Below are 115,343 nucleotides of genomic sequence, written 5' to 3'. Positions count from 1 at the left end.
ACTTTTAGCGGAGAGAGATTTGTGTATGATCCAACTGCCCAGGATGTGCGCTCATCCGTTAACCCGGACATAAGCTTCCTGTCTTCGGACCTGTCCTGTGTGATTTTTACCTCAGGATCAACGGGGCGTCCCAAAGGGGTCATGATTACTCATGAGGCGATGGTCAATTTTGTTGAGGACATCAGGCACCGACATATTTTTGCACATGAGACAGATCGCATCATCAGTGTAACGACCATATCTTTTGATATTTTCGGATTTGAAGTGTGGACACCATTATGCACCGGATATTCGCTGTATCTGGCCGATGAGGAGGAGCAGCTTGACCCGGCTCTTGCTTCACGTCGAATACGTGAACATGGTGTTACACACATTCTTAGCACTGTCTCACGCATTAAGGCATTTGTCGAAAATCCGGAATTTGCTCAGGCGCTGGGCAATCTGCGGTGTGTTCTTACCGGAGGGGAAAATGTCCCTGTGGGACTCCTCACCGATCTGAAGCGGCTTACGCCCGCTCGAGTCTTTAATATGTATGGACCAACGGAAACTACGATCTGGTCAACGACCAAAGAATTGAATGACACAGCCGCGATTACCATTGGCAAGCCCATTACCAATACAGAGATTTATATTCTGAATGATGAAGGTGAAATACTGCCACCTGGCAGCTATGGAGAGCTGTGCATTGCAGGAAAAGGATTATCCCGCGGTTATCTGCACAATGCAGCCGAGACCGATGCCCGATTCATTGCAAACCCCAATGTTTTGGGAGGCCGTTTATACCGAACTGGTGATCTGGCCCGTATACTGCCGGATGGGGATGTTGAGTTAATGGGACGGTTGGATCAGCAGGTGAAGATTCGTGGCTACCGGATTGAACTGAACGAGATTGAGCAGGCAGCGATGAATTATGAACTTGTAAGAGAAGCTGTCGTTAAGGTAGAAGGGGCCGAGCAACATTCATTGCAATTAATCCTTTTCTACAGTCTGAAGCCTGGGATTGAGCCTTCCGTTATGGAAGATGAAGACGTACAGCTTCGGACCTGGTTAAAGCAGCGGCTTCCACAGTACATGATGCCTTCTCGCTTGATTCGTCTGGAAAATCTGCCTGTGCTGCCTAATGGCAAACTGAATCGCAATGCCCTTCGTCTGGCTGATTTTGAAACGGGAGAGAAGGCTAATCCGGCTCTGGTTTATGGCTCATCGATTCAAGGAATGGAGCAGGCAAAAGTTGATCTGGAGCAGATGCTTATTGCAGCGTGGAAGGAAATATTGAATCTGGATACGGTTAATATCCATGACCACTTTTTTGACATCGGAGGCAACTCGCTGGGGCTTATTCTGATTAATAATCGGCTGAATGCCTATCTGGATAAAAGCGTTCCGCTGGTGCAATTGTTTGAGCATTCCTCCATTGCATCACTGGTCAATCATCTGGTGGCGGAGCAGATGCTGCCGACAGTTACACAACAGGTACAAGAGGAGAGCGGGAATATCGCTTCGGTTGGATATCCTGTTACGAACCCGGGCCCGACAGCAGCTCCCAAAGAGTATGTGAGGAGCACAGTTGAAAACAGCAAAGTGGAGCAGAGCAGACCGGAACAGAGTATCCCGTTTGCTTCAGAACACAGTAGCAGAATTTCTTCTTCGACGGATATCGCAGTCATTGGCATGGCAGGGCATTTTCCCGGTTCAAGAAATATTGAGGAGTTCTGGGATAACCTAATGGCAGGTAAGGATGGTATCACCCGTCTGAATGAGGAGGATCTAACCGCTGCGGGTGTACGACCGGAAGACTTCAAACATCCCGATTATGTACGGGCCAAAGGTGTACTGCAAGACACTGAGTATTTTGACTCCGGATTTTTCGAATATCCGCATCAGGAATCCAACATGATGGATCCGCAAATACGGCTGCTGCATCAGTGCTCATGGGAGGCGCTTGAGCATGCCGGGTGTGATCCTTACAGTTATGAGGGAGCTATAGGATTGTTTGCCGGAAGTGGACTGAGCTTGCCATGGATGGTGCAATTTCTAGGTCGTTCCGGTAATTTGCTACAGGCTTTTGAAGCCATGACTTTGAATGAAAAGGACTATATTACAACCCGAGTATCTCACAAATTAAATCTGAGAGGGCCAAGTATGGCCGTACAGACCGCATGTTCGACTTCTTTGGTCGCCATCCACCAAGCTGCTGAATCGCTGATCCGGGGAGAGTGTGATGTGGCACTTGCGGGAGGTGTCTCTATCTCCTATCCGCTCAAAGAAGGTTATCACTGGCATGAAGGCATGATTTATTCAAAAGATGGTCATTGCAGACCGTTTGATGAGCAGGCATCTGGTACTGTGTCTGGTAATGGATGCGGAATGGTTGTGCTCAAGTCACTCCGCGACGCGCAGAGAGATGGAGATCATATCTATGCAGTCATTAAAGGTTCAGCGATTAATAATGATGGCATGGACAAAATTGGATATACGGCACCGAGTGTGGCCGGGCAGGTCAAGGTTATTCAATTAGCCCTGCATCGTTCGGGAGTGTCTCCTAAAGAGATCTCCTATCTGGAGGCGCATGGAACAGGAACCAAACTGGGGGACCCGATTGAAATTGAAGCTCTCAGGCAGTCATGGGGAACAGATCGTAGAAATTATTGTGCTCTAGGTTCTGTGAAAGCCAATATTGGGCATCTTGATGCGGCAGCAGGTGTCGCCGGTTTTATTAAAACCGTACTGACGCTTTATCACCGGGTGGTTCCGCCACAGATTCACATGAATCGGACGAATCCGATGTTGGAGCTGGAGCAAAGTCCCTTCTATATCAACAGGGAGCCACAGCCACTAGAAGACGCGAAGCGTATCCTGCGAGCAGGTGTCAGTTCGTTTGGGATCGGTGGGACCAATGCTCACGTCATTCTGGAGCAGCCGCCCGTCCAAGAGAGCCAAGCCAATTATGAGTCATTGCTTCTGCTGCCCTTCTCGGCCAAAAGTGAATCTGCGCTGGAACGCACGTACGATTCGGTTCTACAGGCGATGCATGCATTGCCGGAGCAGTTGCCCAATGCTGCGTGGACGCTACAGAAGGGAAGAAGCAGATTCATTCATCGTAAAGCGCTAATCGTTGTAGACGGTTATATTCCGCCAAGCGAGCAGTCTGTGGAGTTTGAGACACAGGCAAGTGTGATAAATGGGAAGACTAAGGTCATGTTTTACCTCAGCGGAAATGCAAGTTGGGAAGCGCGCAAGATTCGGGAACTATATGCTTCTGTGTATCGCAGCCAGGTCTCAGAGATATTCAAACAGCACTTTGAAGAGATACTGAACCTCTTTGAGTCCAAGGAACAGTATGCCATTCGCCAAGGCATAGGGCGATCGTTAACCGATTCAAGGCTTGAGCGCATGCAGTGCTTTGTTGTGCAATATGCTCTTTATAAAACCGTGATGCAGCTTGGTGTCAAGCCAGATGCTGTCTGTGGACAAGGCGTTGGCGAACTGGTGGGGTTGGTTATTAGTGATGCACTTGATCCAGTACATGCCGTGGGGCTTCTATACAATCTAGAGGATTGGTCACTAGAAGAAGGAGCATTGTCAGATGCTTTGACAGGAAGGATGACAGATGCAACTGTAACAGACCATGCGTCGAGTATTGCACCACTGTTATCTCCAAATTTCCTGTTTACGCTGCTAAATCGCAAGACGCTTTCTGAATCTGCTGGGCATACGCTGTGGATCGTTTCGAATCAGCAGCAGGATACAGACCAAATAGCCCCGGATTCATCAGAGCCAAACATCATTGCTCTTACTGGAGATCGTCAGAGCTTGCTTGAGGCAGACGTGTATTTAATGAAAGTACTTGCTTTTTGCTGGTGCTCTGGCATGGAGCTTGATTGGGAACAGTTAAACGGAACGGGGCGCAGGCAAAAAATCTCCCTGCCGACGTATTCCTTTGATCCGATTGTTCATCAACATGATGTTGCATTGTATCAGCTTGCAGGTATGTCGCAGGTTGCAGCGGGTTCTATCGCAGCATTAGACCAATCTCCATTTGGGAAAGTCAGGGTTCAACGGACTGATGATGAGATAAGGCATGTATTGTCGCAATTGTGGCAGGAGTTGCTTGGTAATGGAGAAGTCGGCCTTGAAGATGATTTCTTTGAGCTTGGAGGTCATTCTTTAAAAGCGATTTCCTTGGCGTCGAGGATTAAAGAAATGTTTGGATTAAATTTGGGGTTGGAAGAGGTTTTTGATCATTCTGTGTTTGAACACATGGTTCAATGGATTGCTGAACATCAGGCTACAAGTGACTCTGATTCAGTGAACCCAATCTTGCCTGTACCTAAGAAAGAGAAATACAAGACCACTTCTGCACAGCGAAGAATGTATGTGGTGCATGAGTGGATGAAAGGTGAGAGTACGGCGTACAATCTCGCCAGTTCCTATAGGGTAAGAGGAAAACTTGACCCTACCCAATTCACATTAATAATGGATGCACTGGTAGAGAGACATGAAGCATTCCGTACCAGGTTTGAAATGATTGACGGTGAGCTTTTCCAGGTTGTCGAGGATCGGGTTCCAAGCGTTGTGGAGTTGCTGGAATTGGAAACGGCAGGGTTAGAGCAGGTCATGGAATGGATCAAGCCTTTTGATCTGACCAGCGCACCATTGGTTCGTGTTAAGCTGGTTCGCCTTTCTCAAGAGGAACACATCTTATTCATCGACATGCATCATATCATTTCTGATCAGAGTTCCATTGCGATCCTGATGCAGGAGTTTGCTCGCATGTACAGAGGAGAAACATTGCAATCTCTTGACATTCAGTATAAGGATTATGCGGAATGGCGTGATGAAGCTGCGTCACATGGACAATCTGTTGAAGACGCCAAGTTTTGGATACGGGAATTCGAGGACATGCCTGCACCGGTTGAATTGCTTACAGACTTCCCAAGACATGGCGCGTCATCCTACAGCGGAGACAGACGTTCCATTGAACTTGGTGAGTCGTTAAGCACACAGGTCAATGACTTCTGTACGCAACAAGGGCTTACACCCTACATGTTGTTCATGGCAACTTTGAATCTATTAATCTGGAAGTATACGGGTCAGGGAGACTTGGTCGTTGGTACAGCGGTTGCGGGGCGTGAGAAGCCAGAACTTAATAACGTTATGGGTATGTTCGTGAACATGCTCGCCATTCGCACCAGCATGGACAGAGAATGGTCCACAGAGGCGTATTTGAATGAGATGCGTGGCAAGCTGTTATCTTGTTATGAGCATCAGCATTATCCTTATGAAACACTGGTGGAACAACTTGGTCTATTCGGTGATTTAAGCCGCAACCCCCTATTTGATGTGGTGTTAAATTACATTAATATGGGAACCGATGATCCTGAAGCCGGGGAACTGATGCTTGAACCATGGGTCGAAGGTAGGGTGGATGCCAAATTTGATCTGACTTGGACACTGGTCGAGCATAAGCAATGTTACACGGTTGAACTTGACTATCGCTCAGATTTGTTTAAAGCGGAGTCCATGGAACTGATGCTGGATAAATTCCGGTATATCCTGTCTCAGATCACAACAGGGCATAATGAACGAATTGGTCAGATTAAGCTCACTACACCGGAGGAAGAGGAATGGCTGCTGTACGGAGTCAACGATAATGCCGCCCAGTATCCGCGAGATGCGACCATTTCCCAATTATTCGAGGAACAAGTACATGTGCATGCACAGAAGACAGCATTGGTCTGGGAAGACGGTGAATGGAGCTATGCGGATCTGTATGAACGTGTTCAGTGGCTGGCGTGCAGGTTGCTTGGACAAGGGATAAAATCAGGCTCCAGTATTGCTCTCATTCTGGACCGTGGACCGATCCAGATGATCAGTATTCTTGCTACACTCCAAGTGGGTTGCAGTTATGTTCCGATCGACCCGGCTTCGCCGCCATCGAGAATTGAATTTGTTTTGCAAGATTGCGATGCGGCTGTGTTATTGACTGAAACGGCGTATGTCTCCACATGGCAATCTGTAGTACCTTGTATCGTGCCGGCAGATGAACTGGCAGCATTTGATTCAGGAGACATGCAGGAGCCTGTTGAAGATATGAACATGACCGCTCTTGACCCTGCTTATATCATTTATACATCGGGGTCAACAGGAACCCCAAAAGGGACTGTGATGAGTCATCGCAATGTGACAAAAGTCATGAAAAATAGCAATTTTGTCACCGTTGTGCCAGAGGATCGTATCCTGCAAATTTCTAACTATGCGTTTGACGGTTCCATTTTTGATATTTTTGCTTCATTAATAAATGGCGCTACTCTTGTATTAATCTCAAAAGAGACCATTTTGGATATGGCTCGTTTGGCGGATGTCATCCGACAGCAACGGATTTCAGTATTTTATATTCCGACATCCTTGTTTAATATGCTGGTGGATTGGGATGCTGATTGCTTGAAGAGTGTGCGTAGAGTGATGTTTGGTGGTGAAGCTGCATCGGTGAGTCATGCCAACAAAGCGCTTGCATGTGTAGGGCCGGGCAGGCTGTTAAATGGATATGGGCCAACGGAAGCAACCTTTTTTGCCTCCTACCACTTATTAATGCAAACAGAGCCTTATACTGGCTCACTGCCCATAGGTTACCCCCTGTCTAACACAGCCTTGTATGTTCTGGATGATGAGCTGAAGCCTGTACCACCCAACGTTCCAGGTGAACTGTATATTAGTGGGGATGCGGTAGGTATTGGATATCTTAACCGTGAGGATCTTACCCGAAAACACTTTCTTGATGATCCCTTCCGCACGGGAGAACGAATGTATCGGACAGGTGACATCGTCAAACGTCTGATTGACGGCAGTCTGATTTTTATTGAACGTTCGGATTTCCAGGTCAAAATTAGAGGTTTTCGCATTGAGTTATCAGAGATAGGCAATTGCATGGAGCGTCTTTCGGGAGTTCGTGATGCCTTTGTCATGACAGCTACAGAATCATCAGGAAGCCTATACATTGCCGCTTTTTATACAACCGATACTGGAGCAGATGCTGAGTATATTCGAAGAGAACTTCACCAGCAACTGCCAGAGTACATGGTGCCTGCACGAATTATTCGACTGGATCATCTTCCGATTAATGCCAATGGCAAAGTGGACCGAAGAGCATTGTTCGAGAATTTGGTTGAAGAGCAGCAGAGGTCTCTGGAAGTGAATTCACCTCGGACAAAAACGGAGCATGTCATTCTTGCCGCCATGCGACAGATTCTGGGTAATCCGGGCATTGGTGTGGAAGATCACTTCTTTCAAAATGGGGGGCATTCGCTCAAAGCAATTGCATTCACTCAAATTTTGTCAAAAGAAGGAATTGCCATCAATGTGAACGAATTATTCCAATATCCGACAGTTAGAGGACTTGCCAAATTGGTAGACATTAATCCTCCGGCGTCAGTTTGGTCCGAAGATAGCCTGCATATTCAGTCCCCGATAGTCATACCACAGGACATAACACTTCATGAGAAACAACTGGACAGCCTGGTCCTGCACGTTTTAAACAGCTGCAATCAGGTTTCATCTTTTATGGCGGGCATGACCCCTATGGGTCGATTCCAACTATCTCCAATTCAACAAGCACATGCTTCTACGACTTCACGAGCAAGCGGATTTACAACAACGCTGGAAGGCGAATTGAATGAACAAGCTGTAAAACACCTGATTCTTGGGGTTATATCCCGGCATCAGTTGCTGCACAGCATGATATATGAGGAAGAACAATTGTATTGGCATCCATGTGATATGTCATTAGCGGCGGACATGCTGCAACAGCTAATCCCCTATCTTGATATTCGTCATTATGCTTCGGATACGATTGAGCAGTTGGAGTACAAACTGGTTCAGTCTCTGTTACACAAAACGTATACGTTGAAGGAACTACCATGGCGTCTGTGTATTTTGCGTACAGGAGCCACAGAGCATAAGCTGATTTGGAGTTTTGATCACCTTGCGTTTGATGGTATGAGTGCCCAGATCATCAAGCAGCAACTTGAGTCGAAGGCATTATATAGACCGCAAGGTGTAGGGACAGAGAGTGATCTTCTGTACCAAGTACGAAATTATGAGGATTATGTAAGTTTTCTGTCACAAGGCCCCATAGGGGTATCTGAAGATGAAATGAAGAAACAATTTTCACTTCAGGCATGGAATAGATGTAACACCATCGTCATGAACAAGTTGAAGGAAACAGAAACATTGTCGCCTTCAGCGATGACTGTCGAGTTGTCCCTTGCAGGGAAGGAGCCTGCAGATGTTTGGTGGACATGCTTTGAAACTTTTGCCAACATCATTGCGGCTTATCTGAACATAAGCCAATTGCCAATAGCCCTGGTGCATTACGGAAGGGAGTATGGCGAAAAATCCTACTATGATTATGTGGGAGAATTCCTAGATCTCATTCCAGTGCTGGTAGACAGTGAATTCACACAGGAAGATCTGTTGAAACGTCTGGAATTTACGAAGCAACACAGCATTAACTTTATGGCACTTACACATGATTCTTCCCTCTCGGCACAATATGATGGCATACAGGAACAATTGGGAACTGCCTACAGGCAAGCAGAACAGGAGACGCGTCAGATGATTCTGTTTAATTATCAAGGCTTCATCTCCAGCAGCGAAGCGATCCCAATGTCGTCTCACTCGTCGGATGACCAAGATTCGAATTCGGGACTCGCCCAATTCGAATGGATTATTCGATACGACGAAGAGTGTCTGTACGTACATCTGGCCTGTCAGGCTGGTCTGGACATCGAACGTATGAAACAGCTGATTGATGACAAGCTTGGTAGCGATGTGAAAGTGGTAGTTCACAATGAGGCAATGGAGGTGCAACATGTCCAGTAAATCCATACAGCGAGGACCCGAGCTGATTGTGCCAGAACATTATTCAACAGTGGCTGAGATGCTACTCTACATTGCAGATACTCATCCAGAAAAGGGAATGACCTATATCAGCTCTTCAGGTGACGAACAGTTTGAATCCTATCCTGAATTACTGATGCAGGCGCGCAAGTACCTGCAGTCTCTTCAGGAGCAAGGCATTCAACAAGGACAGGTCGTTATTTTGGAAATTGACCAGTCACAGGAATTTTACCGTACCTTTTGGGCTTGCATGCTGGGGGGCATTATTGTCGCCCCGGTTAGTCCTCCGGCTGCCTGGGAACCAGGCTCAGCCGGTCTGGAGAAATTCACGAAAGTGTGGGAGGTACTCGGGCGTCCGGTAGTGATCGTCGAGGAAGCCTACATGCCCAAGTATAAGCAGCTTGCGGAAAGTCCGGTATTCAAAGGTCTTATGTTGATTAGCGTGAACCAGCTTCAGGCAGGCCAGCAGATGGCTGATCTATGCCCAACCTCTCCTGACGACATTGTGTTCCTGCAATTCTCATCAGGAAGCACGGGAATTCCCAAAGGCGTGCAGTTAACAAATCACAATATTATCGCCAACAGTATTGCATGCAAGACTTTTCTTGGAGCTGAAGAAGGAGATAATGTGTTTACCTGGTTGCCGCATACGCATGATATGGGGATATTTGGACAGCATCTGACACCTGTCCTGAGTGGAGCCAACATCATGGTGATGTCACCTTATACCTTCGTACGGTCCCCTTATCTGTTCTTGCGCAAGATTACGGAGTATCAGGGAAAATGGTTTTGCTGTACCAATTTCGGTTTCGAATGGATGGTGCAGAAGATCCCGGATTCCAAGCTCTCAACGCTGGATCTGTCTTCACTGCGTATGACCTTGAATGGTGCAGAGCCTATATCAACGTCTGTTATTGAGCGATTTGTCAAAAAATTCAGCTCTTGTGGCTATCGTCCCAATATGATGTTTCCTGCGTATGGCATGGCTGAAGCGACAGTAGGTGTATGTACCTCCAGACTGGGGGAAGAGCCACGAATTGAACGTATTTCGCGTTCGCGGCTGGTGCAGGAAGGACTGGCTGTGCCAGTCCAGCTGCCTAGCAGTGATAGCCATACTTCGGATGTGATTGAATTTGTCCATGAAGGATATCCCATGACAGGGATTCAGATCCGGATTGCGGATGAACAGGGTGAAGTGCTGGATGAGCGGGTTGTTGGCGAAATCCAGATCCGTGGGGAATCGGTAACCTCCGGATATTACAGTCTTCCGGAGATCAATCGTGAAATGTATGTGGATGGGTGGCTTCGCACTGGAGACTTGGGTTATATGGCTGACGGCTCCCTGGTTGTAAGCGGACGAATCAAGGACATTGTGTTTATTCGGGGACAGAACCATTATGCGCATGATCTTGAAGAAATTTTGTACCAGAATAGCAGCATTCCGAGAGGGAATCTGACGGTAGTCGGGCACTTTAACAGCCTCAAACAAGTAGAGGAGCTGCTTGTATTTGTTAAATACAAATCGGGCACTCCACAGTTTCTGGATGTACGACAGGATCTGATCCAACGTATGAGGGCTGGATTGGGTATTGAGATTACCCATGTTCTCCCAATCAAGGTTATTCCAAAAACGACGAGTGGCAAGGTTCAGCGGTTCATGCTGAGAAACGAATATGAGCGTGGAGCATTTACCAAGGACATCGAGGCCATTGAAGAACTGATTCGCGAAAACACACAACAGCAAGGACACGAGACGGTTTCCGCATCGTCTTTGGAGTATACCGTACGTAAAGCCTGGGCCGAAATTCTTCAATTGCCCGCAGGAAAGATTGAGATGGATACTTCTTTTCTCGCACTTGGAGGCAATTCCATTCTCTCCTATCAATTACTTGACAAGCTGTCTGCACATATGGGACGTGAATTAGGACAAGAACTACTTGTTTTTTGCAGTACAGTACGTGAGATGGTGGAATATCTGCAGGAACTTCCAGCAGAAACGAAGGACTTTGAACAAGCTGAAACCACAGATAATCACCTGAATGTACATCGTGCTATTGCTATTACCGGACTGTCTCTGCGTCTGCCTGATGCCGACACCCAAGAGCAGTTCTGGAGCAATCTGGTTAACGGGTTAGATAGTGTTGACCGGGTTAGCCTAGAGCGTGCAACACGTTCCAAGCAACCCGATTGGGATGACTGGATTGGGGAACTGAAGCAACCGGATACGTTCGATCATGAGTTCTTTGAAATCCCGTCTGAACAAGCTGCATTTATGGATCCGCAGCATCGCAAGCTGCTGGAAGTTGCTCATGAGGCGCTGGAGGATGCGGGTATGCTCGTGGACCATGAGGATAAGCGTGATGTGGGTGTGTATGTAGGGATTAACCCTAGCACATACTTCGATCTGGTTGTTGATTATATGAACCGGAGTTTTGGAAAGGCTGTTCATTCTCACGCTATGGTAGGCAATATGTCCAATATTGCAGCAGCCTCCATTTCACACATGTACAATTTCACAGGACCGGCACTGTCCATAGATACGGCATGTTCTTCCTTTCTGGTAGCACTGACACAAGCTGTGGCGGCCATTCAGGACAAGCGTATCTCTGGGGCAGTTGTAGGTGGAGCGAACATTTTGGCTACACCGCATGTTCATCAACTATCACGCAATGCTGGAATCTGTTCTTCCACTCAACATACGAAGGTATTTGACCGGGAAGCAGATGGTTCAGTCCTGGGGGAAGGTGCTGTTGTTGTATATCTGGAGCCGCTAACAGAGGCAGTTCGCAACAATAAGCATATTTATGGTGTGATTCGCGGGACAGCGGTGAATAACGACGGATATTCCCTGGGCATTATGGCACCCAACCCTCAGGGGCAATATGAGGTACTCCGTGCCGCTTATCGCGATGCCAACCTAAACCCGAGCGAGATTTCTTATATTGAAGCACATGGATCGGGGACAAGGATTGGAGATCCAATTGAGGTGAATGCCTTGCTCCGACTGTTCCGGGAAAAGGGATATACAAGCGACAATTCAATTGGATTAGGTTCAGTCAAAACCAATATTGGTCATTTATTTGCAGCCTCCAGTGGAGCCAGTCTTGCCAAGGTTCTGCTCAGTATGCAGCATGGGGAACTGGCACCAAGTCTGCATATGGATAATCCGAATCCGGCCCTCCGACTGGACCAATCGCCGTTCCATATCGTTAGCGAGCGTAGATCATGGGATGTACCTGAAGGAAAAACACGGAAGGCAGGCATCAGTTCGTTTGGCCTGGGAGGTACGAATGCCCACATTGTGCTGGAAGAATGGAAAGCCCCTGTCCGTGCAGATGCCCCGGCACGAGGCCAATTGTTAACGTTCTCTGCGAAATCAGAGCAGGCTTTAAAAAAGCTGATTGATAACACGGAGCAATATGTGAAGAAACATGCGGACCTGGCACTAGAGGATCTTTGTTTTACCCGGAACAGATATAGAAAACATTATCGGTATCGTGCAGCAGTAGCTGTCAGCTCAACCGGAGAGTGGAACATCGAAGAGATGGAATTTGGCTTCAAGCCTAGAAACCGAGCTGCTCGTGTCAATATTGTGGTTGGGGGGCATGAAATTCGCGGAGAAGATGAAGCGGAAGCACGCCAAGTAATCAGGCCAGACGTTTCTAATGAAGATACGGTATCTACCTTGAACTACTGGGTGACCTTGCTTGAGACACTTGTACGTCTAGTCCCTTCCATTCAAGAGATTCGAGGAATAGCTTCAGGAGAGGAGCTTGTATCCAGTTTACATCTGGATGGCGAGGAACATCACAACGCTCATGCAAGCCAATCCATTCCAGTGAACAACAGAGTGACGTTAGAGAGTCTGCAAGACACACCTGGCAAGATGGCAAACGCCGACATTGTAATTATGATTGCTGCAGATCAGACAGTGCAGCAGCTTGAATACAGTGGCAAGGAGAGCTTCATCCGCCTGTCTGCCGAGCCGACACTTACCATGGAGGATCAGCTTGCTTTATTGCTGGGACAGCTTTATGTACGTGGTGCTGCGCTGGATTGGGAACAGTTACATCCGAATGGCTCTGGCCAGATTGTACATCTGCCAGCACACCCATTCGAGCCGTATGTACATTGGATAGATGTGAATCAGTGAACGGAGGTCATGATATGACAAAAGAAGAAATTGAGCTTTTTCTAAAAAGCGAGATTGCTGCAGCGTTGAATCAGGAGCCAGAGGACATCGATGAAGAGATGAATTTTCTGAAAATTGGTGTCTCATCTGTGCAGGCGCTCAAGATCATTAATCGTGCGCGTAAGCATCTTCAAGTTGACATCAGTCCGGTTGCGTTGTTTGAATACAAAACAATTGCCGAGTTCGCCGCCTATCTCAATGAATCTCTTCTTCAAGAGGGGGTTGCCGAATGATTGAAGTGGATGTAGAGCAAGAGATCATTCATGAAGCTGAATTGTTTGCTGCCCGTGAAATTCGTCCTTATGCTCAACAGATTCAAGAGCAGCAAGCCATTCCCAGAACATTGATCCGTGCCATGGCTGAAAAAGGTTACTTGGCTGCCTCGATCCCGGCTGAATATGGCGGAATGGGTCTCGGTCCCAAGGCGTACGGGCTGTTGACTGAAGTATTTGGCAAGGCTCTTCCAGCCGTTCGCAGCTTGTTAACGGTACATACTTCACTTGTAAGTGAAACTTTGGTACGTTTCGGAACGCCTGAGCAAAAATCGTCCTGGCTGCCCAAGTTGGTGAAGGGAGAATGGATTGCTGCCTTTGGCCTGACTGAACCGGAAGTTGGTTCGGATGCCAAAAGTGTAAAGACCGAGTGGAGAGAAGAATCGGACTGTTATGTTTTGAATGGAAAAAAGAAGTGGATCACGTTTGGACATTTGGCAGATGTATTTATCATTATTGCCTCGAATCAGGGACGAAGCACTGCTTTTTGGGTCGAACGCCAGTTTGAGGGGGTACAGACCAAACCTATTGAAGGTGTCATGGTTGCGGGAGAGACAGGTATAGCTGAGATTGATCTCCATGAGGTGCGTGTACCAAAGAATCACATTATTGGACGTCTGAATGAAGGTTTTGAGTACATCGTAACCGGGGCGCTGGACCAGGGCAGATATAGCATAGCCTGGGCAGGGCTGGCGATCGCGCAGGAAGCGCTGGATGCCATGGTGACTTACTCAAGGAAGCGGAAGCAATTTGACCAGAAGCTGAGTCATTTTCAGCTGATTCGCGGCATGATTGGAGATGCGGTGACAAAAGTCCATGCAGCACGAGCATTATGTTTACGGGCAGCCGAGCTGAGAGAAGCCAAGGACCCGCAGGCCGCCATGGAGACAACGATCGCCAAATATTTTACGTCCAAAGTTGCTGTTGAAGTTGCAAGCGATGCGCTACAGGTTCATGGTGCGAACGGAATTAGTAACCAATATCCTGTTGCCAGGTTGTATAAGGAAGCCAAAATTCTGGAGATTATTGAAGGTTCTTCTCAGATGCAGCAGGAGATGATCTCGCATTACGGATTAAAAGCCTATTACAAGCGTGGCGGTAGCGTATGACGTTCTGTGCGCTATTTCCCGGCCAGGGAAGCCAGTATATCGGAATGTGCAGCGAGTTGTTGGACAGTGAGCCGGAGGCGAATCAGATCTTTGCGGAAGCGAGCGAGGTGATCGGATTTGATTTGAAAGCACTGGTTATGGAAGGGACCCTGGATCAATTGACGGTCTCTGAATATGCTCAGCCTGCTGTACTGACGGCAAGCTACGTTCTATTTGACTCATTTGTTCGGCGGACTGGAATGACTCCAGATTATGCAGTAGGTCACAGTTTGGGGGAAATTTCGGCTTTAGTAGCGGCGGGAGCATTGCGATTTGCTGATGGAATCCGTTTTACAGCTCAGCGTGGTGCGTTGATGCATCGCTCCATTCAGGAGCAAAAAGGAAGAGCGGGTATTGTTGTTGATGTAACCCAAGAAGCGCTTGAAGAATTAGTCGAGAAAATTCGTCAGAACGAGTATGTGACGATCTCCGGTTATAATTCACCGGGACAGTTTGTCGTCGCAGGTACTGCGAAGGGGCTTCAATTGCTGGATGATCAGGTGGATGGCTACGGTGGGGAATTCATTCCTTTTCGCATGATGCCAATGAAGGCAGATGCACCTTATCATAGCGAGTTGATGCAGTTCATTCAGCCTGAGCTTGAAGAGATGCTTGCAGGGATTTCCTTCTCTGCACCGGTGTTTCCCATCTGCTCTACAGTACATGGGGAGTTCATTCGTGGAGCCGAGGACATTCCTAAGCTGCTGAGCAGCCAGCTTTTGCAACCCATTCGCTGGAATCAGGCATTGGCACGTGTTCAAAATCTGGGAGCAACGGTATGGATCGATATCGGTCCAGGCCAGAGCGTAAGAAATATGCTGGCTGAGAATAAGACCTTGCCTGCAGCCTATTCGCTGGATGGTCCGCAAGATCGGTCCAGGTTACTGGAGCGATATGAAGCAGTAAACCAGACAAGTGGGGGAGGCGATAAGGGATGATCACGGAGATGATGCAGTACAATCAGCGGGTGAAACAATGGCTGCCTGGAGGTGTGCACTATAATTTTCACCTTCCTTGGGAAGAGACGCCGCTCCATTTCAAGCATGCTTCCCGAAGCAGAGTGACGGATATGAACGGCAACGAGTATTTGGATCTATATGCCCGCTTTGGTGCCCTCATTGTTGGCCACGGCAACGAGGAGTATAACGAGTGTCTGAAGGATACCATTGACCGTGTTCTTTCCGTAAGTCATTGCGATCTGGATGCAGAGGCTCTGGAACTGATCCATCAATATGTACCTTCAGCAGAGATGATTCGTTTTGGGTTATCAGGAACGGAGATTGTCCAGAATGCACTTCGTCTTGCCCGGGCGTGGACAGGTAAAAATCGCTTTGTACGTTTTGAAGGCCATTATCATGGCAATGCGGACAATATTATGGGTGGCAAGACTGCACGTACAGGTTTGCCTGTACCCTCAGACTATCCTGGTGACATGAAAGGAACAAAGGGGAGGGCAAGGGATGCCATGGAATCTCAATCCTACCTCCTGCCATGGAATGACGCAGCCCGTCTGGAGGAACTATTTCGCCAGCATGGAGACGACATTGCAGCAGTAATCATGGAGCCGGTTTGTGTAAATGGAGGCGGAGTCATGCCTGCTCCGGGTTATCTGCCAAAAGTCAGACAGTTATGTGACCAGTACCAGGTCGTGCTCATTTTTGATGAGATTATAACAGGATTCCGTATGGGACTCGGTGGTGCCCAACAGTTATTCGGTGTAACACCCGATCTGACTACACTTGGGAAGGCAATCGCCGGTGGCGGAGTTCCGGTGTCAGCCCTGGTTGGCCGAGCGGATATCATGAAGTTGCTTGTAGACAAAAAAGTAATTCATGCGGGTACGTTTAATGGCTATCCATTAGGTACAGCTGCTGTAAAAGCTACGCTGGAAATGTTGGGACGCAATGGAGGACAGGCGATGCACAGCATGAATCGCCACGCTGAGATGATGCATGACATACTCTGCCAGGAAGCAGTGAAGGTGGGTCTGCCTTTAATTGTTCAGGGGCCGTCCGGCTGTGCTTCTTATCACTGCTGCACGGAGCCGCTTACGGATACGGCTGATTATACGTTTGAATTGATGTCTTTTGATATTTTGCTAAATAGCAAGCTTGCTGAGCACGGTATTCTGGTATCTACGCTCTCGCGGATGTATCCGAATATCCTGCTTGATATGCAAGATGTTGCCTGGTTCAGTGAGCGTGTCCCTGCAGCACTTGCAGAAATGAAAGAGCTCTACGACGAGCTGGTCTGATGGTAGCTCAATACGGAGGTGATTAGGTATGCATAATCGACTCATTGCAATCATTGGCGCAGGGGTGATGGGATGCGCCACGGCACTGGATGTCGCGAGGGCTGGTTATCGTGTAATTTTGCAGGATATTTCGGCGTCGGTCATCGAACACGCCCCTGATGTTATACGTCGTGAATATCGTTCAGCTTGTTTCCTGAAGCAAGGGTACGGTCAGGTGCCCTTGGATCAGATCATGGAACGAATCTCGTTCCAGACACAAGATGAAGGTGTGGAAGAGGCAAGTATCATTATTGAAAATGTAACCGAGAACCTGGAGTTGAAAAAGGAAGTTTACGCACGACTATACCACACGGCTCGTCCGGATGCTTTATTTGCGCTAAATACAAGCTGTATATCCGTGACAAAGCTCGCTTCATTTTTGCCTGACCCAGGTCGAGTCATTGGGGTGCATCTGATGAATCCGGTTCCCGTTAAATCCATGGTGGAGGTGATCAAAGGACATCATACAACGCAGGGTACGGAACATGAGATGGTAGCGTTTTTGGAAACTCTTGATAAAAGTCCAGTTGTCATAGAGGATCTGCCTGGGTTTGTCTCTAATCGCCTCTCGCACTTGTTAATGAATGAAGCGGCGTACATTGTACAGGATGGAATCGCTACACCCGAGCAGGTGGACGCCATTATGAAGAAAGGCTTCAATTATCAGATGGGGCCGCTGGAGACGGCGGATCTGATTGGTCTGGATACGGTCGTGCATTCATTGAAAGTATTGTACGACAGCTATCAGGACCCCAAATTCAGATGCTGTCCGATGTTGCAGAAAATGGTTGATGCAGGACAGTGGGGGCGGAAGACGGGTCAAGGATTCTATGCCTACTAAGATGAAGGGTGGCATGACCATGGAAAAGCTCAAGGATATCAAATGCATCGTTTGGGATCTGGACCACACCATATGGGATGGAGTTTTGCTTGAATCTGCAGATGTGCAACTGAAGCCGGGCTTAAAGGAGGTGATTGAAAAACTGGACCAGCGAGGTATTTTGCATTCTGTTGCCAGTAAAAATGATGCAGAGCTGGCTTGGACGAAACTAAACGAACTGGGCATCGCCGAATATTTTCTATATCCCGAAATCCATTGGGATGCGAAGTCTGTCTCTGTTCAGCGGATTCAGCAGAACATTAATATCGGTATGGATGCCATTCTGTTTGTGGATGATCAACCTTTTGAACTGGAAGAAGTGCAAAGTGTACATGCTGACATTCAGGTACTTCATGCGGATCAATATGAAACCATGCTTGATGACCCAAGGCTGATGCCCCGATTCATTACAGCCGACTCTGCGTGCAGAAGGCAGATGTATCAGGCGGATACGCTCCGTAAACAGGCTGAGGAACAGTATGAAGGACCTTCAGAACAATTTCTGGCTACGCTGGGCATGAAATTTTCCATCTACGAGGCTACTGAGGATGATCTTCAACGTGCAGAGGAACTTACCGTTCGCACCAATCAGCTAAATGCAACCGGAATTACCTACAGTTACGAGGAGCTGCATCAACTGATGACCTCGCAGGACCATATGTTATTGGTGTGTGAACTCGAAGACAAATACGGGACGTATGGCAAAATTGGGCTTGCACTTATTCACATGCAGCAGAAAGTATGGCGGCTAAACATGCTTCTGATGTCTTGCAGAGTGATGTCCAGGGGAGCAGGGAGTGTACTGCTAACGTATATCATGCGTGAAGCTCAGAAGCAGGGCAAACAGATGCTTGCGGACTTCAGGGATACCGGAAGGAACCGGATGATGAATATCAGCTATCGCTTTGCCGGTTTCAAGCAGCAATCTGCAGATCAGGAAGGAAGAGTACTGTTTCATCATGATTTGCAGCAGGCTGTAGAGTTTCCAGACTACATTGAGGTTTTAGTGCCCGAGGGGCAACATCAATAACAAGGGGGAAGGGCAGTGGATTATCGTCAGGAAATTCGGGAGTTTATCGGGAACAACCTCACCATGGATCATGAGGACGCTCAGATTAATGATAATGACAATTATTTTGAGCAGCGGTTCGTCAATTCGCTCTTTGCGATGCGTTTGGTGGACTTTGTAGAGCGTAGATTCCAGATTGAGATAGCAAATGAAGATCTGGATTTGGCGAATTTCTGCACAATTAACCGTTTGCATGATCTTATTGAGAGAAAGTTGACTGAGAAGGAGGCGGCACTATGATTACAGCTAATCAGGCATCCATTCGTCCAGTCACAAGTCCGGCAACCAGCCCGTCCAACAAATATATGTATTTGTTTTTGGGAATTTCCTTTGGCACATGTTATGGAATCGCAAGTTTGTTCATGTTCTTTGCGGATTTTATTGTACCCATAACAGGTGAGTTAACCCTGATGCATCCACTTGCGATCGTTGCTCTGTATTCACCTTCCATTGCCGGATTAATTACATGTTATGTGATGGGCGGAACGGAAGCATTAAAAGGAATGTTTATGAAGCTGGTTCCGCGCAGACAGGACCTGTTCTGGATACCGCTCATTATTGGAATTTCCATCATCTTTGCATCAACAATGCACTTTGGTTCCTTGTTATTCGGCATACCGGTCCCTGAGTTGACATATAGTGTACCTGAAATGATCTGGTTGGGGATTGTGAATCTGATCAAGGAGACGGGGCTGATTGGTGGGCTGTTTGGCTGGATCGGATTTTTGCTTCCATTCTTGCAAGGGAAGTTAAAAAATAATATAACAAGTGGTCTGATTACCGGCCTGTTGTTCGGATTATGGGTGCTTCCGGGATACTTGATTTCCTCTTTTGGCACCTCAACCACTTACATATACTACGTTGTTCAGCTTATGGCATTTATCGTGTTCCAAAGTTATATCTTCAATGCAACCAAAGGTACACTTCTGTTTTATCTGCTTGCATTCTGGCTTGTAGCCACAGGAAGTCAAATTGATTTGTACTACTTTAATCCGCAAGTTCAAATTATGCAATTCTTCTTTTTTGTAATATCGGCTATTGTCATACATGTCATCTTCAAGCGTAAAAATGTGGATACTTCACTTCAGACATTCCCTGCATATGTTCTGGAAAGAAAGTAAGCCTGGTTATGGTGGTGAATAAGTGATGGAACCGATCTACTTGGAGCAGCTACAAAAGGGGGAGGGAAACAGACAAATAGTCTGTTTTCCTTATCTCGGTGGGAACTCCAACAGTTTTCAGCCCCTAGTGCCTTACCTTCCTGACACGGAAATTTGGGCGTTTACGCCCCCGGGTCATGGTCTGAACACCGAAAGACCCCTGGAGCATATGCAGCAACTCGTAGAACTGTATACCAGCAAGCTGCTGGATGTTATACAGCCCGGCAGTCTGTTATTTGGACATAGTCTGGGAGGAATTACAGCCTACTTCGTTGCGCAGCGCTTATGTCAGGAACGTCCAGATGTAGCTAAAACGCTACGGCTTGTGTTATCTGCCTGCAACACGCCTGACGAATGCGGGATGCAGAATTATGATCGGATGTCAGACGGAAATCTGATTGATCATCTGTTTTCCTATGAAGCTCTTCCGCAAGAACTGATACACGAAAAAGAATTATTGAATTATTTTCTGCCCGTCATCCGGGCGGATTTCAGGATGCTGGAATCTGCAGCAACGCTTGAGTATGAGCCGCTCTCATTGCCGGTGTTGTATCTGTGGGGAGAACGAGATCGTACCGTTACCCTTCAATCAGCGTTGAGATGGGGCCGATATTTTAACACACCCATGAAGCTTCAAACCATCAAAGAGGGTGCTCACATGTTCATGATGCATCAACCTTCAACGGTGGCGCATTGTCTGACAAGCTTTATGACTCCAGATAAATAGGAACAACTTGTAGATGAGAGGAGCCATGTTCGTTTATGCTGCTACGAATGCTGAGAAACGATATAACGAGAAAAAAAGGGATTACGGCTGCGTTATTTATTTTTGTGCTGCTGGCCGCCTTGCTGGTATCTTCGGGGTCACGAATGATTATGGAACTGACGAGTTCCATCCAATATCTATTTTCTGAATCCAAAACACCACACTTTGTGCAAATGCATGCCGGAGAACTCGATCAGGCCAAAGTGAACACATGGGCTGAAGAAAATGCCATGGTCCAGCAGCATCAGATTGTGGAAATGGTCAACATTGACGGCTCTAATCTGTTTCTCGGAGCAGAGTCCGAAAAGAACAGTGTTATGGACATTGACTTTGTTACACAGAATCAGGGTTTCGACTATTTGTTGAATCTGGACAGTGAGATTATTCAGGTTAACGATGGCGAGATCGCGATTCCGGTATATTACATGCAGCAAAATAAATTGAGCGTGGGCGACCAGGTTCGGATCGATAATGGTCAATTTGAGCGTTCTTACACCATCGTTGATTTTGTCCGTGATGCTCAGATGAATCCATCGGTTGTGCACTCCAAACGTTTTATTGTGAGTGATGGGAATTTGCAGGAATTGAAGCAGGGCATCGGAGAGATGGAGTATCTCATTGAATTCCGGTTGACCGATCCCGGACTGACGAGTGAATTTACCCAGGCTTACCAAAATGCCGGACTTCCCAATGCGGGTCCAGTCGTAACCTATGGGCTGTTCCAGGTACTGAATGCGATGACCGACGGAGTTATTGCAGCCGTTATTATTTTGGTCAGTCTTGTACTGATTCTGATCGCGATGCTTTGCATCCGATTCACAATGCTTGCGACCATCGAAGAGGATTATCGTGAGATTAGTGTCATGAAAGCGATAGGGATCGCAGAGAAGGATATTAAGAGACTATATCTGATGAAGTATGTATTTATGGCGGGATTTGCATCCGTGCTTGGTTACATTGCATCACTTGGCGTTAACAGACTATTTGTTTCCAACATCATGTTGTATATGGGAAAAGCACCTGCAACCCTGTTGCATTTCGCGATTCCGTTATTAGCTGCTGGAATAATATTTGCCATGGTTGTTCTGTTCTGTCGAACGGTACTGCGGCGTTTTCGTTCCATCTCCGCGGTGGATGCTCTCCGTACCGGGAGCCTTGGAGATACACAGATCATTCGAAACCGGCTCAGTTTGTCCCGCAATCGCTGGTCTTCCGTACCTGTCTTTCTTGGTCTGAAGGAAGTCATACAGCGAATCAAGATGTTCCGATTATTGTTGTTCGTCTTTGTAGTCAGTTCATTTATCATGATTGTGCCGGTCAATTTCCTGAACACTTTGCAGGCGCCAAGTTTTATCTCTTATATGGGTGTTGGACAAAGTGATATTCGCATTGACTTGAGGCACACAGATGATGTGGAGCAGCGTTATGACAATCTGGTTGCCCAGATCCAAAATGATAAAGACATCAAAACGTATTCCCCATTGGTGACAAGCCAGTTCAAGATTAAAAATGCGGAAGGAAGTTACGATAATCTGAGTGTAGAAACTGGGGATTTCAGTATTTTCCCATTGTCTTATGTTAGCGGTAATGCGCCAACAACCGAGAATGAAATTGCGTTATCTGATGCAAACAGTAGCGAGCTGCACCTGAAGACTGGTGAGCAACTTACCTTGCTGGTTAATGGCAAGGACCAGATGATGACGGTCAGCGGAATATACCAGGACGTTACAAATGGTGGCAAAACGGCGAAGGCCTTATTACCTTACAACAAGGATAGTGTGTTGTGGTACGTGGTCAGTTTGGATCTGAATAATCGCGGGGACATGGCTACCAAAATTGCTGAATATGAGGCGGCTTTCTCGCCAGCCAAAGTAACCGATCTTCAAGGTTATCTGGATCAGACGTTAGGCGGAACCATCCAACAATTGAAATTGGTGACGATGCTGGCCTTGGTCATCGGTGTTTTCATATCTATTTTAATTACAGCACTGTTCCTTCAGATGTTAGTAGCCAAGGACAACAACGACATTGCTGTACTAAGAAGCCTTGGGTTTGCCTTGTCTAAAATCAAGTTCAAGTATGTCGTGATGTCACTTGTCATATTAATCTTAGGGGTTGTTACTGGAACGATATTGTCGAATACGTTGGGTCCGTTGCTGGTTAGTGCCATTATGTCGACGTTCGGTGCTTCCAATATTGTTTTTGTTGTTAACCCGTTACAGGCATATATCTTATGTCCATTGTTACTTGCAGGCACGATTGTACTAACAGCATGGATTAGCATCCAATCGATCAAGGAAACGAGCATATCCAAAATGATTGTCGAATAGGGAGGATCAACGATGACAACTATACTTGAGGCTAAAGACGTGAATAAATCGGTAGCGATCGGCGAGAATGAAGAACATAACATCTTAAAAGATATCAACCTTCAATTAAAAAAGGGAGAATTTGTTTCCATCATGGGGCCATCTGGCTCAGGTAAGTCTACCTTACTGTACAACATAAGTGGTATGGATCAGATTAGCGCTGGAAGTGTCTATTTTAATGGCAAAAAAATATCGGCATTTCAGGAGAGGGATCTGGCAAGTCTACGTTTGACCAAGATGGGGTTCATCTTTCAAAATATTCATCTGCTCAAAAATCTGAATCTATTAGACAATATCGTACTTTCCGCGTATCTGGCCAAGAATAGCAGCAGAGAAACGATTAATACACGGGCGATGTCATTAATGAAAAAAATGGGGATTGATGAGCTGGCCGGGCATAACATCACCCAAGCCTCAGGCGGACAGCTTCAACGGATTGCCATCTGCCGTGCGCTGATTAATAATCCAGATATTTTATTCGGCGATGAACCAACGGGGGCGCTGAATTCCAAATCAACGTATGAGATCATGGATATTCTGGGCGATATTAATGCAACGGGTACAACCATTCTGCTGGTGACCCATGATGTGAAAGTCGCTGCCAGATCTGAACGTGTGCTGTTTATGATGGACGGTAAGCTGGTTGCAGACAAAAATATTGGAAAATATGCAAGAGAGCGTCAGGATCTGAAAACAAGGGAAAGCCATTTGGCGCAATGGTTGACTGAAATGGGGTTCTAAAAAAAGAACTCCATGACTACAATAGACCGACAGTCGGTCGAACGTATCGGAGGCCAGGATATGAGACTGATAAAAAACCCGGAAGAACGCAGGAATGAAATTTTGGATGCCGCCGAGATTCTGTTTGTAACAAAGGGATATACCAAAGCTACGGTCATGGATATCCTTCAGGCGTGCAACATTGCCAAGGGTACATTTTATTATTATTTTCAGTCCAAGGAAGAGGTTATGAACGCCATCGTTATGCGTTTTATTCTGAGCGGAGAGGCATCGGCCAGACACGTGGTGTCTGACCCCAAACTGAACGCCCATGATAAAATTTTTCGCATCATGATGGCGCAGAATCAGCCAGACGGCAGAAAACATGATCTCATCGAGCAATTGCACAGTGTTCATAATGTGGAGATGCACCAAAAGAGTCTTGTAGAGACGGTAATTCGATTAAGTCCCATCTTGGCCGAGGTGGTAGAGCAGGGCATTCAGGAGGGGGTATTTCATACACCTAACCCAAAGGAATCCATCGAATTCCTGCTTGTATCGTCACAATTTTTGCTGGATCGAGGCATCTTTCAATGGGAGGAGGAAGAACTCCAAAAAAAGGTTGAAGCATTCACACATATTATGGAACGTGTGCTGGGAGCAGAAAAAGGAAGCTTCGCCTACGTCACTCGTCTTTATTTTCCGAATCAAGGTTAGCCGAGAAAGGAGTATCATCCATGGAACATACCGTTCAAAAATCATTTAAAAAGTTTCTGGTAGTATGGTTCGGTCAGCTCATCTCCATGATTGGGATTGGACTGACAGCCTTCTCCCTGGGGGTGTATGCCTTCGAAAAAACGAATACGGCAACAAGTGTTGCATTGATTACCTTATTCACGTTTCTGCCGAATATCCTGCTTCGACCTATTGGAGGGGTACTGGCCGACCGATTCGACCGTCGAACGATGATGATTATCGGCGACCTGGGGTCGGCAGCCGGTTTGATTTTCATTCTGTCGATTATGCTCACAGGTGATATCCAATTATGGCATATCTACGTGGGAGTGGCCTTTAGTTCGGTGTTTTCCGCGCTGCAGAGCCCGGCATATAAGGCCTCTGCTACGGACCTGCTGGATAAGGATCAGTTCTCGAAAGGAAGCGGTCTTGTACAACTGGCTGAATCCTCGAAGTTTCTGTTTTCACCCATCATTGCGGGCATTCTGCTTAGTATAACAACCATTGAAGTCATTCTGGTCATTAATATTCTGACATTCCTGGTTGCCATTCTGGCTGTGCTGGTTATTCGGAAGAGCATGAAGGTGGAGCGAGAGGATCAAGAAGACAAAAACTGGATCACCGATATGCAAGAGGGCTGGAGGGAAGTTGTAACCAACAAGGGAGTACTGTTGCTGGTGGTGATTATTTCACTTGTCACCTTTTATCTGGGATTCCTGGAGACACTCATTGGTCCGATGCTTCTGTCATTCACGGATGCAAAGACACTTGGAACGTTTCAGTCTGTTAGCGCCATCGGCATGCTGATTAGCAGCTTGTGCATCGGCATATTTACAATAACAAAGAGATACGCAAGTGTGCTTGTGATGGGTCTGATTTTGTGCGGTTTGTCCTTCTCGCTTCTGGGGATATCCACCAACATTTATTTTATTATCTTCGCAGGTTTTCTGTTCCTGTCATCGCTGCCGTTTGTCAATATGAGCGCAGATGTGCTGGTGCGAAACAATATCGCCAACGAAAAGCAGGGCAGGGTATGGGGAATCATTGGTATTCTGTCACAACTCGGGTTTATTATCGCGTACAGTTTGGCTGGATTTCTGGCCGACCATGTGTTTAATCCGTTGCTGATGGAGGGGGGAGCACTGGCTTCGTCTGTTGGTCAAATTATTGGAACTGGGCCAGGCAGAGGTATTGCCTTTCTGTTTATCATCGCGGGTCTGTTTGTTATTCTGATCGCAATAATCACATCCCGTTTGAAAATGATCAAATCTCTGGAGCAGAGCCCAGATATAGCGGCTCCATCCGATGTTGGCGGATTGGCGCACGATTAATTCGAATCCAACAGCGTAAGCCCTTGTCCGCAGCAGCGTGTGATGCTTCTTCTGTACGAAGAAGTTATTCACACGATGAGCAGACAAGGGCTTTTTTGTGCTGAGGAGTCAGCAGATGTAATTAGACAAGATGCGTTTGTGTATTGGATTGTCGGTGGAGCTTACCCTTTAACAGCCCCAGAAGTTAGTCCTCCTACAATATACTTTTGCCCAATGAGGAACACAATCAACACAGGCAATGAGGTGAGCACAATATCGGCACTGACCAGATTCCACTGGGCACTGAATTGCCCGAAGAAGTTATATACAGCCAGTGTCATCGGCCACATCTCCACTGTATTCAGCATATAGAGTGGGGCAGTAAACTCATTCCAGACACTCAGGAAATTAAGAACAAATACCGTTACCAGCACCGAGGTTAACAAAGGTACAATGATTCTCAGGAACAGCTTGATCCCATTACATCCGTCCATGATCGCGGCTTCATCCAGCTCCTTCGGGATGTTAGACACAAACGCATACGTAATGAACAGCGAGATTGGAATACCCATAGCCGTGTAGAGCAGAATCATGCCGACATGTGAATTGATCATACCCATGGACTTCATGACTTCCATCAGCGGAATGTAGTTTAGCGGCAGTGTGATACCGAGAATCAGGAAGAAGTACAGAAACTTGCTGAGCTTCGAATGGTTGCGTGATAACGTGAAGGCTGAGAAGGCCACAACAAACACCAGTAGCAGAGAAGAAGCCCCGGAATGCAGCAGACTGTTGAAAAAAGAACCGCCCAAGTGTCCCTGTTCATAGACGATTTTGTAATTTTCGAAGATAAACTTCTCGGGCAGCGTCAGCTTCAGCACTTTGGCCTCGGCGTCCGACTTGAATGAATTCAGTACAATGACCACAAAAGGAATCAAGACCATCAGGCTAAGCAGCCAGGCGAGTGCATTTAACCCGATCGAAGCCAATCTTTTTCTCAATCGCATGTCAGTATTCCACCTTTCGGTTCATCAAACGAATGATGAAAAAGGAGATGATCGCCATGATGACAAACAGAATGGTAGATAGCGCACTCCCCAGTCCCCAATACCCTTTGGCAAAAGAGGAATAGACAGCCGTGTTAATGACATCTGTTGCGTTACCGGGGCCACCGTTGGTTAGCACGTATACGGCATCGAATACTCTCAGCCCATACGTAATATTGAGTACCGTGGCGATGGTAATGGTAGGCATCAGCATCGGAATGGTGATCCGGAACAGCTTTTGCCCAAATCCGGCGCCGTCAATGGACGCTGCCTCGTAATAATCCCGGGGGATGGCGAGCAGTCCGGCGATGAACAGCACCATGATGTACCCCATGCCTTTCCACGTGTCCACTGCCATGATGGATGGCATGGCCCAGGTTAGGGAGCCCAGCCAGTTCTGGGCGAGAACATCCAGCCCTAATGAACGCAGGGTTACGTTAACGAACCCGTTGTTTGGGTCGAGCAGACTTTTGAACACAAGCCCAACAATCAGGAACGACAGCACCTGTGGGGAGAAGATGATCATCCGGTGCAGATTCGCGGCCTTTACACCGCTGACCAGCAGCAGGGCCAGAAACAAGCCGAGAACCGTCTTGGCGATGGATGTAACCAGGGTGAAGAGGACTGTGTTTTTGATAAAAAGCAGATAGGTCGGATCACCCGCCAGAATAGTGCGGAAATGCTCCAGACCGATAAAGTTCTTCTCCGAACTATAACTATTCCAGTCAGTGAAGGAATAATAGATGCCCAGCAGGGCGGGAGCAACGATGAACAGCAGATATAATACAATCGCTCCAGATGAGAAATACCAGGGATAGATTTTGTTTGCATTCATAACCGGTAACACCTTTCCTTCCTGCCAAAATACATGAGCGGGCAAACGCCCGCTGCATGTAACACTGTTCAGCGTTTATATTTATCTGAAATATGCGCTGTTACTGCCACTTCTCATCTTTCAGCACTTTGGCTTGTTCAGCACGACGTTTATCAATATTTTGCAAAATCTGATCCGGTGTCATTGCGCCAGCGAACATGCCTGACAAGTCCTTGCCAATATCCATCCATTGTGGATCAATATATTTCACAGCGGCCTGCATGACCGTACCTTTTTCATGATTTTTCTCATAATCAATATAGTCCTGTGTCAGCTTAGGTTCGATTTCCGGCCAGCAGATCGTCAGATTGCCTTCACCTTCATCGAACACACGTTGCAGATGATCATGCTCTGTAATCCAGCGGAAGAATTTCAGCACTTCTTCAGGATGTTTACTGTTTTTGTTACCAAACATGGCAGCTGAACCGCCGGGATTCACACCAATCGTCTGATTATCTCCCCACGGCATGACAAAGAACCCCATATTGTCTTTCATTGCCGGATACGCTTCGGAAACTTCCTTTTCCGTCCCTGGAACCCGAAGCAACATAGCAGCTTTTTCCTGACCAAACGCTTCAATTCCCGCTTCTACCGTATTGGACAAGAAGTCTTTGCCGAAATAACCGAGATCCGCAAATTCTTTTAACTGTTCAATGACCGTCTTGAGTTGCGTCATATCTGCGACTTTCATCTCATTGTTATTTAATTTCTCGTAGGTTCCCGCTGTTGTTTGCTCATAGTTAGGTCCCGTTTCGAACAAAGGCAGAACCTGATACCACCCGCTGGCAGGTGCCTGATAGAACGGAATAATGTCTTTATCCTTAATTTTCTGGCTGATCGCCTTGAATTCGGCATAGGATGTAGGAGGCTCTATGCCGAGCTCTTGGAAGATACGTTTGTTATAGTACACATACCAGATTTTCGTTGGCGCAAAAGAAACCCCATACACCTTTTCATTGTGACTGACGGTTGGCAAAATCTCTTCAGACATCCGACCTGTGAATTCCTCATTGGTTAGGTCAATGGCATTTTCCTCTGGTCTTACGTTAGCCGGCATGCTCAGTGGGTCCACATCAACATTGAAAATGTCAGGTGCTTCGCCAGAGGCCAGCTTTACCTTGATCAGGTCACGCCACTGTGCGTCAGGTACGACCTGAAAATCAATTTTGACACCGGTCTCCTGCTTATATTCCTTGGCCATCGTCTGCATGATGCCTGTACGCGGTATACCGGATTGGCTTGTTCCAAACGTGAGAGTCACCTTACCCGAACCTTCCGTACTTTTACCTGAGTTGCACCCGGCAAGCAGCAGAGTGGAGAGCAGGAGCACACTTGCAAGCGAAAATAGAAATCGTTTTCTCATCATTAAACCTCCCGGAATATAAAGAAAATTGTCACTTGCCGAAACGCTTAATGTAAGCGTATTCTTATGTGGATAACTTTACTGTGAACAGCGGATGTGCTCAATAGACAAAAGCGTTCAGTTGGGTGGACATTTTCGAATGGTGTGACAGATATCATCATAGAACGAGGTGTGTGGGAATTGCGATATCGATTTGGAACGCTTCAGCAAAGTCTGTTTGCCTATTACTCTGCGGTATTTATTATCTTTTCGCTGATTGTGGCGGGGCTTCTGTATGTTTTTCTCGCAAGTGACATTCGTCATCGAAGTGAAGAACAACAGAGACAACTGGGGGTGTCAATCGTCAGTAACCTGGATCAGGAAGTGGTGAAAATGAACAACTTCTCCATGAATATCGTGTACTCCAATCTGGTCAAAGAACACTTCAGTCACTACTTGGCACCAGCGGAGGATAGCGAGCAGACAATGACGAGTGATCCGGCATTGTATAAGGATACAACCACACTAATTGATGTCATTCTCGCGATCATTAGCAGCTCCAATACAGCCAAACAGGCCAATATCTATGATGTAAATGGCAAGATGCTGGGAGCGGGTGCATTCAACGGTCAACTGTCTGTGGATCTGACTAAGCGACCGTGGTACAAGGAAACCTGGGAGCGGAGCGGCTGGCGGGTGATTCAACTGTTAGAGGGGGGAGCTTTGCCCATGCCAACAGGTGAGGGGAAATCAGATCAATCCTACATTTCCCTTACTCGGGTGTACAAAGATGGCAACTATGTCAGCCAGGGTGTTGTTGAGATTTTGCAGGATGCCGGAACCCTGTTCCAGCATTTGAATGATTTGCAGGCGAGTAACGATGATCTTCGGATCTATGTAGTGGATGAACAAAATACACGGTTGTATCCACTTTCTTCGGTTGATGATGCTTCTCAAGCTAGCCACTTCGATGATGTGGACTTGATTCAGAATCTTTCATTTCCACCGGATACGATGCAGGAGATCACCGATCCGTTGAATCATTCCAAACAGATGATGACGTACATGACGTCACAGGAGACAGGATGGACCGTTGTTGTCATGCAGTCCAAACAGTCCCTTTTCGCGAGTCTCAACCGGATGGCTGTGATGTTTATCGGTGCGACGTTAGCTACTCTCATGCTGATTCTGGTTCTCTCGTATCTAATCTCCAAACGGGTTACATTGCCGCTACATCGCTTGCAGCGCATTATTCAGAAAACGGGTGAGAATGATCTGGTATCGGGTCAGGATTCCGGTCAGTTGTTCAAGCTGGAGCATCCCGGTTCTATCCGGGAGATGGATGAGCTAAATGATACGTTTATCCGGCTGAATCAACAGCTTGTGCAATCGTTTCAGGACAGGCTGGCGATGAAATCTCAGGAGACAGAAGCGAGATTACTGGCGCTGCAATCCCAGATGAACCCGCATTTTCTCTATAACAACATCACAAATATTAGCATCATGGCGGAAGAAAGCATGAATGAGCAGATTGTCGCGTTCTGCGCCAATATTGCGTCTATGCTGCGTTATATTTCTACTCCGGGAAAGAGTGGGGTTCCACTGTCTCAAGAATTGGATTATTGTGAGCGATATCTGGAGTGTATGAAGATTAGGTTTGAGGATGATCTACACTACGAGTTTCATATTCCGGAAGAGATGCAGCTTATCCAGGTTCCGATGCTGATGGTACAACCACTACTCGAAAATGCCATGAAATATGGACTGGGTGATACCCCGCCATGGAAACTGAATATTACTGGAGATATGGATGCGGAACAGCAGACCTGGCAGATCCACGTGGAAGACAACGGGCCTGGCATGGAACCCGAAGCACTTGCCAAGATCATGCATTACATCGAACAATCACAGGAGTGGGAGCGTATGCCTGACCTTAAAATTAACGGAATGGGACTCAAGAATATATGGGTCCGATTGAAATTATGGTATGGCACGGCAGCCCGCATGCAGATTAGGAACAAGCCTTCCGGCGGTGTCCAGATTACCATAGGTGGTTCCATTGGAAAGGAGCATGACTGAACCCATGACAATCAAATACAGAACGATTATTGTGGAAGATGAAGCCCTGATTCGCCGGAATGTCTCACGCAAATTCAGAGAGTTGGACACCCGGTTTGAGGTGATTGGTGAAGCGCGGAACGGTCAGGAAGCGTTACAGCTCATTGAACATTCCGTACCTGATCTGGTTGTAACGGATATACAGATGCCGGTAATGAATGGATTGGAACTCGCCAAACATCTGTATTTTGCCTATCCGCATGTGAAAATTGTCATTCTGAGTGGTTATCATGAATTCGAATATGCGCGGCAGGCGATCAGTTACAAGGTGGAGGATTATCTGCTCAAACCATTATCGGAAGAACAGCTTCGGACACTGCTGGATGCGATGGAATTGAAGCTTGGGAGCGCTGTGGATTCGCTTGCCCATGTCAGTGCCGTGCTGGATGAACAGGTGAAGCCGGAGGATATCGCAGAGGCCGTTAAGTTGTATTTGAAGCAGAATTACATGCATGAGTTTACACTCCAGGACATGGCAGGACAGATGCATTTTAGTGTGGACTATCTGGGAAAGTGTTTTAAGAAAGTAACGGGCGAGACTCCGCTGAAATATATGACAGGTCTGCGGATTAATGAAGCGAAGCGTATGCTCGTCACGCACGAGAATATGGATATCAAGACCATTGGTGGAGCGGTAGGGTATAGTGATTCCCACTATTTCAGCCGGATTTTCAAAAACAAAACGGGCATGTACCCTAGCGAGTACCGACTGCAATTGCAGGAACGAAAAAAAGCCCTGTCCATGGATGATGAGAACCATGTTGACTTGAGCTGATTACTGGGCCAGAGCTTCTTCGGTTATTTTGCGAATATCAAACGGGGAGCGGATACCTTCATCGATCATGTCGGGGAGAATCTGTTCCAGGAAATACTGCACACAGTGGAGGTCGATATTTTTGATTTTGACCAACGCATAACGGTACATAACGATAAATTCTTTCTCCGTATTGCCACGTTGGAGCTCAGCAAAGGCTTCATATACTTGATCCATCTTGTCTGCGACTTCGAGAATCAGTCCTTCGACCGATTGGTCTTTGCCTTCACGCAGCTGTCTGCGGAAAATAGGCTGGAACTCTTCAGGAATATTTTCATTAATAAAATGTTCAACCATACCTTCTTCCACCTTCTGCAGCATCGAACGCAGCTCCAGTGAATAATGTTTGACTGGTGTTTTGATATCACCGATGAAGATTTCGCCATAATCATGACTGCTGGTAATTTCGTATAACTTCTTCCAATCGATTGTGGTTCCATGTTGCTCCTCAATATCTGCGAGCGTTTTGGCGTACTGTACGACTTTCCAGGAATGGGCGGATACGCTGTGTTCTTCGAATTTGAATTTGCCAGGTGTGCGAATAATACGTTCAAGATCATTCAGTGACCTGAAGTACGTGTGAATTCCCATATAAGCGTTCATCCTTTGCTGGTTGAATATAAGTGTGAGTATCCATCGACTATACGCCAGTTATGTCAACTGTGGATTAACGCGTATAGCGACAAAAGTAAAATGAAGTTTTAATTCTCTATAGAAGGACGAGAGGGTGAAAGGGAAACGTACGAGAGGGTAGTAGCTTAACGACAAACAATAAAAAGCCACGATGTGTGATTGAACGTGAGTTCGGCATCCATCGTGGCTTCAGTGTGGAGATGTTGTGCTCTAGCGCTACATAAGTGCAGTTAAATCAAAAATTATGATTTTTTACGTACCGGAGAAGTATACCAGTACGCCATTCCAACAAAGAGGGCACCGCCGATGATATTACCAAGCGTTACCGGAATCATGTTATGGAACCAACCTGCCATCGTGATTGTATCCGGGTGGTTTGGCAGCAACCAGGATAAAGAGAGCAAAGTCATATTGGCAACACTGTGCTCATAACCACTTGCGATAAATGCGTACAGACACCACCAGATAAGAACAAGTTTGGCGATATCTTCTTTGGAGCGAGCTGCCATCCAGATCGCCAGACAGACGAGCCAGTTACACAGAATGCCTCGGAAGAACAACTCAGACACGGGCGCCGCCATCTTTTTGGCAGAGACGACAAACAGCAGATGTTCCGGTGTGGCCGTTTTGAACAGACCGCTACCGACAATGAGTAGACTTAATAGAATTGCGCCGAGCAGGTTACCAACAAAGACGAGCCCCCAGTTCTTCAGCGTTTCGTTCACTGTGGTTCGGCCAGCCAGCGTACTCATGGTGAAGAACATATTGTTACCTGTAAACAATTCCGATCCGGCAAAGATGACCAGCGTGAGGGCAAGTCCGAAGGACATGCCCATCAACATGGTTTGCAGTGGTGACTGTGCCGCAAGGAGCGGAGCACCAATACTGAAGATCAGAACGATGCCAAGCCCTACATAGGCACCAGCCATTAAGGCAGCAACCATATAACGTGGCAGGCTTGCGTTCATTTGATCCCGTTTTTTAACCGCAGCTTCAATAATTCCCTCAACACTTGGTGTATACATCACGGTTTCCCCCATTATTTTGCATCAATCTTTGAACGTTTCAATGGAGCTATATTTCAATCCAGACCTGGCCGTTCTCTACCTTCACCGGATACATCTGTACTTGACCGTTGTCCGGTGCTTGCACAAGACCGGTAGTCAGGTCGATTTTCCAATCATACAGCGGATCGTACAGATAATGCCCGGACACGATGCCTTCAGCCAGCGGTCCACCTTTAGGGTGGGGGTTGTGATTATCTGCAGCGAAGATGGTACCATCCGATGCACGAAAGACAGCAAGCTGATGATCCTTAATTTCAACTACTCTTCCGATTCGTGGCAGGAATTCTTCAACTACTCCGGCAGGGAAGTAGGTGCCTGATTGTTTTGTCGTCATCTTAAACCACTCCTTATCTATATTTAACATTCCGGCAGCATTAATCTTGCGAGCTTACTTATGGACGAGCCGATACTTCGATACCATGGAACATTTTGCTTTGGCCTTCTTCATTGCGAATCGCTTTTTGCCAAGGTTCTTCAACATGCTCAAGTGCAAATTCAATTCGTTGCATCAACGCTTTACGTTCCTCAAGGTTATCCACGACAACCGAACGAATATGCTCCAGACCCAAGCGTTCCACCCACTCGGACGTCCGTTCCAGATAGTTACCTGTCTCGCGATAATATTGCATGATGGCTCCGCACAGTTCAATCAACTCGTCATCTGTTTTCACTTTGCATAAGGAATCAGCCAGTCTAGCTTTAATACCGCCGTTACCACCGATGAAGATTTCCCAGCCTCCGTCGTTACCAACGATACCGATATCTTTTGTACATGCCTCTGCACAGTTTCGCGGACAACCATTGACAGCATATTTAAACTTGGCTGGCAGATCCAGACGTTCGAATTTTCGTTCAATGCGAGCGCCCATGGCCATGGAATCCTGTGTACCGAATCGGCAGAATTGGGAGCCGACACATGTTTTGACCGTACGCAGCGATTTGGCGTATGCATAACCTGAAGGCATATCCAGTTCAGCCCAGACTTTGGTCAGATCTTCTTTTTTGACACCAATCAAGTCGAGACGCTGACCGCCAGTCACTTTGACTGCTTTCACATCATATTTGACTGAAACGTCAGCGATACGTTTGAGGTCCGCTGGTGTAGTCACCCCGCCGTACATCCGAGGTACAACCGTATACGTTCCATCCTTTTGAATATTTGCATTCATCCGTTCGTTAACAAAACGGGATTCTTTCTCATCTTCGTGTGTGTCTGGTGCAATCATGCCAAGGTAGTAGTTGATCGCCGGACGACATTTGGAACAACCTTCAGGTTGACTCCAACCCAGTACATTCATGACCTCTTTGGTCGTTTGTAATCCTTTTGCACGAATCTCGGCTACAATCTCATCCCGTCCCATGGAAGTACATCCGCAGATGCCCTGTTTGGCTCCAGTACTGAAGCTGTCTCCAAGTACATATTGCAGAATCTGTTCCACAACTGGTTTACATCCACCACAAGAGCGGGTTGCACCGGTACAGGCTTTGATTTCATCTACAGTGGTAAGGCCCTGGTTTGTAATGACATCAACAATGGTTCCTTTGGTTACCCCGTTACATCCACAGACGATCTCGTCCTCGGGCATCGTTTCAACAGAGGTTGCTTTCTTATGACCGCCGCAGCCTGTACCCATGAGTGAAGCATACAATTCTTCGGTCATTTCGGTTTGATTTTTAATCAGTTTCTGCAATTCGGCAGAATCCGTAATGTCACCGAAGAGAACAGCGCCGACCATTTTTTTATCACGAAGCAGAATTTTTTTGTAAGTCCGTTTCCAGTCATCTTTGTGCGAAATGACGGTGTGCTCTGGGCTGTCGATGAATTCACCGGTTGAAAACACGTCCACACCCGAAATTTTCAATTTCGTGGATACTACGGAACCTTCATACGGAGCCGTTTCGACCCCGCAGATATGTTTCGCCAGAATCATACCTTGCTCGAACAATGGGGCAACGAGGCCGTAACATACCCCGCGGTGCTCTGTACATTCCCCTACCGAGTACACATTCTCAAGTGAAGTCTGCATATAGTCATTCACGACAATACCCCGGTTCACTTCCATACCGCTTTCGCGGGCTACAGTCGTATTGGGTTTAATGCCTACAGCCATGACCACAAAATCAACATTCAGAACCGTATCATCTACAAAACGTATCCCTTCAACGCGTTCGCCGCCCAGCAGTTCGGAAGTCTGCGCACCCATCTTGAACCGGATACCCTGACGTTCGAGTTCTGCCTTCAACATGGCTGAAGCTTGCGGATCAAGCTGACGCTCCATCAGATCTTCCATCAGATGCACTACGGTAACTTCCATGCCAAGTTGTACCAAACCTTTGGCAGCTTCAAGACCCAGCAATCCACCTCCGATAACGGCCGCTCGTTTATACTGCTTAGCAGCTTCCAGCATGACATTGCAATCGGCGATATCACGGAAACCGACAACACCTTCTTTGTCATGTCCAGGTACTGGGAGAATAAAGGAATTGGAGCCAGTAGCAATGATGATTTTGTCATAAGGAACGCGAGTTCCATCTTCAGTCACAACTTCATGGGTATCCGAATCAATTCGGGTTACGGTTGTTCCTGTATGGAGGGTAATACCATAATCCTGATACCAGTGGAGATCATTCAGTACGATGTCATCCAGTGTTTTGCTTCCTTCCAATACATAGGACAACATAATGCGGTTGTAGTTAGGGTAGGGCTCTGTGCCAAAAACAGTAATATCAAATCGCGTAGTTAATTTTAAAATTTGCTCAACGGTACTGATTCCTGCCATTCCGTTACCTATGATAACGATTTTCTCTTTTTTTCCGTTCATGTGTGTATGCCTCCTTGGATAGACGCTGTACATTACCAACAATTTTAGTGGTTTATATTTGAAATTATACAAGTAGTTGACGACAGTTTATGTGATTTAATTCACTAATAAAGATAGAAGAGTCATAAATATAATATTGTGAGCCCCATCACAGAAATTTATATTTATTTTCATACAAATAAGAAATGCGAACTATTGTTCTTATTTTGTTTTCGTTGTAAAATCGGAACTGGGCCGTATTGTTCCCGATTTCTTCGAAAGGACGTTTTTGCATCATGATGGGAAGATCCCACCTTATTATCGGGACAGGCGTGTCACTTTCTGTTCTGCAGTTGGCCGGTATGCCAGTGACAGCGCCGGCAGTTACGGTTGCACTGATTGGTTCGTTATTGCCTGACATTGATGAGCCGAATTCGCTGCTGGTATCCAGAGCCTTGCCTAACAGTCTGATCAGGTTGTTACAGACGATTCTGTTGCCCACAGCTGTATTTGTGTACTTCTATGTTCATGCCAAACCATGGAACCTGTTGCTTGCGATCCTCGTTGCGCTCGTGTCATTCCTGCCTTCACGTTCGCTTCGCAAAGTGTTGATGTTTGCGATTGGACTCGGACTGGTCTTCTATGGTCACGCGTTCGCACCGTGGAACTTGATTGCAGGCAGTTTGTTAATGCTCTGCACCACACTGACTCATAGGGGACTGACACATACCCTGTACGGAACCGCAATATGGGCGGGCTTGTTGTACAGCACGACCCAGCAGCAGGGACCGGAGATCTGGGTAGCGGGAGGCTCGGCATATGCGATGCATTTGTTGGCCGATTCACTAACCAATCGGGGTATTCGTCCGTTACCACCGCTCAAGTGGCGCATACGGGTGAATCTGATGAGTACAGGGACCAAGCGTGGGGCCGTTGTAGAGAATGTCTGCATTGTGCTTACTCTTATTTTGGCCTGGATTGCATTCTCACCGCTATTTCTATAGCCATCCAAAAAAACGCCAGCCCGCATATTGTGGGCTGGCGTTTACAGGTATGGATTTCATAATGAATGGATCGTAATAACCTAGCCAATTCAGGATTGAGAAGGAGAATCAGTCAGGTCGTCAATATCGGAAGAACCAAATACAAATAAAACAACAAGAATGACAATGATCAGTAGCTCAGCGAACCCATTTCCGTCAAAGTCAGACATCACTTCAACCTCATTTCTTGGCGTTTAGGAATTGATTCTCTGTTGGAAAGCCCGTATAACGTCATTCAACGTCATATCGCCACCGATCTCATCGAGGAATTGCACCAGTTTGTCTTGATTCGATGGTGTAATATTTTGTAACGTTTTATACTGCCCAACCAGTTCAACGACCAGAGTAGCTTCTCGAAACAACGTGACCGCATCCACTCTTAACTTCCCACTTACCAGTAATGCTGCAACGATAAGTTCCAGATTTCTTCCTTTAAGGTTGCCATTGAGAAGGGTGTTTGCGGCATTTGTTTTTTTGGAACCTTTATTCGATTTTCCATTCCTTCTCACTGCCATAACAGGTCCCCCGCTGCTTGGTGTTTAATTCATCTTCCGTTATTGTATCTTATGTGTAATCCCCTATAATGTTCGGCCTATTAATCTATGTGTCCAATTCTATAGTTGTGGATATAAAAAAAGAGACCTCCCAATATAGTTAGGAGATCTCTTGTCAACTGTTACGCGTTATTAATAATGGTATTCATCGTTGTCCGATCCAGACCTTTGACCAGCTTCACGATCAGTTCTTTGGCTGCATCGTAATCGTCTGTATGAATGATGGAAGATGAGGTATGGATATAACGTGCGCAGATACCAATAACTGTTGATGGTACACCAATTCCACTCAGGTGCACTTGACCTGCGTCGGTACCACCTGGTGAGATGAAATACTGCATTTTGATCTGATTGGATGAAGCCGTATCTTGAACATATTCGACCATGCCGCGATGGGTGAACATACCCGGGTCAAAAATACGAAGCAATGCGCCTTCTCCGATATGTCCAAATGACTGTTTGTCACCTGTCATATCATTCGCCGCGCTACAGTCAAGTGCAAAGAAAATATCAGGCTGAATCAGATTGGCCGCCGTACGTGCACCGCGAAGCCCCAGTTCTTCCTGAACCGTTGCACCAGCATAAAGCGTGTTAGGCAGTTTTTCTTTGTGCAGCGCTTCAACCAGTTCAAGTGCAAGTCCAACGCCGTAACGATTATCCCACGCTTTGGCCATAATTTTTTTCGGGTTCGCCATCGGCGTGAATTCACAGATTGGTACGATCTGCATCCCTGGGTGGATGCCCCAAGATTCTGCTTCCGCACGGTTGTCTGCTCCAATATCGAGATACATGGAATTCAGATCCACAGGTTTATTCCGCTGGGATTCGTCCAGCAAGTGTGTAGGTGTAGAACCTACAACTCCGGTAATGCGACGATCAGGTGTGATGATTTCCAATCGCTGAGACAGTACAGCCTGACTCCACCATCCACCCAGTGGACGGAATTTGACCATACCCGTTTCCGTAATGCCAGTAGTCATGAAACCGACTTCGTCAAAGTGTCCGGCTACCATAACTTTGGGACCGGATTCCTCCCCGCGTAATACACCAAATAGACTCCCCAGGCGATCCTGGACGAACTCATCGGTATAAGCGGAAAGCTTATCTTTCATCCAGCCGCGAAGCTCACGTTCAAAACCGGATGCGGAAGGAAATTCCGTCAACGTACGAAACATATCCATCGTTTTTTCATTCATGTGTATCAACAACTCCTCTGTTGGTATGTATTTCAGGTCACAGTAGAACGGCTACCCGCCTGTTGTCCTTTAAGATGTAGTTCAAAAAGTCTTTTATCTTTTTGAACATGCACTTTAATATGCTGAGGACTTGTTATTTAACCACTGGTCACATTACAGTATGAACCTTGCGCAAGTGATTGTCCATGTTTATGTCACGTATTTAAGGCATGTTTTGGGCGCTTACCGTGTCCAAGTTTCATGACTCTATCCGCTGTAGTCGCAGTCCTGATGCCACTTCAATGAATATGAATATATGGAGGAGATGTCATCATTTTGTGATGTTCTTTTTGTTCAATATTTGTTGGTCTGTTTATAGGAAGGAGCTATATATCCAATGAAGCCTCCAGAAGAGGGCACGGAAAAAGTACTGTTTATCGTTCTTTTTATCTTGCTCGTGATTGTTCTTCTTTATTTATAGAATGTATCTAAAAGTCCTCAGAACCGGCGTATTCCCATCTTGCTATTCCCATCTTGCTTCCACAACATGATCTTGTTGGAAACATATACTGTCTGTCGCCGGATACATAACCTTCCGATTATTAACAAACAATGAATATAGAATTACACACATTGGCATTCAGCCGTAGCTTTGAACCATTTTCACATAGAGGAGGTCTTGTATCTTGCCAGCTCAATCTGCATCCGGAAGCGAAAAAAAATCATCGTCCCTGTCCATGGATGAAAAGGAGTACAAAAAAGTCGCAAAAAAACATGAGCCGCCTCGTCCAATCCTGAAAAATTGCCTCAAAGCATTTCTGGTTGGGGGTACCGTCTGTTTGATTGGACAGGCCATTCAAGAGGCTTTTATGGCCGGTTTCGACATGACATCGAAGGAAGCTTCCAGTCCTACGGTGGCGGTCATGATTCTCATATCGGTTATTCTAACGTGTCTCGGCGTTTACGATAAAATGGCTCAATGGGCAGGAGCAGGAACTGCTGTGCCGGTTACCGGCTTTGCCAATTCCATGTGTTCTGCTGCACTGGAACATCGTGCTGAAGGACTGGTGCTCGGTGTAGGGGCCAACATGTTTAAACTTGCTGGTTCCGTTATCGTGTTTGGTGTCGTGGCAGCATTTGTCGTAGGGATTGTTTACGCCTTTTTGGGATTTGGAGGTGGGCACCTGTGAAACGATTGGGTCGCCAGACATGGCAGTTTGAGAATCGTCCGCGGATCATCGGTAAAGCCGCAGTTGTAGGACCAGAAGAAGGCGAGGGTCCACTGTCATCTGATTTCGATTATGTCTACGACAACCTCGAGATCGGCGAGAAAACGTGGGAAAAGGGAGAACGCAAACTGCTCGAACAGGCCTCTCAGCTGGCTTTGGTAAATGCAAATATCACCAAGGAAGAGCTTCAATTTTTTGTTGGTGGAGATCTGATGAACCAGATTATCAGCAGTTCCTTTTCAGCGCGAAAACTGGGTGTGCCTTACCTGGGTGTCTTTGGAGCCTGTTCTACTTCCATGGAAACGTTAGCGTTAGCGTCCATGATTGTTGACTCTGGAGCTGGAGATTATGTCCTTGCAGGAACGGTGAGCCACAACTGTACGGTGGAGAAACAATTTCGGTATCCGACGGAGTATGGCTCCCAGAAGCCGCCTTATGCGCAATATACCGTCACAGGATCAGGGTGTGGTGTGGTCTCCCGTACTGGTGATGGTCCCGTTGTTACCAAAGCCACTATTGGACGCATTATGGATTTGGGCATCAAAGATCCCTTTAATATGGGTTCAGCCATGGCGCCAGCAGCAGCCGACACTATAATTTCTCATTTCAGGGATACGGGATTGGAACCCGGCTATTATGATCTCATTGTGACCGGGGATCTGGCTTCCGTCGGTCTGCCAATTACGAAAGAGCTTTTGCAAAAAGAAGGCATTCCCATGGAACAGACGGTTTTTAATGACTGCGGCCTGATGATCTATGATCGGGAGAAACAGCCTTATGTTGTTGCCGGGGGAAGTGGCTGCGGATGTTCTGCCACCGTCACCTATGGTCACATTTTGAACCGGATGCAGAAGGGTGATCTTAAACGGGTGCTCGTCGTTGCTACGGGGGCGCTGTTATCTCCGATTTCGTACCAGCAGGGTGAAAGTATTCCTTGTATTGCACATGCCGTAGCTATTGAAAAGGAGGGATAAAGGTAATGCAGTTCTTGTGGGCATTTATTGTTGGCGGTTTGATCTGTGTTGTCGGACAGCTTCTAATGGATGGGGTTAAACTGACGCCAGCTCATACCATGAGTACACTAGTTGTGGCAGGGGCAGTTGCTGATGCACTCGGTCTCTATGATCCGTTGGTCAAGTTTGCAGGAGCAGGTGCTTCTGTACCCATCACAAGTTTTGGCAACTCCTTGGTACATGGGGCATTGACTGAACTTGAGAAAGAGGGATGGATTGGAGTTATTACCGGGATCTTTGATCTGACAGCAGCGGGAATATCGTCAGCGATCATCTTTTCTTTTCTCGCGGCATTGGTGGTTAGACCAAAAGGTTAACATAGAATGAGAAATCTCCTTGAACATATTGCGATTCAGCAGAGGCTCCGGATAACTTTTATCCGGGGCTTTTTTGTCGTATTCATGCGTGAACTGCGGTGAATCTGACGGGCTGGAAACAAATTGTGAGTTCCTTCGAGTGTACTCGTGACTCTGGATCATGTACAATAAAAGGAAATCTGTATGCTTTTTTAGGAGGTTAGACCACATGCCTGTGCGCAAAGAGTCGATCCAAATCATATCCGCAGTTCGTTCAAATCTGGAATCCTGTATTATGGGGAAATCCTTTGAAATTCAACTTTTACTTACAGCTTTGCTTGCAGGCGGGCACGTTCTGATTGAAGACGTACCGGGAACTGGCAAAACGCAATTAATCAAGGCATTATCGAAATCCATGCGTGGTGAGTACCGGCGTATTCAATGTAATCCTGATATTTTACCTAGTGATATTACGGGCGTATCTGTGTTCCATCCGAAGGATGAGCGTTTTTATTTCCGGCCAGGTCCTGTGATGACCAACATTTTGCTGGCTGATGAGATTAACCGGGCCACAACAAAAACCCAATCGGCTCTGCTCGAAGTGATGGAGGAGCGCAGCGTAACCGTTGATGGCGATACGTATGATCTGCCACATCCATTCATGCTCTGTGCAACTCAGAATCCGATTGATTTTGAAGGTACGTATACGTTGCCGGAAGCACAACTCGACCGGTTTATGTTGAAAATAAGTCTAGGTTATCCTGATAAGGAAATTGAGAAAATTCTATTGAAACAGCATCAGCTCGGTCAGCCTGTAGATCGCCTTGAATCCGTGACTCATATGGACCAGATCTCGGCAATCCAGCAGGAGATTAAAGAGGTCTTTATCGGTGATCCGGTTATGGACTATCTGCTTGATGTTGTTCGCCAAACCCGCTCCCACCCATCTGTATTGCTGGGTGCCAGCCCACGGGCAGCCATATCGTTCATGATGGCCGTAAAAGCCTTTGCTTTCTTACAGGAACGTGATTATGTGCTTCCGGATGATGTGAAAACGATGGCCCCTTATGTGATCTCTCATCGTATTGTGCTTCGTCCCGAATCGAGACTGGACAGTATGAGTTCCGAGGCCGTTTTGAATGCCGTACTCCAGCAAGTACGCGTGCCCGTCTCCATGGGGCAATAGTTCATGAAGCCGCTTTTGAGAACAGTCAATAGAGGGTTACGCCACCCACGCGTATGGAGCATCGCAATGGTGTGGATGTGTTGTCTGGCTTATGTTTTGTTTCAGGGCGGGAAGACATCCCTTATGCTGCTGTCGATGGTGACCCTGCTCTGTGTGTACCTTGCCATTGCTGGATTTAGCGGGGTAAGACGTGCTCAAGGAGTTCGTAGGTTATCTTCTGGTCCAGACCACGAAGAATTGCTGCATGCGGGTGACCAGGTTCAAGTACAGCTGAGTTTGACTATTCCGGGATTCCTCCCGCTTCCCTATGTTGTTGTGCGTGAAATGCTGCATCGGCATAACGGAGAATCGTGGTCGTTCAAGGAAAGTTTGATTCCCAATATGAGAGGTAATGGCGAGTTGTCTTTTCAGACACCGCCACTTGAGCGGGGGAAGTATGTTTTTTCAGAAACGGAATGTGCCAGCGAGGACATATTTGGACTGATTGAACATCGGGGAAAGTTTAAGGCCAAAGGTGAGTTTCGCGTACTGCCAAGAACGGTATTTATTCCATATTGGCAGCTCTACGACCGCAAATCACGGTTATCCGGTCCTCAGACGGCGTTAACCCGCTCACGGAGAGAGACCACTCAGATCAATGGTGTACGTGACTACGTATACGGAGATCGACTTTCCCGCATTCACTGGAATGCAACGGCAAAGACAGGGAACTGGAAGTCCAAGGAGTTTGAACATGAGTCTGTGCCCAAAACCATTCTGGTTCTGGATGCGCTGGCATCAAGTTATGAACATGGGGATGCATTTGAAATTGCCGTTTCCACGGCTGCCTCTCTGCTGGAGTATGGTGTCAGGGAACGAATGGGGATGGGGTTATTGACATTGTCAGACCAGACATCCTTCATGGCCCCCAGTGAAAGTCTGATGGAACGACAGAAGATGATGCATCATCTGGTGGATATTCAATATAACGGTCAGGATACCCATCTGTTGCCCGGCGTGGAAAGAATCGCACGTCAACTGCCTCAGGGAGCTTACTTTGTCGTGATTTCTCCCCAGAAGGATGAAAAAATAATGGAACTGTTGCGCTGGGCCGATACGCGGGGCATGACTCCATGTCATATTCTGATCGATACCAGTGAATCCCGCCGAAGTGCCGAGTGGAATGCCATGTTGCGTGGAAGAGGCACGAGGTCATTCACTGTTTCTCACTTGCAGGAGCTTCCAACGGTGATGGGGGGAGGTTCTGTATGAGTTCAAAAGGAAATGAAAGTATTGCGGGCAAACGATCCTGGTATCATGCAGCGTCATTGCTCTGGATTTTCCTGATTGGAATGCAGTGGATTTCATTTACGCAGGAATCGTGGTACACGGAGACCACTTCTCTGGTGTTATGGACACTTGCAGCAGTCAGTGTGCTGGAGGTCATTCTGCCCTTTAAAACAATGTATCGGGCGATCATCAAGGCGGTCGTTGTTGGTTACATTTTGCATAAAACGCTGATTGATTACACCGTGTACATCCCTTATGGCTCTTTAACGGACCGAGCGGAGCAATTCATATTACACATGACGCCGTACATCTGGTTCTCCCTGTGTGCATGGGTGATGCTTGAAGCTGCGCTTCGACTCGTGACCACAACACGTCGTATTCTTGTTTTTCTGGGTGTTAACATCATTTCGATGGGGATTCTCGATTCTTTCACCCAGATTCCACTCTGGATTGAAATCGCGTGGGTGATGTTTGCGGGAATGGGATGGCTCGTATGTCAGCATTTCCGTAACTATCAGCTACAGTATCCACAAGGTTGGAAACGAATTATCCGGTATCCTTATAAAGTCCTGGCCAATATTGCCATTATCTTTTCTTTGATTATTGTAGCCAGCGTCAATATGCCGGAGATTCCACCCACCTTGACGGACCCCTATACGGCGTGGCGTAACTATACCGGAACTTCCACAAGTCAGGCTGGTAACGGAAACCTTGATATTCCCGCGGCTACCGAATCGGGATACAGCAGGGAAGACAATCAGCTTGGTGGGGGGTTTAACTTCGACTATACCCCTGTCATGTCTGTCACGACCAATGAGCGCAGTTACTGGCGTGGTGAGACACGTGCAGAGTATACAGGCACAGGCTGGGATGACCGTGGACGGGGTGCGACAGAAAATGTTGAAGCCGGACAGCTTCTGGAGAACCAGGAATCCGGAAATGTGAATACCAAACAAGTGACTCAGAACGTAACGATGCTGAATGATAATGTCTATCCGATTCTCTTTGGTGCTTATTCGATCTCGGAAGTTAGCTCGATTAACGGTGAGGACAGAACGGATCGGATGTTGTGGAATGCCGAACAGGCTGAACTGCATGTGGTGACAGACCGTCAGCAACCACAGTATCCCAAGACATATACTATCGTGTCGGAAGCCCCTGTGATTGTGGAAGATGAGCTTCGTACAAAGTCATTTGAAGATCTGTATAACAGTAATCCGGCAGATGATATGTACTTGCAGTTACCATCCCGTTTCCCTGACCGGGTGTCGAATCTGGCAGCCGAGATAACGGCATCTGCGAATACTCCGTATGAAAAAGTGGCATTACTGCAAAACTATTTACAAACTAATTTTGAATACACGAACAATCCGGATTTATCTCGAAAAGTAAGCGGCGACTTTGTGGAAGGTTTCCTGTTCGATATTATGGAAGGCTACTGTGATTACTTCTCGACTGCGCTGGTGATGATGGCGCGCTCGGAGGGCATTCCTGCAAGATGGGTTAAAGGTTATGCGCCTGGACAATTGTCCCTGAATTCGGACATGCAGGCTCCACGTCAACCTGGCGCGGAGATTGAGACGACCTACACCGTTACCAATGCAGATGCACACTCTTGGGCAGAGGTTTACTTTGGTGAGTATGGATGGATTCCTGTTGAAGCAACGCCGGGCTTTGATATGCCGCTGCTGACGGAACAGCCTGATGTACAGCCTGTAGATGAGCCTGAAGAAGAGCCAGAAGAGGAGCCGGTACAAGAGGAAGAGCAGACCCCTGCACCTGAGCAGACATCGTCTGCCATCCCGACTTTTGTTATCTGGGCTGCAGGAGCCATTATTGTATTGTGGGTAGCATATATGTTCTGGCGTAATCGTTTCTCCATGCGATTCTTCCTGCTTCGTCTACGGACAGGTGGACCGCTCACCCCTGAACAGAAGGTAGTGGCAGAGACCGAGCGTTGGATTCAGTATGTGAAACGCAAAGGGTTAACCCGGAGCGGAGACGAGACACTTCGTGAATCGGTAGCCCGCTGGAGCCAGGCAAAACCTGCTGCAGAAGCGACATTGCATAAGCTTCTCACGAAGTTTGAACAGACTCGTTACAGTCCGGCGTCCGTAACTGCCGACGACTGGAAGGGCGTCTATCAGACCGCCTTGAAGCTGCGGAAGGAACTGAAAGCGGAACGGGCATAGTTGTTGCCCGTCCCGTTTTTCCTTTTTTCCTATGCCATCAGGCGCTGTATGCATTTTCAGGAAAGACGGATTTGTGATATAGTGTGTCGTATGAAACTGAGGTGACTTCTTTGTTTAAAATGTTAATGCCCAAGCTGCGTGTAGACACGGTTTTTGACATTAATCTGGAAGAGCTGTACGCTCAAGGCTACCGTGGAATTATAACTGATCTGGATAACACACTCGTTGGAGCCAAAGCCCCTGACGCTACGCCCGAACTGATTGAATGGTTTGCACGTGTGAAAGAGGCAGGTTTCAAGCTGATGATTGTGTCCAATAACAATTTGAATCGTGTATCCCTGTTTGCGACCCCGCTGGATATCCAGTTTGTGCATAGTGCACGCAAACCATCGAATGTACCGTTTCGTAGAGCAATGAAAATGATGGAGTTATCTCCTGAAAACACGATTGTAGTAGGCGATCAGATGCTTACGGACGTTTATGGAGGGAACCGAATGGGGTTATATACCGTTCTGGTACTGCCAATCTCCATTGGGGACGAAGGTTTTATGACCCGCTTCAATCGACGCGTGGAACGGATTGCTCTAACGAGTTTACGCAGGAAAGGCTTATGGCTTGAGGAGGAAAAGAAGAAATGACAGAACCGCATAACGGCAATCTTGCCGTAAGGTGCAGCGGATGCGGCGTGCATCTGCAAACAGAAAATTCGGAATTACCAGGGTTTATCCCTGAGAAGGCACTGGATCGTGAACCGGTTATATGCCAGCGCTGTTTCCGCATCAAAAACTACAATGAGTCATCATCCGTTACGGTGGATCAGGACGAATTCCTGGCGCTGCTTAGCAAAATCGGGGATAAGGATGCACTTGTCATCCATATCGTTGATTTGTTTGACTTTGATGGCAGCATTATCTCCGGTCTGCAACGTTTTGTAGGCAACAATCCGGTATTGCTTGCTGTGAACAAAACGGACTTGCTTCCAAAAGTAACCAACTGGAACAAGGTTCGCAACTGGGTACAGAAGCAAGCCAAAGAACAGGGTTTGCGTACCGTGGATGTCGTCTTGTGCAGTGCAAAGCAAAATCAGGGCTTCGACCGACTGCTTGAGCTTGTAGGAACGTATCGCGAAGATCGTGACGTGTACGTGGTTGGCGGTACCAATGTGGGCAAATCCACACTGATTAACCGTCTGATCCGTGATTACAGCGATCTGGAGCAGGAACTGACCACATCCCGTTATCCGGGAACAACGCTGGATATGGTGAACATTCCGCTGGATGATGGAAAATATATTATTGATACGCCTGGAATCGTATATCCATGGCGTTTCAGCGAGATTGTTTCACGTAAGGATCTCGCTGCCATCATGCCGGAAAAACCGCTTAAACCGGCTGTGTATCAGTTGAATTCCGGTCAGACGCTGTTCTTCGGCGGCATGGCTCGATTTGACTTTGTGGAAGGTGATCGCCAATCGTTCACTTGTTTTATCAGCACTGCGCTTGATATTCACCGGACGAAGCTGGAGCGTGCAGATGATCTGTACCGCGACCACCTGGGAGAATTGTTATCTCCGCCAACCCGTGAGAATGCAGCAGAGATGGCTGAATGGACCAGACATGAATTCCGCATCAAACGCGGCAGTCAATCCGATGTTTTCATCTCTGGCTTGGGCTGGATTAAGGTCAATGGCGATATTGGAGCGCTGGTTGCGGTTCATGCTCCAAAAGGCATTCGTGTACAGATCCGCCCATCCTTGATCTAGTAATCTCAGAAGCTGTACATCAGATGGATCGGAGGCGGACCTATGTCTGAGCAGAACAAATTCAACTCTTCACTTCCCGTGTTGCTTGGTGTTATGGGTGATCCTATTGCTCACTCCAAGTCTCCGGCAATGCACAATGCGGCTCTGCAGGCTGCAGAAGTGAATGGAATGTATATGCCACTGCATGTTCATCCGGATCAACTGGAAGCAGCAGTTCGGGGAATTGTGGCACTTGGCTATCGTGGAGTCAATGTCACCATCCCGCACAAAGAGCAGGTAATGCAGTATCTGGATGTGATCGATGAAAGTGCTCGCCTGATTGGTGCGGTGAATACCATCGTTAATGAAGGTGGAACACTGACAGGGTACAATACCGATGGTATTGGCTATGTCCGATCCCTGAAGGAAGAGGCAGTGCCTGAGCTTGCGGGCAAGCGTATTGCTGTACTGGGAGCAGGTGGAGCAGCGAGAGGTGTCATATACGCACTTGCACTGGAGAAGCCTGAGCGGATTCACATTTTGAACCGTACAGCAGACAGGGCTATTGCACTTGCTTCGGATTTGCGGGGCCATGGCTTGGGAGAAATCTCGGGCAGTGGCATGGAAGACGCTGCGACGGTCTTGGCTACGGCTGATATCGTGATTAACACAACGGCTGCCGGAATGCATCCGCATGTTGATGACGTACCGGTTGATCCTGCAATGATCCGTGAAGGATCAGCGGTGAGTGATCTGATCTACAATCCGCTTGAGACCCGTCTGCTTCGAGAGTCGCGGATGCGCGGATGCACGGTTCACGGTGGTCTGGGGATGTTTGTATACCAGGGCGCAGTGGCCTTTGAACATTGGCTTGGCATTCCGGCTCCTGTGGAGACGATGAGGCGAGCAGTACTAAACAGTTTTGAAGTGTGAAAATAATAATTGAATGGTCAGGTCCGGACAGTTTTTGCGTTGTCGATCAGGGCCTGCTCAACATAAGGAGTATGGAGTATTCATGTTAAACGGTAAACAAAAGCGCTTTTTGCGGTCACAGGCACATCACCTGACCCCTGTATTTCAGATTGGTAAAGGTGGAACCAATGAGCACCTGTTCCGTCACATCGAAGATGCGATTGAGAAGCGTGAATTGATGAAAGTGCAAGTATTGAACAACAATGACGAGGACAGAAAAGAGATGGCAGAAGAAGTTGCCCGTGAAACGGGAAGTGAGCTTGTACAACTCATCGGTAACACAATCATCCTGTACAAAGAATCTCGCGATAACAAACAAATCGAACTACCTAGATAAGGGAGCGTGACGCAGGTGAAGATCGGCATCATGGGTGGTACGTTTGATCCGATCCACATGGGACACCTCCTGGCAGCTGAAGCGGCAAGGGACTCGCATGCACTGGATGAGATCTGGTTCATGCCTTCCCATGTTCCACCTCACAAACGCGGAGCCGGAGCTTCGGGACAACAACGTCTCGATATGACGGAAGCGGCTGTGAAGGGTGTGCAGCAATATGAGGTGCTGGGTATTGAGATGGAATTGGGCGGAGTGTCTTATACAATTGATACGATGAAGGAACTGTGGCGGCGCCATCCTGAACATGAATTTTATTTCATTATCGGGGCGGATATGGTGAACTATCTTCCCAAATGGGAGCAGATTGAAGAACTTGCCGAGCGCCTAACCTTTATCGGGGTTGGTAGGCCGGGTTTCCAGTTACATCTGGATGATCTACCAGACGAGTTACAGGATCGGGTCTTGCTGGCCGAGATGCCCTTGGTGGATATTTCATCAACAGCCGTACGCAGACGTCTTGCCAAAGGTCATTCGGTACGCTTCATGATTCCTGATGAGGTGCACCAATACATTGTAAGGAGCGGTTTATATGGGACTAAGCCGTGAGAAACTAATACAAGCCGTATCCGGGCAAATGCCGGAAAAACGCTGGAAGCATACACTTGGCGTGATGGAGTCGGCAGTGATGTTGGCTGAAAAATACGGTGCTGATCCTGTAAAAGCGGATCTGGCAGCGATATTGCATGATGTGGCGAAGTACTGGCCCGTAGCGGAGATGGAAGCGGTCATCCGCGATAACGGATTAAACCAGGAACTTCTGCAGCATGACAAGCAGCTCTGGCATTCGGAAGTCGGTGCTTTTGTAGCCAAGCGTGATTACGGTGTAGAGGATTCCGAAGTGATTAATGCCATCCGGTGGCATACCTCGGGTCGGGTGGGCATGAGCCTGCTGGACAAGGTGGTATGTCTTGCCGATTATATTGAACCGGGGCGAGATTTCCCGGGAGTGGATCACATTCGCGAACAGGCTGAACATAGTCTGGAGGAAGGATTAATTGCCGGATTCGACTCGACGATCAGCTTGCTGATCTCGCAGCGCCGTGTGATTTATCCTTTAACCGTGTTGTCGCGCAATGACTTGATTGCTCAATTATAGATTATGGAGGTTGGTTCATGACAGTATCATCGAAAGAACTTATGAATATGGCGGTTGCTGCCGCTGACGACAAAAAGGCATCCAATATTGTAGCGTTGGATCTGATTAATGTTTCTCTGGTGGCAGATTATTTTGTTATTTGTCACGGGAATTCCGATACACAGGTACAAGCCATTGCCACTGAGATTCGCAAACAGGCTCATGCAGCCGGAGCGACGATCAAAGGTATCGAAGGTATGGATTCAGCACGTTGGGTATTGATGGACATGGGCGATGTTGTTGTTCATATCTTCCACCGTGACGAGCGTGAATACTACAACATTGAACGACTATGGTCTGATGCCAAAGTGGTGGAAACTGTATGAGTTTGATTGCTGGAACAGTCGTCTCTTTGCCGGTGTCACGTGAAGTGTCTCCGTTTGGCTTCTTTTTGACGACAGGATCGGAAGATGTACTGCTTCACTATACCGAGTTAACGCGTGATATTAAGATTGGTGAGACGCTTGAGGTCTTTGTATTCTTTGATACGGAAGATCGTCTGGCCGTAACGATGAAAAAGCCTTATCTCATGCTTGGCGAAATGGCACGACTGGTTGTGGCTGATGTTCACCCACGACTGGGCTGTTTCCTGGAAATGGGACTTGGACGGCAATTGCTGCTTCCTATTCGTGAATTGCCTGAGCTGGAAGAACTGCGTCCTCAAGTGGGGGATGAAGTCTTTGTAATCATGGAACATGACAAGCAGGGACGTCTGCGTGCCAAATTGGCCGGGGAACGTGAGCTTTCACCATTGTCTTTCCATGCGCCAACTTCATGGTTAAACGAGTGGGTTGAAGCGACGGTATACAAGCCACTGCAGATGGGTACTTTTGTACTTGTAGAAGGCGGTGTACTGGGCTTTGGTGCAATTGGTATGATTCATTCATCTGAACGTAGTCATATGCTACGTCTTGGTGAGAAAGTTAAATGTCGGGTGACACTGGTACGTGAAGACGGACGTGTGAATCTGGCCATGACTCAACTCAAACAAGTTGGACGTAACGAAGATGCAGACAAGCTGCTCGCCTTTATGAAAGAGCGTCCTATGGGCGGCATGCCTTACTCTGATGCAACTCCGCCGGATATCATCAAGCAGCGCTTTGGCATCAGTAAGTCAGCTTTCAAGCGTGCCTTGGGCAAATTGATGAAGGACGGATTGGTGGTCCAAAAGGAAAGCTGGACGTATCTGTCCGAATCTGCTCCTGCGGATCAAAGTGAAAACAAGTAATCTTCCTGATTAAATAGTTGTAATATGGAACTCGGATAAGGCAGGGATAGGCTGGGTAAACACCGGATGCCCCTGCTTTTTCTTTTGTTAGCAGGATTGGAAAATGAAATTGAAAGTGCGGTGCCTGACATGTCTTACCGGAAATTTGCCTATGTGTATGATGAATTAATGGAAGATATGCCTTATCCAGACTGGATAAGGTTTGCAAGAACAGCATGGGAAAAGCATGGGATGCCCAAAAGTGTCGCTGAACTTGGCTGTGGAACGGGCTCCATTACAATCCCGCTCGTGAACTCCGGTTTCGAAGTGACAGGCATTGACCTCTCATCAGATATGCTGTCGGTTGCGCGCAGCAAGATGGAGGCTACGCCTCAGGGTCATCGCTTGTATCGCGAGGGCAGTGTCTGTTGGGTGCAGCAGGATATGCGGGAATGGCGAGTTCCGGAACCTGTGGATTCGGTGATATCTTTCTGTGATTGCGTCAATTATCTGCTTGAACAAGAAGATGTCATTCGAACATTCCAGCGGACATACGAGATGTTGAAGCCTGGTGGAACGTTCCTGTTTGATGTGCATCATCCCAATACCCTTATTCGTTATGATGAGGAGCAGCCTTTTGTATTGGATGAGCGCTCCGTATCTTATATTTGGACTTGTGATCTGGATCAGGATCGCTGTGAGATTGAGCATCATCTCAGTATTTTTTCGCGTGTGGATAATGGTAGCAAGGATATGTACCAGCGCTTTGAAGAAGTTCATGTCCAGCGTGCATATAATCCGGACTGGATGAAGCTGGAGTTGTCCAAGGCAGGCTTTAGAGACGTGAAGGTATATGCGGATTTTGAATGGAAAGAGGCCGGAGACAGCGCACAGCGCTTGTTCTACGTGGCTGTGAAGTAAGAGCGAATAATGAGAACTGTCCTTATGTATGTTGCATAAGGGCAGTTTTTTTGTTTGATTTACCATGGAGAATGAATAGCAATATTCTTAAATAGGGTAAAGGAATGCAAGAAAAGATATATCGACGTGACAAAAAGTATTGCCAGTTAAAGTAAAGGAGGTGATAATAGTCGGATAGAAAGCGTTTTCTGAGGAAATAAATCAAATGTCAATGTGAGGTGTAGAAGTGGAAAGTACATATAAAACAAGACTTTCGTCAGAACAGTTGAATGCCATAATAAAGCAGCATTTCTCTGCAAGTATACAGGACTACAAGGAAATGGTGGATGGCTGGGCCAATCATGCATATCTCATTACCCTAAGTGACGCACAGCGGGTGGTACTCAAAATTGCACCGTCGGCTTCGACAAATCTGATGCGCTGTGAACAGGATCTCATGATTGCCGAAGTTGAGGCACTACGCCTCATCACGGAGCTACAGGATGTTCCCGTACCCCAAGTGCTGGTTTATGATGATTCGTTAACCATTGCTTCAGCGCGTTATTTTATCATGGAGTATATGTCTGGAACACCCTATAATCAGGTTAAGGATCAATATTCTGCGGAAGAGCAGGAAGCCATTGAACACCAGCTGGGCCGGTACAATCGTCGAATTAATGAAATCAAGGGTGAGAAGTTTGGATATTTCTCGGAGCAAAAACAGCGTTATTCCACATGGAAAGAAGCATTTATGAATTTGATGGATGACATTCTTACCGATGGTGAAGAAGCCGGAATTACATTTTCGATCGATTACCCTGAATTGAGACGTTTGATTGAAGAAAAATCCAATGTATTGAACGATGTCAAAGAACCTGTGCTTGTCAGTTGGGATCTGTGGGATGGCAATGTGTTAATAGATAAAGGTCGAATCACAGCGATTATTGATTTTGAACGTTCACTGTGGGCAGATCCTCTGATGGAGCATTATTTCAGTCATTTTAACTATACGCCTGGTTTTGTGAAAGGGTATGGGCTTGCGATTACGACTGAAAGTGAATTGAAAAGAAGAAGTCTCTATGACTTGTACTTTGATCTGGTGCTGCGCATAGAGTGCGCTTATCGCCAATATGATAATCAGGAACATGTGAATTGGACCATTCATAATCTGGAGGAAGGCCTTGAGCGTTTTCGGTTATCCTGAACAGCAACCAGCGTTATGAAGGGTACAAACCGTAGACTTCAAGATGGCGATTATAACGTGTAATATTGACTTTGGGCTTGCTTTTTTATATAATGGTCCCGATATTGTATACATATTTCGATGATAAGGATCAGTAGTAATTCCTGTACATAACAGAGAGCCGGCGGTTGGTGCAAGCCGGTTGACAGTGATTTGCGAACTCGCCTTGGAGAAATGCGGTGATTACACCATTCTGTTTAACCTGCTTGTATAAAGCTTGGGTTTAGGAATGGAAATCCGCATCGGTTAACCGCCGTTACAGGTCCAAAGGGAGTGGATGACGAAGCACGTTCGTCCGCTAACTAGGGTGGTACCACGGGAATTCAACCTCTCGTCCCTAGCGCTGCAAACGCTACGGGATGCTGAGGTTTTTTTGTTGCAATTAAAGCTAAAGCGAATAACCTGAAGGAGGAACAATAGATGAGTGAGAATAACCAGCCGAAACACGGCTATCAGCCACAAGTCATGGAAAAAAGTTGGCAGCAATACTGGGATGCAAATAAAACGTTTAAAACGGGTGAGGACCCTGCTAAACCGAAATTTTATGCACTGGATATGTTCCCTTATCCATCCGGTTCAGGTCTGCACGTAGGTCACCCGGAAGGATATACGGCAACGGATATCGTTTCCCGTTACAAACGTATGCGCGGTTACAACGTATTGCACCCAATGGGTTGGGATGCTTTCGGCCTGCCTGCTGAGCAGCATGCACTGGATACAGGTGAACATCCACGAGATATTACATTCCGTAATATTGACAATTTCCGTCGCCAGATCAAATCGCTTGGTTTTTCCTATGACTGGGATCGTGAGATCAGCACAACGGACCCTGAATATTATAAATGGACGCAATGGATCTTTATCCAGCTGTACAATAAGGGCCTCGCTTATGTGGATGAAGTTGCAGTTAACTGGTGTGAAGCCCTTGGAACGGTACTTGCTAATGAAGAGGTTATTGATGGCAAGAGTGAACGTGGTGGACATCCGGTTGTACGCAAACCGATGCGTCAGTGGGTCCTGAGAATTACCGAGTATGCAGAGCGTCTGTTGGAAGACCTGGAAGAGCTGGATTGGTCTGAAAGCATCAAGGATATGCAACGTAACTGGATTGGTAAATCGACAGGTGCAGAAGTTGTATTTGCCATTGAAGGTCGCGAGGAAGTCATTAAGGTGTTCACTACCCGTGCGGACACATTGTTTGGTGCGAGCTTTGCAGTACTTGCTCCGGAACATGAATTGGTAGAAGCAATTACAACCGATGACCAACGTGAAGCGATTCAGGCTTATCAGGAGCAGGCTTCTCGTAAGAGTGATCTGGAACGTACAGATTTGGCCAAAGACAAAACAGGTGTTTTCACTGGCGCTTATGCAATCAATCCCGTTAATGGTGCAAAACTGCCGATCTGGATTGCTGATTACGTTCTTGCAGGTTACGGTACAGGCGCGGTTATGGCTGTTCCGGGTCATGATGCACGTGACTGGGAATTTGCGAAGCAGTTCGGTCTGGATATCATTGAGGTTATTCAAGGTGGAGACGTTACACAAGAGGCATATTCGGGTGATGGCGCGCATGTAAATTCCGATTTCCTGAACGGACTGAACAATGAAGAAGCGGTTGCCAAGATGATTGCTTGGCTGGAAGAGAACGGTAAAGGACAAGGGAAAGTAACCTATCGTCTGCGTGATTGGCTGTTCAGCCGTCAGCGTTACTGGGGTGAGCCAATCCCGATTCTGCATCTGGAAGACGGAACGATGAAGACCGTACCGGAGGATCAACTTCCACTGCTGCTGCCTGATATCGACCAGATCAAACCTTCGGGTACAGGAGAATCACCACTGGCGAATGTTACGGAGTGGGTGAATACGGTAGATCCGGAAACGGGAATGAAGGCACGTCGTGAGACCAACACCATGCCACAATGGGCGGGTAGCTGCTGGTATTACCTGCGCTTTATCGATCCGCACAATGACAAGGAACTGATCTCCAAGGAGAAACAGCAGCAGTGGCTGCCAGTTGATCTGTACATTGGCGGAGCAGAGCACGCGGTGCTTCACTTGCTGTACGCTCGTTTCTGGCACAAAGTGCTGTATGATCTGGGTGTTGTGGAGACCAAAGAACCTTTCTACAAACTGGTTAACCAAGGTATGATCCTGGGTACCAATAATGAGAAAATGAGTAAATCCCGTGGTAATGTCATTAACCCGGATGAAATCGTGAATGAATTCGGTGCAGATACATTGCGTCTGTACGAGATGTTCATGGGACCATTGGAAGCGACAAAACCGTGGAATGCAAACGGGGTTGAAGGCATGCACCGCTTCCTGTCACGTGTATGGCGTCTTTTCATTAACGAAGACACAGGAGCCATCAATGACAAGATTACGGTGGACGGTGGAACGGATGAGTTCAAGCGGACTGCTCACAAAACGATCAAAAAAGTTACGGAAGATCTGGAACACCTGCGCTTCAATACATCCATCAGCCAGCTGATGATTTTCATCAACGATGCATACAAAGCCGATACACTGCCTCGTGAAGCGATGGAGAACTTTGTGCAACTGTTGTCACCACTGGCACCGCATATGGCAGAGGAACTGTGGAGCCGTTTGGGTCATGAAGGTGGAATCTCTTACGTGGCTTGGCCTGAATATGATGAGTCCATGACAGTGGATGCGGTAGTAGAAATCGTTGTTCAGGTAAACGGTAAAATTGTAACTCGTGCTACGATCGCGAAGGATCTGGATGCACAGGGTATGCAGGACTTTACGATGGAGCTGGTACCTGTTAAGCAGGCGCTGGAAGGCAAGACCATTCGCAAGGTCATTGCCGTTCCAGGCAAACTCGTTAATATTGTTGCCGGTTAATCTCACCGGCTCGGAATAGTTCATCCAGCTTTAACAAATCTTCATCATATTTGTCATGTGTCGTGTGGATCAGGCTGTCGAAAACACCGTCGAGACTTACCTTCAGCAGTGCAAGTGCCTGAGCGGTAATACCGCCAGGTACAGCGACACGAGCCTGAAGCTCTTGCGGAGTGTATCCTCCTTCGGTGAGCAGCTTGCCTGTGCCCAGGAGCATTTCGCCAGCCAGAGCGCAGGCATCTGCCCTTTTGATGCCAGTCAGTTTCACGGCACTTTCGATCCACTGTTCCAAAAAGAACGAAATGAATGCAGGTCCGCAACTGGAGAAGTCGGATGTAATTCGTGTACAGGCTTCATCCACTTGGTACGGCCTGCCTATATGACTGAGCAGACTTTCCAACACAGCGCGGTCTTCACTGGTCATTCGTTCGCCATGTATGCAGAGGGATGCTCCACTGCCGACTTGGTGTGTGACGCTGGGAATTACCTTGGAGACTTTGCAAGGAAGTGAAGACTCCAGATGTCGCAGCTGCACGGGACTGGTGATCGAGACAATTATATGATTGGGATTCACGACAGGCAGGATGTCGTCAATGACATGTTTGAATTCAAGCGGCTTCACGCACAGGAAGATGATATTACTTCGGATCACCGTTTCCCGATTGCTCTGGGATTCATGCAGACCGGGGTAACGGAGGGATAACTGACGTACTTTGGACGGGGTTCGATTGCTGGCGGCGATCTGCCGGGGCTCAAGTGCACCCGATTGGATCAGGGCATAGATTAGTAGGCTGCCCATGCTGCCGGTTCCGATAAATCCAACCTTCATTGTTTCAGGCCTCCTTTCATGCTTTACGGTACTGGCGCAGTTCATTCCCTCTATTCTATGCGTGAGGACCTGTTTCACATGACATGAAAAATGCACAACTTGTTTCATCAGGAAAGTTCAACGGTTCGGAAGCACCGCCCGTGTTCGAAATGAATGATTTTGAATTCAGGGAGAGGTGTGGAAGAATGAGATGGAATAAAGGAATGACCATTGCTGCTGCGGTGGTTGGAAGTATACTCATATTATGGTCGGGCAAAAGTGAACAACCACCTAGTGGCTGGGAACCCTTGCAGCTCGGCACCGAGAAGCCGACGATAGAGCAGGAACTCCCTGCTGTTCAGTCGGCTACTTCGGTTCAGGGCAATACAGGAACATCTTTGGGAACGGATGTAAGTGGGCTGCAGACTGGAAATGAGGCAAAGGCAGGAGAGTCTAAAGAGCTTGCGAGCGTTGCAGTTGAAGGTGATCCAGTAGTTCAAACTACAAGTCAGACGAACGATATTCCATCGGCTACTGCTACTTTGACTGAACCGGTTGTGCAGGGTACGAATTCGAATCCTTCGGTTACCTCCGAGACGGGCTCGAACAGTAATCCACCTGTAGTTCGTGAGGAAGCTGGCGACAATGGCAAGATTGATGTGAATACCGCACCTGTCTCCAAACTTACAGAGCTTCCCGGAATCGGGGAGAAGAAAGCTCAGGCCATTGTGGACTATCGGAATGCACATGGTCCTTTTGCAAAAGTCAGTGATCTGACAAAGGTCAAAGGGATCGGCATGAAGATGCTGGAGAAGATGGCACCGTATGTGCAGATCCGGTAATATTAGAATAAAAAATGTGTTGAGCGGGAGGAAAGCAGCATGAGTACAGTAGAGGTACGCAAGGACTGGGATACGTATTTTATGGACATCGCGTATATGGTTTCCACCCGTTCCCGCTGTTCGCGTCGTCATGTGGGTGCAGTTCTTGTTCAGGGAAAGAAACTGCTGGGAACAGCCTATAATGGTGCACCCACCGGCGTCCCGGATTGTTCTGAAGCAGGTTGTATGATATCGGAAGAGTATGAGTTGGTCGTGACCGATGGGCAAGAAGAAATGGTGAAAAAGCAACGATGCATTCGCACAATCCATGCGGAGCAAAACTTGCTTTTATTCACAGATCGAATCGACCGCGAAGGCTCGTCCGTGTATGTGACCGACGAACCGTGCTGGACATGTGCCAATATGCTGGCGAATAGCGGGATTACAGAAATCGTCTTTCATCGTTCTTATCCTAAAGATACCGGCAAGGTTACAAATATGATGGAACAGAAGGGAATAACGTTCCGCAGGCTGGAGAATTACCAGCCCCCGCGGGAAACGATGATGACCGTGAGCAATTAATGTAAATATGGTCGAATACGCGAGGGAGAACCTCCGGTAAGCCTGAATTGGCTTTCCGGGGGTTTTTCTGCGTTTAACGGGTGAAATGAAGGAGGGGTAGAAATGAAAGGCAGACCATTATTAAGTTTTACGATTTGTTGGTTGTGCGGGAGCGGGATAGCTTGCGCGTTAACAGGCTGGACGTTAATCTGGGGGTTAATTGGAGCTCTGGCATGTTTGCCACTTTTACTTCGTTTTATGGATGTGCGTGGATGGTCTGTTTTATTTTTACTCGCTGCCTTTATTGGAGGCGCTACACATTGGGAGTGGAATGACGCACGCAATCATAGCCGTCTGCCTGAGACTACCCATATCGCTACTAGAGAATTAGATGGTCTGGTAGCCGAAATTCAGGGTGAGCTTGTGTCAGATGTACGTATTGATGGAGATCGGGCTGATTTTAAGATGCAGATGTCTTCAATATTGCCCATATCGGATTCATCAGCAGATACAGATCTGGCAGCATCATCTGCATTCCAAATAGATGAACAATTAATGGTACAAGTCAGACTGTTGGAGGAAGAAGAACAACAGGTAGCAGCGGGTTGGAAGAGGGGAGATGTAATTACGCTTAATGGTTCTTTTGCCCTTCCTGGCGAAGCAAGGAACTTTGGCGGGTTTGATTATCGCAGTTATTTGCGAACCCTGCATATCCACTGGTTGTTCAAAGTGAAGGGAGTCAGTTCCGTCACAGCAGTTGCTCCTGAGGGACTTGGACAATATAACGTACTACGGTGGACGGATTGGACTAGGCATAAGTTGGGCTCGGCGGTTGAGCAGTTATTTCCAGAGCCTCATTCAGGATATATGAAGGGTCTTATTATCGGGATGGCTACTGATATCGATCCAGGCACCTATGGTCAGTTTTCACAACTGGGTCTAACGCATATCCTGGCAATCTCCGGGACCCATGTAGCTGTATATGTAGCTTCTCTTCTCCTTATTCTATCCTGGCTAAGGCTTACCAGAGAGACGGCACTTACGATTGTTCTGATCCTGGTTCCAGCTTATGTACTGTTATCCGGTGGATCACCTTCAGTTATTCGAGCAGGGATTATGTCCATGATTGGGTTGTATATGGCACGTCGCGGTCTCGCCAGAGACGGTCTTCAGATGATCAGTGCAGCAGCATTACTGATGATGTGGTGGGACCCGTACTTTTTGCTAAGTGTGAGCTTCCAGTTATCCTTTCTTGTGACCGCAGGTTTGATGATCTACATGCCATTGATTAACCGACTGTTCAGCAGCTGGCCGAAATCTCTGGCTGCAACAGCATCCGTTACGGTGACCGCTCAGTTGATTTCATTCCCAGTAACCATTCTCTATTTCAATCAGTTCTCATTACTTTCATTTGTGGCCAACTTTCTGCTGGTTTCTTTAATCAGTGCCATTGTATTACCTCTAGGGACGGTTGCCATGCTGTTGTCATTCCTATGGGTTCCCTTGGCGAAACCTCTCGCGTGGGTTGCGATTCAACTGAATCAACTGACATTTGTAAGCGTGGAGTGGATGAACAGCCTGCCAGGTTTTGTATTGATCTGGGCAACACCTTCCCTGTTATGGATTGCTGCATATTATGCTGTGTTGTATGCCTTACTCTACCTGTTGCATCGTGGCAATGGTGAGCAGCAAGAAACAGCGTTTGTTGAGGAAGAGACGGCTCCTCTTGTGAGGGGGCAACCTTCAGTTTCAATGGCGAATATGGGCATTCGTTCTTCGGTGTCTACGGTGGCACAGGATCAAGGTAAGAACCGTGTAGATGGAAAAGAAACTTCATTAACGACATTAGGAGCCAGTATTGCCTGGCCGGAGTATACAAGTGCATTTACTGCACGAGGTGCAGGTTATTATGCGCATCAACGAATGAGTAAAGTTCAGCGTGGGTTGTGCGGCTTGCTCGCAATCAGCTTTGTTGCTGGATTGTGGTTGGCATATCAGACTCCCAAGCCTGCTGGAACCGGCATTGTGCAGTTTTTGGATATTGGTCAGGGAGACAGCACATTGATTACAACCCCGGAAGGCAAACACATTCTGGTGGATGGCGGGGGAACAGTTAGTTTTGGGAACACCGAAAAGACTTGGAAAACAAGACGTGATCCTTATGAGGTAGGTGCCAAGGTGGTTGTTCCTCTGTTGAAAAAAAGAGGCATCCATCAACTGGACGCTGTCATTGTAACGCATGCAGATCAGGATCATGCCGGAGGACTACAGGCTGTGCTGGAACAGATTCCGGTTAAACGTTTCATGTTTAATGGCACAACCAGTGGTAAAGAAAACTTTGATAAATTACTGGACACAGCCATGGAACGTAAAATTCCTCTGTACGCCATTCAGCAAGGCATGTCCTATAAGGTTGATAAAGAGACAAGTTTACATTTTATAGCTCCAGATCTGGCACATATGGATGTAAATGTATCGGGCAGTTTGCCTGTATCTGAACACCAGAATCATGATTCCGTTGTCTTTTTGCTGGACATGGCTGGGACTTCCATGTTGTTCACCGGAGACATGGATGCAGCAGCCGAGCAGGACCTGCTCTATATGATTCAGGATGGCTCGTTGGCTGCTCAGTTTGAACAGAAAGGTGCAGATATTGGAGTTACAGAGGGAGTTGTACAAAGGGTACTTACACGCCAGTTGCAGGACAATTCAAATGATCTTTCAGCATCATCATCTATCTCCATTGACGTATTAAAGGTGGCTCATCATGGTAGTAAAACGTCGTCCACCGAAGCCTGGCTCCAATACTGGAATGCCAAAACCGCTGTGATATCTGCAGGAGTTAACAATACATATGGGCATCCCAATCCGGGAGTGATGGAACGTCTGGAGGCTACCGGGTCAGAGATCTATAGGACGGATCAGATGGGTGAGGTTCAGATGAGAGTGAAAGATGGGAAGATTGATATTCGGTACAAGTTGGTCGGGGTTGAGTGACGGCAGGCAATCTATTTATCGGTGTGAAGATGAGTGAAGAAAACTCCGATTTAATACCAACTGGAAGGTTAAAAAGACAAGAGAACATACAATAATGTGGATAGTCTGAGCGGAGAAAGTAGTGAAGTTAAGTGTAAATATCGAGTAGATGATCCCACCTATGAAGCCTAATAGACCATATGCAACGATTGCAACGAGCAATCTTTTATACGTATTAACTTTTTTACTGTATAAAAGTAATCCATCCACCAATATAGAAAGGGGCGTAAGTAAGAAAAGTAAAATAGCGAGGTTAATCAATAATCCAACCGCAAATTTATACCCGAATGAATAATAGTAAGTATTCTCTAATCTTTCATCTATAGGGACATAGTGATATATCCCCATTGCAAGTGAAATGAGAACTGCAGTTAATACAGCTGCAACTATTTTTCCGCGCGGCCTATTGATTCTATGGGATTTTGTCATTCGAATATTGACCTCCATCTTAAATAACTATATTCAACAAGAGATAAACTAAGGGAGTTACTATATTTTAACATATAGAGGTTGAAGAAACAGTTAAACGATTTTATGCTGATTGAGATGATACCAATTCATCACTTAATCAGTTCATTTGATTGCAGGTTACAGCACAGCACAAAAAAAGCCCGCTTTCCGTTACACTCCACGAGGGAGAATATCGGAAAACGGGCCATTTTTTCAAATGGTAGAAGAAATATAAGAACTACTCCACGCCATCCTTAAAGTGTTTGTTCCAGTGTTTATCGCCTTTGTGCAACAGATCTTCTACCGTTTTCTCAAGAGTCATCAACAGCTGTGCTCTGACATCAAGTACGGTTTCTCTGTACAAGCGTTCTTCCGATCCAACGATTTTATCGCCGTATAATGCCTGTGCAGCTACGTACTTCCGATGTTCCTCGACCAGAGTATCAATGGACTCCAATGCATGTTCCACAAAGTGGGAAATACTTTGGTATTCTTTGGGCATTTGTTCTTTTAAAGCTTGAATTTTCGCAAGAGCTGGCATGCTCATCACCTCGTGTTTATGAATGTAAATTTACAATACACTATTTTCATGAAAATTGCATTAAAATCAGCTTAAATTTGGACAAATTTCGACTTTTTTTATTTTAGGAGCCAAAAAAGTGCTTAGCTATAATGTATGCCATTGCATTTGAATTGAGTCGTGTAAGTAATGGAATCCCTTTTGGATACGTTTGGTGACTCGTTATGCAATTTCTGTTATTCTAAGAGAAGATTTCAGCGGCCCTAATACATACGCCGTTATTTTGTTATGGCAAATTAAAAAAAATACTTAACTTTGCAACAATTTTATTGATGATTACGTCTGTAAGGTTGCAGGGAGAGGGGGATCCTTTGTGGTAGAGCCGGAACTCATCAGAGCCGCTCAATCGGGCGATCGCGACGCTCTAATTACCCTATTGCGGGAGATTGAACAACATGTCTATCGGACCGCATATTACATTCTAAATAATGAACAGGACGCTTTGGATGCTGCGCAGGAAGCGTTGATCCGAATTTACACCAAAATCAACTCATACGAAGAAAAGGCCCAATTCAAAACATGGGTACAACGCATCGTTACGAACATCTGTATTGATAAATTCAGAAGAACCAAGCCGTCTGTCTCCATTGACGAACATGACATGGTTTTTCAGGATAATCAGGATGTGGAATACGAGGTCATGTCTACATATGTGGCCCAAGACATTCAGGATGCGATCAACAAGCTTCCCGAGCATCATCGTACCGTTATTGTTCTAAGATATTTGCAGGACTTATCCTACAATGAAATTGCGGATTGTCTCGATCTTCCGTTGAATACGGTGAAATCTTATTTATTTAGAGCCAGACAGCAATTACAGAATCTACTACAGGAATATCAGAAAGGTGGTGTGACAGGATGAAATGCGAAGAGGTGGTGGAATGGATGCACCGCTATCTGGATCATGATCTGGGCGAGGCGGAAACCGCGCAGATGCTACAGCATGTGGCGAAGTGTCCGGAGTGCGCCGAGAATTTTAGTTTACTCAGAGCTCTTTCCAGAGAACTGGAAGAATTACCGCAAGTAAGCCCGAAATTTAGTCTGGTTGATGCGATTATGCCACAGCTTGATGCCATTGACGAAGCACGGAAGGAACAAAGTAGCACCATACAGGAAATGAATCCTGTCCCCGCTGCATTTGAGAATTTACAACGTTCAAGTGAGCGGAAAACGAAGCAAAAATGGCTTAACTCAATGGCAGGACGTATGTCCATGGGTGCAGCGGCAGCAGCAGTTGTTTTGGGATTTGCCATCTGGGGATACCAGCCTGAACAGATTGAGAATGCCGATTCCATGCTGATGAGCTCCGGGGCTTCTCAAGAGAGTGGCAATGTGGATGAGAATCCATTGAGCAAGAGTATTGAAAATTCTGATCCTGCCACTTCAGCCCAACCAAGCAGCAACGATGTGTTTGTGGATCAATCGAATGTTTCACCGACTGAACCAGACAACCAAGGCGTAGAAACCTTGCCTGAAGAGAATGGTGGAGATAAGGTACAGGAGCCTGAAGTTCAATCAGATCCGGCACCTCAACAACCGGCTACCGAATCAACACCTGCTCCGAATAAAGGAACTCAGGATAATTCGTCTAAAACTCCTCCGACCGATAATCAGAATAATCAGGTTCAGAACCAAGATTCTGAGCAGAGAATTCAGGGATCAGGAGATTCTCCTAAATCTTCTGCAGATGGGGAAGAGAATGGAGTAACAGAAACGGAAAATGGAGATGCGAAATCCTTCACTTCTCAGGATACAACACCTAATATGACTGAAGATGTTCCGGTTGAAGGTAATACTGTACCTGATTCCAGTGCAGGTGCAGACGCTTCTGGAGGAAACAAAGGATTCGCGGCAGGACCGGATCAGGGAATGACTACAACGGCAGCACCAAAAGAATGGAAATCACCTGACGGCTCCTATGTAGTTATGCTTATTGGTGATCAACTCAGCATATACTCCAAACCTGCCAATGAACCGGATGTTCTAAATTTGGTTGAACAACGCAGTATAGAGGGGACACTGAAGTCAGCGAGTTGGTCCAAGGATGGTACTCTATTTAATTACGAAACGGACAAGGACGGAACAACGGCGAAGAACTCGTTTAATGTACCTGCTGTTTCAGGTGGAGCTCCTGCGAAATAATTAAAAATGGGGAGTGCGCTCCTCTAAACGAAAGAACATTTTCAGTATGACAAGCATATAGTGGAAGTAACAAAACGTCCTATCTCAGTTCAAACAACTGACGTCGTATGACCGCGCACCGGCTTTTTCTAGAACTGCTGGTGTCTGCGTTTATATAGATGTAGGACAGGGGACCTTCATCCATAACTGGATGTAAGGTCCCTTTGTTGTCTTGCGTTTTTTCTGGTAGGATAAGAGGGATAAGGAGGCGCCGTGAATGGATGTAAAAAGTGCAACAAAGGCAATACCTAATGGAGAAACGGCACCGATCTATGTGCTGTACGGAACGGAGAAGTACCAGATACAGCAATTTACGGATATGTTAAAAGAACAGGTTATTGAAGAAGAACATCGTGATTTTGCGATTATTCCATATGATTTGTCTGAAACGGCTGTGGAGGTCGTTATTGAAGAAGCAGAGACTGTACCTTTTCTCGTTCCTCGCAAATTAATTATTGTAAGGGACGCGAGCCTGTTCACCGCAGGTAAAGAATCCAAGATTGAACATCAGGTTGATCGTCTGCTTACATATATGGAAAATCCGGCAGATTACAGTACGATTGTTTTCCTGGCCCAAGGGGATAAGCTGGATGAGCGTAAGAAACTGGTGAAGGCTGTCAAGAAACAGGCAGTAGTTCTTGCTTTTGCTCCGCTCAGTGGAGATGAGTTATTGAATTGGATAGTGAAACTGGCGAAGCAGCGGGATGTTTCCTTGGAGACGGGAGCGGCGGAAACGTTGATCAGCTATGCAGGAACAGGTCTTCAGACCCTGTCTGCTGAAGTAGACAAGTTATGTTTGTTTGCGGGTAATGGGGGGACAATCAAGCGTGCTGATATCGAGTCACTGGTTGCCCGTAGTACAGAGCAGAATGTATTCTCGCTGGTCGAAGAACTCGCTAATTTGCGACTGGAGAAAGCGTTGGCTCTTTTCTATGAGTTGCTGAAGCAGCGGGAAGAACCGATTAAAATTGCGGCTTTAATCGCACGTCAGTTTCGGATCATGATCCAGGTGAAAGAGTTGGGCCAACAAAGTTACTCCCAGCAGCAGATTGCCAGTCAGCTTGGTCTGCATCCGTATGCTGTTAAGATTGCGGGTGAACAAGCTCGTAAATTTCAGCCGGAACGTCTGAGAATGATTTTGAGTCACCTCAGCGAACTGGATTACCAGATGAAAACAGGAGCGGTGGATAAAGTGCTTGGTCTGGAGCTGTTCTTATTGAGACTTGGTGCCTGAATGGACACGTAAACGTAATAGATTACTAGTGTGAATAACAAACAAAGCGACCTTTGCTCCATGATCGTTTAATCATCGGAATAAAGGTCGCTTTTGTTTGTGTCTTATACTTATCGAATCAGATACTAAAAAATCCTGAAAGCCTATGCTGTTCAGGATTTTTCCATTGGATCGTATAAGTAACGCTTCTTACGCTTGTGCGGAAAGAGCGTTCAGTTTTTTCGCCAAGCGAGACTTTTTGCGTGCTGCAGCATTTTTATGAACCAGACCTTTAGTTACAGCCTTGTCCAGCTTTTTGGAAGCAGCTTGAATCGCAGCTTTTGCAGTATCAACTTCGTTACTTACCAGAGCAGCATCAGCAGCTTTAACAGCTGTACGGAGTGCAGACTTCTGGGAAGCGTTGAGTGCGCGGCGCTTGTCGCTCGTTTTTACGCGTTTAACAGCGGATTTGATGTTTGGCATTACATTCACCTCCTGTAAGGCATTTGCATGAATACAAACGTTTCACAACTTAAAATATTCTATCACGCTAGCATGTAAAATGCAACAGATATTCCTACGATGTTCGACATGCTGTATAAAGAAACCCTTTTTCCCACACAATATGCTCAAATGCGGTAAGGGAGGCAGGGACAGAATGACACTGGATTTGCAAAACTATACAGTTCGTACCGATTTGGCGATCGACTCCAAGGAAATGGCGCAGGGTGGACAGAAACAGACGATTCCCGGATTAAGGGAAGATGTAGAAAAAAAAGAGGGCATTACGATTACACGTATTGATGTCCTGAATGAAGAAGCAGCCAAGGCCATTGGACGGGTGAAAGGTCACTATGTCACTTTGGAGGTGCCTTCACTACGGAATGGTGATACGGAGTTACAGGAGCGAGTTGCCGCCGAGTTCACACGTGAAATGGAAGAATTTATGATTAAGGCCGGAATCAACAAAACATCCAAGGTCTTGATTGTGGGCCTGGGCAACTTGAATGTCACCCCGGATTCACTCGGTCCACTTGTTGTGGAAAATCTGATGGTGACCCGTCAGTATTTCGAATTGGTGCCAGATCAGGTTGCGCCAGGGTATCGGGAAGTCAGCGCAATTGCTCCTGGCGTGTTAGGAACAACGGGCATTGAATCCAGTGACATTGTACAGGGGATTGTAGACCGGACCAAGCCAGATGCGATTATTGCGATTGATGCGCTGGCCTCCCGTTCCTTGGAGCGTGTAAATACAACGATTCAGGTAGCGGACATTGGTATTCATCCGGGATCCGGTATTGGAAACAAACGGCGTGGCCTGACTCGTGAAATATTAGGTGTGCCTTGCATCGCCATCGGAGTACCAACCGTATGTTATGCGTCCACTATTGTGAACAATGTGATTGAGATGATGCGTTCACACTTTCGCCAGGAAACGGATCAGACCAAACAGATCATGGGTATGCTGGACGACATCGGTGAGCAAGATCGCTTGAGTCTGGTGAAAGAGGTACTTGAGCCACTGGGTCATGACCTCATAGTTACCCCAAAGGAAATCGATGAGTTTATTGAGGGAATTGCCAATGTTATCGCTACAGGACTTAACGCTGCACTCCACGATGCAGTGAATCCGGATAACGTAGCCGCCTATACACATTAAAACTTAAAACTGCTGAGAAGAAGGTCCGAATCTATCGGACTTTCTTTTTTTGTTTCTGGAATCTTTCATTTTCCTGTTCTATCAAATTGGGCCGGCTCATAGAGTTGAAGTATAAGAGTTGTCCAGCAGGGAAGGAGACAGCAGAATGAACAAGATATTGGCCTGGAATATTGGAAAGTGGAAAAAAAGATGTCTGCACGTGCTGGCCATGGGCCGTACGTTGTTGTTGCTTATGATCATATCTGCCTTGTTTTTTGTTGTACTGGGTCTGGGGGGCATGGCAGAGAAACGCTTGAATAATTCACCCGTTTCTTCCATGAAAGGATTTGCGAGTGCCGTATCAAGCCGCTTTTTTGTTGATATGCTCGGTATGGAGATGCCTCATCTCACCCAGAAGGAACAGACCTCTGCCATATCCGGTGAAAATCTCACCTCATTTGTTTTCCAATTACTAACGAATGTAAATCCTCAAGACCCCAAGAGCCTGATTGCGAGAGAAATGCCGGGCATGGGTTCCAACCAACCTGTTCTGCTCCGTCCTGGATCTGGTAACGAAAAAGCCGAGGCTCCTGAAGATTATCAACCCGGTCCCGGTCTTACGGATACGGCTTCCGCAGGTGGAGGGAAACCCGGTAGTGAACTGCATGTTCCACCAGGCCAGGACAATACGGATCCGCCTGAGTCGAGTGAGCCTGGAGATGGAGAAGGTAAGGAAGATCCCCCAGCGAAGAATGGTGAGAAAGACAATTCAGGCTCTCCAACAACAGGCAAAAAGTCAATTCTTATCTATCATTCCCATCCACGTGAAGGCTACAATCCACTATTAGGTACGAAAAGTGATAATCCATCATCAGGCAAATCAACAGGCAATGTATTTCAAGTGGGGACCTACCTCTCAGACAGTCTGGAGAAGCTGGGAATCGGCGTAGAACACGCCAAGGATGATTATCCCACTAAAGTAAAGGATTATAACTGGAACTATTCCTATAAATACTCCCGTCAAACGGTAAAAGCGGCACTCGCTCAAAATGATGATCTGACATATCTCATAGACATTCATCGCGATTCACAGCGTCACGGCAAAACAACAACCACTATTAATGACTTGGGCTACGCCAAAGTGTATTTCATTATTGGACATGAAAATCCAAATTGGCGGCAGAATGAAGCCTTTGCAGCGAAAATTCATAAGAAACTGGAAGCCAAGTATCCTGGGGTATCCCGTGGTGTGTGGGGCAAAGATGGTGGAGGAGCCAACAATGGAGAGTATAACCAAACCCTTTCACCTAACAGCATTTTGATCGAGATTGGTGGCATCGACAACACAGGAGCTGAGCTCCAACGGACATCGAAGATTCTAGCAGACATGATTGCCCAAGTGTATTGGGAAGATCAGAAGGTGGACAAAGCTAGTGCGGAAACCTCGTCGCAGGGTGGATAGGAACCATACATGTAAGAAGGAAAAATAGTAGAGAGTGACAGGAGGCAATGCACATGTCCAGATTCGGTAAAAGACTGTTATCCATCGCTGTATTAATGTTGCTGGGTGTTCTGTTTGGAATGCAGCTGGCTGGCAGCAACTTTCATATGGGCAATCCATCGGGAGGCACGTCAACCGTTGTGACAACAGAGCCAACTTCATCGGTGACCGAATCTGTTCCGACTGCACCTGTCCAAAAGGAAATTAAAGAACCACCATTTGTACCTGTTCAGTCACCAAGCCAAGTGCTTGGGGCAGATCAAAATAAGGCTCCGGTTGATGTGTTGGCAGACAAAACGGCTGGACTATTGCAAAATCTCTCACATAGTGGAATCAAGTGGGTGGTCTCTCTTTTTAGCGGCGTTGCTGAATAAAATACCATAATTTTAAGGTACAATATAACCTCTGGGAGTGCATGATAACACTTTATTATAAAGTTGAGACATCACGGGATTGATGCACTGTGCTTCAACTGTTATAATGAAGTGATTGACACTAGGCTGTTTCTGGGGGTAAGGAATGACTGACATTCGGGCAAGACAACGTAAAATACGTAACTTTTCTATTATTGCACATATAGATCACGGCAAATCAACACTTGCGGACCGGATCTTGGAGCACACAGGTGCGCTCACTTCACGTGAAATGCAGGAACAAGTTCTGGATAAAATGGACCTTGAACGCGAACGTGGAATAACGATCAAGCTACAAGCAGTAGCCTTGACTTACAAAGCGGATGACGGTGAAGAGTATTTATTAAATCTGATTGATACACCGGGACACGTAGACTTCACATATGAAGTATCACGCAGTCTTGCTGCATGTGAAGGTGCTCTGCTGGTTGTGGATGCGGCTCAGGGAATTGAAGCCCAAACACTTGCCAACGTGTATCTGGCATTGGATAACAACCTTGAAATTTTACCGGTTATCAACAAAATTGACCTTCCAAGCGCTGATCCTGAACGGGTGAAGCAGGAAGTGGAAGATGTTATTGGTTTGGACACAAGTAATGCGGTTTTGGCTTCGGCCAAATCAGGAATCGGAATCAAAGAAATTTTGGAGCAAGTGGTGCAAAGTGTTCCGGCACCGACTGGTGATCCTGACCAGCCTTTGAAAGCGCTGATTTTTGACTCGCACTATGACCCGTACAAAGGTGTAATCGTATATGTACGTGTTGTTGATGGCAAAATCAAATCCGGTTCCAAAATCAAAATGATGGCAACAGGTAAATCATTTGAAGTCATTGAAGTTGGAGCGTTCAAACCTCGTATGACCATCGTGGACGAGCTGAACGTGGGGGATGTTGGATTTATCGTTGCAGGTATCCGGCATGTTGGCGATACACAAGTCGGGGATACGGTAACGGATGCCAAAAATCCAACACCGGAACCTTTGCCGGGTTATCGTAAAATTAACCCAATGGTGTATTGTGGTCTCTATCCGATCGAAACATCGGACTATGTTGATCTGCGTGAAGCGTTGGAGAAATTGCAGTTGAACGATGCGTCTCTGAGCTTTGAACCGGAAACATCCAGTGCACTCGGTTTTGGATTCCGTTGCGGATTCCTTGGACTGCTTCACATGGACGTTATCCAGGAGCGGATCGAGCGGGAGTTTAACATTCCGTTGATCACAACGGCACCAAGTGTAATCTATCACGTCACCTTAACCAATGGTGAAGTGATGAAAATCGACAACCCATCCAACTATCCTGAGGTGGGACGGATTGATTACGTCGAGGAACCGTACGTCAAGGCAGATATTATCGTACCAAATGATTATGTAGGTACCATTATGGAGTTGTGTCAGAATAAACGCGGTGAATATGTAAATATGGAATATTTGGACACAACCCGGGTTACCATTACCTATGAGATTCCGTTGTCCGAGATTGTATATGACTTCTTCGACCAGTTGAAATCCGGTACCAAAGGATATGCATCCCTGGATTATGAGTTGTCCGGTTACCGTCAGTCCAATCTGGCAAAAATGGATATTGTACTCAATGGCGAACAGGTGGATGCTCTGTCCTTCATCGTTCACCGTGACCGTGCCTATAACCGCGGACGCATTGTCTGTGAGAAACTGCGCGAGCTGATTCCACGGCAAATGTTCGAGGTGCCAATTCAGGCATCTGTGGGCACCAAGGTCGTTGCTCGTGAAACAGTAAAAGCCATGCGTAAAAACGTACTTGCCAAGTGTTATGGTGGTGACATCTCGCGGAAACGGAAACTGCTTGAGAAGCAGAAGGAAGGTAAGAAGCGGATGAAGCAAGTTGGTAACGTTGAGGTGCCACAAGAGGCATTCATGGCGGTACTGAAAATTGATGACTAGGACGTTTGCTTGCAAACGTCACGTGAATCCTTTTGGTACATCAATAATTTGTGTATGAAAGGATAAACGATATTTTGTTTCGGGTACAACACAGATTGTGTGTATCGAAATTGAATTGTAGGACGTTTGCTTGCAAACATGGTTACAACACAGAATATTAAATAACTAAGCTGAAAGGGAAGCCGGATGGCTTTCCTTTTTTCAAATAGAGGGGGACTTGCCATGACATTGGCAGCACACAGCCGGAAGACAGGTGCGCCCCAAGCGGTGTATCTTCACATTCCCTTTTGCACGAATAAATGTTTTTATTGCGACTTTAACTCCTACGTTCTGAAAGATCAGCCCGTGATGCAATATCTCGAAGCGCTGGAACGGGAGATGGAACATACAGTTAAGGCCAATCCACCGGGTGAGATCAAGACCATATTTGTAGGTGGGGGTACGCCAACAGCTCTGAAACCGGATGAGATGGCAGTATTTCTTCGTTCCGTGAAGACGTATTTCCCAAATTGGGCGGACGATATTGAATTTTCGATGGAAGCCAACCCGGGAACCACGGATGCGGAGAAGCTCGCTGCAATGAAAGAGGGCGGCGTCAACCGTGTCAGCTTTGGCGTACAGGCTTTTCAGAATGATCTGCTGACAGGCATTGGCCGTATTCATAATACGGATGATGTATATCGCAGTTTGGAGAATGCTCGTAAAGCAGGATTGAATAACCTGTCCATTGACCTGATGTTTGGTTTGCCGAACCAGACCGTAGAGATGTTAAATGAGAGTATCGACAAAGCGCTGGAACTGGATCTGCCGCATTACTCCATCTACAGCCTGAAAGTGGAAGAGAATACACTTTTCCATACACTGTATCAGAAGAACCAGTTGCCACTTCCTCATGAAGATGACGAGCTGGAGATGTATCTTCTATTAATGAGACGTATGAAAGAAGCAGGTTATGGACAATACGAGATCAGTAACTTTGCCAAGCCGGGCTTTGAGAGTCGTCACAATATTACCTACTGGCGTAATGAGGACTACTATGGTCTGGGTGCAGGTGCGCATGGATATGTAGGCCGCGAACGGCATATGAATATTAAAGGTATAAATCCTTATGTTGAAGCTTCGCGTGCAGGACTGCCTCGTCTGGATCATTTTGAGATTGCTCGCCCTGAGGCCATGGAAGATTATCTGATGGTTGGACTAAGAATGCTGGAGGGGGCTTCGGCCTCACGTTTTAGCGAACAGTTCGGAGAGTCCATGGAAGAAGTGTTTGCGAAGCCTTTGGGCAAAATGTTGAACGCAGGGCTGCTTGAGCGGACGGCAGACGGCTTCCGACTGAGCGAGCAGGGTATCCTGTTCGGAAATGACGTTTTTGCGGAGTTTATCGGGTCCATATCGCTGAATTCATAGCTTGAAATTCTATACGCTCTGTTGTATATTTATTCATATTGATTTTACAGAGCGTGTTAATTTAACAACTACGAAGTCAGCTTTCCTCTGGAAAGCTTGGTAATAGGAGGAGAGCAGGATGTCGGTAATATGCAGAAAAGCCGTGCCGGAAGATGTTGAACCACTGTATGAAATGATTAAGGGCTATGCAGAGCGTGGGATCATGCTTCCGCGATCACGGGAAATACTGCACCGACAGCTGGAGCACTTTGTTGTAGCCGAAGTTGATGGTGAAGTGGTGGGTTGCGGATCGCTTTGTCGTCTGGGGAATGATTTGGTGGAAGTCAGATCACTCGGTATCTCGGAAGGACACAAAGGGCTCGGAATTGGCTCCCGATTGCTGGACCGACTGGTAGAAGAAGCGGAGAAACAACAGATTCCTAAGATTATGGCGTTGACATATGAAGTATCCTTCTTCCTCAAAAACGGCTTTGCCGTGGTGGAAAAAGAGATTTTCCCCGAGAAAGTATGGACCGACTGTGTTCATTGCAGCAAGCAGGATTGTTGCGATGAGATCGCGGTATTAAAAGAGCTTAACGTTTCAGCCTAACAACTAATGGACTGCATGAATTGAGCCGAGTCAGCCTCTGCCCTACATGCAGTCCTTTTTTACTTCAAAGTATGTTCAATAAAGTTGTTAGGACTCGTCGACATTGGTCTATACTATAAATAGATGAGCCCACTCATCAAACTCACTTGACAATGTTCACGTCAGTTTGGTATTTTTGTATTACCGCTTAGCACTCATCTAACCGGAGTGCTAACGACATGGGACAGTACAGTCAGAAGGAGGGAATACTCACCATGTTAACAGAGCGTCAACGAATGATTCTGAACGCTATAGTGGATGACTATATCCGTTCAGCTGAGCCCGTAGGGTCCCGGAGCATTTCCAAAAGGGGAGATGTTGGATACAGTCCGGCGACGATCCGTAATGAAATGGCGGACCTCGAAGATATGGGCTTTCTGGAACAGCCGCATACATCGGCTGGACGCATTCCATCCCATAAAGGCTATCGATATTATGTCGATCATTTGGTTCCCTGGAATCAGGTGGAGCCTCAGGAGTTGGATGATCTGAAGTCGTTCTTCGCTGAAAAGTTGAACGTCATGGAGCAAGTTATTCAGCATGCATCCAATATTTTGTCACATATGACGAATTATACTTCGATCCTGCTTGGACCGGAAGTATTCCATACGTCCCTACGTCACTTCCAATTGCTTCCGTTGAACGAAAGTGAAGCTGTGGCAATCATTGTGACCAATACCGGTCAGGTGGAGAACAAGACGGTCCAGATTCCTCCAGAAATCTCGGTAGCCGAGATGGAGAAAGTGGTTCGACTGTTGAACACCAAGCTGGTTGGTGTGCCAATTTACAAATTGAAATCCCGTCTCTATACTGAACTCGGGCAAGAGATGGAACGGCATATTACACGTTACGAGGAAGTTATGCAGGTGCTGAACAGTGCCTTTGACAACGAACATGATAATCGTCTGTTCCTCAGTGGTGCCACCAATATGTTGACTCAACCGGAGTTTAAAGATATCGAAAAGGTAAAAGATATTCTTGACCTGCTGGAAGAGACACCAACACTCATGAAATTGATGATGCCCGTGCCGGGTGGATCTGGTATTCAAGTGCGAATCGGCACTGAGAATGATCATGAAGCCTTTGCCAACTGCAGCCTGATTACAGCCTCCTATTCATTGGACGGTGAGGCATTGGGTTCGATCGGTATTCTAGGACCCACGCGGATGGATTATGCACGTGTCATTCATATTCTAAATACACTATCCCGTGACTTGACGGCGATGCTGACACATCGTTTCAAATAAGATTCGGGAATGAACCATTTCATTCGTATAAGGAGGTGAACATCTTGAAAGAGGAGCAATCATTTACAGAAGAACAAGAGGTAACAGCAGCTGAGCAGGAGCCTATTAATGAAGCTGGCGCTGCAGAAGCACAAGCTGAAGAGATGGCTGGTCAGGAGCAGGATGAGCTTGCACGTCTGAAGGCAGAAGCTGAGGAGCAACAGCAACGTTATGTCCGTGCACAGGCTGATTTTGATAACTTCCGTCGTCGTACTCAGAAGGAAAAAGAAGAATTGGCTAAATATGCTTCGATGAAGCTGGTCACCGAACTGGTACCGGTTATTGATAACTTCGAGCGTGCCATGGCTACTGTACCGGAAGGAGCAGAGGTCGAATCTTTCTCCAAGGGCATCCAAATGATTTTCCGTCAATTGGAAACCGTGATGAATAACGAAGGTCTGACGGCAATGGAATCGGTAGGACAACCGTTCAATCCTGAATTCCACCAAGCTATTATGCAAGTGGAGAGCGACGAGTACGAAGAAGGTATCGTTGTTGAGGAAGTCCAAAAAGGCTACATGCTGAAAGATAAAGTGCTTCGTCCAGCTATGGTTAAAGTCAGCTCATAATTTCCTTATAGGAAGGAATGGGTCGGCTCCATAGTTGAACAATGTGGGCGAAGTTTAATATAAAGGTTTGTACACATAGAGCACGATTAGCAACATGAACATCTAAATAAGGGTCAGATCAGACCCATTCATTTTAAATTGTTGAGGGAGGAAATTTTCGGATGAGCAAAGTAATTGGTATTGACTTAGGAACAACAAACTCATGCGTAGCAGTAATGGAAGGCGGCGAGGCTGTCGTAATTCCAAATCCGGAGGGCGCACGTACAACTCCATCCGTAGTTGGTTTCAAAAAAGATGGAGAGCGCGTTGTTGGTGAAACTGCAAAACGTCAAGCGATCACCAATCCGGATCGTACCATCATGTCGATCAAACGTCACATGGGTACTTCCCACAAGGAAACAATTGATGGCAAAGACTACTCTGCACAAGAGATCTCTGCAATCATCCTGCAAAAATTGAAAACTGATGCTGAAGCTTATCTGGGTCAAACGGTAACTCAAGCAGTTATCACTGTACCAGCTTACTTCAATGACAGTCAGCGTCAAGCGACTAAAGATGCGGGTAAAATTGCAGGTTTGGAAGTTCTGCGTATCGTCAACGAGCCTACAGCAGCAGCTTTGGCATACGGTATGGAGAAATCCGAAGACCAAACGATTCTCGTATATGACCTGGGTGGCGGTACGTTCGACGTATCCATTCTTGAACTGGGTGACGGCTTCTTCGAAGTTAAAGCAACGAGCGGGGACAACCAACTGGGCGGGGATGACTTCGACCAAGTAATCATTGATTATCTCGTAAGTGAATTCAAAAAAGATCAAGGCATTGACTTGAGTAAAGATAAAGCAGCGGTTCAACGTTTGAAAGATGCAGCGGAAAAAGCGAAAAAAGAACTTTCCGGCGTATTGACTACAACGATCTCCTTGCCGTTCATCACGGTTGCTGATGGCGTTCCTCAGCATTTGGAGTTGAACCTGAGCCGTGCGAAATTTGAAGAAATCTCTGCAGGTCTGGTTGAGCGTACGCTTGAACCAACTCGTCGTGCATTGAGTGATGCGGGTATGACGGCTAACGATATCGACAAGATCGTATTGGTTGGTGGTTCCACACGTATTCCTGCAGTCCAAGAAGCAATCAAAAAACTGACTGGTAAAGAGCCTCACAAAGGTGTTAACCCGGATGAAGTTGTAGCTTTGGGTGCTGCTGTACAAGCGGGCGTATTGACAGGTGACGTGAAAGACGTTGTATTGCTTGACGTAACTCCACTGTCCCTGGGTATCGAAACAGCAGGTGGCGTATTCACTAAAATGATCGAGCGTAACACAACGATCCCTACAAGCAAATCTCAAGTATTCTCCACTTATGCAGACAATCAACCAAGCGTTGAGATTCATGTTCTGCAAGGTGAGCGTGAGATGGCAGCAGGTAACAAATCGCTTGGACGTTTCATGTTGGGTGATATTCCACCAGCTCCACGTGGCGTTCCACAGATCGAAGTTAGCTTCGATATTGATGCCAACGGTATCGTTAACGTATCTGCAACAGATAAAGGTACTAACAAAACTCAAAAAATCACAATCACTTCTTCCAGCGGTTTGAGCGATGCTGAAGTTGAGCAAATGATGAAAGATGCTGAGTTGCACGCTGAAGAAGATAAAAAGCGCAGAGAACTCGTTGAAGCGAAAAACAGTGCAGATCAATTGATCTACTCTGTTGACAAAACGATCAAAGATCTTGGCGAAAAAGCAGATGCTGGCGAAGTTGAAAAAGCGAATGCTGCCAAAGAAAAACTGCAAGGTGTTCTGGCTTCCGACAACCTGGAAGAGATCAAAGCTGCTACAGAAGAACTGACAGAGATCGTTCAACAACTGTCCGTGAAACTGTATGAGCAAGCTCAGGCGCAAGACCAAGAAGCACAAGGTGCTGAAGAGCAACAAGGTTCCGCTAAACGTGATAACGTCGTAGACGCTGATTACGAAGTTGTGGATGAAGATAAAAAACAAAACTAATTCGTAGTTCTACGCGAATTAAACATCGGTGACGTTCGAATTAGAGGGAAAGTCATAGCCGGGGCTCCCGCGCTTTGGCTTTCCTTTTGTCACGATGTGCGATATGGTGAATGATATGGGGGTGGAAGAGTGGCTGAAAAGCGTGATTATTATGAGGTGCTTGGCGTTAGTAAAACGGCTAACGACGATGAAATTAAAAAGGCTTACCGTAAGCTTGCCCGTCAGTATCACCCTGACGTAAACAAGGCTGCTGATGCGGAAGCTAAATTTAAAGAAGTTAAAGAAGCTTACGACGTAGTGAGTGACGGTCAGAAGCGTGCACAATATGATCAATATGGTCATGTCGATCCGAATCAAGGTGGATTCGGTGGTGGCGGTGATTTTGGCGGCGGCGGATTTGGCGACATCTTCGACATGTTCTTTGGCGGCGGTGGCGGTGGACGACGTGATCCCAATGCTCCGCAACGTGGGAATGACCTGCAGTATACGATGACGATTGAGTTCAAGGAAGCTGTATTTGGTAAAGAAACCGATATTACGATTCCGCGTACCGAAGGCTGTGATACCTGTCATGGCTCAGGTGCCAAACCTGGAACGAAACCGGAAACTTGCTCGGTCTGCCAAGGTAGCGGTCAGCAGGAAGTCGTGCAAAATACACCGTTTGGTCGTATGGTTAATCGTCGTGCATGTTCGAACTGTAGTGGTTCGGGCCAAATTATCAAAGAAAAATGTACAACGTGCAGTGGTAGCGGTAAAGTCCGCAAGCAACGCAAAATCCATGTTCGCATTCCAGCGGGTGTAGATGACGGCGCGCAACTGCGTATGACAGGTGAGGGCGAGGGAGGTCTGCGTGGCGGACCAGCGGGAGATCTGTATATTGTCATTCGTGTGAAATCACATGATTTCTTCGAGCGTGAAGGTGACGATATTTATTGCGAAATCCCACTTACCTTTGCTCAGGCAGCTCTGGGAGATGAAGTTGAAATCCCAACGCTGACCGAGAAAGTGAAGTTGAAAGTACCAGCTGGTACACAAACGGGAACGTATTTCCGACTCAAAGGCAAAGGCGTACCACGCCTGCGCGGTATGGGGCAAGGGGATCAACATGTGAAAGTGGTTGTGGTTACACCTAGTAAGCTGAATGACGAGCAGAAAGATCTGCTTCGCCAAATCGCTGCGCTGGATGGAGAGCAAACACATGAGCATGAACAATCTTTCTTTGATAGAGTGAAACGTGCCTTCCGCGGCGACTGAGAATAATATATAGCAAGTCCAAAAGGACACCACAGCGGTTTTTACCGTAGGGTGTCCTTTTTTGTACGCCTTTTTTTAGTGTTTCAGTGATTTTGGCAAAATCCATGGATTTATTCTATAAAGAACGACAGCAATTTGTGGGAGCATTTCGGTATATTCTGAGCGAACTTGCGGAAAGATAGCATGGCGAGAATGATATGCATAGCTGATATGCGAGAAATTAGGGAAGCAGGTGAAGCGGATGACCGAGAAAAATATTTTGGCGTACTTTCACAGCCCGGAACAGGCTCAAGGGGCAGCCAAAAAACTGGAGGCATTGCGAGTGGAGGACCTGTCAATTAATCGATTCAGCCGATATGCGGGTGTAGGACCAAGCGGGGCTTCCTACAAGCCGGGCGTTTCCGGCAGTTTTTCATCATGGGTGCCCGATTCGATGCAAACAAATGCCAGTGCTGGAATCATGGCTGCGGCGGACCCTTCTGCAAGCGGCATGAGTGATGGTGGACAGGGTGGACCTACGGGAAGGGATGTATTACTAACGGTCATCGTAGATGAATCGGTACATCACCGCGCTATGTCTATAATCGAACAAGCCGGTGGAATGATCTAGTTTCAAGAAATATATATTTAGATCAACAATATAAGATTCAATCTAAACATTTACACAATAACGGAGAGGACAGAAAAAACCTGAAGAAGCGAAGCGTTCGCCTAAAAGCTTTCGCAAGAAAGCTACTTCGGAAGCATACGCTATCCCCGGATTTTCCCTTTGGAAGAAGGGAATTAAAAAAAATCTGGGGATAACAGCGATCGGAAGGTTGTTCTGTCATCGGAGTGTCAGTGTAAATACGATTTAGTTGAACTTATACAATTTGAAGGAGGAGCATTACAATGGCAGAACATGAACGTCCAGGCAAGATTTTAACCAAAACGGAAAAGATGAAACGTATGCAATCCGCGAAAAATGAGGACGTGGAATTCAGCGCTGAAGCTGCGGATCATGAAGATATCGAAGCACTACGCCGCAGTGAAGCGGCTGATCGACGTCAGGGACGGGAGCTTCATGACTGAAGATCGCTCGGCAGTGATACTCGAAGCTGTTTTTACAAGCTGGACTGAGGCCGAGTCTGCACGAAGAGCCCTGGAATTGTTGCACCCAAACCAATTGAGTATCGAGAGCCTTGGCAATGAAGCGTCTGCATTGGATTCAAACGATGTTAAGGGCTTCGATAATTCCCCTACAGCCGTCGTTGGAGGATTTAGTGGAGAACTGAATGTACTTGCCCTGATTAGTGATGAAACGGAAATGCTGTCCAATGGTCAGGTGTATGATACACCCGAAGAGGATTCGGCAAACAGGCTAAAACAAGAAATTTTGCTGACCGTGTCCGTATCCAACGATTCGCTCCCGCAAGCCGCTGAGATGATCACGCAGAATGGTGGGCGTTTTTGCTAAGTGAGATTCGAATTATACAAAATGCTGAAGTAAATGAAACAGATATGTATGAATAGATGACAGGATATTCGAGCAGTCAGGCTGCGGATATCCTGTTTTGTTTTTCTTTTACTGGTGCGGCTTTGTGCTCCGGCTAGCTTGTGTAGTACAATAGTTGGGATGTTTGAAAAATGAGGAGGAAAAACCAAGTATGTTATGGCATGAACTAACAATACATACCACAGAAGAAGCTGTGGAGATGATTTCGAATTTTTTACATGAAGCGGGTGCTGGAGGGGTTTCAATTGAAGAGTCCGGTACTTTAAATAAAAAACGGGACACGACATATGGTGAGTTATACGACGTTCCTTTGAATGATATTCCGGAAGGCTTTGCGGTAATCAAAGGGTACTTCTCCGAAGGTACGGACATGGATGCACTACAGTCAGAAGTTAATCCGAGAATCGAGGAACTCTCTGAATTCGGAATTGATACAGGTGAGGTTCGTTATGAGAAGCGTACAGTGGATGAAAATGACTGGGCAACAGCCTGGAAACAATATTTCAAGCCGGTACGTGTATCGGAACGTCTGACGATCAAGCCAACGTGGGAAGAGTATACGCCAGAAAGTCCGGATGAGAAAATTATTGAGCTTGACCCAGGCATGGCTTTTGGTACAGGAACACATCCAACGACCTCCCTCTGCTTGCGTACACTGGAAACGGTTGTTCAGGGCGGCGAGGAAGTTATTGACGTAGGTACAGGTTCTGGTATTTTGGCTATTGGAGCGATAAAACTTGGCGCAAAACATGTACTGGCGCTTGATCTTGATCCGGTTGCGGTAATCAGTGCTAGGGAGAATGTGGAACTGAATGGGCTGGAGCAACAAATTACAGTTAAAGAGAGTGATCTGTTGTCTGTCCTCGGGAGTCAGGACCCTGCACTTGGTGTACAACTACCGGTTAAGGTTGTCGTGGCGAACATTCTGGCTGAAATCATTTTGTTGTTCGTAGACGATGTCTATAATGCGCTTGAGTCTGGTGGGACCTATATTGTATCCGGAATTTGGAAGAACAAAGAGCAGGTTGTACATGATGCACTGGTAGCCTCCGGGTTTGAAGTGAGTGCGATCCATCGTGATGAGGATTGGCTGGCGTTTGTAGCCAGAAAGGGGTAACGTATGGACTTTTGGAATTCGTTCTTTCGTTATCCGATCGATCAGCTTCCGTTTTTCCTGCTGACCATCCTGATCGCATTTACGGTGCATGAATTCTCGCATGCGTATTTTGCCAACAAATTCGGTGATCCGACAGCCAAGCTGTTGGGTCGGGTCACGCTGAATCCGGTTGTACACTTTGACTTATTTGGTGTGCTGTTGCTCATTATTGCCGGCTTTGGTTGGGCACGTCCAGTTCCGGTTAATCGTGCTAACTTCGACAAGCCTAGATTGATGGGCATCATCGTATCCGCAGCAGGGCCTCTGAGCAATCTGTTGCTCGCGATCATTGGTACAATCATCTATGCTTCACTGGTTGGTTCGGGAGCACTCGGCGGCATTGATAATGAGCGGTTGCTGACAGCAATCACAACGTTTTTCGCTATCTTTAACTTAACCAACTTTTTCCTGTTCCTGTTTAACTTGATTCCGTTGCCCCCACTGGATGGTTATCGGATTCTGGAAGATGTAGTGCCACCTTCAATCAGCCGCAAGCTGCAAGGGGTGGAGCAATGGTCCATTTTTATCTTCTTATTGATTCTTGTTATACCTCCGTTGCAAAATGTGACGATTCAACCTTTGTATGAGTTTGCGCAAACGATGTATGTGGATCTGGCAAAGCTGGTTATTGAATTATATCGCTAAAAGCGTATCGTGTTTTGGGCTGATATACTGGTCAGAAACACGTAAAAGTTGTATGATCATCTGTGGCGATTGGATTCACGCCTGTCATTAGGCGGGGTGAATTTCAGTCATAACAGGACAGAATGGGTGGATTGACTAATGCAGCGATATTTTGTATCTGCAGAACAGTTTAATGAACACGCTGTGATCATCACAGGTGATGATGCACGCCATATCGGCAAGGTCATGCGTGGTAAACCTGGAGATAAACTGATTGTCAGTGACGGAAACTCCAGAGAAGCACTCGTGGAAATTGAGACTATTGAAGTTGGCCAAGTGACAGCCAATATTGTCGAACCTCTCGAGATGGACCATGAAGCACGGATTCGTGTAACCGTGGCACAGAGTTTGCCCAAGGGCGACAAGATGGAAACAGTCATCCAGAGATGTACTGAGATTGGGGCGGTTTCATTTGTACCCTTCCTGTCAGAACGTACGATTGTGCAATATGATGCCAAGAAAGAAGGCAAACGGTTGGAGCGGTGGCGGAAAATTGCCAAGGAAGCTGCCGAACAGAGTCACCGGAATCGTATTCCATCTGTCGAGCAGCCGCTTTCCTGGAAAGGGCTGTTATCTTCTTTTGAGGGCTATAGCCTGGTATGTTATTGTTATGAGAAAGAAAACGGTAAACAGCTGAGAGATGCACTGAAACCGTTTGTAGAGCAGCTTGCACCTGATGCAAGTGCAGAAGTTTTGATCGTGGTTGGACCGGAAGGTGGATTTTCTGAGAAGGAGACGGCAGAGGCTGATCAGGCAGGTGCTGTATCTGTTGGACTGGGCAAACGCATTTTGCGTGCTGAGACAGCTGGAATGGCAGCACTAACTTGCGTGTTATATGAATCCGGAGAAATGGGAGGAATGTAATTATGCCATCCGTGGCGTTTTACACCTTAGGCTGCAAAGTTAATTTCTATGATACAGAGGCGATTTGGCAATTGTTCAAAAACGAAGGTTACGATCAAGTGGACTTTGATGAACAGACAGCGGATGTATACTTGATTAATACTTGTACAGTAACCAATACCGGCGACAAAAAGAGCCGTCAAATTATTCGTCGTGCCATTCGGCGCAACCCGGAGGCGATTGTGGCCGTTACAGGCTGCTACGCGCAGACTTCTCCGGCAGAGATTCTGGACATCCCAGGGGTGGATCTGGTTATCGGTACACAGGACCGTGACAAGATTTTGCCATATGTTAATGAAATTCAGGAGTCCCGTCAACCCGTTAACGCGGTACGTAATATTATGAAAACTCGTGTGTTTGAAGAAATGGATGTACCTGATTTTGCTGATCGTACCCGCGCTTTCCTGAAAATTCAGGATGGATGCAATAACTTTTGCACGTTCTGCATCATTCCGTGGTCTCGTGGTCTCTCACGTAGTCGGGAAGCGAACAGCATTATTCAACAGGCCCATCAACTCGTACACGCCGGATACAAGGAGATTGTTCTGACCGGTATTCATACAGGCGGGTATGGCGATGACATGGAAAACTATGATCTGACCGACCTGCTGTGGGATTTGGATAAGGTAGAAGGTTTGGAGCGTATTCGAATCAGCTCGATTGAAGCCAGTCAGATCGATGACCGCATGCTCGACGTGATCAAACGTTCGGACAAACTTGTTCGTCACTTCCATATTCCGCTGCAAGCGGGTGATGATACGGTGTTGAAACGTATGCGCCGTAAGTATACGACAGAAGAGTTTTACAACAAAATGCTTCGCATTCGGGAAGCAATGCCGGATGTAGCGATTACAACAGACATCATTGTTGGATTTCCAGGTGAGACGGATGAGATGTACCGTAATGGCTATGAGTTGATGCGTAAGATCGGTTTTTCCGAAATGCACGTATTCCCTTATTCCAAGCGTACGGGTACACCAGCAGCACGGATGGAAGATCAGGTGGACGAAGAAGTCAAAAATGCACGTGTGCATGAACTGATTGATTTGTCCGAGCAGATGCAGCTGGAGTACGCTAAGCAGTTTGTTGGACAGGTACTGGATGTTATTCCCGAAGGTGAAGCCAAGGGCCGCGAGGGAAGTGGCAAGCTGCACGGTTATAGCGACAACTACATTCAACTGGTCTTTGACGGAACCATGGATATGGTCGGTAAAGTGTGCCGGGTCAAAGTGGTTGAAGCTGGCGTCAACGAGAGTCAGGCTACGCTGGTACGTGTGTTGGAAGAGAATCTTAAGTCCGCCGCGATGTGATCGAGGCGTCAGAAACAAGGATTTCATTTCCTTGGGGAGCTTACCCGGGGAGATGAGGTCCTTCTTTTGCAAAAAAATAAGATAAAGATATCGAAGTTGATGGGGGAGAGCATGATGAACAAAAAAGAAATTTCAGCAGGCGGAGTTGTTTATAGAACAGGGGAAGACGGACGTCTTCAAATTCAGCTTATCGTAGATCGTTATGGTAAAACAACTCTCGCCAAGGGCAAAATGGAAGAGGGAGAAACAATCGAACAGACGGCACTGCGCGAGATTTTGGAAGAGACAGGTATGGTGGGCCGCATTGTAGAGCCGGTTGATATTATTGCTTACACGTACCAACATGCAGATTTTGGCCCGGTGGACAAGGAAGTTCATTATTATCTCGTTGAAGCCGAGAGTGGAGATCTGCAGCCTCAGATTGAAGAAATCAAGGGTGTGGATTGGTATGCTCCGGAAGAAGCATGGTCCAGACAGCAGCAGAACGGATATGATAATAACGATGATATCTTGCGTGTAGCCCTGAACAAGTTAGGCATTAACGTATAACGCATTATTGTTCTAGATCGAGTCAGTTAGCCGCGCGTTCTGTGGGTCTGGATAGGCAGATCATCAAGCCACGGGTGACTTCGCCGCAGGGGCGTGGACCGGTGGTTTTTTGTGCCAAATCGGCAAGTAACAGAATGGCAAAGCAAGCAGTGAACTGGTGATGTTAAAAAGGGTCTGGGCATGCGCAATTTGTGCCCCGTAGTCCGCTGACAGCCAGGCCGAAGCTGCATGCAGCTGGCCGATCAGCGGCATAAACAGCAGCGCTCCCGCAATGTTTAATACAACATGGGAGGCTGCGACAAATTTGCCTGCGGATGCTCCGCCCGCGGCAGCAATCACAGCGGTGATGCAGGTCCCCACATTGGACCCGATCACAATGGCGATGCCGATCTCCACAGGTAATACCCCTGTGGCTGCGAGCGTAATCGCCATGCTAATGACAGCTGCGCTGCTGTGAATGAGCGCTGTCAGACAGGCACCTGCCAGGAAGCCCCACCACAAGCTGTCGGCCGAGCGGTCGAGAAACCATTGAAATACGCCCATGCTCCGCAAGGGTAAGGCAATGGATTGCATTACCTGAATACCTGTCATAACAAGTGCAAATCCTGCGGCTGCGAGGAAGCTGTACTGGATGTTAAACAGAGTCTGGCGCGTGCGTTCAGGAGCGGCCAGATTGCGTTCACCAAGAACAACAAACATGGCCCAGCCCGTTAGCGACAGGACGAGTAGCGGCAGGGAAGCACGTCCAATCTGCAGCCCCACCAGCTCTGTTGTCAGGCATGTCCCTATGTTGGTGCCGAGGATGATGCCGAGTGTGCGTCCATAGGTAATTAATCTGGCATTAGCCAGTCCAATGGTGAGCACGGTGACCGCAGTACTGCTCTGTAACAAGGCCGTTGCGCCCGCACTGAAGGCCATACCTTTCCATGGAGCAGAGGTAGCGCGATTGAGCCAACCTGCCAACATGGGCCCTGCCATACGTTGCAAGGCGTTCTCCATCAGTTTCATGCCACCAAAAAAGATAATAAGCCCATAGAGTAGGGGCAATATCACATCTCTAAACATAGAAACATCATTCCTTCCGTCCGGGTTCCTTAACTCATCCTATGAGTAAGAAAAGACAACCATGACAAGCCTAAAGGAATTCAGAGGGAAGCGACCTAAATTACCCCACCCTAATTCGAAAGATACAGTGGTTCGTGCAAACGTAGTGGAGGGGACGAAATTGTTACCGAAGAAGCGAAGCGCTCGCCTTTATCCCCGGATTTTCCCTTTGAGAAAAGGGAGTTCAAAAAAATCTGGGGATAACAGCGATCAGAGGAACAATTCGTCGCCGTAGCGCCATCTAATTGTGCCACCCCAATTCGAAAGATACGGTGATTCGTGCAAACGTAGTGGAGGGGACGAAATCGAATCTGAAGAAGCGAAGCGTGCGCCTTTGTCCCCGGATTTTCCCTTTTAAGAAAGGGAATCAAAAAAAATCTGGAGACAACAACGATCGAAAGATCAATTCGAACCCGGAACGCCACCTAGTTGCTGCACCCCAATTCGAAAGATACGGTGATTCGTGCAAGCGTAGTGGAGGGGGCGAAATCGAATCTGAAGAAGCGAAGCGTGCGCCTTTGTCTCCGGATTTTCCCTTTAAAAAAGGGAATCAAAAAAATCTGGAGACAACAGCGATCGGAAGATCGATTCGTAACCGGAACGCCACCTACGCGCCGCACAAAACTTATCTTTTGAACTATTAAATTAAAGGAAGTGGATCTACCTTGCCATCAGTTACACTCGAACGCAGTCGCAAAAAGCGGCTTGAACATGCCCATCCATGGATATTTAACAATGAAATTGCCTCTGTTGACGGAAACCCGGAGCCGGGAGATCTGGTCAATGTATTGAATCATCAAGGTCGCTATCTGGCGACAGGATATTACAATCCTGCATCTCAGATCACTGTAAGAGTTGTAGCTTATCAACCGCTGGAGTCCGAACAGATGGATACGGCGTTCTTTGCAGCGCGTTTTCGCGATTGCTTGCGTCACCGGGAACGTTTTATCCAGGATGGAGAGGCATACCGTCTCGTTTACGGCGAAGCAGATTTTCTACCAGGCTTGATCGTTGACCGGTTCGGCAGCATCCTCGTTGTACAGTTGCTTACACTTGGCATGGATCGTTGCCGTGAAGCCATCGTACAGGCACTCATTGAAGTAATGCAGCCAGAAGGCATATATGAGCGCAGTGATGTCTCGATTCGTGAACTGGAAGGTTTGGAGCAGACCAAAGGTCCGCTGTACGGAGATTGCCCACGACATGTCACCGTTACAGAAAATGGACTACTCATTAAAGTGGACATCGTGGAAGGGCAGAAGACAGGTTACTTCTTCGACCAACGCGAAAATCGTGCAGCGATCGAACCGCTCATGAAGGGGTGGGGCTACAAGAGTGGAATCACACTCCAAACGACCGAGCAGGATGGCACAGAGCAGCTCCTGCCTGTGAATAAAAGCGGTAAGGTAGTTACATTCCCTTATTGGGATGGTGCCACCGTACTGGAGTGTTTCTCACACACAGGCAGCTTCACGTTAAATGCTTGCAAGTATGGAGCCAAAAAAGTGACTTGTCTTGATATTTCGGAGCATGCCATTGAGAGTGCACGAACAAATGTGGAGCTGAACGGTTTCACCGACCGGGTCGAATTCGTCGTTGCTGACGCATTCCAGTACTTGCGTGAACAAGTGAAAGGACTGGATGAACGTACTGCACGTGCGCGTGCTGGCGAACAGAAAGTGGATACATCCAAGGCGCTTACAGCTGGCGGTAAAACATTCGATGTCGTTATCCTCGATCCCCCGGCGTTTGCCAAAACAAAATCAGCAGTCAAAGGTGCATGCCGTGGATATAAGGATATCAACCTGCAAGGAATGAAACTGGTTAATGAGGGCGGATATTTGGTAACAGCAAGCTGTTCGTATCATATGCGTCCAGACCTCTTCCTGGATACGATTGCGGATGCAGCAGAAGATGCAGGCAAAGTGCTTCGTCTGATCGACTGGAAAGCAGCCGGTAAGGATCACCCGCAAATTTTGGGTGTGGATGAAGGACATTACCTGAAATTTGCTATTTTCGAAGTGCGCAGTAAAAAGAATTAATTGTATGATTTCCGTTCCAATCAAGTATAGATCAAGTCAAAAGTCCACAGTGTGATAGCTGCGGGCTTTTTGCTGTTTTACTGTGTTAACGGAGATGATCTCCGGTTTTACCGAATAGTGGCAAACGTATGTTCCGAACCAAGTCAGATATGTTATACTGGGAATTAAAATCTTGTACGTGTGGTTTGGAGGATTAGACATGTCCGTTCGTTTTGTTATTGGCCGGGCAGGCAGCGGCAAAAGCTCGCTGATTACCCGGGAAATTACATCCCTGCTTCAAAAGGAGCCGCAAGGAACACCTTTGATTTTGCTCGTTCCCGAACAGAGTTCTTTTCGAACAGAGCAGGCATTGGTGTCTTCTGGAGCAATTAAAGGTACCATGCGTGCAGAAGTGCTCGGCTTTCGCCGTTTAGCCTATCGTGTAATGCAAGAAGCAGGTGGTTCTGCTCGTATTCCGATCGGAGCCGAAGGCAAAAAGATGCTGCTCTATAAGGTCATCCAGCGCCGTAAGGAAGAATTAAAGCTGTTTGGTGCATCCGGCAGCCAGCTGGGTTTTATAGGCGAATTAAATGACTTATATAGTGAATTTAAACGTTGTGAAGTTGATCCATCATTGCTGGAAGAAGGGATGTTTGGAGGGAATACCTCATTCACTTCGCCAATTCTGGAGGACAAGTTGCATGACTTGAATCTGATATATCGTGACTATGAACAGGAATTGACCAATTTGTATATTGATGATGAAGACACGTTGACCGAGCTGACAGATCGTTTGTCGGAAAGTGCATTGCTGCAGGATGCCCAGATCTGGATTGATGGTTTTCAGGGATTCACACCACAGGAGATGAGTGTGATCGGTCGGCTGATGTTGCAGTCCTCTTCCGTGACCATTGCACTGACATTGGATCGTCCTTATGATCACGGCGCACTGCCTGGAGAACTGGAACTGTTTTATCCTACGGCAAGTGCCTACGCGCGTCTCAAAGGGATGGCTGACGAACTGGGTGTACCGAGCGATATAACCGTGCTAGATTCGGAGATTCCACCGAGATACAAGGATCGTCCGGGACTTGCTCATCTGGAGGCTGGTTTCGACCGCCGAATTCGGTGGAAAAGTGATGGTCTTGATTCCGGAATCCGGCTGGTTGCAGCGGAGAACCGACGAGCTGAGATGGAGGGAGCACTGCGTGAGATGCGGCGTCTGGCGCAAAACGAAGGTGCGCGTTATCGGGATATGGCGGTACTTGTCCGCCAATTGGATACCTACGCGGATATAGCCGAACCGTTATTCAGTGATTATGGCGTGCCTGTCTTTCTGGACCGCAGAAGAAATGAACTTCATCATCCATTATCTGAATTTATCCGTTCCGCACTGGATATTGTTCGGCGCCACTGGCGTTACGAGGATGTATTTCGTTGTGTGAAAACGGATCTGCTGCTTCCGCGTGATGGTTCCATCACCCGTGAAGATATGGACCAGCTTGAGAATTATGTACTGGCCTGTGGTATTCATGGATATCGCTGGACTGACGGCAAACCGTGGAAGTATGTACCAAGCTTATCACTGGAAGATAACGGTCAGGATGGCCGTAGTCGAGGACGGGACCAGATGCTTTCTTTAATGGAGAGCTGCCGAACGGTCATTACAGATTCTTTGGGTGTTTTTGAGAAACGAATGAAAAAGGCAAAGACAGCCAAAGCCCAATGCGAGGCACTATACAGACTGCTGGAAGATGCTGAGATTCCATGGAAGCTGGAGAATATGTCTGCTGAAGCTAAGGCTCAGGGTGACCCCGAACGGTCGAGAGAACATCGGCAGATGTGGGGAGCTGTGCTGGATTTATTGGATCAGATGGTCGATATGATGGGGAATGAACGGCTGGATATCACGCTGTTTGCCGGAATGATCGAGACCGGATTGACGGAACTGAAGCTGGGTCTGGTACCACCAGCACTTGATCAGGTATTGGTGGGTTCCATGGACCGTACACGCCTTCAGGACATCAAATACGTATTTATCCTCGGCGCGGTTGATGGTGAATTACCTGCCGTACCTCAGGATGATGGCGTATTAACGGAACTGGAGAGATCGTTACTGACGGAAAGAGGCGTGGCGCTTGGACCAGGTGCAACAAGGCAAATGTTAGATGAACGTTTTCTGATCTATACGGCACTTACAGCGGCAAGCAGCCAGTTGTGGCTGAGTTACCCGGTTGCTGATGATGAGGGAAAAGCACTGCTTCCTTCCGAGATTGTCCGCCATGTACGGAAAATGTTTGGTCTACAAGAACAGCCATTGCTCGCTCAACCACCGGTTGTGAACTCGGAAGAAGCGCATTGGTCCTATGTCACCCATCCAGGTCAGAGTCTATCTGCGCTTATTGGACAATTGCGCAAATGGCGCCGCGGAGAAGACATCCCTGAAATGTGGTGGGCGGTCTACAATTGGCATGTATCTCGGGAGACAAGCAGACCTCAGTTGGAGCGGTTGATGGGATCGATCTTTTATCGTAATCGGGCATTACCACTACGTACAGCTACCAGTCGCAGATTGTATGGCACAGAGGTGAGGACGAGTGTCTCGCGAATGGAGCGGTTCGTAGCCTGTCCGTTCTCTCATTTTGCTTCGCATGGGCTACGCCTCAAAGAACGGCAATTGTACCGTCTTCAGGCTCCTGATATCGGACAGCTGTTTCATGCTGCACTAAGCCAGCTGGCTATGCGGTTGCGCGAAGAAAATCGTAGTTGGGGCAGTTTGACTCCAGACCAATGCCGTCAGGAAGCCGAGCAAACTGTGGAGCAGATTGCACCACAGCTGCAAGGGGAAATTTTGCTAAGCACCAAGCGATACGGTTATATTTTCCGCAAATTGAAGGACATTGTTAGTCGGGCATCCGTTATTCTCGGTGAACAGTCCAGACGTGGAAGTTTTGAACCGATTGGGCTGGAGCTTGATTTTGGACCGGATAAAACACTGCCGCCACTACGTTTTGAACTGGAGAACGGATGTGTGATGGAGATCGTGGGTCGGATTGACCGTGTGGATGTGGCAGAAGGCGAGAATGGTCTGCTCTTGCGTGTCATTGACTATAAATCAAGCCAGACGGACCTCAAGTTACATGAAGTGTACTATGGTCTGTCATTGCAGATGCTCACCTATCTGGAGGTGCTACTTAGTGCTGCCGAAGAATGGCTTGGGGAAACGGCGATGCCGGGAGGGACGTTGTATTTCCATGTGCATAACCCGCTGTTGCAATCCGCAAACGGCATGACATCGGAGCAGGCAGGACAAGAACTGCTGAAACGGTTCAAAATGAAAGGTTTGCTGCTCGCGGACCGGGATGCAATTGCACAAATGGACAACACCCTGGATAAGGGGTATTCAGCTATTATTCCGGTTGCCCTCAAAGCAGATGGCAGCTTTTATAGCAGTGCCGCTGTAGCTACGCCAGAGCAATGGGATACGCTGCTTGCTTCGGTACGCAGTAATATCCGCGAGATTGGTACCCGAATTACGGATGGAGATGTGGCCATTGAGCCTTATCGTATTCAGCAGGAAGTGGCGTGCACATTCTGTCCGTATAAGCCTGTATGTCAGTTTGATGAGAATATAGAAGGAAATGAATACAACCTGTTGTCCAAACCGGGCAAACAACAAATCTGGGATATGTTATCTCACACCAAGGGAGGGGAAACATCATGACGAATATGCCCAAACCGGAAGGAAGCTTCTGGAGTGATGACCAGTGGAGTGCCATCTCGGAAAGCGGAGAAGACATTCTGGTTGCCGCTGCAGCGGGATCAGGCAAAACAGCTGTATTGGTTGAACGAATTATTCGTAAGATTGCAGATCCCTCCCAAGGATTCAGTGTGGATCGCTTGCTTGTAGCTACATTTACCAAAGCGGCCGCCGCCGAGATGAAACAACGGATTCGGGAAGCGCTGGAACGTGCGCTTGAAGAACAACCTGGAGAAGAGCATCTGCGTAAGCAGCTGTCGCTGCTTGGACGGGCATCGATTACAACGCTGCATTCATTCTGTATGGAAGTCATTCGCCGTTACTATCAGCAAATTCCGTTGAACCCGGCTTTCCGTATCCTAAATGAAAATGAAGCGGAAATCATGCGCCAGGAACTACTCGAAGAACTATTTGAGGAAAAGTATGGCGAAGAAGATGAAGGGAGTACATTCCGCGAATTGGTGGACTGGTTCAGTGGAGAACGAAATGATGATGCGATGCATCGACTGGTGCAACGATTGTATGATTTCTCCCGCAGTCATTCCTGGCCGGATCATTGGCTCTCAGAGATGGCATCTGCTTTTCAGGTGGAAAGTGTGGAGGCACTTGGACATTCAGCATGGGTTCAGAGTATTTTGCGTGATGCGGCTCTTGCTTTGAGTGGTGCGGCAGGACTGCTCCGTCAAGGCATCCATATTTCCATGCAGCCTGAAGGACCGGCACCTTATGCAGATACGTTAAAAGAAGACCTGGTGATGGTAGAAGAGCTGTTGTCTGCGGCCCAGGTTATGCCATGGGAAAGGTTGCCTGAAGTGTTTCAACCCGCTACATTTGGCAAACTGAAACCCTGCAAAAAGGATCAAACGGACCCTGCTTTACAAGATCAGGTGAAGGAACTCCGTGAGGCTGCGAAAAAGGCAGTTACCGACCTGAAAGGTTCATTGTTTGGAAGAAGTGCGTTTTCGTTCTGGCAGGAGCTGGAGCAAGCGGCACCACTCATGCAGGAGTTGTCGAGGTTGGTTAGTACATTTGGAGAACGTTATCGACAGGCCAAACAGGAACGTGGGCAAGTTGACTTCAGTGATCTGGAGCATTACTGCCTTCACATTTTGCGGCATGAGGATTCAACGCCTGAACTGTCGATGCCTTCCGACGCGGCTATGGAGTACCGTTCACGATTCGATGAAGTGTTACTAGATGAATATCAGGACACCAATACAGTTCAGGAAGATATCGTCAAGCTGATCTCCAGAGAAAACCCGGGTAACCGATTCATGGTAGGTGATGTCAAACAGAGTATCTACCGTTTCCGGTTGGCTGAGCCAGGTCTGTTTATGAACAAGTATCGCCAATATGGAGCGAGCACACGTGAGGACGGAATGGTGGAAAATCATCTGAATCGTACAGGTCAACGTATTGATCTTGCGCGGAATTTCCGCAGTCGTGCGGAAGTCGTGCATTCGGTCAATATGATATTTCGGCAACTCATGAACGAAGGTGTGGCAGAGATTGCTTACGATGAACGAGCTCAACTGGCATACGGGGCTACGTTCCCGTCAGAAACGATTGGTGATGAGGCGTATACACCTGAACTCATGCTGATCGATCGTCAGGGCGGTGGTCCTGATCTGACAGAGAGTACGGATGAGAACGGGGATGCATCGGTCTCCGCAGAACTGGAGAGTGCCGAACTTGAGACAGCCCAGTTGGAAGCACGGGCGATTGCAAGGCGTATTCGTGAGATGGTTGGGGATACGGACAAACCTGCCCTCCATGTATATGACAAAGCCCTGCAAACGATGCGCCCGGCACGTTACGGTGACATGGTCATCTTGCTGCGTTCAACCTTAATGTGGGCTCCGCTCATGATTGAAGAATTCAGACAGCAGGGAATTCCTGCTGGAGGAGAACAGAGCAAGGGTTACTTCCAGGCTACGGAAGTGGAAATCATGATGTCTCTGCTTCAGCTTGTTGATAATCCAAGGCAGGATATTCCGCTTGCTTCCGTGCTTCGTTCCCCGATTGTAGGACTGGATGAAGAAGAACTGGCACAGATTCGGCTTGGTGACAAAAGACAGTCATTCTATGATGCGGTTATATCGGCTGCTGGAGAATGGAGCGATTCTTCCACTAATGCCGTACAACAATCCCGGCAGGATAATCATCCTGATACCAATATCGTCCAGTTACAGTGGCCGGAAGCCTGGTCAGAGATGGAACAGGGACAGCGGGAGACAGCAGCTTCAGTCGAGGCAGAGATCCTGGATGATGTCTATGAATTCGATGTGCATACATTGCATACAGATGGAATGCAAGATGCTGGTGTTGCGAGACATGCGAGTGAGGATCTGGGCATAACGGAGATCTCAGGCTCGGAGTTACAGCAAAAGTTAATTCGCTTTATGCGTCAATTGGAGCAGTGGAGACTTGAGGCAAGACAAGGCAGTCTAAGTGAACTGATCTGGCGTATGTATCGGGAAACCGGGTATTTAGACTGGGTTGGTGGTCTTCCCGGAGGACTGCAACGTCAAAGTAATCTTAAGGCATTGTATGATCGCGCACGACAATATGAGGAATCAACTGCAAATCGCGGCTTGTTCCGTTTCCTGACCTATGTCTCAAGATTGCGGGAAAACGGGGGAGACCTCGGGACTGTAGCAGGTAGTTCTGGTGAGCAGGACAACGCCGTACGTATCATGACGATTCACCGGAGTAAGGGTTTGGAGTTTCCGATTGTCTTTGTTGGTGGCATATCCAAGATGTTTAATCAACAGGATCTGAACGCACCGTTTCTAATGCATAAGGAACTGGGATTTGGTCCAAGGTTTGTGGATCGTGAGAACCGGGTTGCCTATCCTACATTAGCCAATCTGGCGATTCGTCGTCGTGCGCAATTTGAACTGCTTGCTGAAGAGATGCGTGTGTTGTACGTTGCATTGACCCGCCCCAAAGAGAAAATGATTCTGCTGGGTACCGTAAAAGATGCCGCGAAAAAAGCGCTGGCGTGGTCTCAGGTCAAGGACAGCCCTGAATTGGCATTGCCAGACTATCTGCTTGCTGCAGGACGGAGCTACCTGGACTGGATTGGACCATCCCTGATGAGACATCCAGATGCGGCTGTGCTGCGTGAACTTGCTGGAAGCAATGATTCGTTCTCAACCTGTCTTGCAGATGATCAATCACGATGGGAGATTTCTATTATTTCCGCCGATCAGGTATCCCGTGATCATGTGGTGGATCAGACACTTGGAGAAGAAGACGGGATGACTGAGGTGCGGAAAGAACGACTTGCTGCACTAAAAGCGGTTCAGCCTGTGAAGTTGGTTCCATCCTCAACCGTAGAAGAGCTGATGAAGAGTGTACAAGATACGGCTAACCAAAACATTGAAGATGCAGGTACAGATACAGTAGCCCTTCAAGAAGAAGAGACACGGCTGATTCGCGAAGTTGATCAACGGCTTTCGTGGACATATCCCTATGAAGCAGCAACTCAGGTGGCAGCCAGTACATCTGTCACGGAGTTGAAAACGTTACTTGCGATGCAGGATATCCAGTCGGTAGAGGTCATGGAGGAACTGGGAGAGCAGTCCGAGGCATTATTGGATTACAACACACCAGGAATCAATCACACCAAAGATGAAGCAAGCCATGTACTACGTGGCATATCCAGTGAATTGAACGAGCATGAGACTGGATCAGGGTTAGATTCAAACGGTAAAGTGAACGTTCAGGATGCGGGATCTGCGGGCACGTCTTTTAAATTGCATCTGCGTCGTCCCAAATTTATGGGAGAGAAACAACTGACAGGAGCAGAACGGGGGAACGTGTATCATACGTTGATGCAGCATCTTCCTATAGATGGCTCATCCGTTGATTCACAGCTTATTGAACAGACGATTGAGCGGTTGATTAAGCTTCAGATTTTGCTACCCCATCATGCTGCGGCTATCGAACCTGAAGAACTGGCCGGATTTTTCAATACAGAACCAGGAAAAGAATTATTGCGTGCAGCGTGGGTGAAACGGGAAATTCCGTTTGTGTATGGACTTCCGGCACATCAGTCTCCAGTGGAATGGCTACATGAACAGGCGGCGAACTCAGATATGCAGATGCTAAATGAAGATAGCAAAATGCAGGCAACGATTGAAAATGAAACCGTGCTTGTACAAGGGATTATCGATTGTCTGTATGAGGTGGACGGCGAGCTTGTCTTGCTTGATTACAAGACGGATCGGGTGTTGGAGCATCGTGGTGGTTTGGATGAACTCACCAAAAAATATCGCTTCCAGCTGGATCTGTATGGACGGGCCATTGAAGATATATTGGGACGGAAAGTTGACCGGAAATGGCTGTACTTTTTTGATGGTGGACATGCAGTGAAATTGTAAAAGAACTGGATCGGAATTTAAAATTATGGATTTCATATGGGAGAGGGGTGGAACGGACGATGCGTATTTTGCATACAGGGGACTGGCATTTGGGAAAAACGTTGGAAGGACGAAGCCGACTGCGTGAACAGGAAGATTTTGTTGATGAACTCGTCAGGGTGGCTGATGAGCAGCAGGCGGATGCCATATTGATGGCCGGAGATGTGTATGATTCGGTGAATCCTCCCGCAGCGGCGGAACAGCTTTTTTATGAAGCGGCAGCGCGTCTGACGGAGCATGGAAGACCTCTTGTGGTGATTGCAGGAAATCATGATCAGCCAGAACGTGTAGCTTCTGTAACTCCACTTGTGAACAGACAGGGCATCACACTCGTAGGGATGCCTACTTCAGAAGCGGTAACCATTCATGCAAAGCGAACCGGAGAAATTGCACAGATTGCCGCATTACCTTATCCTTCTGAAGCCAGATTGAATGAATTGCTGACAACGGATGGGGACGAGAATGTGCTTCGTCAGGCATACAGTCACCGTGTGGGCATGTTAATGCAGCGTCTGGCAGCTTCTTTTCGCCCGGATACCGTGAACTTGGCCATGAGCCATATCTATGTGCTCGGCGGACTTGAGAGTGATTCGGAACGTCCGATTCAGATCGGTGGGGCTTACACGGTGGACCCTTCGTCTCTATCGACTGGTGCGCAATACACGGCGCTTGGGCATCTTCATCGTGCACAGGCTGTCAAAGGGGATGGTGTGATTCGATATAGCGGTTCTCCTCTCGCCTACAGCTTCTCGGAAGCGGGGCAGAGCAAGTCTGTCACGATGGTTGATCTGGCACCGGGCGGAGCTGCGCATGTAGAAGAAGTTTTGTTAACGTCCGGGCGTCCGCTTGTTCGTTGGCAGGCGCGTGGTGGTCTGGCTGAAGTATATCGCTGGCTGGACGAGGGACGTGATCCGCAGGCTTTTATCGACATGGAAGTGTGGCTGGACGAGGCGATGTCTCTGAAGGAGATTCAGCAGCTGCGAAAATCACATGAAGGTATCATTCATATTCGCCCGGTGTATCCCGAAATGGCTGCAGCAGGACTTTTGGAGCAACGATCCGAGTTACCTGTACATGAACTGTTCCGTAAGTTCTATCAGCGTCAGACGGGCGGTGCACAGCCGGAAGACAGCCTGGTACAGCTTTTCCTGGAACTTGTGGATGAAGACGAGCCGGGTGTGCGTGAGGAGGTCGAGGAAAGATGAAGCCCATTTTATTAAAAGTTGCCGGACTGCAAAGTTATCGGGAGATGCAAGAGATTGATTTTACCGTGCTGACAGAGACGGGACTATTCGGTATTTTCGGTCCAACGGGTAGTGGTAAATCTTCCTTGCTGGATGCCATCACACTTGCCATGTACGGAAAAGTGGAACGTGCGGTGAACGGCACACAAGGGATTATGAATCATGCAGAAGATTCGTTGTCGGTTGCTTTTACATTTGAACTGATGTCGGCGGAAGGCACTCGCAGGTTCCGGGTAGAGCGACGTTTCAAACGAAATAATGAAGTGTCGGTGAGTAACACGATCAGCAAATTCATAGAGACGGTTAATGGCGAAGAGCAGGTACTTGCCGATAAATTGGCAGATGTTAATCGCTGCGTTGAAGATGTGATTGGTTTGAAGATGGATGATTTTACACGGGCAGTGGTGCTTCCGCAAGGAAAGTTTGCCGAGTTTTTGTCACTCAAAGGCAGTGAACGTCGCCAGATGTTGCAACGATTATTCCATCTGGAGAAGTATGGGGACCAGTTGGCCATCAAATTAAGTCGGCGGGTCAAGGATAATGATATGGTTCACCAATCTCTTGCTGCGGAGCAACAGGGACTGGGCAATGCCAGCAAGGAGACGCTGGAAGAAACGAAACGTCTTCTTCAAGCCGCTGTTCAGCAGTCTGAATTGTCCCGCAAAGCGCTGGATGAAGCTGCGAAGGAAGCTGAACAACTGGGCAAAATTCGTGAGTTAAGTAACGAACGGCAGGCCCGGACGGATGAACAGCAGAAGCTGAAAGCACTGGAACCACAGATAGAGGCAGGCGAACAACGGCTGAAACAATCCGTTGCGGCAGATGCAATACTTCCTGCGTTGCAGACGGTTCGAGATGCTATGGCTTCACAGAAGCAGCGGCAGGATACCGCCGAGACAGCTCATCAGCAAGCACTGGAACATGAGCGTATGGCTGTTCAGGAAGCGGAGAAGGCCGAGACGGCACGCAAGCAAATGGCGGAGGAAGAACCGAAACTGTTGCTGCGCCTTGAGCAGCTCGAACAAGCGAAAGAGCTGCAACGGGAACGCGACGGGCTTCAAGCCGATTGCTCGCGCCTTGCTCAGTTTCTGGAACAGGGGCAGGGCGAGCAGACTGCGCTGGGACAGCAACTTGAGAAAGAAAAGGAGCTGCAGCTGCGCGGGCGCAAACGGCGTGAGGAACTACAGGAGAGCCTCAAGCCAAATGAGGTGAAGTCAGAGGAACGCAGGCAACTTCAGGCTGCGCTTGAACTGAAACATCGTGTGGATACTGCTGCGGAGCAATTACATCAATACAAGGCTGACATGCAAGCCTATAAGCAGTCGGCGGAACAAGGAGCCGACAAGCTGAAGGCGGCGGCTGAGGAGGAAAGACGCCTGAGTGATCAGCGTCAGCATCTGGTAGAACAGGCGTCAGCAGGTCTTGAGGCCTTGCTTGCCTGTGAGCAGGACATTAGCCGCGAACAGAGCCTGCTGGCTCTTGCGGAGGAACAGCTGCGTGGCACAATGCGTGAGCAGGAGCTGCACCGGCTGTCCTCCGCATTGCGCGCCGAGCTGCGTGACGGCGAGCCATGCCCGGTGTGCGGCTCGCCGCATCACCCACTCCCGGCTGCGCCGCCGGGAGAAGGTCCGCACGCAGGCGACGCGGACCTGGAACTGCTGCGCAGCCTGCACGCAGAGCTGCAGGAGCTGCGCTTTGGGTTGCGCCAGCAGCTGCACGAACGTCGCAGCCTGCTGACGCAGCTTGGCGCTGCGGCCGGCGAAGCTCCGGCCGCAGCCGAGGCCGCGCCTGCGGCAGCGGAGCCCGAGACCGCCGGGTCGCCCGAACACGGGCGCTCCCCGGCAGGCTGGGCATCGCGTGCCGCTGCGCTGCGCGAAGCCGCGCAGGCGCTGGCTGCCGCAGCAGCGCCGCTCCAGGCCGAAGCCGCCGCGTTGCAGCAGGCGGCTGTAGGCGCGCAGCAGCGCCGCATGGAAGCGGCAGCTGCGCAGGAGGCCGGCCGTGCCGGGCTCGCCCAGGCGGAGCGCAAGCTGGCCGAGAGCGAGGCTGCAGCGGCTGCCTTGCAGGGCCGCTGGGCCGCGGAACTGCCGGGCATCGCTCAGGAGGAGGCCAAGGCCCTCTATCAGGCGATGCAGGAGCGCGATGCACGCGCCGAAGACATCAAGGAACGTCTGAACAAAAGCGTGACGTTCCTTGAGGAAAAAGACCAAATCATCCAATCTCTTCAGCAGAAGCTAGTGGAATTGGACAAACAACTGATTCAGTGGCAAACGGAGTGGCAGGGCAATAGCAAACAGCTGGCCGAGAAGGAAGAGCGCTTGCGCCAGTGGGTTGGGGAGCAGCGGGTAGAAGATCTGATTGCTGCGGCTCAGGCTCGTCTGGATGGACTGCGGAAAACAGCTTCGGACTCGGCACAACGCTTCAAAGAAGCGGACACGCTGAAGCAGGAATCAGCCAAGAAAGACGTTATGGCTCAGCAGGCAGCCGCCTCGGCCACAGAACATCTGCAACAGGCACAGGAACGCTGGCGGCAATTGCTGGAACAATCCCCGTTTGACTCGGATGATGCCGTTGTGTCCGCGGCGATTCCTTCCCAGGAAGCAGAGCGACTGGCAGGGGAGATCCAGCAGCACCGTGAACGTGAGCGTGAACTGGCATCCCAATTGCGTGAACTGGAACAAAAGCTGGGTGGTGCTGTTGTATCGGAGGAACAGTGGTTAGCCTGCACCGAACGTTTGCAGCAGGTCCGAATTGAGGACGAGGCTGCCCTTCGTGCTAAAGCACGTGCAGAACGTGATCTGGAGGATGTGGAGCAGCGACATGTTCGCTGGACCGAACTGGAGAACAAGCGGGTGGAGGTAAGCCATCAAGGCGAACTGCTCAGCAAACTGCAATCCGCGTTCAGAGGCAATGCTTTTGTCGAGTATATTGCCGAAGAACAACTGATGCAGGTTAGTCATGCGGCATCTCAGCGTCTGCGCTTCCTGACCAAACAGCGTTATTCACTGGAGGTGGATTCCGGTGGTGGTTTTGTGATTTGTGATGATGCCAACGGGGGAGTCAAACGACCGGTATCAACGTTGTCAGGTGGCGAGACATTTTTGACCTCTCTGTCACTGGCTTTGGCACTGTCGGCCCAGATTCAACTGCGAGGTCAGTACCCACTTCAATTCTTCTTCTTGGATGAAGGCTTCGGTACCCTTGACCCTGAGCTGTTGGATACCGTCATTACGTCTCTGGAAAAATTGCATGACGACCGATTGGCTGTTGGTGTAATCAGTCATGTGCCTGAACTGCGTGCACGCTTGCCGCGCAAACTTGTAGTGATTCCGGCAGGTGAGGCCGGAAACGGCTCACGGGTGGTCTTAGAGACCCTGTAGAGGAAACATGTATGATGTATATCGCCTACAGTCCGGGCTTTTGCCAGAATGCCGAAAATATAGTGCGGATGTAGGTTTATCTGTCTGGATGTGGCCTGTTACCGATTTAACGGCACGACGTGGAGAAAAGAGGGAGGCATTACACTTCTCTCGCCCCAAATCTCAGCAATATAAATGATAGAAGTGCCTCTTATTATCCAAGCAACTGAATATTACCGAATTGATGTTGCAAAAATATTTCTCTTCTTGCTTTTATAACATAGCGGAGTGAATTACATCACAGATACAGGTTCATCCCGCTGTTATACTACAGTTAAGCCGACAAACTTTATTTAAGTACCCCGGCGGACATCTGATCAGGACGTTTCCTGAATAGATGTCCGCGCAGCAGACTTCCAAGGAAGCCGCTCACGGGGTGCTTCTTTTTTGTGCTTTTTCGTCAGTAGTGTCAATTCGCCCAGTTCTGAATACCATGAAAAGGTGATCAAGAGCAGAATCAGGGAGGCGTTGGCAAGTGGAAAAAGTGGAAGCGAAGAAAATATGCAAGGAACACATGCACCGTTATGTATGTGTACAGATGAATGACGGTATGCACTACGATGGCATTATGGAAAATGTGGATGACGAAATGATCTACTTGGCTGTTCCCGTTGGACCGGAAGCCATGGTGAATCATGCGAACTGGGCTCCAAATGCAATGCCGGGAGCAAACTATCCGATAGGCCATACTCGCGGATTTTACCCAGGATACGGGTACCCTACTCCTTATCCGTATTATGGTTATGGCCGTAGACGTTTTAACCGACTGGTGCTCCCGTTATTTGCGCTTACAGCGTTAACTCTTTTACCGTACTATTGAAATTAGAAAAAACAGTCATAACTGCAAGTGACACATTCTTATGTACCCTATGGGCATCCTATGAAAATCCTCGAAAAATAACTAGCTGAGGATGGCTGTTTCATTCATGGTACCGTACAGCATGAAACAGAGAGGTCTTATCACATACGGAGTCTCAGCCTGATGTATCGCAACAGTCATTGCAATACAACTGGCAACATACGAACATCCAAAAAGGTCATGCCTGTGCAGAAGCGAACTTCTGTAAGGCATGACCTTTTTTTGAGCCTAATTAGTGTAAGGTTGAGGATGAACGGATAGTATATAGCGTGTATTCAAACCTTGCTGAAAGCAGAAGCAGGTCTAAACGTGTCGCAGCAGAGGCATACCACATCCTGAATATGTGAGAACGTTCCTAAGTGCGAGCAAACGATCAAGACATAAAGCTTTAATTCTTATCCCGATAAAAATCTTCGCTTCAGGTGGAATCGCTGCTGTTCTCTGGCCCACGATTGGAGGAGCAAAGCATGATGTGAATGCTGACGAATCTGAGGCATCTTATTCAAGACTTTGAAGCGCCCTCAGAATTTTAAGGAATCTGATACACCTTATAACCGAATAAAGAGCCGCTTTCAGCATTTTTTTGAGTTATTTCGGGAAATAACGTGCCTGATGTTCCTTATAATTTCAAATGAGAGCCTGAACATCAAATAAGACGTCCTGTGTTCCTTGGAAAATCGTCCACTACTCCCTCTCCAAGATCAACCAGCATGGACTTCAAAATGTACTTAACTTAATGCAGATTTCAAATCCTCAAGTAAATCTTCAACATCCTCGATCCCAACGGAGATCCGAATCAAACCATCCGTGATCCCCAATTCTTGCCGACGTTCATAGGGAATGGAAGCATGTGTCATTCGGGCAGGGACAGAAATTAAACTTTCCACCGCGCCCAGACTTTCAGCCAATGTGAAATAACGGACTTTGCTTAACACGTCATCTACTTTTTCAGCACTGCCTACATCAAAGGAAACCATACCGCCATGTCCTCTCGCTTGCGTGGAAGCGAGCTTATGCTGTGGATGGTCGGGCAACCCGGGATAATAAACTTTGCTCACCGTTGGATGCTGATTCAGAAATGTCACAAGCTGCTCTGTATTGCTTTCTTGCGCTTCCATCCGCAATCCCAATGTTTTAAGACCTCGCATTAACAACCAGGAATCCATGGGTCCCAGGACTGCGCCGATTGCATTTTGGATAAAATGCAGATCTTCTCCAAGTTGCTCGCTGTTAACAACCGCAAGTCCCGCCACGACATCACTATGACCACCGATATATTTTGTTGCAGAATGCAGTACAATATCTGCCCCCAGAGCCAGCGGTGTCTGCCAATAAGGTGTACTAAACGTGTTATCCACGATGAACAACAATTCATGTTGTTTCGACCATTTCGCTACAGAAGCAATATCGGTGACCTTGAGTAACGGATTGGTAGGTGTTTCTACATAGATGGCCTTCGTATTGGATTGCAAAGCTTGCTCCAGTGCTTGTAGTGAGGTAGTATCTACAAAGGTAGACTCGATCCCCAGACGATTCAGCACCTTGGTGAAAATGCGATAGGTCCCGCCGTATACATCATCCGTTAGAATGACGTGATCTCCAGTTTTCAACAGAGACATTACAGCGTGAATTGCAGCCATTCCCGAACTAAAAGCAAAACCTCGAACGCCATCCTCCAACTCTTTAATGACTTCTTCCAACGCATGACGGGTAGGGTTGCCTGTACGTGAATACTCGTATCCTTTGTGTACGCCAACCGATTCTTGCTCATACGTGCTTACTTGATAGATCGGTACACTCACTGCTCCAGTGTGTGGATCACCAACAATACCTGCATGAATCAGCCTGGTTTTTGGTCTCATTTCATTGACCTCCATTATAGATATTTTGGCTTAAATACCGTTCGCTGCTATCCGGAAAAATAACGACGATGTTACTTCCCGGAGGTGCGTGAACGGCTTCGTTTAATGCGGCTTGCATCGCTGCACCTGAGGAACTTCCTACCAGTATGCCTTCCAACAAGGCCAGATCCTTGACCCGCTCAAAGGCATCTTCATCTGAGATCGTATGAATGGCATCAAAGTAACTCACATCCATAAAAGGAGATAACGTTTCGACCCCTATTCCTTCTGTACGATGTGGTCCCGATGGACCTCCTCCGAGAATCGAACCTTCGGGTTCTACGATACATGTTTTAATTAACGGTTTTTGCTCCTTCAAATAGCGAGATACTCCCATGAAAGTTCCGCCAGACCCGGCTCCGGCGATATATACATCCACCTGCCCGTTCAGATCACGCCAAATCTCAGGGCCCAGATGTTCATAATGTGCGAGTGGGTTATCGGCATTAGAGAACTGACTTGGAATATACGAACCCGGTATTTCTTTCGCCAGCGATTCCGCCTTGCGTATGGCACCAGTGATTCCTTCGGATGTGGGTGTGTTGACGACCGTAGCACCAAGGGCTTTCATCAACTGCTGCTTCTCAACACTGAACTTCTGAGGTACGGTGAAAATGACCTTTAAATTCAGGCCTACAGCCGCCATTGCAAGACCAATTCCTGTGTTGCCTGCGGTAGCTTCGATCACCGTTCCACCTGGCTTAACATCTCCTCGTGCCAAGGCCTTCTCCAATAAAAACTTGCCAATCCGGTCCTTCACACTTCCTCCAGGATTCATGAATTCCAGTTTGGCGAACAGGCGGATTCCTTCCGGTAATGGATAACGAGTTAATTCAAGTAGAGGTGTATTACCTATAAGTTCCTGTACATGTTGATAAACGGTCAAATTAACCAATCTCCTTTTGTGTGTCATTAACCATACATATTTGTTTAATTGGGAAAAGTGCGTGATAAAACCATATTTCGATAAAATGGCTTGGTATACATCCAATGTTGTATAATGTTCGGCTCGATGATAGATGGAGAGTTAACCTAGATTAACCTGGTTGTGTGTCTAGAGATTGGACGTGGGTTTTTACTTCTAGTATGATAGAAGGGAATACATACACTGGAATACAAAGGAGGGTATGAACTATGGATTGCTTATTTTGCAAAATTGTAGAGGGCAGCATTCCCTCCAATAAAGTGCTTGAGAATGACCATGTTATCGTTTTTCATGACATCCAGCCCGCTGCACCGACGCATGTTCTTGTCATTCCGAAGAAACATATTGCTTCCATGAATGAAGTTACTGCAGAAGATCTGCCATTGATCGGCGAGATTCATCTGGCTGCTCAAGAAGCGGCGAAGCGTCTTGGCGTGGAGGAGACAGGATATCGCTTAATCAACAATTGTGGTAAAGATGGAGAACAAACCGTTCATCATCTGCATTACCATTTGTTGGGTGGTACCAGACTTGGCGTGTTGACAAGTCTGTCCGATTCTCACAAATAAACGAGCTGATGGGTACTAATATTGAGGATTTAGTCATATGCATTAAATCCACGAATGTGTGACCAAATGCTTATATAATGAATTCATTTCATAATACCTTTGAGTTATAAAATGGATTCAAATAAGTGATCATTACATTGAGGTTGACACCTTTATTACCTTTCGCCTATAATGAAAGATGATGAACCGTGTTATTGCTCTTGGACGGTCTGGTCGGAGGGAGGGAAAACTGGTGTCTGAAACTAAAGTTCGCAAAAACGAGACTATTGATGCTGCACTTCGTCGTTTTAAACGCTCCATCGCTAAAGATGGCGTATTGGCTGAGGTGAAGAAACGTAAGCATTATGAGAAGCCAAGCGTAAAGCGCAAGAAAAAGTCCGAGGCTGCTCGTAAGAGAAAGTTTTAGGAGGATTTTAACTACATGAATCTTAGCGAACGATTGAACGAAGATATGAAGCAAGCGATGAAGAGTAAGGACAAGTTCAGACTCTCCAACATTCGGTTGATTCGTTCGACGATCAAGAATCTTGAAATAGATTTGAAAAGAGATTTGGATGACAACGAAGTGCTTGATATCCTGAGTCGTGAAATCAAACAGCGCAAAGATGCCCTCCAAGAATTTGACAAAGCGGGCCGTGAAGATCTCGCGGCAAATGCAAAAGCGGAAATTGAAGTACTCATCCAGTACCTTCCCACACAGCTTACCGAAGAAGAAATTAAAGTTATTGTACAGCAGACCATCCAGGAAACCGGTGCTTCTTCGAAAGCCGAGATGGGGAAAGTCATGGCGGCCCTTATGCCGAAAGTTAAAGGCAAAGCGGACGGCAAACTGGTAAATCAAGCAGTTCAACAATTTCTGCAATAAAGCAAATCAATAAACACCTTCTGACTTGTCAGGAGGTGTTTTTTCCATTTATCAGAAAGTATGATGTCCTTGGGATGACGAAATTTCTTTTTAATGGTTAATATATATTATTATGGATTTGTATTCTTGCAATTGATCGAGTTTTCAAATATAATTTTAAGATTTTGAAACGAAATGTTGCATTGCACGTAATAAATACCATAAGCTGGACAGTATAACATTAATGGAAAAGGGGGGACTATTGTGAAGGGAAAGCGCCGGAAGAAGCTTACGGGGCCATTGATGCTCTTAATGCTGCTGACGCTGTTGCTTCCTGTCTGGATTGGATCACCGTCAGCGCATGCAGCTGAGAAGAGTGGTGCCGTATATATTATTCCGGTTGATAAACCAATCGAGCAGGGACTTGGCAAGTTCATGGAACGCGGGTTCAAGCAAGCAGAAGAGATGAATGCTGGCCTGATCGTTCTTGATATCAATACGCCGGGAGGCCGTGTCGACACTGCAGAAGCATTGGGTACCCTGATCAAGGACAGTCCGATTGAGACTGTTGCATTTGTACGTGGAGATGCTGCTTCAGCCGGGAGTTTTCTGGCTCTGAATGCAGATAAGATCGTAATGTCACCAGGCAGTATGATTGGTGCGGCAGCAATGGTCGACAGTACGGGTAAACATGTTGATGATCCAAAGCTTGTTGCATTCTGGAAAAGCAAAATGCAGGGAGCGGCTGAAATCAGTGGTCGTGATGGCAAGATTGCAGCTGGAATGACGGATGTTAACATCGTTGTTGAAATGCCAGAGATCAATAAAACCAAGCAAAAAGGTGAAATTATTGCTCTCTCGGCTGAAGAAGCGCTGAAAGTTGGTTATGCCGACCACATCAGCAACACACCGGAAGAAGCGGCAGCTTGGGCAGGTTACAGTCAGGATGACGTATTTAAGGTAGAACGAACGACAGCGGAGAATATCTCCTCTTTTCTTACCAATCCGGTTGTGATGACTGTGTTATTATTCCTCGGAATCGCGGGTGTAATCATTGAATTGATTGTTCCTGGTTTTGGAGTTCCTGGTATTGTAGGTATCGTGTGTTTCGTGTTGTATTTCTCGGGTAATTACATTGCGGGATTTGCCGGAGCAGAGACATGGGTGCTATTTACCGTCGGACTCATCATGATGATTCTGGAGATGTTTATTCCGAGCTTTGGTATTCTGGGGATTTTGGGATCAATTGCGCTTGTGGCCGGTGTTGTAAGGGCTGCTTATGATACGAGTGATGCATTTGTATCTCTGGGTATCGCTTTTGGAGCAGCACTGGTAGTCATTGCGATCATCTCAATTATCTTTAAGGATCGAGGGATATGGAATCGGTTCATATTGAGTGACAGCATGTCTGCGGATCGGGGTTATTCATCAGCCACAGAACGCAAAGAGCTGGTTGGTCTGCAAGGAATCAGTCTGACACCACTTCGTCCTTCTGGAACAGCGATGTTTGAAGGGGAACGAATTGACGTTGTGACGGATGGAGATTTTATTCCCATCGATACTCCGATTATTGTGATTAAAGCGGAAGGTACCCGGATTGTGGTTCAGCAAGCTTTGCCGGTGTAACTCGCTCTGTTGTCGAAGCGGATTAACGCTTCGGCAATGTACATAACCATTAGCTGAAGCTGCCAGCGTGGTGCATTCTTTAATTTTAGCAGCGGACTTATGAATGCCTTCTCAAATATTTTTATCAAATTCTAATTGCAAATGGAGGAAATTAAACAATGGACACATCTATGATTACGATTTTGCTCATTGCGGTAGTAGGTATTATCGTATTGAGCGTATTCTTCAGCTTTTTCCCGGTTATGCTCTGGGTTTCAGCGATTGCATCCGGCGTACGTGTAAGTATTATTACTCTGGTAGCGATGAGACTGAGACGTGTAACGCCTAGCCGTATCGTTAATCCAATGATTAAAGCAACTAAAGCCGGTCTTAAACTCTCAATGAACCAACTGGAAAGTCACTTCTTGGCCGGTGGTAATGTTGACCGTGTTGTAAACGCTCTGATTGCTGCACAACGTGCCAACATTCCACTCGAATTTGAACGTGCTGCTGCTATTGACCTCGCAGGTCGTGACGTATTACAAGCCGTACAAATGAGCGTTAACCCACGTGTTATCGAAACACCGATTGTCTCTGCGGTAGCCAAAGATGGTATTGAAGTTAAAGTTAGAGCGCGGGTTACGGTTCGTGCCAATATTGACCGTCTTGTCGGTGGTGCTGGTGAAGAAACGATCATCGCCCGTGTTGGTGAAGGTATCGTAAGTACAAACGGTTCCTCCAATTCTCACAAAGACGTCCTGGAAAACCCGGACCTGATCTCCCGTACCGTATTGTCCAAAGGTCTGGATGCAGGTACTGCTTTTGAAATCCTGTCCATTGATATTGCGGACGTTGATGTAGGTAAAAACATTGGTGCCTTCTTGCAAACAGAGCAAGCAGAAGCTGACAAACGTATCGCACAAGCGAAAGCGGAAGAGCGTCGCGCAATGGCCGTAGCCCAAGAGCAAGAGATGAAAGCACGCGTAGTGGAAATGAGAGCACGCGTTGTAGAATCCGAATCCCAAGTACCTTTGGCAATGTCTGAAGCTCTGCGTAGTGGTAAGATTGGTGTTATGGACTATATGAACCTGAAGAATATTGAAGCGGATACTCAAATGCGTAATACCTTGGGAAAACCTGGTGAAGGTTCGAATTCCAACGATCAGGGTGATTCCAAAAACGGAAGATAGGCGGTGAGTGCATATGGGCCTATTTGAATGGATTTTTGATAATCTGTATATTGTGGCCGTCATCGGTTTTGCGCTCTTCTCCTTCTTGGGGAAAGCTGCCAAATCGGCTGATCCGAACAAAAAGCGTCCTGCCAACGGGATGCCTACGTTTGGAGGCAGCGGTGATTCAGGCCGGGATGAACGCTCAAGAGACAACTCATCTCCGCAGCAGCAGTCTTCCGGACCTGCAGACCCACGTTATGATGAACAGTATGACGATCGGTATGATGACGTGCAATATGAGAATCAGTATGATCAGCCGTACTCGGAGCCTGCTGCATCTTCTCGCCCCGCAACTGACTACAGAAGTGAGGGCACGATGAGTGCCATGGAAAATTCACTTGAGGAACAGATGAGAGGCATGGAAGAACAGCAGCGCTTGATTGAAGAACGTTTGAATCGCATCTCTTCTGCGAATCGGCCAGTTGTGTCTGATTCCAGTTGGGATGAGACCAGCATTGATGAATCGGGAGCGTCTCCGCTTCGTCCTGCTGATATTCGCACAGGTGTCCTGTGGGCAGAAGTACTGGGTTCTCCTCGTTCCAAACAGCCGTTTGGTACAAGAGGGAAACTATAAATAAGTTAAGTTGCTGGACGGAAATAAAGCCGTCTCTGGTGAGCATAAAGCCGCCGGAGACGGCTTTTTCTGTGTTCTATCCTTTTTTCTCAACATTCGTCCCTAACACGCCCCGGAATTTTCATAAATTCATGAATCTGCGCATAAGTTGAACTGTAGAGGAAGGGGGAAGACCTTCGAATGACCCGGATCAGCCGCAAGCTGCGCAGATGGACCAGTGAAGTGTTGGATCTGCCGCAGGATGTGCTTTATGATATGCCACGGTTAACCCTGATCGGCAGTAAGCAACTGTATATAGAGAATCATCGCGGTGTCATCCATTTCACCCCGGATCGCATCGTGCTGGCTCTTTCCCAAGGCCAGTTGGAGATCAAAGGAACTGCCTTGGTGATACGTAACATTTTGCCGGATGAAGTAGCTGTTGAAGGAACGATTCTGGATATTCATATGAATGGAGTGGAGGGGAACGGATGAAGCAGCCCAGTCTGTACAAACTGCGGGGAGCAGTCCGAATCACGGTCACTGGGGGAGACATTGAAACATTGATCAACACGGTGGCAGAGCAGGGGCTGGAAGTGTGGAACCTGCGTGCTTACGATGGACGCGTGGCAGAGATGAACATTCTGCTGCCGCATTTTTTCAGGTTGCGTCCTGTGTTGAAACGGACAGGCTGCAGGGTGAAAGTAACCCATCGCAGCGGTTTCCCCTTTTTTGCGGCCCGTTTATTGCGGAGGAAGTTCTTTCTTGGGGGTATGCTGTTTTTTGTAGCAGCTTTGTTTGCGTTGTCGTCCATGGTATGGAGTGTGGAGGTCAAGGGTAACGTCACCATTCCCACCGACGAGGTGCTTGCAGCAGCGAAGAAAGAGGGGATATATCCTTTGCAATGGGGGTTCCGTCTGCAAAGCCAAGACAAGCTCTCCAGGCAGCTTGCACTCGCTCTGCCGGATGTAACATGGATTGGCGTGAGCAAAGAGGGGACAACCATTACCATTCAGGTCGTAGAATCGGCGCAACCCAAGCGCGAACCATTGCTGAATCCCAGACATTTGATCAGCAAGTCAGATGCTGTGGTCACTCAAATCTATGCGGAGCAGGGACGCCCTGTTGTTCAAAAGGACATGCGTGTCAAAAAGGGTCAGGTATTGATCTCGGGGATTCTCGGGGATGAGGAGAACACTAAAACCATCGTTGCCAAAGGCGAAGTTCGTGGTCTGGTATGGCGTGAGTATCAGGTAGAGGTTCCGCTGGTGCAAAAACATAACACAATGACAGGTGAGAGCAAAGAACGTTTTTATATGGTGCTGGGGAAATGGGCGATCCAACTGTGGGGGTACGGAAGTACACCGTTCAGTTCATTTGATACCGAAAGTAATCATAAACCATTGACGTGGCGATCCTTTACACTTCCCATGGGTTGGCTGACAGAGAAAGATCTGGAGACCCGAGAGCATGAGCAACAACAGACGATAGAATGGGCCAGAACGAAAGGATTGGAAGGAGCAAGGAACGATATTATCGCCAAAAACGGCAAAGGAACAAAAATTATAAGTGAAAAAATTTTGCATGAGAAGAAAGAGAATGGTAAAGTTTATATGAAAGTCTTATTTGAAGTAGAAGAAAGCATTGCGGAAGAACTTCCGCTAGTCCATAGTCAAGGAGAATGAGGATATTTGTCAGAGCAAACACGCAGCATACAAATCTCCCTCCAGAGTGCGGGAGAGGGCCAATCTCTTTTTGGACCCCAAGATACTTTTCTTAAACTGATTGAATCCGAGATTCCCGCCCAGATTGCATCCCGTGAAGCGGAGATTGTGATATTTGGCAACGCACAGCAGGTGGAATCGCTTGAACAATTATTTGACGTGTTACTGCAATTGATACGCAATGGATATGTGTTAACCGAGAGAGATGTGAAGTATGCGATTGAACTTGCCAAGGATATGCGGGCAGACCAGCTATTGGATCTGTTCAAGGGTGAGATTACAACGACATACCGAGGTAAACCAATCCGTGTTAAAACCATTGGGCAGAAGCACTATGTAACTACAATTAAAAAACGTGATATTGTATTTGGCATTGGTCCTGCCGGTACGGGTAAAACCTACCTTGCTGTTGTTCTGGCTGTTGCCGCAATTAAAGAAGGCAGCGTCAAACGCATTGTGCTTACACGGCCTGCTGTTGAAGCGGGAGAGAGTCTTGGGTTTTTGCCAGGTGATCTTCAAGAAAAGGTAGACCCGTATCTGAGACCGCTGTACGATGCCCTGTATGACGTTATGGGACAAGAACAGACCGCTAAGGCACTGGAGCGAGGGTTAATCGAAATCGCGCCACTCGCCTACATGCGGGGGCGTACGCTGGATGACTCCTTCATCATTCTCGATGAAGCACAGAACACAACGCCGGAACAGATGAAGATGTTTCTGACTCGTCTTGGTTTTGGCTCCAAAATGGTCATCACCGGAGACGTGACACAGATTGATTTACCGCGTGGTAAGAAATCCGGGCTTGTGGAAGCGAATACGATCTTGAATGAAGTTAACGAGATTGGATTTGTCTATTTTGCCGAGCAAGATGTTGTACGGCATTCCCTTGTCCAGAAAATTATCGTGGCTTACAACCACGCCGCAGAAAATCAAGCATAGAAAGGGATTGTCTAAAGTGACCTCGAAGGAACCGTCAAAAGGCAAATCTTTTCAGAATAAGGCTACAGGATGGAAGTATAGCGTGTGGGCACGCTATCTTCTGTTTTTGTTTCTGGTGATTCTTTTCTACGTGAGTCTGGCTTCCAAGCTGCTCCCTGAGCGGTATGATATTCAGGAAGGTACACGGAGTGAAGTGGATATTGCTGCGCCCATGCAGATTCCGAATAACAAGGCCACACTCAAAGCACAGGAAGAAGCTGCTGAACGGGTACAGCCGATATTTCAGATTGTCCAGTTACGAAATGAAAATTTGATGACTACCCTGCTTGATCGTGTAGATCGATTAAATCAGGATGATCAGATTTCAAGTCAGGACAAGATAGATATTTATCGGGATGAAATTCCGCAGCGCCAGAAGGACTTTGTGACCAACTATATCAATAATAATCGGAAAGCCGGTACATACTCCGAGACTCTTTTGGAAGAGATCAGAAATGTGGTACAGGAGCAAAGCTACCGTATTCCTGAAGAAACTTACATCAAAATCTCGCGTCTGACATCGGATGATATCCAGGAGATGAAACCGGTTGCGAGGGATATTGTTGCCCGGTTAATGACGGATCAGATCAGCGATGCAACTACTGCCCGTGCCAAAGTAGCTGAGATGGTGAGTGTCAGCTCTCTTGGTAAGCGTACGCAACGTGAGGTCGTGCAAGAACTTGCTCGCCTCGTGGTGACCGCTAACCGTTTCTACGATGAAGAGGGAACGAAGGAAGCGAAAGTTCAGGCGCGTGAGAACACGCAAACCGTCTTTATCAAGCAAGGAGACACATTAGTTGCCAAGGGTGAGATGATCACCCCGGAGATGTATACTTTGCTGGATGAAAATGATTTGCTGAAAAATGAAGTGAACTACTGGCCGCAGCTCGGACTTCTTATGTTTTCCTGCCTGTTGTCGGCAGCCATTCTGATGTATATTCAGCAAGGCAGCGGAACGCATTTCAAATATAATAATGCGCAGCTGTTGATGCTTGTTCTCATTTTTATTATTACGATTGTGGTTATGCATGTGACAGCGATTATCCAAACCAATGAGAGGTCTTATGTGGGCTTCCTTGCACCTGTTGCGGTAGGGGCGATGTTAATTGCGCTCTTGCTGGATACGTCGCTTGCCTTTGTATGTTCGATTTTGATCGGTATGTTGTCCAGCATCATTTTGAATACCCATCAGGGTCAGCTTTTTGACTTCGAATTAGGTTTCTTCGCTGTATTGGTTTCATTTGTTGCGATCTTTGCAACTCATAAGGCTAGCCAGCGATCAACGATCCTGAAAGGAGCCATTATGGTCTGTCTGTTCGGGTCCATAGCCGTCTTCACCTTGGCTTTGATTGACTCGGGCGATTGGAATCGAACCACGACACTGTATGGCGTTGGGTTTGCATTTGCGGGTGGCGTATTAACTGCCATACTGGTCATTGGGCTGATGCCATTTTTCGAAACTTCATTTGGCATCTTGTCAGCGCTCAAACTGGTAGAACTGTCTAATCCGAACCATCCGCTTCTACGTAAGTTGCTGACGGAGACACCGGGTACCTATCATCACAGCGTTATGGTAGGCAATCTGTCCGAAGCAGCAGCAGAAGCCATAGGAGCTAACGGATTGCTCTGCCGAGTGGGTTCGTATTATCATGATATTGGCAAGACGAAGCGCCCCATCTATTTTATTGAAAATCAGAACAATATGGAGAATCCGCATGATTCAATTGATCCGAAACTGAGCAAATCCATTATCGTAGCCCATGCGCGCGATGGGGTGGAAATGCAGAAGGATTACAAGCTGCCCAGACCTATTCGGGATATTGCGGAACAGCACCACGGCACGACATTTCTCCACTATTTCTATCACAAAGCACTGCGCCAGGCGGAAGAAGCAGGCGTTGAGCCTGATTTCACGGAAGAAGATTTCCGTTACCCTGGGCCAAAGGCTCAGTCCAAGGAATCGGCTATTGTTGGCATTGCCGATAGTGTGGAGGCTGCTGTGAGATCTTTGCGCAAACCGACAGTGGAGCAAGTGGAGTCCATGATTGAGAAGATTATTAAAGGACGATTGGACGATCATCAATTCAATGATTGTGACCTTACGATGCGTGAACTGGATATCGTCGCCAGAACATTAAAGGAAACGGTGATGGGTATCTTCCACTCCAGGATCGAATATCCGGAGGAGATTAAGAAACCAAAGCCGACTTCACCCGAAGCAGGCTAATTTAATAATAGTTCGTGTTCAAAAAGGTTGGTTTTCAGTACCGAGAAGATGGGATGAAGTTAGAAAGTCTTTTTGAACAACCTCTAATATTAGTAGATAGGAGTTATGAAGGAATGAGTCTTAATCTGGCATGGAATAATGAACAACAGGATAAAGAAATTACAGAACCGATGATTGCAATGCTGGAACAGTTGCTGAACCTTGCAGGAGAAGCGGAAGGTGTTGCAGACGGGGAAGTGGCTCTGACTTTTGTAAACGATGAGCAGATCCATGAGTTGAACCGTGATTATCGCGGCATTGACCGTCCTACGGATGTACTGTCTTTTGCGATGAACGAAACGGTTGATGAAGAGCTTGATATTATCTATGAGCTGGACGAAGATGAAGAAATGGAAGAAATGCCGGATGTTCTTGGAGACATCATCATTTCCGTACCACGGACCATCCTGCAAAGTGAGGAGTATGGACACTCATTTGAACGTGAACTTGGTTTTCTGTTTGTCCATGGTTTTTTACACCTGCTCGGATATGACCATCAGGATGAAGCAAGTGAGGCTGAAATGATGGGTAAACAAGAAGCGGTATTGGCCCAGGCCGGGTTGACACGATAATGAAAAGGCGCTCCTGGGGTCTGGTATTCCGCAATGCTGCGGAAGGAATCG

General features: G+C 47.3%; 92 protein-coding genes and 1 other annotated feature (2 of these 93 only partly in view). Of the genes, 77 read left to right on the top strand and 15 right to left on the bottom strand.

Annotated elements, in window-relative coordinates:
• The 15 genes in view from QNO02_RS21550 to QNO02_RS21480 are tightly spaced (at most 60 nt apart) and all read left to right on the top strand, a layout consistent with a single transcriptional unit that may run on beyond the window.
• Positions 1–8,880, top strand: the 3' portion of a protein-coding gene (locus QNO02_RS21550) for a non-ribosomal peptide synthetase/type I polyketide synthase (RefSeq protein ID WP_289392840.1). 7,896 nt of this gene lie to the left of the window's left edge; the window shows 8,880 of its 16,776 coding nt (coding positions 7,897–16,776); the start codon falls outside the window, past its left edge; its stop codon occupies positions 8,878–8,880.
• Positions 8,870–13,051, top strand: coding sequence for a beta-ketoacyl synthase N-terminal-like domain-containing protein (locus QNO02_RS21545; RefSeq protein ID WP_289389918.1), 4,182 nt, complete (start codon positions 8,870–8,872; stop codon positions 13,049–13,051). The genes QNO02_RS21550 and QNO02_RS21545 overlap by 11 nt, the downstream gene beginning before the upstream one ends.
• Before the next feature lie 14 nt (positions 13,052–13,065).
• Positions 13,066–13,323: an acyl carrier protein gene (locus QNO02_RS21540; protein WP_036668520.1), complete on the top strand. Its 258-nt coding sequence runs from the start codon at positions 13,066–13,068 to the stop codon at positions 13,321–13,323.
• Complete coding sequence (locus tag QNO02_RS21535; protein WP_221821913.1) at positions 13,320–14,471, top strand: acyl-CoA dehydrogenase family protein; 1,152 nt, start codon at positions 13,320–13,322, stop codon at positions 14,469–14,471. Before QNO02_RS21540 ends, QNO02_RS21535 begins: the two co-directional genes overlap by 4 nt.
• Positions 14,468–15,448 carry an ACP S-malonyltransferase gene (locus QNO02_RS21530; RefSeq protein WP_353959071.1) on the top strand — a complete coding sequence of 327 codons (981 nt, stop codon included), beginning with the start codon at positions 14,468–14,470 and terminating at the stop codon, positions 15,446–15,448. The genes QNO02_RS21535 and QNO02_RS21530 overlap by 4 nt, the downstream gene beginning before the upstream one ends.
• Positions 15,445–16,764 (top strand): aspartate aminotransferase family protein, encoded by a 1,320-nt coding sequence (locus QNO02_RS21525; protein WP_289389916.1) that lies wholly within the window; start codon positions 15,445–15,447, stop codon positions 16,762–16,764. Before QNO02_RS21530 ends, QNO02_RS21525 begins: the two co-directional genes overlap by 4 nt.
• A gap of 28 nt (positions 16,765–16,792) precedes the next feature.
• A complete protein-coding gene (locus tag QNO02_RS21520) occupies positions 16,793–17,644 on the top strand; it encodes a 3-hydroxyacyl-CoA dehydrogenase family protein (RefSeq protein ID WP_091013879.1) in 852 nt (283 codons plus the stop codon).
• Positions 17,645–17,663: 19 nt separating this feature from the next.
• Entirely contained in the window at positions 17,664–18,713 is a 1,050-nt protein-coding gene (locus tag QNO02_RS21515) for an HAD-IIIC family phosphatase (protein WP_091034793.1), read from the top strand.
• A 15-nt stretch (positions 18,714–18,728) separates the two neighbouring features.
• On the top strand, positions 18,729–18,992 hold the full coding sequence (locus QNO02_RS21510) for an acyl carrier protein (RefSeq protein ID WP_091028302.1): 264 nt from the start codon (positions 18,729–18,731) through the stop codon (positions 18,990–18,992).
• Positions 18,989–19,873, top strand: a complete 885-nt coding sequence (locus QNO02_RS21505; protein ID WP_176872545.1) for a hypothetical protein — start codon at positions 18,989–18,991, stop codon at positions 19,871–19,873. The genes QNO02_RS21510 and QNO02_RS21505 overlap by 4 nt, the downstream gene beginning before the upstream one ends.
• Before the next feature lie 25 nt (positions 19,874–19,898).
• Positions 19,899–20,639 carry a thioesterase II family protein gene (locus QNO02_RS21500; protein ID WP_091028304.1) on the top strand — a complete coding sequence of 247 codons (741 nt, stop codon included), beginning with the start codon at positions 19,899–19,901 and terminating at the stop codon, positions 20,637–20,639.
• A gap of 35 nt (positions 20,640–20,674) precedes the next feature.
• Complete coding sequence (locus QNO02_RS21495; protein WP_289389915.1) at positions 20,675–23,008, top strand: ABC transporter permease; 2,334 nt, start codon at positions 20,675–20,677, stop codon at positions 23,006–23,008.
• 12 nt (positions 23,009–23,020) lie between these two features.
• Entirely contained in the window at positions 23,021–23,788 is a 768-nt protein-coding gene (locus QNO02_RS21490; RefSeq protein WP_091028310.1) for an ABC transporter ATP-binding protein, read from the top strand.
• 60 nt (positions 23,789–23,848) lie between these two features.
• Positions 23,849–24,484 (top strand): TetR/AcrR family transcriptional regulator, encoded by a 636-nt coding sequence (locus QNO02_RS21485; protein ID WP_133385585.1) that lies wholly within the window; start codon positions 23,849–23,851, stop codon positions 24,482–24,484.
• A 20-nt stretch (positions 24,485–24,504) separates the two neighbouring features.
• Positions 24,505–25,833, top strand: a complete 1,329-nt coding sequence (locus QNO02_RS21480; protein ID WP_091028315.1) for an MFS transporter — start codon at positions 24,505–24,507, stop codon at positions 25,831–25,833.
• A gap of 161 nt (positions 25,834–25,994) precedes the next feature.
• On the opposite strand, the gene QNO02_RS21475 is transcribed toward QNO02_RS21480, so the two are convergent.
• The 3 genes from QNO02_RS21475 to QNO02_RS21465 form a co-directional block, all read right to left on the bottom strand.
• Complete coding sequence (locus QNO02_RS21475; protein ID WP_289389914.1) at positions 25,995–26,819, bottom strand: carbohydrate ABC transporter permease; 825 nt, start codon at positions 26,817–26,819, stop codon at positions 25,995–25,997.
• A gap of 1 nt (position 26,820) precedes the next feature.
• Positions 26,821–27,693: a carbohydrate ABC transporter permease gene (locus tag QNO02_RS21470; RefSeq protein ID WP_091028318.1), complete on the bottom strand. Its 873-nt coding sequence runs from the start codon at positions 27,691–27,693 to the stop codon at positions 26,821–26,823.
• A 100-nt stretch (positions 27,694–27,793) separates the two neighbouring features.
• Complete coding sequence (locus QNO02_RS21465; protein WP_289389913.1) at positions 27,794–29,098, bottom strand: ABC transporter substrate-binding protein; 1,305 nt, start codon at positions 29,096–29,098, stop codon at positions 27,794–27,796.
• 177 nt (positions 29,099–29,275) lie between these two features.
• Here QNO02_RS21465 and QNO02_RS21460 point away from each other — a divergent pair, with 177 nt between their 5' ends.
• Together QNO02_RS21460 and QNO02_RS21455 are read left to right on the top strand one after the other, a co-directional pair.
• A complete protein-coding gene (locus QNO02_RS21460) occupies positions 29,276–31,153 on the top strand; it encodes a sensor histidine kinase (protein ID WP_289389912.1) in 1,878 nt (625 codons plus the stop codon).
• Between the two features lie 4 nt (positions 31,154–31,157).
• Positions 31,158–31,967: a response regulator transcription factor gene (locus QNO02_RS21455; protein WP_289389911.1), complete on the top strand. Its 810-nt coding sequence runs from the start codon at positions 31,158–31,160 to the stop codon at positions 31,965–31,967.
• Here QNO02_RS21455 and QNO02_RS21450 read toward each other — a convergent pair whose 3' ends face one another.
• The 4 genes from QNO02_RS21450 to nirB form a co-directional block, all read right to left on the bottom strand.
• The gene (locus QNO02_RS21450) at positions 31,968–32,597 is read right to left on the bottom strand and encodes a YfbR-like 5'-deoxynucleotidase (protein ID WP_091028327.1); all 630 of its coding nucleotides are present in this window, start codon (positions 32,595–32,597) and stop codon (positions 31,968–31,970) included. It abuts the gene before it with no gap.
• Between the two features lie 284 nt (positions 32,598–32,881).
• Positions 32,882–33,664, bottom strand: coding sequence for a formate/nitrite transporter family protein (locus tag QNO02_RS21445; RefSeq protein ID WP_091028330.1), 783 nt, complete (start codon positions 33,662–33,664; stop codon positions 32,882–32,884).
• A gap of 49 nt (positions 33,665–33,713) precedes the next feature.
• Positions 33,714–34,040: a nitrite reductase small subunit NirD gene (gene nirD, locus QNO02_RS21440; protein WP_091028331.1), complete on the bottom strand. Its 327-nt coding sequence runs from the start codon at positions 34,038–34,040 to the stop codon at positions 33,714–33,716.
• Between the two features lie 58 nt (positions 34,041–34,098).
• Entirely contained in the window at positions 34,099–36,528 is a 2,430-nt protein-coding gene (gene nirB / locus QNO02_RS21435; RefSeq protein ID WP_289389910.1) for a nitrite reductase large subunit NirB, read from the bottom strand.
• Between the two features lie 275 nt (positions 36,529–36,803).
• On the opposite strand from nirB, the gene QNO02_RS21430 reads away from it, so the two are divergent.
• Entirely contained in the window at positions 36,804–37,511 is a 708-nt protein-coding gene (locus tag QNO02_RS21430) for a metal-dependent hydrolase (protein WP_289389909.1), read from the top strand.
• A gap of 233 nt (positions 37,512–37,744) precedes the next feature.
• Here QNO02_RS21430 and QNO02_RS21425 read toward each other — a convergent pair whose 3' ends face one another.
• Together QNO02_RS21425 and QNO02_RS21420 are read right to left on the bottom strand one after the other, a co-directional pair.
• Complete coding sequence (locus tag QNO02_RS21425; RefSeq protein ID WP_076214284.1) at positions 37,745–38,065, bottom strand: hypothetical protein; 321 nt, start codon at positions 38,063–38,065, stop codon at positions 37,745–37,747.
• A 161-nt stretch (positions 38,066–38,226) separates the two neighbouring features.
• Positions 38,227–39,300 (bottom strand): M42 family metallopeptidase, encoded by a 1,074-nt coding sequence (locus tag QNO02_RS21420; RefSeq protein ID WP_074095923.1) that lies wholly within the window; start codon positions 39,298–39,300, stop codon positions 38,227–38,229.
• A 665-nt stretch (positions 39,301–39,965) separates the two neighbouring features.
• Here QNO02_RS21420 and spoVAC point away from each other — a divergent pair.
• The 17 genes from spoVAC to leuS all read left to right on the top strand — a co-directional run bounded on the left by spoVAC (position 39,966) and on the right by leuS (position 56,924).
• Positions 39,966–40,469, top strand: coding sequence for a stage V sporulation protein AC (spoVAC, locus tag QNO02_RS21415; protein WP_036615164.1), 504 nt, complete (start codon positions 39,966–39,968; stop codon positions 40,467–40,469).
• Positions 40,466–41,482, top strand: a complete 1,017-nt coding sequence (gene spoVAD, locus QNO02_RS21410; protein WP_076214289.1) for a stage V sporulation protein AD — start codon at positions 40,466–40,468, stop codon at positions 41,480–41,482. Before spoVAC ends, spoVAD begins: the two co-directional genes overlap by 4 nt.
• Before the next feature lie 5 nt (positions 41,483–41,487).
• A complete protein-coding gene (spoVAE, locus tag QNO02_RS21405) occupies positions 41,488–41,838 on the top strand; it encodes a stage V sporulation protein AE (RefSeq protein WP_091028336.1) in 351 nt (116 codons plus the stop codon).
• A gap of 208 nt (positions 41,839–42,046) precedes the next feature.
• A complete protein-coding gene (locus QNO02_RS21400; RefSeq protein ID WP_036615157.1) occupies positions 42,047–43,003 on the top strand; it encodes an AAA family ATPase in 957 nt (318 codons plus the stop codon).
• Positions 43,004–43,006: 3 nt separating this feature from the next.
• Complete coding sequence (locus tag QNO02_RS21395; RefSeq protein WP_176872547.1) at positions 43,007–44,254, top strand: DUF58 domain-containing protein; 1,248 nt, start codon at positions 43,007–43,009, stop codon at positions 44,252–44,254.
• Complete coding sequence (locus QNO02_RS21390) at positions 44,251–46,464, top strand: DUF4129 domain-containing transglutaminase family protein (RefSeq protein WP_289389908.1); 2,214 nt, start codon at positions 44,251–44,253, stop codon at positions 46,462–46,464. Before QNO02_RS21395 ends, QNO02_RS21390 begins: the two co-directional genes overlap by 4 nt.
• Before the next feature lie 110 nt (positions 46,465–46,574).
• Positions 46,575–47,102, top strand: coding sequence for a YqeG family HAD IIIA-type phosphatase (locus tag QNO02_RS21385; RefSeq protein ID WP_036615148.1), 528 nt, complete (start codon positions 46,575–46,577; stop codon positions 47,100–47,102).
• Positions 47,099–48,226, top strand: coding sequence for a ribosome biogenesis GTPase YqeH (gene yqeH, locus QNO02_RS21380; protein ID WP_249912122.1), 1,128 nt, complete (start codon positions 47,099–47,101; stop codon positions 48,224–48,226). The genes QNO02_RS21385 and yqeH overlap by 4 nt, the downstream gene beginning before the upstream one ends.
• A 42-nt stretch (positions 48,227–48,268) precedes the next feature.
• Complete coding sequence (aroE, locus tag QNO02_RS21375) at positions 48,269–49,138, top strand: shikimate dehydrogenase (RefSeq protein WP_289389907.1); 870 nt, start codon at positions 48,269–48,271, stop codon at positions 49,136–49,138.
• Between the two features lie 82 nt (positions 49,139–49,220).
• Complete coding sequence (gene yhbY / locus QNO02_RS21370; protein WP_017687186.1) at positions 49,221–49,514, top strand: ribosome assembly RNA-binding protein YhbY; 294 nt, start codon at positions 49,221–49,223, stop codon at positions 49,512–49,514.
• 15 nt (positions 49,515–49,529) lie between these two features.
• Positions 49,530–50,120 (top strand): nicotinate-nucleotide adenylyltransferase, encoded by a 591-nt coding sequence (locus QNO02_RS21365; RefSeq protein ID WP_074095918.1) that lies wholly within the window; start codon positions 49,530–49,532, stop codon positions 50,118–50,120.
• Positions 50,104–50,670: a bis(5'-nucleosyl)-tetraphosphatase (symmetrical) YqeK gene (yqeK, locus tag QNO02_RS21360; RefSeq protein WP_289389906.1), complete on the top strand. Its 567-nt coding sequence runs from the start codon at positions 50,104–50,106 to the stop codon at positions 50,668–50,670. Before QNO02_RS21365 ends, yqeK begins: the two co-directional genes overlap by 17 nt.
• A gap of 17 nt (positions 50,671–50,687) precedes the next feature.
• The gene (gene rsfS, locus QNO02_RS21355) at positions 50,688–51,035 is read left to right on the top strand and encodes a ribosome silencing factor (RefSeq protein ID WP_036615136.1); all 348 of its coding nucleotides are present in this window, start codon (positions 50,688–50,690) and stop codon (positions 51,033–51,035) included.
• Entirely contained in the window at positions 51,032–51,937 is a 906-nt protein-coding gene (locus QNO02_RS21350) for a CvfB family protein (RefSeq protein ID WP_036668546.1), read from the top strand. Before rsfS ends, QNO02_RS21350 begins: the two co-directional genes overlap by 4 nt.
• A 129-nt stretch (positions 51,938–52,066) precedes the next feature.
• Entirely contained in the window at positions 52,067–52,837 is a 771-nt protein-coding gene (locus QNO02_RS21345; protein ID WP_289392837.1) for a class I SAM-dependent DNA methyltransferase, read from the top strand.
• A 226-nt stretch (positions 52,838–53,063) separates the two neighbouring features.
• Positions 53,064–54,020 carry a phosphotransferase family protein gene (locus QNO02_RS21340; protein ID WP_289389905.1) on the top strand — a complete coding sequence of 319 codons (957 nt, stop codon included), beginning with the start codon at positions 53,064–53,066 and terminating at the stop codon, positions 54,018–54,020.
• Positions 54,021–54,131: 111 nt separating this feature from the next.
• Positions 54,132–54,401, top strand: a binding site (T-box leader).
• Positions 54,402–54,479: 78 nt separating this feature from the next.
• On the top strand, positions 54,480–56,924 hold the full coding sequence (leuS, locus tag QNO02_RS21335; RefSeq protein WP_289389904.1) for a leucine--tRNA ligase: 2,445 nt from the start codon (positions 54,480–54,482) through the stop codon (positions 56,922–56,924).
• Here leuS and comER read toward each other — a convergent pair.
• The gene (gene comER / locus QNO02_RS21330; RefSeq protein WP_036615122.1) at positions 56,905–57,750 is read right to left on the bottom strand and encodes a late competence protein ComER; all 846 of its coding nucleotides are present in this window, start codon (positions 57,748–57,750) and stop codon (positions 56,905–56,907) included. The two genes, leuS and comER, sit on opposite strands and share 20 nt — an antisense overlap.
• 185 nt (positions 57,751–57,935) lie before the next feature.
• Between comER and QNO02_RS21325 the strand changes: the two genes are divergently transcribed.
• The 3 genes from QNO02_RS21325 (at position 57,936) to QNO02_RS21315 (ending at position 62,108) form a co-directional block, all read left to right on the top strand.
• Positions 57,936–58,571, top strand: coding sequence for a ComEA family DNA-binding protein (locus tag QNO02_RS21325; RefSeq protein ID WP_289389903.1), 636 nt, complete (start codon positions 57,936–57,938; stop codon positions 58,569–58,571).
• A gap of 39 nt (positions 58,572–58,610) precedes the next feature.
• Positions 58,611–59,132, top strand: coding sequence for a deoxycytidylate deaminase (locus tag QNO02_RS21320; RefSeq protein WP_091028354.1), 522 nt, complete (start codon positions 58,611–58,613; stop codon positions 59,130–59,132).
• A 102-nt stretch (positions 59,133–59,234) separates the two neighbouring features.
• A complete protein-coding gene (locus tag QNO02_RS21315) occupies positions 59,235–62,108 on the top strand; it encodes a ComEC/Rec2 family competence protein (protein ID WP_289389902.1) in 2,874 nt (957 codons plus the stop codon).
• Positions 62,109–62,835: 727 nt separating this feature from the next.
• Here the strand turns inward: QNO02_RS21315 and QNO02_RS21310 are convergent.
• Positions 62,836–63,138, bottom strand: coding sequence for a hypothetical protein (locus QNO02_RS21310; protein WP_062835531.1), 303 nt, complete (start codon positions 63,136–63,138; stop codon positions 62,836–62,838).
• A gap of 352 nt (positions 63,139–63,490) precedes the next feature.
• Here QNO02_RS21310 and QNO02_RS21305 point away from each other — a divergent pair, with 352 nt between their 5' ends.
• The 3 genes from QNO02_RS21305 (at position 63,491) to holA (ending at position 66,592) form a co-directional block, all read left to right on the top strand.
• A complete protein-coding gene (locus QNO02_RS21305; RefSeq protein ID WP_017687205.1) occupies positions 63,491–64,039 on the top strand; it encodes an RNA polymerase sigma factor in 549 nt (182 codons plus the stop codon).
• Complete coding sequence (locus QNO02_RS21300; RefSeq protein ID WP_289389901.1) at positions 64,036–65,319, top strand: zf-HC2 domain-containing protein; 1,284 nt, start codon at positions 64,036–64,038, stop codon at positions 65,317–65,319. The genes QNO02_RS21305 and QNO02_RS21300 overlap by 4 nt, the downstream gene beginning before the upstream one ends.
• A gap of 256 nt (positions 65,320–65,575) precedes the next feature.
• Positions 65,576–66,592: a DNA polymerase III subunit delta gene (gene holA / locus QNO02_RS21295; RefSeq protein ID WP_289389900.1), complete on the top strand. Its 1,017-nt coding sequence runs from the start codon at positions 65,576–65,578 to the stop codon at positions 66,590–66,592.
• Between the two features lie 189 nt (positions 66,593–66,781).
• On the opposite strand, the gene rpsT is transcribed toward holA, so the two are convergent.
• Positions 66,782–67,054 (bottom strand): 30S ribosomal protein S20, encoded by a 273-nt coding sequence (rpsT, locus tag QNO02_RS21290; protein ID WP_024628504.1) that lies wholly within the window; start codon positions 67,052–67,054, stop codon positions 66,782–66,784.
• Positions 67,055–67,229: 175 nt separating this feature from the next.
• Between rpsT and gpr the strand changes: the two genes are divergently transcribed.
• From gpr to QNO02_RS21200, 18 genes are all read left to right on the top strand, one after another.
• Positions 67,230–68,231 carry a GPR endopeptidase gene (gpr, locus tag QNO02_RS21285; protein ID WP_289389899.1) on the top strand — a complete coding sequence of 334 codons (1,002 nt, stop codon included), beginning with the start codon at positions 67,230–67,232 and terminating at the stop codon, positions 68,229–68,231.
• Positions 68,232–68,376: 145 nt separating this feature from the next.
• Positions 68,377–69,672 carry a stage II sporulation protein P gene (locus tag QNO02_RS21280; RefSeq protein WP_289389898.1) on the top strand — a complete coding sequence of 432 codons (1,296 nt, stop codon included), beginning with the start codon at positions 68,377–68,379 and terminating at the stop codon, positions 69,670–69,672.
• 53 nt (positions 69,673–69,725) lie between these two features.
• Positions 69,726–70,085, top strand: a complete 360-nt coding sequence (locus QNO02_RS21275) for a hypothetical protein (RefSeq protein ID WP_076211674.1) — start codon at positions 69,726–69,728, stop codon at positions 70,083–70,085.
• Between the two features lie 145 nt (positions 70,086–70,230).
• Positions 70,231–72,045: a translation elongation factor 4 gene (gene lepA, locus QNO02_RS21270; RefSeq protein ID WP_076332291.1), complete on the top strand. Its 1,815-nt coding sequence runs from the start codon at positions 70,231–70,233 to the stop codon at positions 72,043–72,045.
• A gap of 222 nt (positions 72,046–72,267) precedes the next feature.
• The gene (hemW, locus tag QNO02_RS21265) at positions 72,268–73,452 is read left to right on the top strand and encodes a radical SAM family heme chaperone HemW (RefSeq protein WP_036668565.1); all 1,185 of its coding nucleotides are present in this window, start codon (positions 72,268–72,270) and stop codon (positions 73,450–73,452) included.
• A gap of 118 nt (positions 73,453–73,570) precedes the next feature.
• Positions 73,571–74,041, top strand: a complete 471-nt coding sequence (locus QNO02_RS21260; RefSeq protein ID WP_091028370.1) for an N-acetyltransferase — start codon at positions 73,571–73,573, stop codon at positions 74,039–74,041.
• A gap of 254 nt (positions 74,042–74,295) precedes the next feature.
• A complete protein-coding gene (gene hrcA / locus QNO02_RS21255) occupies positions 74,296–75,327 on the top strand; it encodes a heat-inducible transcriptional repressor HrcA (protein WP_076211670.1) in 1,032 nt (343 codons plus the stop codon).
• Between the two features lie 35 nt (positions 75,328–75,362).
• On the top strand, positions 75,363–75,935 hold the full coding sequence (gene grpE / locus QNO02_RS21250) for a nucleotide exchange factor GrpE (RefSeq protein ID WP_133385571.1): 573 nt from the start codon (positions 75,363–75,365) through the stop codon (positions 75,933–75,935).
• Between the two features lie 161 nt (positions 75,936–76,096).
• The gene (gene dnaK, locus QNO02_RS21245) at positions 76,097–77,941 is read left to right on the top strand and encodes a molecular chaperone DnaK (RefSeq protein WP_289389897.1); all 1,845 of its coding nucleotides are present in this window, start codon (positions 76,097–76,099) and stop codon (positions 77,939–77,941) included.
• 129 nt (positions 77,942–78,070) lie between these two features.
• A complete protein-coding gene (dnaJ, locus tag QNO02_RS21240) occupies positions 78,071–79,195 on the top strand; it encodes a molecular chaperone DnaJ (protein WP_062835521.1) in 1,125 nt (374 codons plus the stop codon).
• 241 nt (positions 79,196–79,436) lie between these two features.
• Positions 79,437–79,805 (top strand): hypothetical protein, encoded by a 369-nt coding sequence (locus tag QNO02_RS21235; protein ID WP_017687219.1) that lies wholly within the window; start codon positions 79,437–79,439, stop codon positions 79,803–79,805.
• Positions 79,806–80,086: 281 nt separating this feature from the next.
• Positions 80,087–80,266 carry a YfhD family protein gene (locus QNO02_RS21230; RefSeq protein WP_017687220.1) on the top strand — a complete coding sequence of 60 codons (180 nt, stop codon included), beginning with the start codon at positions 80,087–80,089 and terminating at the stop codon, positions 80,264–80,266.
• Complete coding sequence (locus QNO02_RS21225) at positions 80,259–80,651, top strand: hypothetical protein (protein ID WP_133385570.1); 393 nt, start codon at positions 80,259–80,261, stop codon at positions 80,649–80,651. The genes QNO02_RS21230 and QNO02_RS21225 overlap by 8 nt, the downstream gene beginning before the upstream one ends.
• A gap of 190 nt (positions 80,652–80,841) precedes the next feature.
• A complete protein-coding gene (prmA, locus tag QNO02_RS21220; RefSeq protein ID WP_289389896.1) occupies positions 80,842–81,807 on the top strand; it encodes a 50S ribosomal protein L11 methyltransferase in 966 nt (321 codons plus the stop codon).
• A gap of 3 nt (positions 81,808–81,810) precedes the next feature.
• Positions 81,811–82,491 (top strand): site-2 protease family protein, encoded by a 681-nt coding sequence (locus tag QNO02_RS21215; RefSeq protein WP_074095894.1) that lies wholly within the window; start codon positions 81,811–81,813, stop codon positions 82,489–82,491.
• Positions 82,492–82,629: 138 nt separating this feature from the next.
• Entirely contained in the window at positions 82,630–83,394 is a 765-nt protein-coding gene (locus tag QNO02_RS21210) for an RsmE family RNA methyltransferase (RefSeq protein WP_192133644.1), read from the top strand.
• Between the two features lie 2 nt (positions 83,395–83,396).
• Positions 83,397–84,743 carry a tRNA (N(6)-L-threonylcarbamoyladenosine(37)-C(2))-methylthiotransferase MtaB gene (gene mtaB, locus QNO02_RS21205; RefSeq protein WP_289389895.1) on the top strand — a complete coding sequence of 449 codons (1,347 nt, stop codon included), beginning with the start codon at positions 83,397–83,399 and terminating at the stop codon, positions 84,741–84,743.
• Positions 84,744–84,854: 111 nt separating this feature from the next.
• Complete coding sequence (locus QNO02_RS21200; RefSeq protein WP_133385566.1) at positions 84,855–85,292, top strand: NUDIX hydrolase; 438 nt, start codon at positions 84,855–84,857, stop codon at positions 85,290–85,292.
• Between the two features lie 63 nt (positions 85,293–85,355).
• On the opposite strand, the gene QNO02_RS21195 is transcribed toward QNO02_RS21200, so the two are convergent.
• Positions 85,356–86,357, bottom strand: coding sequence for a Na/Pi cotransporter family protein (locus tag QNO02_RS21195; protein ID WP_289389894.1), 1,002 nt, complete (start codon positions 86,355–86,357; stop codon positions 85,356–85,358).
• A 704-nt stretch (positions 86,358–87,061) separates the two neighbouring features.
• On the opposite strand from QNO02_RS21195, the gene QNO02_RS21190 reads away from it, so the two are divergent.
• The 6 genes from QNO02_RS21190 to QNO02_RS21165 all read left to right on the top strand — a co-directional run bounded on the left by QNO02_RS21190 (position 87,062) and on the right by QNO02_RS21165 (position 102,084).
• Positions 87,062–88,438: a class I SAM-dependent rRNA methyltransferase gene (locus QNO02_RS21190; protein ID WP_289389893.1), complete on the top strand. Its 1,377-nt coding sequence runs from the start codon at positions 87,062–87,064 to the stop codon at positions 88,436–88,438.
• A gap of 199 nt (positions 88,439–88,637) precedes the next feature.
• Positions 88,638–92,141: a helicase-exonuclease AddAB subunit AddB gene (gene addB, locus QNO02_RS21185; protein WP_289389892.1), complete on the top strand. Its 3,504-nt coding sequence runs from the start codon at positions 88,638–88,640 to the stop codon at positions 92,139–92,141.
• Positions 92,138–96,565 (top strand): helicase-exonuclease AddAB subunit AddA, encoded by a 4,428-nt coding sequence (gene addA, locus QNO02_RS21180; protein ID WP_289389891.1) that lies wholly within the window; start codon positions 92,138–92,140, stop codon positions 96,563–96,565. Before addB ends, addA begins: the two co-directional genes overlap by 4 nt.
• Before the next feature lie 59 nt (positions 96,566–96,624).
• Positions 96,625–97,809: an exonuclease SbcCD subunit D gene (locus QNO02_RS21175; protein ID WP_289389890.1), complete on the top strand. Its 1,185-nt coding sequence runs from the start codon at positions 96,625–96,627 to the stop codon at positions 97,807–97,809.
• Positions 97,806–101,225, top strand: a complete 3,420-nt coding sequence (locus tag QNO02_RS21170; protein ID WP_289389889.1) for an AAA family ATPase — start codon at positions 97,806–97,808, stop codon at positions 101,223–101,225. Before QNO02_RS21175 ends, QNO02_RS21170 begins: the two co-directional genes overlap by 4 nt.
• 514 nt (positions 101,226–101,739) lie before the next feature.
• Positions 101,740–102,084 (top strand): hypothetical protein, encoded by a 345-nt coding sequence (locus QNO02_RS21165; RefSeq protein WP_036674796.1) that lies wholly within the window; start codon positions 101,740–101,742, stop codon positions 102,082–102,084.
• A gap of 767 nt (positions 102,085–102,851) precedes the next feature.
• Here the strand turns inward: QNO02_RS21165 and QNO02_RS21160 are convergent.
• Positions 102,852–103,985: a bifunctional cystathionine gamma-lyase/homocysteine desulfhydrase gene (locus tag QNO02_RS21160; protein WP_289389888.1), complete on the bottom strand. Its 1,134-nt coding sequence runs from the start codon at positions 103,983–103,985 to the stop codon at positions 102,852–102,854.
• 1 nt (position 103,986) lies between these two features.
• The gene (locus tag QNO02_RS21155) at positions 103,987–104,937 is read right to left on the bottom strand and encodes a PLP-dependent cysteine synthase family protein (protein ID WP_430982038.1); all 951 of its coding nucleotides are present in this window, start codon (positions 104,935–104,937) and stop codon (positions 103,987–103,989) included.
• Positions 104,938–105,158: 221 nt separating this feature from the next.
• On the opposite strand from QNO02_RS21155, the gene QNO02_RS21150 reads away from it, so the two are divergent.
• The 12 genes from QNO02_RS21150 to QNO02_RS21095 all read left to right on the top strand — a co-directional run.
• Positions 105,159–105,518: a histidine triad nucleotide-binding protein gene (locus QNO02_RS21150; protein ID WP_024628477.1), complete on the top strand. Its 360-nt coding sequence runs from the start codon at positions 105,159–105,161 to the stop codon at positions 105,516–105,518.
• A 232-nt stretch (positions 105,519–105,750) separates the two neighbouring features.
• Positions 105,751–105,924: a 30S ribosomal protein S21 gene (gene rpsU, locus QNO02_RS21145; RefSeq protein ID WP_005547957.1), complete on the top strand. Its 174-nt coding sequence runs from the start codon at positions 105,751–105,753 to the stop codon at positions 105,922–105,924.
• Positions 105,925–105,939: 15 nt separating this feature from the next.
• Positions 105,940–106,383, top strand: a complete 444-nt coding sequence (locus QNO02_RS21140) for a GatB/YqeY domain-containing protein (RefSeq protein ID WP_017687237.1) — start codon at positions 105,940–105,942, stop codon at positions 106,381–106,383.
• A gap of 282 nt (positions 106,384–106,665) precedes the next feature.
• Entirely contained in the window at positions 106,666–107,988 is a 1,323-nt protein-coding gene (locus QNO02_RS21135) for an NfeD family protein (protein ID WP_051447387.1), read from the top strand.
• A 158-nt stretch (positions 107,989–108,146) separates the two neighbouring features.
• Positions 108,147–109,157 (top strand): flotillin-like protein FloA, encoded by a 1,011-nt coding sequence (gene floA / locus QNO02_RS21130; RefSeq protein ID WP_076332307.1) that lies wholly within the window; start codon positions 108,147–108,149, stop codon positions 109,155–109,157.
• Positions 109,158–109,170: 13 nt separating this feature from the next.
• A complete protein-coding gene (locus QNO02_RS21125) occupies positions 109,171–109,773 on the top strand; it encodes a YqfB family membrane protein (protein WP_091028413.1) in 603 nt (200 codons plus the stop codon).
• Between the two features lie 180 nt (positions 109,774–109,953).
• Positions 109,954–110,247 (top strand): sporulation protein YqfC, encoded by a 294-nt coding sequence (gene yqfC / locus QNO02_RS21120; RefSeq protein WP_017687241.1) that lies wholly within the window; start codon positions 109,954–109,956, stop codon positions 110,245–110,247.
• Positions 110,244–111,437 carry a sporulation protein YqfD gene (gene yqfD, locus QNO02_RS21115; protein WP_091028416.1) on the top strand — a complete coding sequence of 398 codons (1,194 nt, stop codon included), beginning with the start codon at positions 110,244–110,246 and terminating at the stop codon, positions 111,435–111,437. Before yqfC ends, yqfD begins: the two co-directional genes overlap by 4 nt.
• A 6-nt stretch (positions 111,438–111,443) precedes the next feature.
• Entirely contained in the window at positions 111,444–112,415 is a 972-nt protein-coding gene (locus QNO02_RS21110) for a PhoH family protein (RefSeq protein WP_017687243.1), read from the top strand.
• A 16-nt stretch (positions 112,416–112,431) separates the two neighbouring features.
• Positions 112,432–114,681, top strand: a complete 2,250-nt coding sequence (locus QNO02_RS21105) for an HD family phosphohydrolase (protein ID WP_036674803.1) — start codon at positions 112,432–112,434, stop codon at positions 114,679–114,681.
• Positions 114,682–114,794: 113 nt separating this feature from the next.
• Positions 114,795–115,292 (top strand): rRNA maturation RNase YbeY, encoded by a 498-nt coding sequence (gene ybeY, locus QNO02_RS21100; protein WP_036674804.1) that lies wholly within the window; start codon positions 114,795–114,797, stop codon positions 115,290–115,292.
• Positions 115,292–115,343, top strand: the start of a protein-coding gene (locus QNO02_RS21095) for a diacylglycerol kinase family protein (protein WP_017687246.1). It continues 320 nt past the right edge of the window; 52 of the gene's 372 nt are visible here — the first part of the coding sequence; it begins with the start codon at positions 115,292–115,294; its stop codon lies beyond the right edge, outside the window. Before ybeY ends, QNO02_RS21095 begins: the two co-directional genes overlap by 1 nt.

The sequence above is a fragment of the Paenibacillus sp. PK1-4R genome (assembly GCF_030369595.1).
Taxonomy (GTDB): domain Bacteria; phylum Bacillota; class Bacilli; order Paenibacillales; family Paenibacillaceae; genus Paenibacillus.
This window is presented reverse-complemented; position numbering and strand designations above follow the sequence as displayed.

Bases quoted from the DNA above. Each gene is read 5' to 3' on its own strand.
- QNO02_RS21545 (WP_289389918.1), top strand. From the start codon at position 8,870: ATGTCCAGTAAATCCATACAGCGAGGACCCGAGCTGATTGTGCCAGAA.
- QNO02_RS21540 (WP_036668520.1), top strand. From the start codon at position 13,066: ATGACAAAAGAAGAAATTGAGCTTTTTCTAAAAAGCGAGATTGCTGCA.
- QNO02_RS21535 (WP_221821913.1), top strand. From the start codon at position 13,320: ATGATTGAAGTGGATGTAGAGCAAGAGATCATTCATGAAGCTGAATTG.
- QNO02_RS21530 (WP_353959071.1), top strand. From the start codon at position 14,468: ATGACGTTCTGTGCGCTATTTCCCGGCCAGGGAAGCCAGTATATCGGA.
- QNO02_RS21525 (WP_289389916.1), top strand. From the start codon at position 15,445: ATGATCACGGAGATGATGCAGTACAATCAGCGGGTGAAACAATGGCTG.
- QNO02_RS21520 (WP_091013879.1), top strand. From the start codon at position 16,793: ATGCATAATCGACTCATTGCAATCATTGGCGCAGGGGTGATGGGATGC.
- QNO02_RS21515 (WP_091034793.1), top strand. From the start codon at position 17,664: ATGGAAAAGCTCAAGGATATCAAATGCATCGTTTGGGATCTGGACCAC.
- QNO02_RS21505 (WP_176872545.1), top strand. From the start codon at position 18,989: ATGATTACAGCTAATCAGGCATCCATTCGTCCAGTCACAAGTCCGGCA.
- QNO02_RS21500 (WP_091028304.1), top strand. From the start codon at position 19,899: ATGGAACCGATCTACTTGGAGCAGCTACAAAAGGGGGAGGGAAACAGA.
- QNO02_RS21495 (WP_289389915.1), top strand. From the start codon at position 20,675: ATGCTGCTACGAATGCTGAGAAACGATATAACGAGAAAAAAAGGGATT.
- QNO02_RS21490 (WP_091028310.1), top strand. From the start codon at position 23,021: ATGACAACTATACTTGAGGCTAAAGACGTGAATAAATCGGTAGCGATC.
- QNO02_RS21485 (WP_133385585.1), top strand. From the start codon at position 23,849: ATGAGACTGATAAAAAACCCGGAAGAACGCAGGAATGAAATTTTGGAT.
- QNO02_RS21480 (WP_091028315.1), top strand. From the start codon at position 24,505: ATGGAACATACCGTTCAAAAATCATTTAAAAAGTTTCTGGTAGTATGG.
- QNO02_RS21475 (WP_289389914.1), bottom strand. From the start codon at position 26,819: ATGCGATTGAGAAAAAGATTGGCTTCGATCGGGTTAAATGCACTCGCC.
- QNO02_RS21470 (WP_091028318.1), bottom strand. From the start codon at position 27,693: ATGAATGCAAACAAAATCTATCCCTGGTATTTCTCATCTGGAGCGATT.
- QNO02_RS21465 (WP_289389913.1), bottom strand. From the start codon at position 29,098: ATGATGAGAAAACGATTTCTATTTTCGCTTGCAAGTGTGCTCCTGCTC.
- QNO02_RS21455 (WP_289389911.1), top strand. From the start codon at position 31,158: ATGACAATCAAATACAGAACGATTATTGTGGAAGATGAAGCCCTGATT.
- QNO02_RS21450 (WP_091028327.1), bottom strand. From the start codon at position 32,597: ATGGGAATTCACACGTACTTCAGGTCACTGAATGATCTTGAACGTATT.
- QNO02_RS21445 (WP_091028330.1), bottom strand. From the start codon at position 33,664: ATGTATACACCAAGTGTTGAGGGAATTATTGAAGCTGCGGTTAAAAAA.
- nirD (WP_091028331.1), bottom strand. From the start codon at position 34,040: ATGACGACAAAACAATCAGGCACCTACTTCCCTGCCGGAGTAGTTGAA.
- nirB (WP_289389910.1), bottom strand. From the start codon at position 36,528: ATGAACGGAAAAAAAGAGAAAATCGTTATCATAGGTAACGGAATGGCA.
- QNO02_RS21430 (WP_289389909.1), top strand. From the start codon at position 36,804: ATGATGGGAAGATCCCACCTTATTATCGGGACAGGCGTGTCACTTTCT.
- QNO02_RS21425 (WP_076214284.1), bottom strand. From the start codon at position 38,065: ATGGCAGTGAGAAGGAATGGAAAATCGAATAAAGGTTCCAAAAAAACA.
- QNO02_RS21420 (WP_074095923.1), bottom strand. From the start codon at position 39,300: ATGAATGAAAAAACGATGGATATGTTTCGTACGTTGACGGAATTTCCT.
- spoVAE (WP_091028336.1), top strand. From the start codon at position 41,488: ATGCAGTTCTTGTGGGCATTTATTGTTGGCGGTTTGATCTGTGTTGTC.
- QNO02_RS21400 (WP_036615157.1), top strand. From the start codon at position 42,047: ATGCCTGTGCGCAAAGAGTCGATCCAAATCATATCCGCAGTTCGTTCA.
- QNO02_RS21395 (WP_176872547.1), top strand. From the start codon at position 43,007: ATGAAGCCGCTTTTGAGAACAGTCAATAGAGGGTTACGCCACCCACGC.
- QNO02_RS21390 (WP_289389908.1), top strand. From the start codon at position 44,251: ATGAGTTCAAAAGGAAATGAAAGTATTGCGGGCAAACGATCCTGGTAT.
- yqeH (WP_249912122.1), top strand. From the start codon at position 47,099: ATGACAGAACCGCATAACGGCAATCTTGCCGTAAGGTGCAGCGGATGC.
- aroE (WP_289389907.1), top strand. From the start codon at position 48,269: ATGTCTGAGCAGAACAAATTCAACTCTTCACTTCCCGTGTTGCTTGGT.
- yhbY (WP_017687186.1), top strand. From the start codon at position 49,221: ATGTTAAACGGTAAACAAAAGCGCTTTTTGCGGTCACAGGCACATCAC.
- yqeK (WP_289389906.1), top strand. From the start codon at position 50,104: ATGGGACTAAGCCGTGAGAAACTAATACAAGCCGTATCCGGGCAAATG.
- rsfS (WP_036615136.1), top strand. From the start codon at position 50,688: ATGACAGTATCATCGAAAGAACTTATGAATATGGCGGTTGCTGCCGCT.
- QNO02_RS21350 (WP_036668546.1), top strand. From the start codon at position 51,032: ATGAGTTTGATTGCTGGAACAGTCGTCTCTTTGCCGGTGTCACGTGAA.
- QNO02_RS21345 (WP_289392837.1), top strand. From the start codon at position 52,067: ATGTCTTACCGGAAATTTGCCTATGTGTATGATGAATTAATGGAAGAT.
- leuS (WP_289389904.1), top strand. From the start codon at position 54,480: ATGAGTGAGAATAACCAGCCGAAACACGGCTATCAGCCACAAGTCATG.
- comER (WP_036615122.1), bottom strand. From the start codon at position 57,750: ATGAAGGTTGGATTTATCGGAACCGGCAGCATGGGCAGCCTACTAATC.
- QNO02_RS21325 (WP_289389903.1), top strand. From the start codon at position 57,936: ATGAGATGGAATAAAGGAATGACCATTGCTGCTGCGGTGGTTGGAAGT.
- QNO02_RS21320 (WP_091028354.1), top strand. From the start codon at position 58,611: ATGAGTACAGTAGAGGTACGCAAGGACTGGGATACGTATTTTATGGAC.
- QNO02_RS21315 (WP_289389902.1), top strand. From the start codon at position 59,235: ATGAAAGGCAGACCATTATTAAGTTTTACGATTTGTTGGTTGTGCGGG.
- QNO02_RS21310 (WP_062835531.1), bottom strand. From the start codon at position 63,138: ATGCCAGCTCTTGCGAAAATTCAAGCTTTAAAAGAACAAATGCCCAAA.
- QNO02_RS21300 (WP_289389901.1), top strand. From the start codon at position 64,036: ATGAAATGCGAAGAGGTGGTGGAATGGATGCACCGCTATCTGGATCAT.
- holA (WP_289389900.1), top strand. From the start codon at position 65,576: ATGGATGTAAAAAGTGCAACAAAGGCAATACCTAATGGAGAAACGGCA.
- rpsT (WP_024628504.1), bottom strand. From the start codon at position 67,054: ATGCCAAACATCAAATCCGCTGTTAAACGCGTAAAAACGAGCGACAAG.
- gpr (WP_289389899.1), top strand. From the start codon at position 67,230: ATGACACTGGATTTGCAAAACTATACAGTTCGTACCGATTTGGCGATC.
- QNO02_RS21280 (WP_289389898.1), top strand. From the start codon at position 68,377: ATGAACAAGATATTGGCCTGGAATATTGGAAAGTGGAAAAAAAGATGT.
- QNO02_RS21275 (WP_076211674.1), top strand. From the start codon at position 69,726: ATGTCCAGATTCGGTAAAAGACTGTTATCCATCGCTGTATTAATGTTG.
- lepA (WP_076332291.1), top strand. From the start codon at position 70,231: ATGACTGACATTCGGGCAAGACAACGTAAAATACGTAACTTTTCTATT.
- hemW (WP_036668565.1), top strand. From the start codon at position 72,268: ATGACATTGGCAGCACACAGCCGGAAGACAGGTGCGCCCCAAGCGGTG.
- QNO02_RS21260 (WP_091028370.1), top strand. From the start codon at position 73,571: ATGTCGGTAATATGCAGAAAAGCCGTGCCGGAAGATGTTGAACCACTG.
- hrcA (WP_076211670.1), top strand. From the start codon at position 74,296: ATGTTAACAGAGCGTCAACGAATGATTCTGAACGCTATAGTGGATGAC.
- dnaK (WP_289389897.1), top strand. From the start codon at position 76,097: ATGAGCAAAGTAATTGGTATTGACTTAGGAACAACAAACTCATGCGTA.
- QNO02_RS21235 (WP_017687219.1), top strand. From the start codon at position 79,437: ATGACCGAGAAAAATATTTTGGCGTACTTTCACAGCCCGGAACAGGCT.
- QNO02_RS21230 (WP_017687220.1), top strand. From the start codon at position 80,087: ATGGCAGAACATGAACGTCCAGGCAAGATTTTAACCAAAACGGAAAAG.
- QNO02_RS21225 (WP_133385570.1), top strand. From the start codon at position 80,259: ATGACTGAAGATCGCTCGGCAGTGATACTCGAAGCTGTTTTTACAAGC.
- prmA (WP_289389896.1), top strand. From the start codon at position 80,842: ATGTTATGGCATGAACTAACAATACATACCACAGAAGAAGCTGTGGAG.
- QNO02_RS21215 (WP_074095894.1), top strand. From the start codon at position 81,811: ATGGACTTTTGGAATTCGTTCTTTCGTTATCCGATCGATCAGCTTCCG.
- QNO02_RS21210 (WP_192133644.1), top strand. From the start codon at position 82,630: ATGCAGCGATATTTTGTATCTGCAGAACAGTTTAATGAACACGCTGTG.
- mtaB (WP_289389895.1), top strand. From the start codon at position 83,397: ATGCCATCCGTGGCGTTTTACACCTTAGGCTGCAAAGTTAATTTCTAT.
- QNO02_RS21200 (WP_133385566.1), top strand. From the start codon at position 84,855: ATGATGAACAAAAAAGAAATTTCAGCAGGCGGAGTTGTTTATAGAACA.
- QNO02_RS21195 (WP_289389894.1), bottom strand. From the start codon at position 86,357: ATGTTTAGAGATGTGATATTGCCCCTACTCTATGGGCTTATTATCTTT.
- addB (WP_289389892.1), top strand. From the start codon at position 88,638: ATGTCCGTTCGTTTTGTTATTGGCCGGGCAGGCAGCGGCAAAAGCTCG.
- addA (WP_289389891.1), top strand. From the start codon at position 92,138: ATGACGAATATGCCCAAACCGGAAGGAAGCTTCTGGAGTGATGACCAG.
- QNO02_RS21175 (WP_289389890.1), top strand. From the start codon at position 96,625: ATGCGTATTTTGCATACAGGGGACTGGCATTTGGGAAAAACGTTGGAA.
- QNO02_RS21170 (WP_289389889.1), top strand. From the start codon at position 97,806: ATGAAGCCCATTTTATTAAAAGTTGCCGGACTGCAAAGTTATCGGGAG.
- QNO02_RS21160 (WP_289389888.1), bottom strand. From the start codon at position 103,985: ATGAGACCAAAAACCAGGCTGATTCATGCAGGTATTGTTGGTGATCCA.
- QNO02_RS21155 (WP_430982038.1), bottom strand. From the start codon at position 104,937: ATGACACACAAAAGGAGATTGGTTAATTTGACCGTTTATCAACATGTA.
- QNO02_RS21150 (WP_024628477.1), top strand. From the start codon at position 105,159: ATGGATTGCTTATTTTGCAAAATTGTAGAGGGCAGCATTCCCTCCAAT.
- QNO02_RS21140 (WP_017687237.1), top strand. From the start codon at position 105,940: ATGAATCTTAGCGAACGATTGAACGAAGATATGAAGCAAGCGATGAAG.
- QNO02_RS21135 (WP_051447387.1), top strand. From the start codon at position 106,666: ATGCTCTTAATGCTGCTGACGCTGTTGCTTCCTGTCTGGATTGGATCA.
- floA (WP_076332307.1), top strand. From the start codon at position 108,147: ATGGACACATCTATGATTACGATTTTGCTCATTGCGGTAGTAGGTATT.
- QNO02_RS21125 (WP_091028413.1), top strand. From the start codon at position 109,171: ATGGGCCTATTTGAATGGATTTTTGATAATCTGTATATTGTGGCCGTC.
- yqfC (WP_017687241.1), top strand. From the start codon at position 109,954: ATGACCCGGATCAGCCGCAAGCTGCGCAGATGGACCAGTGAAGTGTTG.
- yqfD (WP_091028416.1), top strand. From the start codon at position 110,244: ATGAAGCAGCCCAGTCTGTACAAACTGCGGGGAGCAGTCCGAATCACG.
- ybeY (WP_036674804.1), top strand. From the start codon at position 114,795: ATGAGTCTTAATCTGGCATGGAATAATGAACAACAGGATAAAGAAATT.